The sequence below is a fragment of the Streptococcus sp. W151 genome (genome assembly GCF_053010205.1).
The window spans coordinates 1-99,477 of the sequence record NZ_JBRKNT010000007.1; the positions used below are offsets into that span (position 1 = coordinate 1).

Annotated in this window: 84 protein-coding genes, 3 tRNA genes, 6 rRNA genes, 1 other RNA gene and 2 pseudogenes; 16 read left to right on the top strand and 80 right to left on the bottom strand. The window is 41.9% G+C overall.

Annotated features, from left to right (window positions below; translation table 11 throughout):
- The 7 genes from rrf (ACVC7Q_RS09025) to ACVC7Q_RS09055 form a co-directional block, all read right to left on the bottom strand.
- Nucleotides 1-116, bottom strand: a 5S ribosomal RNA gene (rrf, locus tag ACVC7Q_RS09025).
- A 79-nt stretch (nt 117-195) separates the two neighbouring features.
- A 23S ribosomal RNA gene (locus ACVC7Q_RS09030) occupies nt 196-3,097 on the bottom strand.
- Between the two features lie 123 nt (nt 3,098-3,220).
- Nucleotides 3,221-3,293: transfer RNA gene (locus ACVC7Q_RS09035), tRNA-Ala, on the bottom strand.
- A 53-nt stretch (nt 3,294-3,346) separates the two neighbouring features.
- A 16S ribosomal RNA gene (locus ACVC7Q_RS09040) occupies nt 3,347-4,894 on the bottom strand.
- The 16S, 23S and 5S rRNA genes sit together here with 1 tRNA gene alongside, the layout of an rRNA operon.
- A 298-nt stretch (nt 4,895-5,192) precedes the next feature.
- Nucleotides 5,193-5,735: a ribosome hibernation-promoting factor, HPF/YfiA family gene (gene hpf, locus ACVC7Q_RS09045; RefSeq protein ID WP_049496195.1), complete on the bottom strand. Its 543-nt coding sequence runs from the start codon at nt 5,733-5,735 to the stop codon at nt 5,193-5,195.
- 81 nt (nt 5,736-5,816) lie between these two features.
- Nucleotides 5,817-6,482 (bottom strand): ComF family protein, encoded by a 666-nt coding sequence (locus tag ACVC7Q_RS09050; RefSeq protein ID WP_447265618.1) that lies wholly within the window; start codon nt 6,480-6,482, stop codon nt 5,817-5,819.
- Nucleotides 6,479-7,777: a DEAD/DEAH box helicase gene (locus tag ACVC7Q_RS09055; RefSeq protein WP_447265619.1), complete on the bottom strand. Its 1,299-nt coding sequence runs from the start codon at nt 7,775-7,777 to the stop codon at nt 6,479-6,481. Before ACVC7Q_RS09055 ends, ACVC7Q_RS09050 begins: the two co-directional genes overlap by 4 nt.
- Before the next feature lie 55 nt (nt 7,778-7,832).
- Between ACVC7Q_RS09055 and ACVC7Q_RS09060 the strand changes: the two genes are divergently transcribed.
- Together ACVC7Q_RS09060 and cysK are read left to right on the top strand one after the other, a co-directional pair.
- On the top strand, nt 7,833-8,474 hold the full coding sequence (locus ACVC7Q_RS09060) for a YigZ family protein (protein ID WP_447265620.1): 642 nt from the start codon (nt 7,833-7,835) through the stop codon (nt 8,472-8,474).
- A gap of 123 nt (nt 8,475-8,597) precedes the next feature.
- On the top strand, nt 8,598-9,521 hold the full coding sequence (gene cysK, locus ACVC7Q_RS09065; RefSeq protein ID WP_223141298.1) for a cysteine synthase A: 924 nt from the start codon (nt 8,598-8,600) through the stop codon (nt 9,519-9,521).
- A gap of 49 nt (nt 9,522-9,570) precedes the next feature.
- Here cysK and ACVC7Q_RS09070 read toward each other — a convergent pair whose 3' ends face one another.
- The 13 genes from ACVC7Q_RS09070 to ACVC7Q_RS09130 all read right to left on the bottom strand — a co-directional run bounded on the left by ACVC7Q_RS09070 (nt 9,571) and on the right by ACVC7Q_RS09130 (nt 23,875).
- The gene (locus ACVC7Q_RS09070) at nt 9,571-9,936 is read right to left on the bottom strand and encodes a S1 RNA-binding domain-containing protein (RefSeq protein WP_447265621.1); all 366 of its coding nucleotides are present in this window, start codon (nt 9,934-9,936) and stop codon (nt 9,571-9,573) included.
- A 1-nt stretch (nt 9,937) separates the two neighbouring features.
- Nucleotides 9,938-11,338, bottom strand: a complete 1,401-nt coding sequence (locus ACVC7Q_RS09075; RefSeq protein WP_447265622.1) for a bifunctional Cof-type HAD-IIB family hydrolase/peptidylprolyl isomerase — start codon at nt 11,336-11,338, stop codon at nt 9,938-9,940.
- 44 nt (nt 11,339-11,382) lie between these two features.
- The gene (locus ACVC7Q_RS09080; protein WP_373106198.1) at nt 11,383-12,015 is read right to left on the bottom strand and encodes a response regulator; all 633 of its coding nucleotides are present in this window, start codon (nt 12,013-12,015) and stop codon (nt 11,383-11,385) included.
- Entirely contained in the window at nt 12,012-13,028 is a 1,017-nt protein-coding gene (locus ACVC7Q_RS09085) for a sensor histidine kinase (protein WP_447265623.1), read from the bottom strand. The genes ACVC7Q_RS09080 and ACVC7Q_RS09085 overlap by 4 nt, the downstream gene beginning before the upstream one ends.
- Nucleotides 13,025-13,720, bottom strand: a complete 696-nt coding sequence (gene liaF, locus ACVC7Q_RS09090; protein WP_447265624.1) for a cell wall-active antibiotics response protein LiaF — start codon at nt 13,718-13,720, stop codon at nt 13,025-13,027. The genes ACVC7Q_RS09085 and liaF overlap by 4 nt, the downstream gene beginning before the upstream one ends.
- 119 nt (nt 13,721-13,839) lie before the next feature.
- Nucleotides 13,840-15,708 carry a Stk1 family PASTA domain-containing Ser/Thr kinase gene (pknB, locus tag ACVC7Q_RS09095; protein ID WP_447265625.1) on the bottom strand — a complete coding sequence of 623 codons (1,869 nt, stop codon included), beginning with the start codon at nt 15,706-15,708 and terminating at the stop codon, nt 13,840-13,842.
- The gene (locus tag ACVC7Q_RS09100; protein ID WP_315376954.1) at nt 15,705-16,445 is read right to left on the bottom strand and encodes a Stp1/IreP family PP2C-type Ser/Thr phosphatase; all 741 of its coding nucleotides are present in this window, start codon (nt 16,443-16,445) and stop codon (nt 15,705-15,707) included. The genes pknB and ACVC7Q_RS09100 overlap by 4 nt, the downstream gene beginning before the upstream one ends.
- 21 nt (nt 16,446-16,466) lie before the next feature.
- Nucleotides 16,467-17,780 (bottom strand): 16S rRNA (cytosine(967)-C(5))-methyltransferase RsmB, encoded by a 1,314-nt coding sequence (gene rsmB / locus ACVC7Q_RS09105; protein WP_447265626.1) that lies wholly within the window; start codon nt 17,778-17,780, stop codon nt 16,467-16,469.
- Complete coding sequence (gene fmt, locus ACVC7Q_RS09110) at nt 17,770-18,705, bottom strand: methionyl-tRNA formyltransferase (RefSeq protein WP_447265627.1); 936 nt, start codon at nt 18,703-18,705, stop codon at nt 17,770-17,772. Before fmt ends, rsmB begins: the two co-directional genes overlap by 11 nt.
- A gap of 9 nt (nt 18,706-18,714) precedes the next feature.
- Nucleotides 18,715-21,123: a primosomal protein N' gene (locus ACVC7Q_RS09115; RefSeq protein WP_447265628.1), complete on the bottom strand. Its 2,409-nt coding sequence runs from the start codon at nt 21,121-21,123 to the stop codon at nt 18,715-18,717.
- Between the two features lie 64 nt (nt 21,124-21,187).
- Nucleotides 21,188-21,502 carry a DNA-directed RNA polymerase subunit omega gene (gene rpoZ, locus ACVC7Q_RS09120; protein ID WP_003010339.1) on the bottom strand — a complete coding sequence of 105 codons (315 nt, stop codon included), beginning with the start codon at nt 21,500-21,502 and terminating at the stop codon, nt 21,188-21,190.
- Nucleotides 21,503-21,527: 25 nt separating this feature from the next.
- Nucleotides 21,528-22,160 (bottom strand): guanylate kinase, encoded by a 633-nt coding sequence (gene gmk / locus ACVC7Q_RS09125; RefSeq protein WP_003003905.1) that lies wholly within the window; start codon nt 22,158-22,160, stop codon nt 21,528-21,530.
- 107 nt (nt 22,161-22,267) lie between these two features.
- Nucleotides 22,268-23,875: a ribonuclease Y gene (locus ACVC7Q_RS09130; RefSeq protein WP_447265629.1), complete on the bottom strand. Its 1,608-nt coding sequence runs from the start codon at nt 23,873-23,875 to the stop codon at nt 22,268-22,270.
- A gap of 233 nt (nt 23,876-24,108) precedes the next feature.
- On the opposite strand from ACVC7Q_RS09130, the gene ACVC7Q_RS09135 reads away from it, so the two are divergent.
- Entirely contained in the window at nt 24,109-24,591 is a 483-nt protein-coding gene (locus ACVC7Q_RS09135; protein ID WP_021154551.1) for an S-ribosylhomocysteine lyase, read from the top strand.
- Between the two features lie 77 nt (nt 24,592-24,668).
- On the opposite strand, the gene ACVC7Q_RS09140 is transcribed toward ACVC7Q_RS09135, so the two are convergent.
- The 5 genes from ACVC7Q_RS09140 to ACVC7Q_RS09160 all read right to left on the bottom strand — a co-directional run bounded on the left by ACVC7Q_RS09140 (nt 24,669) and on the right by ACVC7Q_RS09160 (nt 28,649).
- Nucleotides 24,669-26,093 carry a cell division site-positioning protein MapZ family protein gene (locus ACVC7Q_RS09140; RefSeq protein WP_447265630.1) on the bottom strand — a complete coding sequence of 475 codons (1,425 nt, stop codon included), beginning with the start codon at nt 26,091-26,093 and terminating at the stop codon, nt 24,669-24,671.
- An 11-nt stretch (nt 26,094-26,104) separates the two neighbouring features.
- Nucleotides 26,105-27,262: a THUMP domain-containing class I SAM-dependent RNA methyltransferase gene (locus ACVC7Q_RS09145; protein ID WP_447265631.1), complete on the bottom strand. Its 1,158-nt coding sequence runs from the start codon at nt 27,260-27,262 to the stop codon at nt 26,105-26,107.
- Nucleotides 27,263-27,328: 66 nt separating this feature from the next.
- Nucleotides 27,329-27,694: RNase P RNA component class B (rnpB, locus tag ACVC7Q_RS09150), an RNA gene on the bottom strand.
- 16 nt (nt 27,695-27,710) lie between these two features.
- Nucleotides 27,711-28,052 (bottom strand): cell division regulator GpsB, encoded by a 342-nt coding sequence (gene gpsB, locus ACVC7Q_RS09155; RefSeq protein WP_447265632.1) that lies wholly within the window; start codon nt 28,050-28,052, stop codon nt 27,711-27,713.
- 69 nt (nt 28,053-28,121) lie between these two features.
- Nucleotides 28,122-28,649: a DUF1273 domain-containing protein gene (locus ACVC7Q_RS09160; protein WP_447265633.1), complete on the bottom strand. Its 528-nt coding sequence runs from the start codon at nt 28,647-28,649 to the stop codon at nt 28,122-28,124.
- A gap of 64 nt (nt 28,650-28,713) precedes the next feature.
- Here ACVC7Q_RS09160 and recU point away from each other — a divergent pair, with 64 nt between their 5' ends.
- Together recU and pbp1a are read left to right on the top strand one after the other, a co-directional pair.
- Entirely contained in the window at nt 28,714-29,307 is a 594-nt protein-coding gene (gene recU, locus ACVC7Q_RS09165; protein WP_447265634.1) for a Holliday junction resolvase RecU, read from the top strand.
- Nucleotides 29,308-31,422, top strand: coding sequence for a penicillin-binding protein PBP1A (gene pbp1a / locus ACVC7Q_RS09170; protein WP_447265635.1), 2,115 nt, complete (start codon nt 29,308-29,310; stop codon nt 31,420-31,422).
- A gap of 434 nt (nt 31,423-31,856) precedes the next feature.
- On the opposite strand, the gene pepC is transcribed toward pbp1a, so the two are convergent.
- The 13 genes from pepC to rsmH form a co-directional block, all read right to left on the bottom strand.
- Nucleotides 31,857-33,191 (bottom strand): aminopeptidase C, encoded by a 1,335-nt coding sequence (gene pepC, locus ACVC7Q_RS09175; protein WP_009732326.1) that lies wholly within the window; start codon nt 33,189-33,191, stop codon nt 31,857-31,859.
- A 67-nt stretch (nt 33,192-33,258) separates the two neighbouring features.
- Nucleotides 33,259-33,810 carry a GNAT family N-acetyltransferase gene (locus ACVC7Q_RS09180; RefSeq protein ID WP_031575284.1) on the bottom strand — a complete coding sequence of 184 codons (552 nt, stop codon included), beginning with the start codon at nt 33,808-33,810 and terminating at the stop codon, nt 33,259-33,261.
- A 209-nt stretch (nt 33,811-34,019) separates the two neighbouring features.
- Complete coding sequence (nadE, locus tag ACVC7Q_RS09185; RefSeq protein ID WP_447265636.1) at nt 34,020-34,844, bottom strand: ammonia-dependent NAD(+) synthetase; 825 nt, start codon at nt 34,842-34,844, stop codon at nt 34,020-34,022.
- Nucleotides 34,841-36,301, bottom strand: coding sequence for a nicotinate phosphoribosyltransferase (locus ACVC7Q_RS09190; protein ID WP_447265637.1), 1,461 nt, complete (start codon nt 36,299-36,301; stop codon nt 34,841-34,843). Before ACVC7Q_RS09190 ends, nadE begins: the two co-directional genes overlap by 4 nt.
- Nucleotides 36,302-36,440: 139 nt before the next feature.
- Nucleotides 36,441-37,352 (bottom strand): thioredoxin-disulfide reductase, encoded by a 912-nt coding sequence (trxB, locus tag ACVC7Q_RS09195; RefSeq protein ID WP_447265638.1) that lies wholly within the window; start codon nt 37,350-37,352, stop codon nt 36,441-36,443.
- Nucleotides 37,353-37,411: 59 nt separating this feature from the next.
- Nucleotides 37,412-37,639: a DUF4059 family protein gene (locus tag ACVC7Q_RS09200; protein ID WP_003003995.1), complete on the bottom strand. Its 228-nt coding sequence runs from the start codon at nt 37,637-37,639 to the stop codon at nt 37,412-37,414.
- Between the two features lie 81 nt (nt 37,640-37,720).
- On the bottom strand, nt 37,721-38,464 hold the full coding sequence (locus tag ACVC7Q_RS09205) for an amino acid ABC transporter ATP-binding protein (protein ID WP_447265639.1): 744 nt from the start codon (nt 38,462-38,464) through the stop codon (nt 37,721-37,723).
- On the bottom strand, nt 38,464-39,264 hold the full coding sequence (locus ACVC7Q_RS09210) for an amino acid ABC transporter permease (RefSeq protein ID WP_447265640.1): 801 nt from the start codon (nt 39,262-39,264) through the stop codon (nt 38,464-38,466). The genes ACVC7Q_RS09205 and ACVC7Q_RS09210 overlap by 1 nt, the downstream gene beginning before the upstream one ends.
- Before the next feature lie 196 nt (nt 39,265-39,460).
- Nucleotides 39,461-40,804: a DEAD/DEAH box helicase gene (locus ACVC7Q_RS09215; RefSeq protein ID WP_447265641.1), complete on the bottom strand. Its 1,344-nt coding sequence runs from the start codon at nt 40,802-40,804 to the stop codon at nt 39,461-39,463.
- Nucleotides 40,805-40,938: 134 nt separating this feature from the next.
- Nucleotides 40,939-41,931, bottom strand: coding sequence for a phospho-N-acetylmuramoyl-pentapeptide-transferase (gene mraY / locus ACVC7Q_RS09220; RefSeq protein ID WP_447265642.1), 993 nt, complete (start codon nt 41,929-41,931; stop codon nt 40,939-40,941).
- 1 nt (nt 41,932) lies between these two features.
- Nucleotides 41,933-44,215, bottom strand: coding sequence for a penicillin-binding protein PBP2X (pbp2x, locus tag ACVC7Q_RS09225; RefSeq protein WP_447265643.1), 2,283 nt, complete (start codon nt 44,213-44,215; stop codon nt 41,933-41,935).
- Complete coding sequence (gene ftsL / locus ACVC7Q_RS09230) at nt 44,208-44,543, bottom strand: cell division protein FtsL (protein WP_003010374.1); 336 nt, start codon at nt 44,541-44,543, stop codon at nt 44,208-44,210. The genes pbp2x and ftsL overlap by 8 nt, the downstream gene beginning before the upstream one ends.
- A gap of 11 nt (nt 44,544-44,554) precedes the next feature.
- Nucleotides 44,555-45,505, bottom strand: a complete 951-nt coding sequence (gene rsmH / locus ACVC7Q_RS09235; protein ID WP_003010377.1) for a 16S rRNA (cytosine(1402)-N(4))-methyltransferase RsmH — start codon at nt 45,503-45,505, stop codon at nt 44,555-44,557.
- Nucleotides 45,506-45,655: 150 nt separating this feature from the next.
- Between rsmH and ACVC7Q_RS09240 the strand changes: the two genes are divergently transcribed.
- The gene (locus ACVC7Q_RS09240; RefSeq protein WP_447265644.1) at nt 45,656-45,835 is read left to right on the top strand and encodes a hypothetical protein; all 180 of its coding nucleotides are present in this window, start codon (nt 45,656-45,658) and stop codon (nt 45,833-45,835) included.
- Between the two features lie 259 nt (nt 45,836-46,094).
- On the opposite strand, the gene ACVC7Q_RS09245 is transcribed toward ACVC7Q_RS09240, so the two are convergent.
- The 20 genes and pseudogenes from ACVC7Q_RS09245 to ACVC7Q_RS09340 form a co-directional block, all read right to left on the bottom strand.
- A complete protein-coding gene (locus ACVC7Q_RS09245; RefSeq protein WP_447265645.1) occupies nt 46,095-47,477 on the bottom strand; it encodes an amino acid permease in 1,383 nt (460 codons plus the stop codon).
- Nucleotides 47,478-47,640: 163 nt separating this feature from the next.
- Complete coding sequence (locus ACVC7Q_RS09250; RefSeq protein ID WP_003012632.1) at nt 47,641-47,898, bottom strand: DUF896 family protein; 258 nt, start codon at nt 47,896-47,898, stop codon at nt 47,641-47,643.
- Between the two features lie 33 nt (nt 47,899-47,931).
- The gene (gene glyS, locus ACVC7Q_RS09255) at nt 47,932-49,968 is read right to left on the bottom strand and encodes a glycine--tRNA ligase subunit beta (protein ID WP_447265646.1); all 2,037 of its coding nucleotides are present in this window, start codon (nt 49,966-49,968) and stop codon (nt 47,932-47,934) included.
- 278 nt (nt 49,969-50,246) lie between these two features.
- Nucleotides 50,247-51,164 (bottom strand): glycine--tRNA ligase subunit alpha, encoded by a 918-nt coding sequence (glyQ, locus tag ACVC7Q_RS09260; protein ID WP_049496776.1) that lies wholly within the window; start codon nt 51,162-51,164, stop codon nt 50,247-50,249.
- A gap of 508 nt (nt 51,165-51,672) precedes the next feature.
- Complete coding sequence (locus ACVC7Q_RS09265; RefSeq protein WP_447265647.1) at nt 51,673-56,091, bottom strand: S8 family serine peptidase; 4,419 nt, start codon at nt 56,089-56,091, stop codon at nt 51,673-51,675.
- Between the two features lie 269 nt (nt 56,092-56,360).
- Entirely contained in the window at nt 56,361-57,203 is an 843-nt protein-coding gene (locus tag ACVC7Q_RS09270) for an aldo/keto reductase (RefSeq protein ID WP_447265648.1), read from the bottom strand.
- On the bottom strand, nt 57,200-57,418 hold the full coding sequence (locus ACVC7Q_RS09275; RefSeq protein WP_049515157.1) for a hypothetical protein: 219 nt from the start codon (nt 57,416-57,418) through the stop codon (nt 57,200-57,202). The genes ACVC7Q_RS09270 and ACVC7Q_RS09275 overlap by 4 nt, the downstream gene beginning before the upstream one ends.
- 172 nt (nt 57,419-57,590) lie before the next feature.
- Nucleotides 57,591-58,748, bottom strand: a complete 1,158-nt coding sequence (gene nagA, locus ACVC7Q_RS09280) for an N-acetylglucosamine-6-phosphate deacetylase (RefSeq protein WP_447265649.1) — start codon at nt 58,746-58,748, stop codon at nt 57,591-57,593.
- Between the two features lie 152 nt (nt 58,749-58,900).
- The gene (locus ACVC7Q_RS09285) at nt 58,901-60,532 is read right to left on the bottom strand and encodes a Na/Pi cotransporter family protein (RefSeq protein WP_447265650.1); all 1,632 of its coding nucleotides are present in this window, start codon (nt 60,530-60,532) and stop codon (nt 58,901-58,903) included.
- Between the two features lie 331 nt (nt 60,533-60,863).
- The gene (gene rbfA, locus ACVC7Q_RS09290; RefSeq protein ID WP_009732309.1) at nt 60,864-61,214 is read right to left on the bottom strand and encodes a 30S ribosome-binding factor RbfA; all 351 of its coding nucleotides are present in this window, start codon (nt 61,212-61,214) and stop codon (nt 60,864-60,866) included.
- A 73-nt stretch (nt 61,215-61,287) separates the two neighbouring features.
- Nucleotides 61,288-63,282, bottom strand: a pseudogene (infB, locus tag ACVC7Q_RS09295) (translation initiation factor IF-2); the annotation flags it as partial.
- A gap of 101 nt (nt 63,283-63,383) precedes the next feature.
- Nucleotides 63,384-64,002, bottom strand: a pseudogene (locus ACVC7Q_RS09300) (translation initiation factor IF-2 N-terminal domain-containing protein); the annotation flags it as partial.
- A gap of 16 nt (nt 64,003-64,018) precedes the next feature.
- Nucleotides 64,019-64,318, bottom strand: coding sequence for a YlxQ-related RNA-binding protein (locus ACVC7Q_RS09305; protein ID WP_003010399.1), 300 nt, complete (start codon nt 64,316-64,318; stop codon nt 64,019-64,021).
- Entirely contained in the window at nt 64,311-64,607 is a 297-nt protein-coding gene (gene rnpM / locus ACVC7Q_RS09310) for an RNase P modulator RnpM (RefSeq protein WP_003010401.1), read from the bottom strand. The genes ACVC7Q_RS09305 and rnpM overlap by 8 nt, the downstream gene beginning before the upstream one ends.
- Nucleotides 64,608-64,621: 14 nt before the next feature.
- On the bottom strand, nt 64,622-65,764 hold the full coding sequence (gene nusA, locus ACVC7Q_RS09315) for a transcription termination factor NusA (RefSeq protein ID WP_003010402.1): 1,143 nt from the start codon (nt 65,762-65,764) through the stop codon (nt 64,622-64,624).
- Nucleotides 65,765-65,808: 44 nt separating this feature from the next.
- Entirely contained in the window at nt 65,809-66,288 is a 480-nt protein-coding gene (gene rimP, locus ACVC7Q_RS09320; RefSeq protein ID WP_003003953.1) for a ribosome maturation factor RimP, read from the bottom strand.
- 97 nt (nt 66,289-66,385) lie between these two features.
- The gene (trmB, locus tag ACVC7Q_RS09325; RefSeq protein WP_447265651.1) at nt 66,386-67,021 is read right to left on the bottom strand and encodes a tRNA (guanosine(46)-N7)-methyltransferase TrmB; all 636 of its coding nucleotides are present in this window, start codon (nt 67,019-67,021) and stop codon (nt 66,386-66,388) included.
- On the bottom strand, nt 67,018-67,812 hold the full coding sequence (gene ccrZ, locus ACVC7Q_RS09330) for a cell cycle regulator CcrZ (RefSeq protein WP_023920250.1): 795 nt from the start codon (nt 67,810-67,812) through the stop codon (nt 67,018-67,020). Before ccrZ ends, trmB begins: the two co-directional genes overlap by 4 nt.
- 40 nt (nt 67,813-67,852) lie before the next feature.
- Entirely contained in the window at nt 67,853-68,908 is a 1,056-nt protein-coding gene (locus tag ACVC7Q_RS09335; protein WP_447265652.1) for an ABC transporter permease, read from the bottom strand.
- Nucleotides 68,905-69,636 (bottom strand): ABC transporter ATP-binding protein, encoded by a 732-nt coding sequence (locus ACVC7Q_RS09340; protein ID WP_254728491.1) that lies wholly within the window; start codon nt 69,634-69,636, stop codon nt 68,905-68,907. The genes ACVC7Q_RS09335 and ACVC7Q_RS09340 overlap by 4 nt, the downstream gene beginning before the upstream one ends.
- A 67-nt stretch (nt 69,637-69,703) precedes the next feature.
- Here ACVC7Q_RS09340 and ACVC7Q_RS09345 point away from each other — a divergent pair, with 67 nt between their 5' ends.
- Together ACVC7Q_RS09345 and ACVC7Q_RS09350 are read left to right on the top strand one after the other, a co-directional pair.
- The gene (locus tag ACVC7Q_RS09345; protein WP_447265653.1) at nt 69,704-70,117 is read left to right on the top strand and encodes an HIT family protein; all 414 of its coding nucleotides are present in this window, start codon (nt 69,704-69,706) and stop codon (nt 70,115-70,117) included.
- Nucleotides 70,118-70,128: 11 nt separating this feature from the next.
- Entirely contained in the window at nt 70,129-70,419 is a 291-nt protein-coding gene (locus ACVC7Q_RS09350) for a hypothetical protein (protein WP_447265654.1), read from the top strand.
- A gap of 21 nt (nt 70,420-70,440) precedes the next feature.
- Here ACVC7Q_RS09350 and lytR read toward each other — a convergent pair whose 3' ends face one another.
- The 4 genes from lytR to ACVC7Q_RS09370 all read right to left on the bottom strand — a co-directional run bounded on the left by lytR (nt 70,441) and on the right by ACVC7Q_RS09370 (nt 74,429).
- The gene (gene lytR, locus ACVC7Q_RS09355) at nt 70,441-71,634 is read right to left on the bottom strand and encodes a glycopolymer--peptidoglycan transferase LytR (RefSeq protein WP_049515148.1); all 1,194 of its coding nucleotides are present in this window, start codon (nt 71,632-71,634) and stop codon (nt 70,441-70,443) included.
- A 13-nt stretch (nt 71,635-71,647) separates the two neighbouring features.
- On the bottom strand, nt 71,648-72,178 hold the full coding sequence (locus ACVC7Q_RS09360) for an N-acetyltransferase family protein (protein ID WP_447265655.1): 531 nt from the start codon (nt 72,176-72,178) through the stop codon (nt 71,648-71,650).
- Nucleotides 72,171-72,626: a tRNA (adenosine(37)-N6)-threonylcarbamoyltransferase complex ATPase subunit type 1 TsaE gene (gene tsaE / locus ACVC7Q_RS09365; protein WP_447265656.1), complete on the bottom strand. Its 456-nt coding sequence runs from the start codon at nt 72,624-72,626 to the stop codon at nt 72,171-72,173. The genes ACVC7Q_RS09360 and tsaE overlap by 8 nt, the downstream gene beginning before the upstream one ends.
- A 381-nt stretch (nt 72,627-73,007) precedes the next feature.
- Nucleotides 73,008-74,429: an NCS2 family permease gene (locus ACVC7Q_RS09370; RefSeq protein ID WP_447265657.1), complete on the bottom strand. Its 1,422-nt coding sequence runs from the start codon at nt 74,427-74,429 to the stop codon at nt 73,008-73,010.
- A gap of 175 nt (nt 74,430-74,604) precedes the next feature.
- On the opposite strand from ACVC7Q_RS09370, the gene ACVC7Q_RS09375 reads away from it, so the two are divergent.
- The 7 genes from ACVC7Q_RS09375 (at nt 74,605) to serS (ending at nt 81,691) form a co-directional block, all read left to right on the top strand.
- Nucleotides 74,605-75,417, top strand: a complete 813-nt coding sequence (locus ACVC7Q_RS09375) for a Cof-type HAD-IIB family hydrolase (RefSeq protein WP_447265658.1) — start codon at nt 74,605-74,607, stop codon at nt 75,415-75,417.
- A gap of 190 nt (nt 75,418-75,607) precedes the next feature.
- A complete protein-coding gene (gene adhP, locus ACVC7Q_RS09380; RefSeq protein WP_447265659.1) occupies nt 75,608-76,630 on the top strand; it encodes an alcohol dehydrogenase AdhP in 1,023 nt (340 codons plus the stop codon).
- A gap of 364 nt (nt 76,631-76,994) precedes the next feature.
- Nucleotides 76,995-77,984 (top strand): PTS sugar transporter subunit IIB, encoded by a 990-nt coding sequence (locus ACVC7Q_RS09385; RefSeq protein ID WP_447265660.1) that lies wholly within the window; start codon nt 76,995-76,997, stop codon nt 77,982-77,984.
- A gap of 27 nt (nt 77,985-78,011) precedes the next feature.
- A complete protein-coding gene (locus ACVC7Q_RS09390) occupies nt 78,012-78,815 on the top strand; it encodes a PTS mannose/fructose/sorbose transporter subunit IIC (RefSeq protein ID WP_447265661.1) in 804 nt (267 codons plus the stop codon).
- Between the two features lie 18 nt (nt 78,816-78,833).
- A complete protein-coding gene (locus ACVC7Q_RS09395; protein ID WP_447265662.1) occupies nt 78,834-79,745 on the top strand; it encodes a PTS system mannose/fructose/sorbose family transporter subunit IID in 912 nt (303 codons plus the stop codon).
- Between the two features lie 80 nt (nt 79,746-79,825).
- Entirely contained in the window at nt 79,826-80,194 is a 369-nt protein-coding gene (locus ACVC7Q_RS09400) for a DUF956 family protein (protein WP_003010437.1), read from the top strand.
- A gap of 219 nt (nt 80,195-80,413) precedes the next feature.
- Nucleotides 80,414-81,691, top strand: coding sequence for a serine--tRNA ligase (serS, locus tag ACVC7Q_RS09405; protein ID WP_003018473.1), 1,278 nt, complete (start codon nt 80,414-80,416; stop codon nt 81,689-81,691).
- A gap of 42 nt (nt 81,692-81,733) precedes the next feature.
- Here the strand turns inward: serS and ACVC7Q_RS09410 are convergent, their stop codons facing one another.
- From ACVC7Q_RS09410 to ACVC7Q_RS09470, 13 genes are all read right to left on the bottom strand, one after another.
- Nucleotides 81,734-82,504, bottom strand: a complete 771-nt coding sequence (locus tag ACVC7Q_RS09410; protein WP_447265663.1) for an acetyl-CoA carboxylase carboxyl transferase subunit alpha — start codon at nt 82,502-82,504, stop codon at nt 81,734-81,736.
- Nucleotides 82,497-83,363: an acetyl-CoA carboxylase, carboxyltransferase subunit beta gene (gene accD, locus ACVC7Q_RS09415; protein WP_447265664.1), complete on the bottom strand. Its 867-nt coding sequence runs from the start codon at nt 83,361-83,363 to the stop codon at nt 82,497-82,499. The genes ACVC7Q_RS09410 and accD overlap by 8 nt, the downstream gene beginning before the upstream one ends.
- A gap of 103 nt (nt 83,364-83,466) precedes the next feature.
- Nucleotides 83,467-84,831: an acetyl-CoA carboxylase biotin carboxylase subunit gene (locus ACVC7Q_RS09420; protein ID WP_049499918.1), complete on the bottom strand. Its 1,365-nt coding sequence runs from the start codon at nt 84,829-84,831 to the stop codon at nt 83,467-83,469.
- 13 nt (nt 84,832-84,844) lie between these two features.
- The gene (gene fabZ, locus ACVC7Q_RS09425) at nt 84,845-85,270 is read right to left on the bottom strand and encodes a 3-hydroxyacyl-ACP dehydratase FabZ (protein ID WP_003004019.1); all 426 of its coding nucleotides are present in this window, start codon (nt 85,268-85,270) and stop codon (nt 84,845-84,847) included.
- On the bottom strand, nt 85,267-85,755 hold the full coding sequence (accB, locus tag ACVC7Q_RS09430; protein ID WP_447265665.1) for an acetyl-CoA carboxylase biotin carboxyl carrier protein: 489 nt from the start codon (nt 85,753-85,755) through the stop codon (nt 85,267-85,269). Before accB ends, fabZ begins: the two co-directional genes overlap by 4 nt.
- Nucleotides 85,756-85,758: 3 nt before the next feature.
- The gene (gene fabF, locus ACVC7Q_RS09435; protein WP_447265666.1) at nt 85,759-86,991 is read right to left on the bottom strand and encodes a beta-ketoacyl-ACP synthase II; all 1,233 of its coding nucleotides are present in this window, start codon (nt 86,989-86,991) and stop codon (nt 85,759-85,761) included.
- 61 nt (nt 86,992-87,052) lie between these two features.
- Nucleotides 87,053-87,787: a 3-oxoacyl-[acyl-carrier-protein] reductase gene (fabG, locus tag ACVC7Q_RS09440; RefSeq protein ID WP_049490990.1), complete on the bottom strand. Its 735-nt coding sequence runs from the start codon at nt 87,785-87,787 to the stop codon at nt 87,053-87,055.
- 12 nt (nt 87,788-87,799) lie between these two features.
- Nucleotides 87,800-88,720 carry an ACP S-malonyltransferase gene (fabD, locus tag ACVC7Q_RS09445; RefSeq protein WP_447265667.1) on the bottom strand — a complete coding sequence of 307 codons (921 nt, stop codon included), beginning with the start codon at nt 88,718-88,720 and terminating at the stop codon, nt 87,800-87,802.
- Nucleotides 88,721-88,742: 22 nt separating this feature from the next.
- Nucleotides 88,743-89,708, bottom strand: coding sequence for an enoyl-[acyl-carrier-protein] reductase FabK (gene fabK, locus ACVC7Q_RS09450; protein ID WP_447265668.1), 966 nt, complete (start codon nt 89,706-89,708; stop codon nt 88,743-88,745).
- Nucleotides 89,709-89,822: 114 nt separating this feature from the next.
- Entirely contained in the window at nt 89,823-90,047 is a 225-nt protein-coding gene (locus ACVC7Q_RS09455; protein ID WP_003003892.1) for an acyl carrier protein, read from the bottom strand.
- Between the two features lie 58 nt (nt 90,048-90,105).
- The gene (locus ACVC7Q_RS09460) at nt 90,106-91,080 is read right to left on the bottom strand and encodes a beta-ketoacyl-ACP synthase III (protein ID WP_447265669.1); all 975 of its coding nucleotides are present in this window, start codon (nt 91,078-91,080) and stop codon (nt 90,106-90,108) included.
- Nucleotides 91,080-91,514: a fatty acid biosynthesis transcriptional regulator FabT gene (gene fabT, locus ACVC7Q_RS09465; RefSeq protein ID WP_009732277.1), complete on the bottom strand. Its 435-nt coding sequence runs from the start codon at nt 91,512-91,514 to the stop codon at nt 91,080-91,082. Before fabT ends, ACVC7Q_RS09460 begins: the two co-directional genes overlap by 1 nt.
- Before the next feature lie 96 nt (nt 91,515-91,610).
- Nucleotides 91,611-92,402, bottom strand: a complete 792-nt coding sequence (locus tag ACVC7Q_RS09470; protein ID WP_070659612.1) for an enoyl-CoA hydratase — start codon at nt 92,400-92,402, stop codon at nt 91,611-91,613.
- A 240-nt stretch (nt 92,403-92,642) separates the two neighbouring features.
- Between ACVC7Q_RS09470 and ACVC7Q_RS09475 the strand changes: the two genes are divergently transcribed.
- Nucleotides 92,643-93,998 carry an aspartate kinase gene (locus ACVC7Q_RS09475; protein ID WP_315376835.1) on the top strand — a complete coding sequence of 452 codons (1,356 nt, stop codon included), beginning with the start codon at nt 92,643-92,645 and terminating at the stop codon, nt 93,996-93,998.
- Nucleotides 93,999-94,297: 299 nt separating this feature from the next.
- Here the strand turns inward: ACVC7Q_RS09475 and ACVC7Q_RS09480 are convergent.
- The 5 genes from ACVC7Q_RS09480 to ACVC7Q_RS09500 form a co-directional block, all read right to left on the bottom strand.
- A tRNA-Asn gene (locus ACVC7Q_RS09480) sits at nt 94,298-94,371 on the bottom strand.
- Between the two features lie 5 nt (nt 94,372-94,376).
- Nucleotides 94,377-94,492, bottom strand: a 5S ribosomal RNA gene (gene rrf / locus ACVC7Q_RS09485).
- 79 nt (nt 94,493-94,571) lie between these two features.
- Nucleotides 94,572-97,473: ribosomal RNA gene (locus tag ACVC7Q_RS09490) — 23S ribosomal RNA — on the bottom strand.
- 123 nt (nt 97,474-97,596) lie between these two features.
- A tRNA-Ala gene (locus tag ACVC7Q_RS09495) sits at nt 97,597-97,669 on the bottom strand.
- 53 nt (nt 97,670-97,722) lie between these two features.
- Nucleotides 97,723-99,270: ribosomal RNA gene (locus ACVC7Q_RS09500) — 16S ribosomal RNA — on the bottom strand.
- Between the last annotated feature and the right edge of the window lie 207 nt (nt 99,271-99,477).

Below are 99,477 nucleotides of genomic sequence, written 5' to 3' on the forward strand. Positions count from 1 at the left end.
GCTAAGCGACTACCTTATCTCACAGGGGGCAACCCCCAACTACTTCCGGCGTTCTAGGGCTTAACTGCTGTGTTCGGCATGGGTACAGGTGTATCTCCTAGGCTATCGTCACTTAACTCTGAATGTTTAAACATTCAAAATTGAATATCTATATTCTAACAAGTTAAACTCACGTTGTCAATATCTTCTGACTCTTTGGATAAGTCCTCGAGCTATTAGTATTAGTCCGCTCCATTGCTCACACAACTTCCACTCCTAACCTATCTACCTGATCTTCTCTCAGGGCTCTTACTGATATAAAATCATGGGAAATCTCATCTTGAGGTGGGTTTCACACTTAGATGCTTTCAGCGTTTATCCCTTCCCTACATAGCTACCCAGCGATGCCTCTGGCGAGACAACTGGTACACCAGCGGTAAGTCCACTCTGGTCCTCTCGTACTAGGAGCAGATCCTCTCAAATTTCCTACGCCCGCGACGGATAGGGACCGAACTGTCTCACGACGTTCTGAACCCAGCTCGCGTGCCGCTTTAATGGGCGAACAGCCCAACCCTTGGGACCGACTACAGCCCCAGGATGCGACGAGCCGACATCGAGGTGCCAAACCTCCCCGTCGATGTGAACTCTTGGGGGAGATAAGCCTGTTATCCCCAGGGTAGCTTTTATCCGTTGAGCGATGGCCCTTCCATACGGAACCACCGGATCACTAAGCCCGACTTTCGTCCCTGCTCGAGTTGTAGCTCTCGCAGTCAAGCTCCCTTATACCTTTACACTCTGCGAATGATTTCCAACCATTCTGAGGGAACCTTTGGGCGCCTCCGTTACCTTTTAGGAGGCGACCGCCCCAGTCAAACTGCCCGTCAGACACTGTCTCCGTAGATGATTAACCTACCGGGTTAGAGTGGCCATAACACAAGGGTAGTATCCCAACAACGCCTCCATCGAAACTGGCGTCCCGATCTCTATGGCTCCTACCTATCCTGTACATGTGGCACAGACACTCAATATCAAACTGCAGTAAAGCTCCATGGGGTCTTTCCGTCCTGTCGCGGGTAACCTGCATCTTCACAGGTACTAAAATTTCACCGAGTCTCTCGTTGAGACAGTGCCCAAATCATTACGCCTTTCGTGCGGGTCGGAACTTACCCGACAAGGAATTTCGCTACCTTAGGACCGTTATAGTTACGGCCGCCGTTTACTGGGGCTTCAATTCATACCTTCGCTTACGCTAAGCACTCCTCTTAACCTTCCAGCACCGGGCAGGCGTCACCCCCTATACATCATCTTACGATTTAGCAGAGAGCTGTGTTTTTGATAAACAGTTGCTTGGGCCTATTCACTGCGGCTGACATAAAGTCAGCACCCCTTCTCCCGAAGTTACGGGGTCATTTTGCCGAGTTCCTTAACGAGAGTTCTCTCGCTCACCTGAGGCTACTCGCCTCGACTACCTGTGTCGGTTTGCGGTACGGGTAGAGTATGTTTAAACGCTAGAAGCTTTTCTTGGCAGTGTGACGTCACTAACTTCGCTACTAAACTTCGCTCCCCATCACAGCTCAATGTTATAGAACTAAGCATTTAACTCAATTCACACCTCACTGCTTAGACGTGCACTTCCAGTCGCACGCTTTAGTTAGCCTACTGCGTCCCTCCTTCACTACATACTCTAGTACAGGAATATCAACCTGTTGTCCATCGGATACACCTTTCGGTCTCTCCTTAGGTCCCGACTAACCCAGGGCGGACGAGCCTTCCCCTGGAAACCTTAGTCTTACGGTGGACAGGATTCTCACCTGTCTTTCGCTACTCATACCGGCATTCTCACTTCTATGCGTTCCAGCGCTCCTCACGGTACACCTTCTCCACACATAGAACGCTCTCCTACCATACCTATAAAGGTATCCACAGCTTCGGTAAATTGTTTTAGCCCCGGTACATTTTCGGCGCAGGGTCACTCGACTAGTGAGCTATTACGCACTCTTTGAATGAATAGCTGCTTCTAAGCTAACATCCTAGTTGTCTGTGCAACCCCACATCCTTTTCCACTTAACAATTATTTTGGGACCTTAGCTGGTGGTCTGGGCTGTTTCCCTTTCGACTACGGATCTTAGCACTCGCAGTCTGACTGCCGACCATAATTCATTGGCATTCGGAGTTTATCTGAGATTGGTAATCCGGGATGGACCCCTCACCCAAACAGTGCTCTACCTCCAAGAATCTCTAATGTCGACGCTAGCCCTAAAGCTATTTCGGAGAGAACCAGCTATCTCCAAGTTCGTTTGGAATTTCTCCGCTACCCACAAGTCATCCAAGCACTTTTCAACGTGCCCTGGTTCGGTCCTCCAGTGAGTTTTACCTCACCTTCAACCTGCTCATGGGTAGGTCACATGGTTTCGGGTCTACGACATAATACTAATGCGCCCTATTCAGACTCGGTTTCCCTGCGGCTCCGTCTCTTCAACTTAACCTCGCATCATATCGTAACTCGCCGGTTCATTCTACAAAAGGCACGCTCTCACCCATTAACGGGCTCGAACTTGTTGTAGGCACACGGTTTCAGGTTCTATTTCACTCCCCTCCCGGGGTGCTTTTCACCTTTCCCTCACGGTACTGGTTCACTATCGGTCACTAGAGAGTATTTAGGGTTGGGAGATGGTCCTCCCAGATTCCGACGGGATTTCTCGTGTCCCGCCGTACTCAGGATACTGCTAGGTATAAAGACTATTTCGAATACGAGGCTCTTACTCTCTTTGGCTGACCTTCCCATGTCATTCTTCTATACTCTTTAAGTCCACATTGCAGTCCTACAACCCCGAAGAGTAAACTCTTCGGTTTGCCCTCCTGCCGTTTCGCTCGCCGCTACTCAGGCAATCGCTTTTGCTTTCTCTTCCTGCAGCTACTTAGATGTTTCAGTTCACTGCGTCTTCCTCTACCTATCCTTAACAGATAGGAGTACTAGCCATTAGCTAGTGGGTTCCCCCATTCGGACATCTCTGGATCGTCGCTTACTTACAGCTCCCCAAAGCATTTCGTCGTTTGTCACGTCCTTCTTCGGCTTCTAGTGCCAAGGCATCCACCGTGCGCCCTTATTAACTTAACCTTATTTTTGGTCTTGCGACCTAAACTCTTTAAATATTTACAGCGTTTCGGTTTATTTTCTTGTTACTATTTGATATAGATATTCAATTTTCAATGTTCAAACTTAACACTACTAAAGTGTTAATGGAGCCTAGCGGGATCGAACCGCTGACCTCCTGCGTGCAAAGCAGGCGCTCTCCCAGCTGAGCTAAGGCCCCACAAGACCTCTCAAAACTAAACAAGACCAACGTACAGGTTTCCTTTTCCTTAGAAAGGAGGTGATCCAGCCGCACCTTCCGATACGGCTACCTTGTTACGACTTCACCCCAATCATCTATCCCACCTTAGGCGGCTGGCTCCAAATGGTTACCTCACCGACTTCGGGTGTTACAAACTCTCGTGGTGTGACGGGCGGTGTGTACAAGGCCCGGGAACGTATTCACCGCGGCGTGCTGATCCGCGATTACTAGCGATTCCGACTTCATGTAGGCGAGTTGCAGCCTACAATCCGAACTGAGACTGGCTTTAAGAGATTAGCTTGCCGTCACCGACTCGCGACTCGTTGTACCAGCCATTGTAGCACGTGTGTAGCCCAGGTCATAAGGGGCATGATGATTTGACGTCATCCCCACCTTCCTCCGGTTTATTACCGGCAGTCTCGCTAGAGTGCCCAACTGAATGATGGCAACTAACAATAGGGGTTGCGCTCGTTGCGGGACTTAACCCAACATCTCACGACACGAGCTGACGACAACCATGCACCACCTGTCACCTCTGTCCCGAAGGAAAGCTCTATCTCTAGAGCGGTCAGAGGGATGTCAAGACCTGGTAAGGTTCTTCGCGTTGCTTCGAATTAAACCACATGCTCCACCGCTTGTGCGGGCCCCCGTCAATTCCTTTGAGTTTCAACCTTGCGGTCGTACTCCCCAGGCGGAGTGCTTAATGCGTTAGCTGCGGCACTGAGTCCCGGAAAGGACCCAACACCTAGCACTCATCGTTTACGGCGTGGACTACCAGGGTATCTAATCCTGTTTGCTCCCCACGCTTTCGAGCCTCAGCGTCAGTTACAGACCAGAGAGCCGCTTTCGCCACCGGTGTTCCTCCATATATCTACGCATTTCACCGCTACACATGGAATTCCACTCTCCCCTTCTGCACTCAAGTTAAACAGTTTCCAAAGCGTACTATGGTTAAGCCACAGCCTTTAACTTCAGACTTATCTAACCGCCTGCGCTCGCTTTACGCCCAATAAATCCGGATAACGCTCGGGACCTACGTATTACCGCGGCTGCTGGCACGTAGTTAGCCGTCCCTTTCTGGTAAGTTACCGTCACAGTGTGAACTTTCCACTCTCACACTCGTTCTTCTCTTACAACAGAGCTTTACGATCCGAAAACCTTCTTCACTCACGCGGCGTTGCTCGGTCAGACTTCCGTCCATTGCCGAAGATTCCCTACTGCTGCCTCCCGTAGGAGTCTGGGCCGTGTCTCAGTCCCAGTGTGGCCGATCACCCTCTCAGGTCGGCTATGTATCGTCGCCTTGGTGAGCCGTTACCTCACCAACTAGCTAATACAACGCAGGTCCATCTGGTAGTGAAGCATTTGCCCCTTTCAAGCAGATGTCATGCAACATCTACTGTTATGCGGTATTAGCTATCGTTTCCAATAGTTATCCCCCGCTACCAGGCAGGTTACCTACGCGTTACTCACCCGTTCGCAACTCATCCGCTCGGTGCAAGCACCAAGCTTCAGCGTTCTACTTGCATGTATTAGGCACGCCGCCAGCGTTCATCCTGAGCCAGGATCAAACTCTCATTAAAATAATTGTTTGTCTTAAACTCATTCTGTCACTGACAGATTTATTGTTTTTTATTGTTCAGTTACTATAACTTCCGTTATAGTGCCCTGCACATTGGTTCGTCTTGTTCAGTTTTCAAAGGTCTTTGTCGCTCTCTCGCGACAACTATATTAGTATATCATGACCTGGACTTACTGTCAACACTTTTTTTCAAAAAATTTTATTTTTTTGAAAAATATTCTTACTTCTTTAGATTATCTAAAAAATCAGGAGCAAAATTGCTCCTGATCCTTCTATAATTTAATTGATGTTTTTAATCTCTATTCTTTTACTTCCAATAGACCAATATCTCCATCTTCTCTACGGTAGATAACATTAGTTGTGTTGTCTTCCACATCACGATAAATGAAGAAGTCGTGTGCTAATAGATCCATTTGAAGAATAGCTTCATCTAAATCCATTGGTTCTAGATCAATTGTTTTTGAGCGAACAACTTTTTCTGTAGTTGTTGCTTCTTCTACAACTGCATCGGTAAATAACTTACCTGCACCAGATTTAATACGATTTTTCTTTTCGATTTTTGTTTTATTCTTACGAATTTGACGTTCAATTTTATCTACAACCAGATCAATTGAACCGTACATATCTTGAGACACATCTTCTGCACGAAGTGTAATAGATCCAAGTGGAATGGTTACTTCTACTTTTGCGGTCTTTTCACGGTAAACTTTTAAGTTTACACGAGCGTCTAGTTCTTGATCTGCCTGAAAATATTTTTCAATCTTTTCGAGTTTAGAAACGACATAGTCGCGAATGGCTTCTGTTACTTCTAGGTTTTCACCACGGATACTATATTTAATCATATTAGTACCTACTTTCTAAACATTATGTTTTTATTTATATGTATATTATAACGCTTTCATAAACTTTTTGCAAATCTTTTTTTATCTTGCGATTGAAAATGTCTTTATTTCTTTCACACCTTTTTCAATTAACAAGCGCTTCATTAATTCGATTGTTTTGCCAGTTGTGTAGATATCATCGAAGATAAGATACTTTTGCTTTTTTGGAACTTCTTCTGTTAATTGAAAATGTTGAGAGGTTTTTAATCGTTCTTCTCTTGTTTTTTTTGATTGTGCCAAGCTGTCTTCTTTTTTAAATAGAGTGCTGTACTTTATTTCTGCAAAATCTAGTATAGTCGAGACTTGATTGAATCCTCTCTCCTGCTTTTTTTCATGGCTAATTGGAGTTGGTATTATTGTATAGTTTTTATAATTTTTCAACGCTTTTTTGATATCACTTGCAAATACCATTCCTAACAAACAATCTCCTTCAAATTTATATCGTTTGAAATAGTCTTTCATTGCTCCATTATATCTATATAAAGCTTCATGTTGAACAGTATTTCCTTTGTCTTCCCAGAACTTACAATCTTTACATACTTTCTCCTCCTTATCTTTAAAGCACCTAGGACAATGAATTTTGCCAATTTGTTCGAAGTTTTCTTTGCATTCTTTACAAATCCATTTTTCTTGCTGATTTATAAAAATAAGATCTGTGAAATGTTCACTAGTTTTTAACTCTTTATTACAAAGCAGACATTCTTTCAAAACCCAGCCTCCTGATTCATTTGTTTTATTTCCTTGATTGCTTTTTTCATTTCTTTTGTTATTCCATCTGATAGAAAGAGCAATTGGCCTATTGGTCTTTCTTTGCTACGTCCAACTCTTCCTGAGATTTGTACAAGGGCACTTTTCGTAAACAAGCGATGGTTGCTTTCTAAAACAAAAACATCTACAAGCGGAAAGGTAACTCCTCTTTCTAGAATGGTAGTCGAGACTAGTATTGTTTTTTCTTTATTTCTAAATTCTTCTACAATTCTCAAGCGATCCTGTGTCTGAGAGGATACAAAACCTACTTTTTCTTTCGGAAAGTATTTTTTTATATTTTCTTTAAATTGTAGTCCTAATTCAATTTCAGATACAAAGATTAACAATGGGTAGTGAGTCTGTCTTTGCTTCTTGATTAGTTTCAATAGTTCGTTGGGGATTCTTCCTTTTTCTATTTTTTCTCTCATTTTCGATACCCATTTTATTTCTGGAACCACTAGTGGGTTCCCATGGAAACGTCTTGGAAGACTATAACGGATGATTTCTTTTTTCTTAACCTTTTTATCTAACTCATCTGTAGAGGTTGCTGTTAAATAAAGGGTATTCCCTTCTTTTTTTATCGCATTCTGAGCTGCTTTATATAACATAGGATTATCTACAAAGGGAAAAGCGTCGACCTCATCTATAATAAGGAGATCAAAGGCCTGATAAAACTTTAACAATTGGTGAGTGGTTGCGATTACCAAAGGTGTTCTAAAATAGGGGTCCGATTCCCCATGAAGCAACGATATTGAACAGGAAAAATCTTCCTTCATCCTTCCGTACAGTTCGATACAGACATCGATTCTTGGGGTAGCAATACAAACTGCTTGTCCACACTTGATCGCTGTTGCTACAACCTGGTACATCATTTCCGTTTTCCCAGCTCCTGTCACAGCATGTACCAAGGCATTTTTTCCTTCTTTAACTGCTTTGATAAGACCATCTGATACCTCTTGTTGATAGGAAGTCAAGGTTCCTTTCCAGTTTAACACCTCTTGTCCCTCAAAGTCTTGCTGTGCAATAGCATAAAGTTTTTGATCACTCCGGATCCTTCCCAATTGGATACAAGCTCTACAATACAGGACCTCTTCACTCAACTTCCAAAGTTTTTGATCAATCATACTGCCACATCGAAAACATTGGTACCTTCCATTTTGTTTTTCTATGGTTAGGAGTTCTTGGGCCATTTCTTTTAAATCGTCTGTCATCTGGCTCTCTGTTAAGAGTCTTCCATAAGCATCTTCTATCTTCATACTTATCAATTCGTAAAAATTGGAGAAAATCATTCTTTTTTTGTAAAATAAGAATATGGAATATATTACATTTAAAGAGAACGGCACTGTTCAAGAAGAAATCAAAAAATCGAAATTCATTTGTCATGTTAAACGCGTCTCTTCTGAAGAGGAAGCTAGAGATTTTATCAACGCAATCAAGAAGGAACACTACAAAGCCACACATAACTGTTCTGCCTTCATCATTGGAGAACATAGCGATATTAAACGGACTAGTGACGATGGTGAACCTAGTGGAACAGCGGGTGTACCGATGTTGGGAGTTTTAGAGAATCATCACATCACTAATAGTTGTGTTGTGGTTACCCGCTATTTTGGAGGCATTAAATTAGGTGCTGGCGGTCTGATTCGTGCATACGCTGGAAGTGTGGCTCAAGCAGTTCGAGAGATTGGACTTGTAGAAATCAAGGAGCAAGTTGTTCTTGGGATCACACTTTCTTATTCCCAATACCAAGAATTTGCTAATTTCTTAAAAGACAACAAATTGGTAGAACAAGATCCGATGTTTACAGATCAGGTGATGACAACGATTTTTGTGGATAAAGAAAACACCAGTTCTATCACAGCAGCTTTAGTCGAATTTTACAATGGCAAAGTCCTTATAGAAGATCAAGGAATTCGCGAGATTGAAGTACCCCTACTTTCTGTAGAAAAATAATCAAAAAAACTACCGGCAACGATAGTTTTTTTTTATCACACCCATAAAATTTCTATATTTTACATTCTTCCCACAAGGGACTATACTTGTTAGTATCAAGAAAACCTAGAACTGAGGTATATTATGGCTATTTATGAAAATATTACAGAATTGATTGGGAACACTCCAATTGTCAAATTGAACCGTCTTGTTCCTGAAGGAGCTGCAGATGTCTATGTCAAACTCGAAGCCTTCAACCCTGGATCATCGGTTAAAGACCGGATTGCTTTGAGCATGATTGAAAAAGCTGAAGCAGATGGCTTGATCAAACCAGGTGATACAATTGTCGAAGCAACTAGTGGAAACACTGGGATTGGTTTATCATGGGTTGGTGCAGCGAAAGGCTATAAAGTTGTGATTGTCATGCCTGAAACCATGAGTGTGGAACGTCGTAAAATCATCCAAGCCTATGGAGCTGAACTCGTTTTGACTCCTGGAAGTGAAGGAATGAAAGGTGCCATCGCTAAAGCTGAAGCAATCGCTGCAGAAAGAAATGGCTTCCTTCCTCTTCAATTTGAAAACCCTGCCAACCCAGAGGTACACGAGAGAACAACAGGACAAGAAATCGTTGATGCCTTTGGAAAAGATGGTTTAGATGCTTTTGTCGCAGGTGTTGGTACTGGTGGTACTGTTTCTGGTATTTCTCATACTTTGAAAAAGAACAATCCTGCTGTCAAAGTCTATGCCGTTGAAGCCAATGAATCTGCGGTCCTTTCTGGCGAAAAACCTGGACCACATAAAATCCAAGGTATTTCAGCAGGTTTTATTCCAAACACTTTAGACACTAACGCATATGATGGTGTTCGTCGTGTATCTTCAGAAGAAGCTTTCGAACTTGCACGCGCTATCGGTGGAACTGAAGGATTCTTAGTCGGTATCTCAAGCGCAGCTGCTATCTATGCTGCTATTGAAGTCGCAAAAGAATTAGGTAGCGGTAAAAAAGTTCTTGCCCTTGCACCAGATAATGGGGAACGTTACCTTTCCACTACTCTTTACGAATTTGAATAACTCACTATACCAAAAAACTTCGGTAGGTTTCATCAACCTATCGAAGTTTTTATTTTTTTTCTTGTTTGTTAAAGAATGCTTTTCCTTCTTTGACCCAGGTTGGCATCTGTTGAGCTAAGGGAGCAAAACCACTTTTGTTGCGGTCATTTGAAAAACGATGGTGTCGAATACTTCGTTGCGGTGTTTCTTCTAAGGTTCTCAAAGAGAGACTGGCTTTCTTAGAATATTCATCAACATCGATGACTTGGACAAAGACTTTCTCTCCAATCGAAAGAATATCATGAATATTACTCACATAGCCACTTCGAATCTCTGAGATATGAATCAAGCCTGTGACACCCGACTCTAGTTCAACAAAGGCTCCATAAGGTTGAATGCCTGTGATGGTTCCTTCTAACTTATCTCCAATTTTCATTTTAGTCCTCAATTTCAATGGTTTGAATCACGACATCTTCTACCGGCTTATCCATCATACCTGTCTCAACAGCTGCAATCTCATCCAATACCACAAATGAAGCTTCATCCATCAATTGTCCAAATACGGTATGGCGTTGATCTAGATGAGGAGTTCCTCCTTCTGTCGTATAGATTTCGGCAATTTTTTCAGGCCAGCCACCGCGGATCAATTCCTTTTTCGAATATGGGAGATGTTGATTTTGTACAATAAAGAATTGGCTGCCATTTGTGTTTGGTCCAGCATTTGCCATCGAAAGGGCTCCGCGAATATTGTACAATCCTTTTGAAAATTCGTCTTCAAAGCTCTCACCATAGATGGATTCACCCCCCATACCTGTACCAGTAGGATCTCCCCCTTGGATCATGAAATCTTTAATAATCCGATGGAAAATGACACCATCATAATAGCCAGACTTAGCAAGAGCCACAAAATTTGCAACTGTTTTTGGCGCTTGATCTGGGAACAATTGGATTTTCATCTCACCGTGATTGGTTTTGATCACAGCTATAGGACCTTCAACCACACCAAGTTCCAACTGCGGTAACGTCAATTCTTTTTCAACCATATTTAACTCCTCTAAGGCATAGAATATGCCATCTTCTTCCAAATTCTTAGTGATATAATCAGCTTTTTCTTGTAACTCTGGGGCAGATATTCCCATTGCGATACTAATCCCAGCATAATCAAATAGTTCGAGATCATTTAAGCCATCCCCAAATACCAAAACATTTTCTGGCTTCAAGCCCAAATGATTTACAAGTTGAGAGACTCCTGAAGCCTTTGATCGATCAAAACGAACAACATCAGATGAATGTGGGTGCCATGGAACGAGACGTAACTCCTCTTGTAAGGAAGGTGATAATTCTAAATCACCATCATCTTCATCAAAGGTCCACATTTGGAAAATGGGTTCTTTCAAATGCAGATCTGGATCTACTGGTAAGTTGGGATAAATGATGTCAATAGCATCACTGATCAAAGGTGTACGATTGGACAGGGCAGCTTGATGACTAGCCACTAACCCATAATCAATCTGGGATTCTTTGGCCCAATCCACAAAAGAAGAAACGATTGCTTCATTGATTGGTGATTGGTAGATCACAGTTCCTTTGGTATCTTCAATATAGGCACCGTTTAAGGTGACTAGAAAATCCGGCTTTAAGTCCATAATTTCAGGAACAACTCCAAAAACCCCTCTACCGGTTGCAATCCCTGTTCGAATTCCCTTTTCTTTCAACTGACGAAAGACGTCTTTCACAGATTCTGGGATCAATCCAGTTTCTTTTGCACGTAATGTATCGTCAATATCAAAAAAGACGATTTTTACTTTTTTTGCTTTATAACGTAATTTTGCGTCCACTTGTCTCCCCCTATTTTCCTTGCTCTATTATAGCATGTTTCAACTTAAAAATCTTCTTGATTCACCAGATGGTGTCGGAAGGCATAGACGACTGCTTGTGTCCGATCACTAACTTCTAGTTTCGATAAAATATTGGAGACGTGGGTTTTCACCGTTTTTAAAGAAATAAAGAGTTCATCTGCTATGCGTTGATTTTCATATCCTTTGGTCAATAAAGCCAGAATATCTCGTTCTCTAGCCGTCAAATCATCATGCAATTCAGCATGGTTCTTGCGTGACTCAACTTTTTGACTGACTTCAGTCTCAATCGCAAATTCTCCTTTTGCAACCTTCCGGACAGCCTGTAAGATCTCAGTTGCCGACGAAGTCTTTAAGATATAACCTTTTGCACCTGCATCTAAAACCGGGTAGATCTTTTCGTTATCCAAATAAGACGTCAAAATGACAATTTTAGCTTCCGGCCACTCTTTTAGGATGGCTAGAGTTGCATCGATTCCATTTATCTCTGGCATCACAATATCCATGATGATGACGTCTGGTCTTTCTTTCAGCGCCAACTCCACGCCTTCTTGCCCATTTTGTGCCTCTGAGACTTGCTCAATATCGGTTTGCATGGACAAAAAGCTTTTTAATCCCAACCGGACCATTTCATGGTCGTCTACTAATAATACTTTCATACAGTTTCCTTTTCATTTTTATCTTTTACAAGGAGGGGAACGCGAATATCTACAGCTACTCCCTTTTGAGGACTCGTTCTTATTTTAATGGTTCCCGCCATGTCTTCTACACGCTCTTGAATATTTTTCAACCCATAACTCAATCGTTCCAATTTTTCTTGCTCAAACCCGATTCCATCATCTACCATCCGTAAATGAAGTTGTTTCCTCTCCTGATGCAAAAAGACATCCATTTGTTGAGCTCTAGCATGTTTCAAGGTATTGCTGACAATTTCTTGGACGATCCGAAACAGATGTTCTTCCATATCTTTTGGAATACTCACTTCATTATGATGGAAGACAACTGTTAGGTCACTCTTTTCCTTCAATTCTCTAAAAATCATCTCCATACCTTCTACTAAACTTTTTCCTTCCAATTCTGTAGGACGAAGATGTAAGAGCAAGACACGTAGATCATTTTGGGCTGTACCCAAAATATCCGATACCCCATTTAGTTGTTGCTGGATCTGATTTTTCTCTAACTCAAGAGCCTGTGAAGCCACTCCGGACAAAATCATATTAGCTGCAAACAATTCTTGACTAACCGTATCATGTAGATCTCGCGCAATTCTCTTACGCTCGATTTCAATAATTTCTTCCTCATTTCGCATCACACGATTTTCACTTTTTTGTAAATTTTCTTCAAGTCGATGCAACTTCTGATCCAATAAATCTAACTGTTGATTCAATTCTTTGGGAGCAATTTCTTTTCGCCGTGAAGCAGTCAGGATAGATTCTACCTTTTGTTGTACTGCATGGACCGTTACAAATTGCGTGATTTTAATAATTAAGACCACCAAAGCCGTCAATGCAAGCGTCAGACTAAAAACCAAAAATAGGAATGATTGAAGCAAGGAAAGATCTGAGAGAAGTTTGCCCCACTGAAAACCAACAAAATGGAAAATGGTATGACAAATGACCGCAACCACCATTAGGGAATAGAAGTACAATAGGAGATAATCTAATTTCTTCATGCGCGAATCACCTCAACATCCCCAACGATTCCAACCAATACAATTTTAATAGAACGGTGCGACCTCCGATAATGTACCGTTTCAATGTCTATGGTTTCATTCCTCATTTTACGGACAGGAAGATCCAAAAACTTCAGATCTCCATACAGGGTGTTAATTTGTAAATGCAACTCTAAATCAATCGGTAAGATAATTTTTGTATTTCCAAAACCTTTCCGGATGATCACCACATTGTCCCAATTGCAAATGGCTACCTCCTCTAAATGAAGGGTGTCATTCCCAAAAACTCGGATCACATTCAGATCTCGATATCCTCGACTTTGCTTTGAAAAATGTTGTAAATCACCAATCCATCTAGTTTTTTCCTGACGAATTTCGGTATTCTCTTCAACATCAAACACAACTGCTTCATTTTCCTTATACATATAAGGGTAGGCGATCAATAAACCATAAACCACAGCAAATAAAATGGCTGCAATCACAAAAGGATTCAGCATCACGATAAAAAACAGAAGCACACTCAGTGCGATTAATAGAAAATTTGCTTTTTGTTTGCCAAAATAGTAATACAGAAGGAGCAAAAAGAGAACCATCAAGACAACAAATCTGGAAAAATCGATTGATAAAATGGTGATTGCTGCTAATGTTAACAAAATGGCTTCAACGAAAATAAAAATTTGTATTTTCCACATAGTCTACCTCATCTTTTCCTATTTTATCAAATTTTTCCTCATTTGACTTCCGTCTGTGGTTGGATAATCGCATACAATCAAAAAGACCCAGAAATCCATCTGAGTCTTAAACTGAATTATTAATCTCCACCAGTTGCACTACTGCTGGAACTTTCTGTATCCGATCGTTCAGCAGAGGATGAACTAGATGTTTCTGAACTGGATGAGGCTTTTGTACTCGAAGAAGCTGTCACTTTAGGCTCATATACCGTCAAGACAATTCGTGTTCGGTTAATGTCCACCGTACTCGAAACTTCTGGAGTTTGACTGACAATTTGACCTGCAGAAACAACTACCCCATCAGGGAGATGTTCCGTTTTTCTTAATTCGATATTGGCTTCTTTAATACCATAGATTTCAATTAAATTACTTCTAGCAAAATCATAGGTTGATCCAACATAGTTTGGCATTTCAACTGAAGTTGTTTCTTTTGCTACTTTTAAAACAATCTTGGTCTTTGAACTCAAAGAATATTGCTCTCCTGGAGCTGGTGTTTGTTCAAGAACTGTCCCTGCAGGATAATCAAAGGTCTCAACTTCTTCAACGGTGATCATTTTGCTCGATACTTTATAAGTGTTTTTCAGATCCTCTTCAGCTGCTGCCCGTGTTTCGCCCACGTAATTTGGCATTTCAAAGCTGTTTGGTCCTTTTGAAACGATCAAATCAATTCTACTTTGTTCTTTCTTTTGGGCCCCTGCATTGGGATTGGTTCGAATGACATAACCTTCTGCAACCGAATCACTGTACTCTTCTTTCTCTTCACCAACTTGAAGGTCTTGTCCCTCAATAACGGCTCTAGCTTCGGCAATGGTTTTGCCGGAAACATCTGGAACGGTTTTATTGGCCGGGCTCATATACAACAAGAAGGTAAAGGCTGCAAGAACTAGGGCAATGGCAACAAACAAGACCTTGTAGCGCGCCCGCAAGCGTCTTCTTGGCTTTTTGCTTGGGGCCATTGTCTGTTGGTTAGATAATGGTCGATTAGGATCTACCGAACTGATTTCATTGCGTACCTCAGAGATTGGAACAGGAGCCGTCTTTGGAGTTGGACTCACTTTTGGAAGAGTTTTTGTATCAGCTTTCGCTTGGTCTTCAAAAATCAGTTTTTTCTCATTTCTTCTCTCATAGGACAAACAACTTGAAAGATCCACATACATCTCTGCCACTGACTTATAGCGATCCGTCAGTTTTTTAGCTGTCGCTTTGATCACCACATTTTCTAGAGCTTGTGGAACATTCTTATTTTCCTCACGAATAGATGGGAGAGGCTTTTGAAAATGCTGCAAAGCAATTGTGACTGCACTGTCCCCATCATAAGGAATGTGCCCGGTTAACATCTCATAGAAAATGATCCCCATAGCGTAGATGTCACTTTGAACCGTTGCTTTTGATCCGCGCGCCTGCTCAGGGGACAAATAATGAACCGACCCCAACATCGAGTTGGTCTGGGTCAAGCTAGTCTCTGCAAAGGCCACTGCAATCCCAAAGTCTGAAACTTTCGCTGTTCCATCTGGTGTCAAGAGGACATTCTGTGGTTTTAAATCTCTATGGATAATGCCACGCGTATGGGCAAGACGCATAGCGAGAAGAATTTGCCCCATTAAACGAACAGCTTCTTCATTTGATAAAGGTGCATTTTCTTTGATATAGCGTTTTAAGTCTAAACCTGCAACATATTCCATTGCAAGGTATTGTTGCCCTTCTTCTTCGCCAATGTCTGTAATCCGAACGATATTTGGATGGTCCAGTTCTGCCATCGCTTTTGCCTCACGCTGAAAACGAGCAACTGCAATGGGATCTGTCTGGTAATTCGTACGCAGTACCTTGACTGCAACTTCTTCCCCATCTAAAATCAAATCACGCGCAAGATAAACATCTGCCATCCCGCCGCGCCCAATTTGTTGGATGATTTTATATCGCCCGGCAAAAATTTTGCCGATTTGAATCATGCTGCGTCCTCCTCTGTAAAGTGGAGCAGTACAACGGTGATATTATCCAAACCTCCAGCATTATTGGCAAAACGAATCAAGGCTTGAGCCTTCTCTTCAAGCGTAACATCACTCAAGACAATGTCTCTGATTTCATCTGGGCCAATCATATTCGTTAAACCATCACTATTGATCAAAATGTAATCATCTGCTTCAACGGTCACCAAACCATAATCAGGCGCCAACTCATCTTTTTGACCAATGGACTGAGTGATGATGTTCCGCTGAGGATGATGGGCTGCTTCTTCTTCTGTAATTTGTCCTGCTCGTAAAAGAGCATTTACAAGAGAATGATCACTGGTCAACTGCTGGTATTCACCGTGGCGAATGAGACCAATCCGCGAATCCCCAACATGGGCATAAATCACTTGTCCTTCTACAAAAGCCAAAGCTTCCAGTGTCGTTCCCATTCCTTTGTGCTCATCATCTTGCCCAGCTAAATGAATCCGACGGTTCACAGCTTCTAAATGTTCTGCAAACCATTCACGTACTTGATTAACCGTCTCGATCTCAGAAGAAACCCAGGCTGCACCTAGGTCTGTGACTGCCATTTCACTAGCAATATTTCCGGCACGGTGCCCCCCCATACCATCAGCAAGAAATACCATAGATTTTCCTGCCTTGTTTTTATATTGATTTGCATAGTCTTGGTTATTTGTCCGTCTTTGACCTACATCGGTTAAGATCGTAATATCCATACTGTCAGTTTCCTCCTGATATTATGACATTCTCTTAAAACGACTGATAAAGAAGCCGTCGCTTCCGTATAATTCGGGTGTAATAAGGATACAATCATTCTTGAGAATATCTTTTCTTTCGTGATCCAATGGGACTTGTTCGAAATTTGGATGGTGTTTCAAAAATTGGTCTACCACTTCAAAATTTTCTTTCCCCATAATTGTACACGTACTGTACACTATTATACCACCTTTACGCACACTTTGACAAACACTATCCAGAATCGCCAATTGAATAGCTTGTAAAGATATAAAATCTGCACCCTCTTTATTGTACTTGATATCAGGCTTTCTCCGTATCAGACCAATCCCCGAACAAGGTGCATCCACCAAAATTTTATCGAAAGCATCTGGTCCAAATGTTTCATAGACTTTTGTCGCATCTAACTTCTTTGTCAAAATTTTGTCCGCAACATGGAGCCGATTAGCATTTTCTTGAATCAATTTGAGTTTATGGTCATAGAGATCCAGGGCTGTGACTTTCCCAGTCGTGAGATAAGAAGCGATGTGAGTCGTCTTTCCACCTGGCGCTGCACAGGCATCTAAAACCCACTCATCCCCTTGCAAATCCAAAGCTGGCGCCACCAATTGACTGGACTCGTCTTGAATAGCAATGCGTCCTTCTTTAAACAAAGTGTGCGCTGCAAAATGTCCCTGATCTTTCACGAGGGCAGACGGGGCAAGTAGAGAAGATTTTGCTTCTAGTGTCTGAGCCAACTCTTCTTTTTCGTCAAGATCAATCACACGAATACTTGATTTATTACGCTGATAGAGACTCTTAAAAATAGCGCAAGAACGTTCTTCACCATATTCTTCGATCAATGCTTTGACCAACCATACAGGTAGAGAATACTCCACTGAATAACGTTTGTTCTTTCGCTTAATCGTATCAATAGCTGGTAGTCCCTCGCGAAGAAGCTTTCTAAGAATAGCATTGACAAACTTCTCACTGCCTTCTTTTCGACCTTTTGCTATCCGGACAGCTTCATTGACGATGGCATGGTCAGGAATGCGATCCAAGTAGACCAGCTGATACAAACTCATCAGCAAAAGATAATAGAGCCAAGGATCTAATTTCGTCCGGTCCTCAATCACGTGGGCGAGATACCACTCGAGTGTTATCTTCCGCGCTACGGTACCATATACAACTTCCGTAACAAAACTTCTATCTTTATCTGAAAGTTGAGAATGTTCTAGTGCTTGATTTAAGGCAAGATTAGAATAGGCTCCATGTTCAAAAACCTCTTCTAAAACTCCAAGAATCTGTTCACGCGCATTCATTTGTTTACCTTCCAAAGCGATCTCCTACTTTCAATTGACGGCCCGCACCATTCAAAAAGTCTGTAATGGACATTTTTGGTTTTCCTGCCGGCTGCACAACTTTGAGGGATAGCGCGCCTTCACCTGCAGCTACTACCAACTCTTTTTTGCTCAAACCAATCACTTCTCCTGGATTTCCATTGCCCTCGCATAGCTCTGCTTCATAAACTTTAAAGCGTTGATCATTTAACAAGGTATGAGCGACAGGCCAAGGATTCATCCCTCGGATCTGGTTAAAAACTTGGCGGTTGGTTTTGGTCCACACCAAAACTTCTTCTTCCGGCAAAATATTTGGTGAAAATGTGACCAAACTAGGATCTTGTGGCCTTGGCTGGATCTCCCCTGCTAGGTAATCTGGCAAAGTATCTAGGAGTAGATCCCGTCCAAGGACAGCCAATTTTTCAAACAATGTTCCCACATTGTCCTCATCTAAAATTGGTAGAGAACGAGCTGCAATCATGTCTCCAGCATCCATTTCTTTGACCATTTCCATAATTGTAACCCCAGCTTCTTCATCGCCATTGATCAAAGCATAATGAATCGGCGCACCACCTCTATATTTAGGCAACAAAGAAGCGTGGACATTCACAGCAAACTGAAAGTTTTCTAGTAATTTTGTCGGTAAAAATTGTCCAAAAGCAGCGGTCACAATTCCATCCGCATTCAAGGATAGGAGAGTTTCCATTTCTGGACTACCTGATAATTTCTCAGGTTGCAGAACTGGTAATTGGTGCTCCAAAGCTACTTGCTTCACTGGAGTCATTCGAATTTCTTTTTTACGACCTACTTTGCGGTCTGGTTGGGTCACTACTGCCAGAATTTCATAACGAGAATCTGCTAACAATCCCTTTAAAACAGTCGCTGAAAAATCAGGCGTTCCCATAAAAATCAATTTTGTCATTTTTCTTCCTTACATAAAACTTTGAGGTTCATTATCAATACTAACTCGTAAATCTTGGTTGCCTTTTTCTTGCGTAAATTCCAAAATTTGATTTAATACCTGTGTAATTCCTTCTTCAAAACGATACTTCACAATGATTTGATAATGATACAAATTATGTGTACGCGCAATTGGTTTAGGAGTTGGTCCTAAAATTTGGACCTGATCGGATAAGCCAGAATGGAGAATTTCCATGACCTGATGTGACTTCTGCATCACAATTTCCTCACTCTTATGCGATAGGTTCAACCCAACTGTGAAGTAATAAGGCGTATAGCCCAGCTGCCGACGAATCTGCATTTCATAGGCAAAAAAGCCTTCATAATCTTGGTCTTTGGCAAATCTAATCGCATAATGATTGGGGTTGTAACTCTGAATGATAACCTCTCCTTCTTTCTCTGCTCGTCCTGCCCGTCCTGCCACCTGAGTCAAGAGTTGAAAGGTTCTCTCTGAGGATCGATAATCTGGCAAATTTAAGGAAGTATCCGCATTCAAAACACCCACCAAGGTCACATTGGGAAAATCTAGACCCTTCGCAATCATTTGCGTTCCTAATAATATATCTGCTTCTCCATTCCCGAAAGCATCTAGTATCGCTGCGTGGCTCCCTTTTTTTCGGGTGGTATCCACATCCATGCGCAAAATTTTAGCCTCAGGAAAGATCTCTTGTAATTCATCATAGGCTTTTTGCGTTCCTGTTCCGTAATAACGAATGGAAGGACTTTGGCAACTTGGACAGTGTCGAGGAATTGCCTTACTATAACCACAGTAATGGCAATTCATCGTTTTTGTGTCCATATGGAGGGTCAAAGAGATGTCACAATTCGGACACGTATCCACTGTCCCACACTCGCGACACATGACAAAGCTGGAATAGCCACGTCGGTTCAACATCAAGACAACCTGCTCTTTTTTCTGCAAGCGATCAGAAATAGCTTCCACTAAGACAGGAGTGAAGTTTCCAGCTTCATTTTGGCCAATATAATCACGGAAATCAACGACTTTAACTTCTGGAATTTTGGCCGCCGGATTGGCCCGCTGGGTTAGACGAATTAATTCATAAACCCCTTTTGTGGCACGAGCCCGTGATTCTAGACTTGGGGTGGCAGATCCAAGAAGCAAGACTGCTTGATTGTACTGAGCCCTTAAGACTGCGACTTCCCGCGCATGGTAGCGCGGGTTACTATCTTGTTTGTAAGAAGCCTCATGTTCCTCATCAATGATGATGGCACCTATATTCTTCAAAGGTGCAAAGATTGCTGAGCGCGCTCCAACCACTACCTTGGCCTCTCCACGTTCTACCTTCCGCCATTGATCGTACTTTTCACCATTTGATAAGCCTGAGTGCAGAATGGCCACTTCCTGACCAAAACGGGAGATAAAACGGTCTGTCATCTGTGGTGTCAGAGAAATCTCAGGAACTAACATAATAGCTGTTTTTCCCTTATTTAGAACTTCTTGAATAATTTGCAGATAAACTTCCGTCTTCCCGCTTCCAGTTACTCCTTCTAATAAGAAGGGCTTTGATTCTTTCCCAAGTTTAGAAACAACTGTCTTTACAGCCTTTGATTGTTCTGGATTTAAGACCAAAGCTTGGGTTTGTTTTTTTCCTTCATAGTAAGATGCTGCCCGATTCACTTCTCGTTCGGTAATTTCTAATACATCCTGATCAATAAAATAGGCCACTACTTCTCGTGAAAAATCCTGATATAATCCTGCTAAAGGTTGCTCCTCTTGCTCTAGCAACAGGCGTTCTTTCAATGCTAGTCTTTTTTTAGCTCTCGCAGTCGGTTGCAGTTCTTTTAATCGTTCCTGGTTAACGCGATACCATTTTTCTGTTTTAATTTGTTTCTTATCCTTGGCCTTGTATTCAAGTACCAAATCACCTTTTCTGACCAACCGCATCACTTGGGCTTGATCGGCCGCATCTAGAGAAGAAAAAGAAACTTCATTTTTTTCACAAAAAAGTTTCTCTTTGAGAGTTGGATCCAAAGATGGTTGAGGATACAAAATCTTGTCATAACTAGAATTAAGAAGTGAGGGAAGCATGGCTTTTAAAATCGTTATTTTGTAGGAAAAGACACTTTTTCGCAATTGATCTGCCAACCAGAACTGCTCTTGATTTAAGACAGGAGTGTAGTCTAATACCTCTCCAATCGCCTTCAATTCCTCGCTTGTATCTGCCTCTTCCACAACGTCTACCACAATCCCTTGAATGAGGCGATTCCCTTTACCAAAGGGGACATGAACTCGCATTCCCGCCTCAACCATATCTTCAAATTCTGATGGAATCTGATAGGAATAGGGTTTATCCGTCTGCATCAATGGAACATCTACGATGACTTTTGCTATCACTTTTTCACCTCCAGCCTCTATCATATGAGCTTTACTTTATCACGGAACCCTTTAAATAGCAAAAAATAAGATTGAGAAGCCCCCAACCTTAAATTTTTTCACCATCTTCTTTTTCTTTGGCAATTTGTTCCTTAATTTTACGCTCTTCTTCTTCTTTGCGGATTCGCTCTGCTTCAATCCGACGACGAAGCGCTTCACGTTTTGCTTCTGGATCCGGGTGAACAACTACGTTTCCTGACTCGATTTCTTCAAGCGCTTGTAATGTTGATTTGACCGATTGGAATTCTTGAGTTGGCACTGCACCACTTTCCAATTCGTGGGCCCGTTTTGCCTCAAGAATGACCAATGAGTATTTTGAGGGTACTTTGTCAAGCAATGTATCAATAGAAGGTTTTAACATCATATTCCTATACCTAATTTCTAATTATTTATCTCTTCACAATAGTTTGTGTTTTTGGTAACATATCCAGATAATGCCCAATGACACGGTCTACACGGAAATGTTCTGCTTCGATCACACGTTTGACACGTTCAGCAGCAAGAGGAACTTCATCGTTCACAATTGCGTAGTCATATTCACGCATCATGGCGATTTCTTCTTTTGCTTTTTCAATCCGTTGCGCAATGACTTCTGCACTATCTGTTCCGCGTCCCACTAATCGATCTTGTAATTCATCCAAATCAGGCGGGGTTAAGAAGATAAAAACTGCATCTGGCACTTTTTTCTTTACTTGGAGCGCACCTTGAACTTCAATTTCAAGGAATACATCGATTCCTTTGTCCAAGGTTTCATTCACATAAGTTAAAGGAGTCCCATAGTAATTTCCAACGTACTCAGCATACTCTAACATTTGCCCTTGACGGATCAAATCTTCAAATTCTTCACGTGTACGGAAAAAATAATCGACACCATCCACTTCACCTGGACGTTGTGCACGCGTCGTCATCGATACAGAATACTGAAACTGATTGTCCGAGTTTTCAAAAATTTCTCGTCTGACCGTTCCTTTTCCAACCCCTGAAGGGCCAGAAAATACAATTAATAAGCCACGATCCGCCATGATTTCTCCTTCAATGTCTTTCTATCTAGTGTAACAAAAATCGGCCTAATTTTCAACTGATTTTTTTCATTCAAAAAGCTTGAGATGCTAGATCTCAAGCTTTTCGTTTATTTTGCGTAATCTACTGCACGCAATTCTCGAATAACGGTAACCTTAATGTTTCCAGGATATTCAAGATTTGACTCTATCTTCTCACGAATATCATGAGCTAAGATCGTCACTTTATCATCCTTGATTGCCTCAGGGCTCACCATAATACGGATTTCACGTCCTGCTTGAAGGGCGAAACTTGTCTTAACTCCTTCAAAGCTGTTTGCAATTTCTTCAAGATCTTGCAAACGTTTGATGTAACTTTCAAGTGACTCACTTCGTGCTCCAGGTCGAGCCGCACTCAAGGCATCAGCTGCAGCGACAATGACTGCGATAACACTTTCAGGTTCCACATCTCCATGGTGACTGGCAATAGTATTGACAACCACTGGGTGTTCTTTATACTTACGTGCCAATTCTGTCCCAATCTCAACGTGACTTCCTTCCACTTCACGGTCAATCGCTTTACCGATATCATGCAAGAACCCTGCACGTCGTGCCAAAGTAGCATTTTCACCCAACTCACTGGCAATAATACCAGAAAGTTTGGCAACTTCAATGGAGTGACGCAAAACGTTTTGACCATAAGATGTACGGAATTGCAACCGTCCCATGATTTTCATCAAATCTGGATGGAGGTTTGGCGCCCCGATTTCATAAGCAGCGGCCTCACCGTATTCACGAATACGATTGTCAATTTCCTGACGGTTCTTCTCAACCAGCTCTTCGATGCGGGCTGGATGGATGCGACCATCTTTGAGAAGGCTCTCCATGGTCATACGGGCAATTTCACGACGAATCGGATCAAACCCTGACAAGGTCACCACCTCTGGCGTATCATCAATAATCACATCGACACCTGTTAAGCTCTCAAAGGTACGAATATTGCGCCCTTCACGACCGATGATGCGCCCTTTCATACTATCATCTGGCAAATGAACCGTTGAGTTTGTTTGCTCAGCAACAAAATCACCAGCCATTCGCTGCATGGCTTGTACGAGAATGTCTTTTGCAATTTTATCAGAACGTTCTTTCACTTCCAGTTCTGCTTCACGAATTCGCGATGCAATTTCTTTTGAAAGTTGCTCTTCCGTCTGATTCAAAATAATGTCACGCGCTTCTCCTTGACTTAGAGCAGCGACACGTTCCAGTTCTTCTACTTTCTTGTGTTCAAGCTCTTCCAGCTGTTGTTCACGCGTATCAATGTGTTTAGTTCTATCTGTAAGACTTTGCTCTTTGTGTTCAAGAGACTGTTCTTTGCTTGTTAAAATGTCGTCTTTGCGATCAAGATTGCTAGCACGTTCTGCCAAACGGCTTTCTAATTGCTTCAATTCTTGTCGTTCTGACTTAAACTCAGCATCGACCTCTTCACGATATTTTCTGGCTTCTTCCTTTGCCTCCAAAAGTGCTTCTTTTTTAAGTGAACTTGACTCATGCTTCGCCTCTTTTAAAATCAAATCGGCTTCACGTTCTGCCTGTCCACGTAAATTCGTTGCTTCTTGTTCAGCATTTAAAAGGGTGAGTTCCGCAGCTTCTTTTGAAGCTTTCATTTTAAGAGCAGTTCCCACATATCCAATGACTAAACCAATGACCGCGGCAAAAACACCTGTAATTACAAAATACATGCTTTTACCCCAAATCTATTTAATTAGTTGAATTAAAAATTCTTTTACATTTTACCATAAATTACTAAAATTAACAATCTAAAAAAACAGGAAAAACCTTTTATATTTTTGCTTAACCCTTATTCTTTTATCCACGTTTCTTTCATGGAACACCTGTGAGAAATTCATCTATTTCCACTTTGTTGAATCTGCTTTTTATGCTATAATCAAGAAAAACAAAGAAGGATTTGAGTATGACAAAAGAAGTAATTGTTGAAAGTTTTGAATTGGACCACACAGCTGTGAAGGCTCCTTATGTACGCTTGATTGGTGAGGAAACTGGACCAAAAGGAGATATCATCTCTAACTTTGATATTCGCCTAGTGCAGCCGAATGAAAATGCGATTCCAACAGCAGGGCTCCACACCATCGAGCATCTTCTTGCGATGCTCATTCGCAAACGCATAGATGGTATGATTGACTGTTCCCCATTTGGATGTCGCACCGGTTTTCATATGATCATGTGGGGACAGCATTCAAGTACGGAAATTGCTAAAGTGATTAAAGAATCTTTAGAAGAAATTGCATCTGTCAGCACTTGGGAGGATGTCCCAGGCACAACCATTGAGTCTTGTGGAAATTACAAGGATCACAGTCTCTTCTCAGCCAAAGAATGGTGTCGCTTGATTCTAGATCAAGGAATTTCGGACGATCCATTTGAACGTCATGTTGTTTAAGACTCAAAAAAGGATGAGCCAGTAGTTCATCCTTTTTTATTGTCATTTTTTCCAGAAATGGTATGCTTGCTCAGGCATTAATAATCCAGAGCATCTGAATGACCTTTTCCGTTCCCTACGAAATAACCAGTCTTGGCATTGATACTAAAGAGATAGGTTCCATCTGGTTTGAAGAGGTTGTAATAGCCATTACCGTTAATGATATTAACACGCTCTAAAATGTATTGATTGCCAGTGATATGTCCACGTTTACGAGCAATGTTCAATACTTTTTCAAGGATACCATCCCCAAACACCCAGGCCGGGTTATTGACATCATTGATAGCCGCTTGGTTATACGGCACACGGCTCAGGTTCCGCTGAAGTGGGACACCATCGTTTGGAAGACCGAAACCTGAATAGCCTGGACTTGCAGTTCCTGCACCATTTGTAGCAGCATTTACAGCCGGGGCTGTAGGCGTTGCTGTTTGAGCTGGGGCCGGAGTTGCATTAGAAGTATCTGTACCACTTGTTCCTGTCACTGGGGCCGGTGTCGCAACCTGTTGTGAACGTCCTTGCGCTACCGCCTCATTTAATAAGCCATCTAATTTTTCATTGCCTGTCTTTGTTTCTGCAAAGGTCGCATCACTTTTTGCTTTGGCAGTTGCATCAAGAACTCCATCTTTGATCACTGGAGAACTAAATTGAGAATTCACTTTTTGAATGGCAGAAACTTGCTTCACAAGGTCTTCATATTTTGTTTTAGCCGCATTATAATCACTGCTTCCTTCTAATTTGTCCAGCAGTTTCTTCAGATTTTCCAAGTCTCCGAATTTATCATTTTTTAGCCCACTTTTCGATTCATCTACAAAAAAGGCATCGTAAGCTTTGGTAAATTCTTCCAATTTTTGAGCTTGTGTTTCACTGCTACTTGATTTAGAAGTAGAAGATGACTTGCTAGATGAAGAAGATACAACTGTTGTACCACCAGATTTTCCACGACTGTGCATCCAGTTATAGGTCACAAAAATGGCAGAACCGACAATCGCAAGACCTAATGCAGAGTATAGAACCGCTTTGATTCGTTTACCAGCATTGCTTGGAGTTTCCTCAGGAAGGTCCTCTGCTTCTACAATTGGTTCGGTTGGTGTTGGTCCAAATTTAATCTTAGCTGGTAATTCTGTTGAGATGGCATCCATTTCAGGCCTTTGTTCCAAGACCGTTTCCGGTACTTCCGGTACTTCAACTACTCCAGCAACTTCAGCAACTGTTTCTGTAGCTGCCAACTCTTCAGCCTTAGCCAATTCCTCTTTGGCCAAAATCTTTGTATCGTATTTTTCTGCTTCAATTTCTGCTCGGTGTTGTTTGATGTATTTGTCTAAGACATTATCGCCCTCTGTTACACCTGCTTCAATTTCTTCTGCCTTTCGATTGGCCTGCCCAATCGTCATCTCTTTAGCGTCTTCAAAATCTAAAATTGATTCTGTTTCTTGCTCTAATGGCTTTTTATCCTTCTCTGTCATAAAAATCCTTTCTATGCCTTTATCTGCCTTTTTACACGTTCCCCAAAATATTGGTAGAGATCAACTTTAAGGGTTCCGTTATAAAGTTTTCGTTTTTTATCTGCTTTACTACCGAATTTAGATTCAAAACCTTCATCACTGGTTAAGATAAATTTACTCCAGGTTTTGAGAGGTGCAAATACGTGCCCCATTTCAGTATACAATCTCGTCACGCCTTCATCATCAGATAAGCGTTCTCCATATGGAGGGTTAGAAATAATCACCCCATTGATCTTATCTGAGTGGAGATCTTGGACTCGCATTTGTTTGAAAGTAATGTCACTGCTAACGCCCGCTTTCTGAGCATTTTCTTTAGCAATCTCAACCATCCGTGCATCGATATCGGTTCCCATAATATCCAATTCGATCTCACGATTGATTTTCCTGCTCGCTTCTTGACGGACTTCATGAATCAAGCGATCATCCATCCAGTTCCATTCTTCAAAAGAAAAGGTCCGACGCAATCCAGGTGCCATCTTTCTAGCAATCATCGCCGCCTCAATACAAAACGTACCAGAACCACATGTGGGGTCAATCAAGGGCTTATCTGGATACCAGTTTGACAGCAGAAGGATTGCTGCCGCCATATTTTCCTTAATAGGGGCTCCCCCTTTTTCGGTCCGATAGCCACGTTTGAAGAGGCTACTACCAGTCGTGTCAATCAAGACAGTGGCTTGGTCTTTAAGGATCGATACTTCAATCTTGAACTCTGCCCCATTTTCCATTAGAGGCACTCCTTCTGGTCGGGCATAGTGTTTTTGTAACTTTTTAACAACTGCTTTTTTCGAAATGGCCTGAACGCTAGGTTCATTATGAAGTTTTGATTTGACACATTTAGCCTTAGAAATAGGAAAACGTGCTCCCAAAGGCAAATAATTTTCCCAATCCAAAGCAAAGACACCTTGAAAGAGTTCTTCGAAGGTTTTGGCTGGAAAAGTCCCAACCACAATTTTCACTCGATCAGCCGCGCGCAACCAGAGATTTGTCTCGATGATTGCTCGACGGTCTCCTTGAAATCGAACCCGTCCATTTTCAACCTGGCAATCGTAGCCAAGATCGCGTAGTTCTCGACCAACAATAGCCTCTATGCCAGCAGCAGCCGTTGCAATCAATTCAAATTGTTTTTTCATCTTATTCCTATCACTTTAAAAAAGGAGGTTGAGATCTCTCTCCACCTCATCAACCTATATGCAATTTTCTATAAGCCATGTTTTGTTCCAGAAATGACTAGGTACCATTTCCTTCGATAATCATCTGTCTACTGTTTCCAGTCAGAATGCTATGTTCGTTTCCACGCATTCCATGCCCCGACCAAAGTTTGGGTTGCTAGCTTGAGGGGTTTACCGCGTTCCACTTTTTAGGTTTCCCTAAAAACTACGTCACTGTGGCACTTTCAGAGCTACTAGAGCTTATCCTTAGACTTAGCTCCTTCACTCGCCGTAACTTGAATACCAAGTCCCTAGGCTTATGGATTCACCTAGCACAAACACTACAGGCATCACAGCCTGTGCTAGCATGGACTTTCCTCATGAGAGCATTCTCTCACGCGATTATCCAAAAATTGCACGATCTATGGGATTAATAATCGCGATCTACGATCTGTTTCCCAAAAACTTCTTTTTCCAAACGATTGAGTCGTTTAAGAATATCAAAGTTCGTCGCTGTTGTCACTTGCGGGAATTCTTGCGTAGCTGTACTAGCAATTGGAGATGCTTGTGGTGTTTCCTGTGCTTTTTGGGCAAGTTTTTCACGAAGGCGTGCGTTTTCTTCACGCAATTCCTTCACCAAAGCAGCATAAGTTTCATAGTCTTTTATAACATCATCTAAAAATTCATTTACTTCATCTTTACTATAACCACGAACTTCTCGTTTGAAATCTTGATCAAAAATATCTTTCGCAGTAAAAATAATACTTGCCATTACTCTCTCCAATCTAGTTCATCATCTCAATTATATAAAAAATTGGTAAGAAAAATCAAGGTATAACACTTAGTTTTCGTAAAAATTTTCAGCAAGTTCATTTAAGTCATCAAAACTTAATTGTTTGATATAAAATAGTTCTTTTTCTTGCATCATTTTGTAAAGATACTTTAAATTGGTTTCATTTTCTGGATCGTAAAAAAGGTAAGCTCCATCCGCATTATCTATCAAAAACTGATTGTATTCTTTTAATTGACCCGGATTGCTATAGTGGGGATAGACATATTTCACGAAATCCACCTGTTTGAAACGTGCCAACATTTCCTGATTGGCTTCATTCCAATTTTCGCCAACGTTCTCAAATAGAAAGATCGTCGCCATTTGAAAATCGTAATCTTCTTTTAACTCAAAGGCAACTTCTAGTACCCAAGCCTCAAATCCCAAATTACCAGAAAAGACCAGCCATTTCACTCCTTCTTCAAATAGACGACGAAGATCTCTTTCAATAGCTTTTTTAATGATGGGCAGTCGAGGGTCTTTATTGGAAAAGACTCCCACATCAAAACTCTTATAACCTGCAACAAGTATGGTATTCATTTTTTCCTCATTATTCTAATTTATGATATAATAGAGTGATGTAATTGTACCAATAAGGAGAACTATGGTCAACTATCCACATAAAGTAGCCAAAAAAACCTTGGTCTCTACAAAAAGGAAACATCCGATCGACTTTGCGAATCGTGGGATGACATTTGAAAAAATGATCAACGAAAGCAATCAATACTATCTTTCTCGTGGTCTGGCAGTCATCCACAAAAAACCAACCCCGATTCAAATCGTGAAAGTGGATTATCCACGTCGCAGTCGGGCAAAGATTGTTGAAGCCTATTTCAGGCAAGCCTCAACGACGGACTACTCTGGAGTATACAAGGGACGCTATATCGATTTTGAAGCTAAGGAAACACAGCAAAAACAGTCCATGCCGATGAAAAATTTCCATCAACATCAGATCGATCATATGGAAGCGGTTGTCCAGCAAGGTGGTATCTGTTTCGTTCTCTTGCATTTTGCAAAGTTAAGTGAAACCTACTTACTTCCTGCTCCTGCATTAATTCACTATTACAACATCGATCATGGTAGTAAATCCATGCCCCTCTCCTATATTCAGGAGCACGGCTTTCTAGTAGATAAGAATCGACTTCCGAGCGTTCCTTATCTTGATATTATCGAACAGAAACTTCTAGGCGGTATTTAAATGAATAAACAAACAGTCATTCAGTGGTTGAAATATGTTGCGATCGCAGCCATTTCATTTTTCTTACTTTTATTCGTCCTTGGCGGACTGATATTTGGTTATTATGCCATGAAAGCACCAACCTTGTCTGAAAAAGATTTGGTTGCAACAACATCTAGTAAGATCTATGACAACCAAAATAACTTGATCGCAGATTTGGGAGCTGAGAAACGAATCAACGTTACAGCAAATGAAATCCCTACTGATTTGGTCAATGCTATCGTCGCGATTGAAGACCACCGTTTCTTCAATCACCGCGGGGTCGACATCATTCGGATCGGCGGTTCCTTCCTTCACAACTTGCGAGGAGGAAGTCAAGGTGGATCAACCTTGACGCAACAATTGATCAAATTAACCTATTTTTCTACTTCGGCCTCTGACCGTACCCTCTCTCGTAAGATCCAAGAAGCTTGGTTAGCAACCCAACTAGAAAAGAAAGCAACCAAACAAGAAATCTTGACCTATTACGTCAATAAAGTATTTATGGCGAATGGGAACTACGGAATGCAGACGGCTGCGAAAAGTTATTACGGAAAAGATCTAAAAGATCTTTCGCTCCCTCAATTAGCACTCCTTGCAGGGATGCCCCAAGCACCAAACCAATACGACCCATACTCCCACCCTGAAGCAGCACAACAACGCCGAAACTTAGTATTAAAAGAAATGCTCGATATGAAGACCATTTCTAATAAACAATACGAAGCAGCGGTCAACACACCTGTTACAGATGGTCTGCAAAGTCTTAGTTCTTCAAGCAGTTATCCAGCCTATATGGATAATTACCTGAAAGAAGTGATCGAACAGGTCGAAGAAGAAACGGGCTACAATTTGTTGACAACTGGGATGGATGTTTATACTAACGTTGACACTGAAGCCCAAAAGAAATTGTGGGATATCTACAATACAGATGAATATGTCAACTATCCAGATGATGAGTTGCAAGTAGCTTCTACTGTTATTGATGTCAATACTGGTAAAGTCATTGCTCAGCTGGGTTCTCGTCACCAATCCAGCAATGTTTCCTTTGGTACAAACCAAGCGGTTGAAACGAACCGTGACTGGGGTTCAACAATGAAACCAATCACAGATTACGCACCAGCTCTTGAACATGAGGAATATACCTCTACAGCAGCTACTACAACAGATGCGCCATACAACTTCCCTCATTCATCAACGCCTGTCTACAACTGGGACCGTTCATACTATGGTAGCATGTCCATTACCTACGCAATTCAACAATCTCGTAACGTGCCTGCGGTGAAGGCCCTGGAAAAAGTTGGTCTTAAACAAGCTAAGAAATTCCTCAATGGATTAGGGATCGATTACCCAGAAATGGTTTACGCCAACGCTATCTCGAGTAACACTAGCGATTCTAGCAACAAATACGGAGCCAGCAGTGAGAAAATGGCAGCTGCCTATGCTGCTTTTGCCAATGGCGGTACCTATTACAAACCATCCTATGTTAGTCGGGTTGTCTTTAGTGATGGCACAACCAAGGAATTTGAGTCCGAAGGAACTCGTGCAATGAAAGCAACAACTGCCTACATGATGACAGATATGATGAAGACAGTTCTCTTGTCTGGTACCGGTACAAATGCTGCCATTTCGGGAATCTACCAAGCTGGTAAGACAGGTACATCAAACTATGCTGATAACGAAATCGGTAAATTGACAAAAAATGCTTATTCAAATATTGTAACACCGGATGAATTGTTTGTAGGCTACACTCCTGAATATGCCATGGCAGTATGGACAGGTTATTCCAATCGCTTTACACCAGTATTGGATAATGGAATACAGGTCGCAACGGATGTCTACCGTCAAATGATGCTCTATCTTGCTAATAATAATAACTCTGGTCATACGGATTGGACGCAACCAAGTGGACTGTATCGAAGTGGTTCTTATCTCTACTTAAACAATGGTAAGAACAACTACAATAACTACTACTATGAGCCAAGTTATTCCACTGATCAGTATTCGTATGAAGAACCATCGTCTAGCTCTTCGAACGAAGAAAATCAATCTAAACCATCTGAGCCTTCTTCGCAAGACTCTAACAATCATAACGAATAATAGAATGGAGAAGTCGGGCTTTTGCCCGGCTTTTTTTAAAACAATGGTTAAAAAACCAGAACGAATAAAATCTGATTTATTTAGTTAGACTTCCCAGCTTTTTTATTTTTGAGTATATAAAAAAAAAAGAGCCTTTCGGCTCTTATTAGAATGTAGACAAACTATTTTAAAGCAAAATAAGTTAAGTGATTCTGCAAAAAACAAAATTGAGTTCCAATATTTAAATCGATTTAAGAAAATACTGAAACTTTCCGCTGTGAGAAAAGTGCTTGAAACGTTATTGTTTCAGGCACTCGGAATTATTGAGACCTTAGACTCAATAATTAGTCATGGAACTTTAAAGAAGTTCGCTGACGTCCGTACTCACCTAAGGAAAGTTTTTAAGATATTTTGTCTTCAATCTGAAAAGAGCCTTTCGGCTCTTTTCTATATCATTATTTTGCTAAAGCTCCCATTGGATCCCACGGTGCTAGGACAATTGGTTCTGCTTCATAGGCTGCTAATTCGTCTGCTGTTAGGAATTCTTTACGAACCACGATTTGATAGGTATATTCATCCATCCAAGCATCAGAAGCCACAAAGTAACCATCTGTACCGACCTTGTCTCCCCATGAATTTTCAACCTTCCATTTACGAGGCTGACCTGCTTCGTCTAAATCAACCCCTGTCAAGACCATAGCGTGTGTCATGAGACTTTCTGCATAGTCCAAGCGACCCGCCTTGTCTTGTGTCAAATGAATGTCCATGCCTGCTTCAAAATCGTAGACATCTGTTGCCAGGATTCCGGCTTTACGGTTGCTGACTTGGCCTACATCTGAACCAAACCAGACAGTTTCTCCTGCTTTCATTTGAGCAATAGCTAATTCTTTCAATCGATCCATTGGAACATTTAGGTAGCGGACTGGACGGCTACCAACCACATTGCCCAGCATATCTACGGTGTAAGATTTTCCATATGGCTTATCTGTAGTTGGGGCATTGATAATGGAGACGTAATCGTCTAATTGAAGGTCTACATATTTTTTGTAGAAGCTTTGTGGAGTTAAGCCACTTTCGGTATGGAATTGGTTGTCCTTATCACGGTATGAAAAGTCAAATTCACGTGGAGGCAATCCTAAAGACATAGCCAAGAAGTTAAAGATTTCTTGCAACAACGCTTGTTTCTTGCTCGCAACTGCCTCACTATCTGCGCCTGAGTGAATCAAGTCACGCAAGATTTGCGCATCTTGACGCAAGAGTTTATTGAGGTAGGTGTTCAATTCCCGGCTATTACTTGAAGAAATCGATTCCGGATAAACTGATTTTGGAACCACTCCGTATTTCTCAAAGAGGGATACCACCATATCCCATTGACCACCATCTTGTTGTGGGGTTTGTAGGAGAAAAGCCACCTTACGGCTGGTCAATTCTTGATCTGCTGTAGCAATCACTTGCTCCAAAAACCAGTTTGATTTTTCATACTTATCCCAAAAGAAAGTATGTGCTTGAGACAATTCAAAATCCTCCAATTGGAAGCTTGAAATCATCTTGTGACGGAAGGTATTTAAAGCCGCAAACATCCAACAACGTCCAGATGCTTTTTGGTTTGTCACCTTATCCTTGGTCAAATCAAGTGAAAAAACTGGTGTATTTTCTACTGCACTCTTGCGCGTTTCAAGCGATGCATGGATCCCATTGTGGGTAACAGCATTTTCAAGAGCCGCATATTTCACATTTGCTTCATAATTAGCATAGAGCTGGTCTGTAAATTCTTTCGTTAATTCTGACATAGCAATCTCCTTTTTTCATTATTTACTATTATAATCCTTTGAGCAGAATCTTCAAGTAAAAATCACCCTATAGAGAGGGATTCTGTTTAGAATAGATGATTTTATCCCCGCAATATCCTTTGCGTTGAATGGCATGAGGGATGGTTTCTACATACTGCATTCCTGCCTTTTCCATGACTTTCCCTGAAGCAGGATTTAAACTGACATAAGTGGCTTTGATTTCTTTAAATCCGACTTTGTTCAATAAGAAATCCAAAACAGCTATGACGGCTTCTGTCATGAATCCCCGCCCCCAGAATTTCTTGCCAAGGATATAACCTAGCTCGCATGATTGACTTTCCTGGTCTTGAGAAACCACACTAATATCTCCAATTACCTGATCCAGTGATGTTTTCAAACAAAGCGCCCATTTATAAGTATCTGGTTTACGATACTGTTCGATCCATCTTTTGATCGATTCTCTGGTTCTCTCAGTAGATGCATGGGCATCCCAAGTGACATATTTCAGGGTTTCAGGATCCGAAGCCCAATTTTCAAACATCGCTGGTGCATCTTCCAAAACGAAAGGCCTCAAGTATAAATGCTCTGTCTCTATGACAAGACTTCCAAGATGATTCATAGATTGTCTCCCTTCATTTTTTCATGCAACTTGAACGTTGCAAGTTGGTTACTTTAATCTAGAAGAAAAGGACGGATGAAATCGCCCTTCTTTTTGATGCTTTTCACAATATTGTATGGTGAGACTACGAAATCGAACTCTGCGAGTTACCGATTTCTGTCTCGTTCTCCTATGTTAAGACTCGGGCTAAAAAGGTCCAGTGGACCTTTTTACTCCCAGAAATGATCAAATACTGTGATTGGCAGGTGGCGTTTGTGTTGGCCTTTGTACCACCATTTTTCAATAGTGGCTTGAGCTTCTGGGCTCACTTGTTTGCCTTCTAGGTAATCATCGATTTCATTATAGGTGACACCCAGCGCTACTTCGTCTGCTATTCCTGGTTTTTCTTCTTCCAAATCTGCAGTTGGGATTTTCTCATAGAGAGCAGGATCAGCTCCCAAGGTTTTAAGCAATTGTTTTCCTTGGCGCTTGTTCAAACGGAAAAGGGGTAAAATATCTGCACCACCATCTCCAAATTTTGTGAAGAAACCTGTAATATTTTCCGCTGCATGGTCCGTCCCAATCACTGCTCCGCTATGTGCTCCTGCTAGAGCATATTGCGCAATCATACGACTACGAGCCTTGATATTGCCCTTGTTGAAGTCGGAGATATCCGTTCCTGTTGCTTCGACAGCACGTTCCATGGCATCAACCGATTCCTTGATGTTAACGACTAGGCTAACATCAGGCTGAATAAAAGCCAATGCTTTTTGTGCATCTGCTTCATCTGCCTGTACCCCATAAGGAAGACGAACGGCAATAAATTGATAGGAGGTATCTCCTGTTTCTGAGCGCATTTCTTCCATGGCTAATTGAGCTAATCGTCCAGCAAGAGTCGAATCTTGTCCTCCTGAGATCCCTAATACAAATGTTTTCAAGAAGGGATGCTTTTTTAGATATCTTTTTAAGAAATCAACCGAGCGGCGAATCTCTTCCTGAGGATCAATGCTAGGCTTGACACCCAATTGTTGGATAATCTCTTCTTGCAAACTCATTTTGCTTCTCCTTCTCCATTGGCCTTGTTACGCATTTCCTCGATCAGATCCATCTTATCCTGCCAAATATCTTTGGCCAAGTCAACTGGGTAATGCTGTGGATTGAGGACGCGCTTGTATTCATCCCATAATTGATCGTAATTTTTACGAGCATATTCTTGAATTTCTGATAATGTTGGCAATTGATAAACCAATTGACCCTCTTTAAAAATATCCACTAAAAGAGGAATGGCCTCAAAGTTTCGAACTGTTTTATTAATGTAGGTATAAGTTGGATGGAACATTTTAAGTTCTGTCAGTTGTGAAACATCTACTCCATCATAAGTGATGTAGTCTCCTTCTGACTTACCTTTTTCACGGCTCGTAATCCGCCAGACTTGCTTTTTACCTGGAGTAGAAACTTTCTCGGCATTATTGGAAAGCTTGATGGTATTGATCATCTCTCCTTTATCATTTTCAACAGAAACAATTTTGTATACCGCTCCAAGCGCTGGTTGATCGTAAGCTGTAATTAACTTGGTCCCTACACCCCAAACATCAATTTTTGCTTTTTGCATTTTTAAGTTGAGGATGGTATTTTCATCCAAGTCATTAGAAGCGTAGATTTTAGCATTTGTAAACCCAGCCTCATCTAATTGCTGGCGAACCTTTTTAGAAATATAGGCAATATCTCCTGAGTCAATCCGGACGCCTAGGAAATTGATCTTATCTCCCATTTCACGCGCTACCTGAATAGCTGCTGGTACCCCAATACGAAGCGTATCATAGGTATCGACGAGGAAGACACAATCTTTATGGGTTTCCGCATACGCCTTAAAGGCTTGATAGTCATTTCCATATACCTGTACAAGAGAATGGGCATGAGTTCCTAAAACTGGGATTCCAAAGAGTTTTCCTGCCCGAACATTACTAGTTCCATTGGCCCCTCCGATGACTGCCGCACGAGTTCCCCAAATGGCAGCATCCATTTCTTGCGCACGACGTGTTCCAAATTCCATCAAAGGCTCATCTTCAATGACCGAACGAATACGAGCAGCCTTTGTGGCTATCAAGGTTTGAAAGTTGACTATATTTAAGAGGGCTGTTTCCACCAATTGACACTGAGCCAGAGGACCTTCGACCTGGACAATTGGTTCATTGGCAAAAACTAAGTCACCTTCTTGAGCCGAGCGTACTGTCAGTTCCAATTTAAGATCACGGAGATATTCCAAGAAGGCTCCATGATAACCAAGTGACTCTAAATAGGCAATATCGCTCTCAGAAAAACTCAAGTTTTCCAAATATTTCACAATTCGCTCTAAGCCAGCAAATACAGCATAGCCGTTTTTAAAAGGCTGTTGACGAAAATACACTTCAAATACAGCATGTTTATTGTGGATACCTTGATCAAAATAGACTTGCATCATGTTGATTTGGTATAAATCAGTATGCAAGGTTAAACTGTCATCTGGATACATATGTATACCTCTTTTTTATAGATTTGTTCTATGAATTCCTACCATAAAATTAGTACCATTATAGCATATTTCAGCCCTATTGAATACTGAAAGGAAAGCATGAAAAAAATCTGAGACAGGAAGCTCAGATTTTTTTGGATTAAAAGTTTTCTGTGATATATTTATAAACTTCTTGGCCAGCAATCGCACCGTCTCCGACGGCTGTCGTCACTTGACGTAGATCTTTTTGACGAACATCACCAACTGCAAAAACACCTGGGACTGTGGTTCTCATATGATCATCCGTGACCACCCAGCCATTTTCATCTAAAATACCAAGTTCTGTCGCAAAATCACTGACAGGATCTAAACCAACATAGATAAAGACACCACCGAAGGCTTGCTCTCTAACCTCTCCTGTCTTCACATCTTTTAAAAGGACAGACGTTACTTTTTGTTCACCCTTAATTTCTTCAACAACTGTATTCCAAGCAAAGTGAATTTTATCATTGGCAAAGGCACGATCTTGAAGAACTTTTTGGGCACGAAGCTGGTCTCTTCGGTGAGCAATGGTCACTGTTTTTGCAAACTGCGTCAAAAAGACAGCTTCTTCTACCGCAGAATCGCCACCACCAACGACCAAGAGATCTTCATCTCTAAAGAAAGCTCCATCACAAACAGCACAGTAGGAAACTCCTCTACTATTCAGCTCCTCTTCACCAGGGACATTTAATAAACGGTGGTTAGATCCTGTTGCAATCACAAGAGTCTTAGCTTCAAATTCCCCGTCATCTGTGACAATCTTTTTGGTTGGTCCATGGTCTTCGATACGCTCAACCTGACCAAACAAATGTTCAACACCAAGATTTTCTAAGGGCTCAAACATTTTTTCAGCCAACTCCGGGCCACTAATATTGGCATAGCCAGGATAGTTTTCAATGTCAGACGTATTGTTCATTTGGCCGCCTGGAATCCCTCTCTCAATCAATGCGACTTTTAAATTACTTCGTGCTGCATAAAGGGCCGCAGTCATTCCTGCAGGACCTGCTCCAATAATCACTGTATCAAACATAGTCAACCTCTTTTCCGTTTCGTTGTAATCATTATAATTCTAACACGGCATTTTTGCAATTATCGTGCTTGAAAGATAAACAAGATCCCTATGACCGCAAAGGTTAAAATAGGAATCGTCATGATATCAATTAAGAGGATATCATACAAATGCGCTTGTCGTTGCTTGGCTGTTTTATCTTTCTTCTTAAGGGCACGGTAGCCAATCCAAATACAAGAAGCGATCCCAACTAAAATCGTTGTCGTCACTAAACTTTGTAAATATAAGGACAATAATTTATTTAACATCACGACTCCAAATATTTTTACATTTTCAGAAAACAAACCCAGCTAGCATCGCCAGCTGAGTCTTACCTCTTTTCTATTATATCAAACATAGGTCCGTTTGTAACTAGCAAAGAATTCTTTTGTCCGTTCTTCTTTTGGATGCTGCATGATTTCCTCTGGTGTTCCAGATTCAATAATCCGTCCTTTATCCAAAAATAAGACCTTATCTGCCACTTGTGCTACAAAAGACATATCGTGACTAACCAATACCATGGTTTGACCTGTTTTTGCTGCATTGGCAATGGATTTTTCAACCTCCCCAACCAATTCTGGATCCAAGGCTGAAGTCGGTTCATCCAGCAAAAGAACCTCTGGTTTCATAGCTAAGGCACGAGCCAAAGCCACGCGTTGTTTTTGTCCGCCTGAGAGGTGACGAGGATAGTGATTTTCACGATCCGATAAGCCAACTTTTGCCAGTTCTTCACGCGCAATTTTCGTTGCTTCTTGATCGGATAAGCCCTTCACAACGATGAGACCCTCTTTAACATTATCAAGAGCTGTTTTTCTACCAAACAAATTAAACTGTTGGAAAACCATGGCCAACTTTCTCCGCAAAGTTAAGATTTGATCTTGACTAATATGTTCAAAGTCAACCTCGAAATCATCAATCTTAATTCTACCACTGTCTGGAGCTTCCAAATAGTTTAAACTGCGTAAAAAGGTCGATTTACCCGCTCCAGAAGACCCAATCAAGGCTACTACTTCCCCTTTTTGAATTTCCAAACTTAGATCATTTAAAACCTTTTGACCTGAAAATGTCTTTGATAATTCTGAAATATAAATCATTAGATCCGGACCTCCTGATCTGGTAAATCAATTGCTACGGGAGTCTCAATATCCAGTCGACGTTCAATGTGTCGGCCTAGCATTTCTATGAGGATATTCACAATCCAGTAAACAATCGATACCGTGATAAAGCGTTCAAAATACTTCAAATCGCTCCCCCCAATAATCCGTGCTTGGGCAAAAATTTCAACCACACTGGCACTAAAGGCTAGCGATGTCCCCTTGGTTAAACCAATGAGAGAGTTGATTAAGGTCGGGGTTGCAACAACTGCTGCATTGGGAATAATAATCCGGCGGTATACTTGACGGTTGGTCATTCCAAGACTTCGCGCTGCCTCAACCTCACCAGGATCCACCGATAAAATCGCTGCCCGGATGGTCTCGCTCGCATACGCCGCCTCATTAAAGGCAAGGGCCACAATTGCAAATAGCTCAGCTGGAATGGCATTAATATTAAAAGCTGTTCCATAAGACTGATTAATGGCTTTTAAAATAAGAGGAATCCCATAATAGGTTAACATCAACTGAACCAACAAAGGAGTCCCACGTAAAAAGCTGACAAAAACAGCTTGAATCGGGTAGAGGATTCGTACACGATTAATTTTGACTAGAGCAAAAATCATGGCAAAAATAATCCCAAAAAATGCGCCTCCCAGGGCTAGTAAAATCGTCACAGGCAGTTTCCCTATGACAGCCGGGAATGCATCCAATACAGCTCTCAGACTAAACAGCTTGCTATCTGGAACGTGTTTTAAAAAGTCAGCATACCAGTTGGCTGTTAATAGATTAGTTGTAAACATTTTTGTTACTTCCTTTCTCGAACATAAACATTCTATCACATTCACTATCGGAATTCCAAAAATTGCTACAGAAATAGAAAAATGATAGACTACTCAAATTTAGTCTATCATAATTTTAGACAAGTTCCTAATAGTTTTTCTTTATGGAGTTCATAAAGAAAATTTATGTTTTGTTCTGAACATTTGAAACAAGGGATTAGAAAGTTTGGCGTTTGGCCTTTCGTTCCGCCCGACCACGCGCTCGGTTTTCAGCTCGCTTAGCTTTTCTCCGCTTTTCATCAACTGCCCATTTGATTTTTTTCTTGTAGCCTGGTTTGATTTTTTTCTTTTTCTTCTTCACCAGACCGATCATTTCGATGTCGAGTTTCTCTTGCTTTTTCTCACGATTCGCCCGTCTGTCCCGATCATAAGTATCTTCAATAACCCCATTTTTCAACACTTTCGGTACGAAACGAATTCCCATTTTTTCTAGTTCACGGATATCTGAATCATCACTCGGTTGATAAAGGGTAATGGCTACACCTGGTAGACCATTGCGTCCTGTCCGACCGACTCGGTGAACAAAGAAAGAAAGATCTTGAGGAATGGCATCGTTAATGACATGACTCACCCCTTCGATATCAATTCCCCGTGCTGCTAAATCTGTGGCCACAATATACTCAAAGTCAAGGTTTTTAACCTGATTCATGATCCGTTTCCGTTCACGTGGTGGGATATCTCCGTGAATCTTCGCCACTTTTAGGCCCTGAGCCACTAAATAGGCATGAAGATCATCTGCTCTCGTTTTTGTATTGACGAAAATCATGGCCAAATAAGGTTGCAAGGTCTTGGTCAATTGGAAAACTTGCTCATTTTTATCCCGCCCCTTGGTAGAAACCAGCCAATTATCGATGGTATCTGAAATCACCGTTTTGGTCTTAATTTGCTCCATAACTGGGTTTGAGAGATATTTTTTCAAGAAAGGCTGCAATTTTTGTGGAATCGTAGCCGAAAAGACTAAAAATTGCAGTTGTTGCGGAAGTCTTGAAGCAATCTTATCTACGGTAGACAAAAATCCCATATCCAATGTCATATCCGCCTCATCTACCACAAAGGTATGGGCCTTATGGATGGCCAGATTACCAGATGCAACCAGATCATAGATCCGCCCTGGAGTTCCAATCACGATATGCGGTTGTTTGACCTGCAATTTTTCAATCTGACGACTTTTATCCGTTCCTCCAACATAATTGGCAATCCGAATTTCTTTTTCAGAATGACTAGCGATTTGACGAGCAGCTTGGTAAATTTGCGTTGCTAACTCCCGACTAGGAGCCGTAATCACCGCTTCAACTTGATCGTTGTCTTCATTTAACGTTTGAAAAATCGGCAAGAGGAATGTATGGGTTTTTCCAGATCCTGTCTTAGATTCCCCAACCAAATCATTCCCAGCTAAGACAATCGGAATTAGTTTTTCCTGTACTTCGGTTGCTTCTCTAAAATTGATTTCTTTCAGTGCCTCTTGAATATAAGGCTTAAAATTAAACTCTGTAAATTTCATTTTCTCAGTTCCTTTCATGATCTCTATTATTATATCAGAAAAGCTGACTTCGTGCCTCTCTTATGAGTCATTTTTCCTAACCAACAAAGTCTCTCTGAGTCAGCAAAAAACGATGGGCAAGCCCACCGTCTTTTTTATAAGTAGAGAAGAACAAGAGTGATGACACTTGTTACCAAGGCAATAGACCACATAAAGGCATCCACTTTCCATTCTGACCAGTTTTGGCCATTTCCAGAAAGACCACCCAATTCTAAATGATGGTGGAAAGGAGTCATTCTGAAAATCCGTCGCCCTTCCCCGTAGCGTTTCTTGGTCCATTTGAAATAGGTCACTTGTAGCATCACTGAACCTGTTTCAATGACATAGACAAGACCAATCAAGAGCAGGGTCCACTCTACATGCAGAGCCATTGACAAAGCTGCAAGCATCCCTCCAAGAGCAAGACTACCGACATCTCCCATAAAGATTTTAGCTGGCTTGTGGTTGAAGACAAAGAATCCAAGCAAGGCCCCAATCATACTTAAGGTGACAAAGAGAATATCCCATTTTCCTTGCATATAGGCAATAAAGGAATAGGCACTCAGGCTAATGGCAACGGAAATGCTGGCTAATCCATCAATCCCATCTGTCAAATTGACAGCATTTGAAAAACCAACCAACCAAAATAAAGCAAAGAGAATGTAGAAATGGCCCAAGTAAAGATCGTAACCAAAGACATTCAAAAGGCTTCCTGCACCGTGGCGTTCAGAAAAAACATAGAAGATGATTCCACCAACGAGTTGAAGAGCTAATTTTTGCTTTGGATTGAGCCCTTCATTAATCTTACGAAAAACTTTTAAAAAGTCATCCAAAAAACCAACAATTCCATATAGAATCAAGATAAATAGAGTAAGTTGAACAGGGCGCGTGAAATTTCCAGTCAATACGGTAACGACAAAACTGACTAGAACTGCTGTAATGAGAAACACCACTCCACCCATTGTCGGAGTGCCTGCTTTCGCTTTGTGTTGTTTCACATCTTCATGCATTTGTTGCCCGGAAATATGAGCACGATGGTAAAATCGAATAAAGGCTGGAATAGCAGCCACTGTTAATAGAAACGATACAAGGATCGTAGCAATATACATCTTAGTCTCCTAATGTTAACGTAATCTTTTTAGTTTTATTGAGCGAGGTGTTCATTTTGACACTTTGTTTGGTTACTTTCTTTCCACTACCTTTATAGGTAATTTCAATTCCAGTCCATTCTCCAAAGATGTCTGCATTTTTCTTAGTCCAACCATACATATCTGGAACAGCATCAAAGTCTTCTGTCAATAACAATACTTGTTGATTGGCTTTGACTTTAGAGCCCACATCCACAGACATCTTGCGGATATTTTTACCGGTCCCTAGTACAATTGGTTGCACCAAATTGCGACGCAATTCCTCTGAATAAGCACCTGGGCTTAGATTTTGCTTCAGATTTAACTCTTTAGAGAGAGTTTCCACTGAAGGGATTTTGTAAGTCGTTTCTTTAGTCACATCATCCAAGGTTGGTGCCTCTGATGTTAGATGCAATTCGTCTTTTAAAGCAACTGCATCTTCCAAAATAGGATTGACCAGCTCTTCCCAGCTAGTGGCTGAGAATTTCACTTCTGGTTGTTGGACCGTTACATACATGATGAATTCAGGGTCTTCTGCAGGTGTCATCGCTACAACCGAGTTGATATAATCATTTTCTCCTTGCAAGTATCCTTGATCTGTCGCAATTTGGGCAGTCCCTGATTTCACTGCAACGTTTTGACCGGGTACCTGAATGATAGGTCCATCACTGTACAAAGTCCCATACTCTGGATCTGTTCCGACCGTGATCATATAATTTCGAGTCTGTTGTGCAGCTGATCCTGAAACTGGTTTTCCAACAACTTCTTTTTTTGATTTGCGGGCCGTGTCTGATTTTTTATCGTAAATGGCACTAATAAACTTCGGCTCCAACATTTGCCCATCATTGGCGATAGCACTAAAGGCCCGTAACATTTGGGTTTGACTGACAGAAATCCCTTGACCAAAGGCAGATTGTGCCTGGCTAACATAGTTATCCCCCGGAAGCCTTCCGTAAGCTTCATTTCCCATTCCAAAACGAGTTGGAAGCCCGAATTTAAAGCGGGTCAGGTAGTCCATCCAGACGTTATTTCCCATCTTCTGCTCTAGCTTGGTCATCCCAATATTACTAGAATAGGCAAAGCCTTGTGCAATATTCATATAGCGACCTTCAGACAGTCCCATATTAACATCCCAGTCACGGATCGTCGCATCTTTTACCTGCAATTCATCACTGTAGTATACTTCATTATAGGCTGGGAAAGTCCCATGGTCAATCGCCGAAGCTAATAACATGACCTTCAGGGTTGAACCTGGTTCATACTGATCTTGATAAAGAATGGTATTCCAGGTTTTCAAGTTTTTCAAATCTAGTCCTTGTTTCGTATCCGCATTATAGGATGGACGTTGCGTTGTCGCAAGGATTTCTCCTGTTTTTGCACTGACAAGAGTCGCACTGACATACTTTCCTTTCACTTTTTCTTGGAAAACATCCATACGTGTCTCAAGGTAAGTCTGCAATTCTGCAGAAATGGTCGTATAGACATCTTTTCCATCTTCTGTTTTGACAGAAACCTTATCTGAACCAGGAACGATATTCCCGTTTCGGTCTTTGTCATAGGTGATGACTCCATTTTGACCAGCAAGAATGCGATCGAGGGATTTTTCCATCCCTGATTGCCCCTTCAGGGTTTTATTCCCCTCTTTATCTTCTTGAAGAGAGGCCTGCCCTATAAATTGAGAGGCAAAAACTCCATTTTTATAGCTCCGATTTGGACTAGTTGTAAAGGAAACCCCTTCAATCTTCGCCGCTTCCATGGCCTCACGGATAGCTGTCATATTACTATAAGTAATGCCATTTCCGTTCGATCCAAAAGAAACCTGTTTCAATTTCTTTTGCGACAACTGTTGAATGACGTAATCCTCATCCATCCCTAAGTACTGCTTAAAGATTTCTGCTACTTTTTTAAATTGGCTCTCTTCTACATAGAGGATTTTCCCAGTTGCTGATTTGTACTTTTTATCAATAACGGCATAAACGTTATAGGTCGTAGCATCTTCAGCAATTACTGCTCCATTTCGGTCATAGATCGTTCCACGTTTTGCAGGAACAATAACCGTCTGCTCATGGACTTTTTTTGCTTGATCCGATAAGGTCACACCGAATTTTTTGTCAGTCCCAATAATCATTGCAAAATTAATCAGAAAGAGAAAAAAGAGGAAAATCGCCAGTACACTGAGATTTTTCCCAACTTGTTTTCGATTCTGATCTGGCAAGCGACGTTTCTTTATCGAATACCCGATTAAAAATTTTTTAAATTTATTCATCACTACTTGCACTCACTGTTTTTCGATTTTCTTTTTGCAGCTTCATTCCTTGGGAGCTAGCCAACTGTGATAAGCGGTCATAACGTGTTAATTCATTGACCTCTTGACGAACATCTGCCAATTCCGTCTTTTTGGCTTCTAGTTCCGTATTCAAATCAGTCAACTCACTCTGTACTTGTAAAATTCGTGTCTGCATAAAGACGATACTAATGGCTAAAATCACAGCTGTTAAGACAATCGACCCATAAAAAGCCTTTTCTACTCTAGAGAAACGGCGAAAGTGGTCTTGCAATACCTGTGTTCTTGTTCTCTCATCTCTTGCTGCCATATCAATTCCTCTTACTTGTGTATTTTTCGAGCAACCCGTAATTTTGCTGAATGAGATCGATTATTTTCCTCAAGCTCTTCTTCACTTGGCAAAATAGGTTTCCGGTTGACTAACTCCATCTTTGGTTTCAAATCATCTGGAATAAAGGGAAGCCCCTTTGGAACCTCAACCGTCGAAGCTTCTTTAAACAATTGTTTGGTCAATCGATCCTCTAACGAATGAAAGGTAATCACAGAAATACGACCATCGAGGGCCAACAAATCCATGGCTTGCTGAATCGATTCATCCGCCGCTCCCAGTTCGTCATTGACTTCGATACGAATGGCTTGGAAGATCTGTTTAGCAGGATGACCCTTTTTCTTGAGCTCCTTAGCTGGTTTAGCAGATTTAATAATCTCTGCTAATTCAGTCGTCGTTTCAATCGGTTTAATTGCTCGCGCTTGCTCAATTTTCCGCGCAATTTGCTTGGAAAATTTGTCCTCTCCATATTTGAAAAAAATGCGAACTAGATCATGGTAATCGTAGCTATTAACCACCTCATAGGCTGTTAAGGAAGCTTCTTGATTCATCCGCATGTCCAACGGCGCATCTTTCTTGTAAGAAAATCCACGTTCCCGTTCATCTAACTGAGGACTAGACACACCTAGGTCATAACAGATTCCATCAATTTCAGTCACACCCAATTCGTTAAGACGTTCCTTTAAATGACGAAAGTTATCCTTAATAAAGGTCACCATGCCTTTCTCGATGAATGGAGCTAAACGAATCTTAGCATTCTCAATCGCATGCTGATCTTGGTCAAAGGCATAGAGATGACCCGATTCATTTAATTTTGTTAACAAATATTCGCTGTGGCCTGCTCCACCCAATGTGGCGTCTACATAGATCCCATCTGGCTTAACATCCAGCATATCGATCGTTTCATGAAGCAAAACCGTTACATGATGAAATTCTTTACTCATATCTTTACTATTTTACCACAAATGGGACCAAGATGCACTCCTGAAAGAAAATTCACTAACTAATCCTATCTGACCTTTTCGGATCCTACAAAATACCTAGAAAGGCTTGATTTCACTTGTTTCCTCTAGGATTTATGATACAATATTCTTATGAAAATAAGAAAACAGATTCTCATCCCACTTTTATTGGTCGATGCTATCGCTCTCTACTTTTTTCTAACCACTATTGAGGCTTGGATTTTTTGGCTTGCTGCCCTGATCCTAGTCGGCTCACTTTGGTGGCTCAAAAAAGCCATTCAAGGAAAAAAAACAGAGATGGAAGAAAAATAATTTCTTCCATTTCTGTTTTTCTTTTGTTTCCTCCAAGAAATTCCTTAAATGAAGTAAACGAGCTCTGAAATAGTAAAGAGAGTGGGACAGAAATCGGTAATTCGTTAGAATTCGATTTCGTCGTCCCACCTCCGCACAGTTGAGTAGGGCTGTAAAAACTGATGAAATCAGCGTAGTAGAGCCCACTCAACCACTGCGTCTTGCTCAACAATCCAAAAACAATTGAGAGGCTAGGACTTTTGCCCCAGCCTCTTGCTGTTTATTTATTATGTTTCCAATTGCTGTAGATCCCAAAAAGAATGATCCAGATGGTTGCTCCAATCGCTCCAATGTATGTTGATTCTTGCAAGAAGAGACAAACGAATACAAAGAGGAAGAAAACAATGGTCAATGGATTCAACACTTTATAGGCTGGCATGACAAAACCATCTGGCATAAATTCTTTTGATTTACGGTACTTAAGATGGGATAACATGGTCAAAATATAAATAGCAATGTAGACACCCGAAGAAGATGCCGTAATCAAGGCAAAGGCATCTGATACACCTGGCAAGACATTGATAAAGGCTGAAACAGCAACCACAATCGCAGAAAAAATAATCGCGCGACTTGGAATTCCCATGCGAGACAAGCTATTCAACTTCAAACGATTCATCACTTTACTGTTTGGCGTTTCTTTTGCAATCTGGTACAAGTGACGCCCTGTTGAATAGAGAGTGGAATTCAAGGAGGATGCGGCAGCTGTCAGCACAACAAAATTAATCAATCCTGCTGCCCACTTGATTCCTACCAACTGAAAGACCGTCACAAATGGTGATTTATTGACGGGAAGCTGTTGCCAAGGGAAAATAGCCATGATCGCCAACAAAGCCCCTACATAAAAGATCACAATCCGAATCGGAATTTCTTTAATGGCTTTCGGTAAGACCTGACGGGGATTGGCTGTCTCTGATGTGGTAATTCCAACAAACTCAATCGCTTGATAAGCAAAGAAGACCATTTGAAAGGCCATAACAAACTTGACCCAACCATTTGGAAACATTTGAAAACCATTGGTAATATTGGTTAAGCTAGCATGTCCAGCTGGTGTTTCAAAATTCGTCGTCACCATAAAGATCCCTGTAGCGATCAGGGCTAAAATAGTGACAATCTTGATCATTCCAAACCAGAATTCAACCTCTCCAAAAACTTTCACAGCGATCAAGTTTACACAACTTAAAAGCGCTAAAAAGATAATTTGAATCTGCCAGGCTGGCCAATTAGGGAACCAGAGCTGAACATAGTTGGAAACGGCTGTAATTTCTGCCATCCCAAGAAATACCAAGGAAACCCAATAGGACCATCCTGAAAAATAGCCCCAACCCTTTCCTAAGTACTTGGTAATAAAGTTGATAAAGGTATGTTGATCTGGATCCATATACAGCATCTCGCCAATCGCCCTCATCATGAAGTACATGAAAGCTCCAGTCAGCATATAGACTAAAATAATAGACGGACCCGTCAAAGAAAGGGAACGACCAGCTCCAAGAAAGAGCCCTGTTCCGATGGTTCCTGCAATAGCAATCAACTGAACATGGCGATTTTGCAGACCACGAACCATCCCATTTTCAGTTTCTTGACTAGGATGATGTTTTTTTGACATATGATTACTCCAATTCTTTTTCTGTACTTTTTCAGAAAAGTATACTTTCAATTTTCACTCAATCTACTATACCACGTTTTAAAAAATTGGTCAATCTAGTCCAGAATGTTCTGAATTTTGAAGGTACAAAAGAGTGCTGGAGTTTCTTCCAGCACTCTTTTAATTATGAATTGGGGTCATCGAGACTACGGCCATGCAAACCTTTTTCCCGTTGCACTTGGCGTAGTTTCTCAGGTGTCACATCATTTCCTTCTTCATCCACAATTTTGATTCCTTCGATGTGGTGACGAACGGAACGACGATAACCCTCAATGTATTCTTCGCGAAGTTTTGCTTGTTCCACTGCTTCTTCTGGCGTCAAACCTTCTGTTTTTTTCTTTTTAGCAAGCTCATTGATCCGAGCAATTTTTTCAGGTGTCATAATAAGACCCACTTTCTACCTGCCATCAGGTTATTATTTTGTGTTCAATTGGTTAAAGGCTGCAACAGCATTGGCTTTAGACACTAGACCTGCAAGAAGGGCCAAACGGTTGTTTTTAACAGCTTCATCCTCTGCCATTACCATCGTGTTGTCAAAGAAGGCATCGATGACTGGACTAAGAGCAAAGAGCTGTGCCAATTTATCACTAGCTGAACCAGTCAATTCTAATTCTTCAATCGCCTTAGCAAGGGCCTTTTCTTGATCATTTTCAAAGAGACTAGCATCGACTGCTACTGAAGCATCTGCTTTTTCTGCCAAGTTGAAGGCACGTGAGAGTGATTCAACAGCTGCCTTATAGCCATCCGTCTTAGCAGCTTCTGAGAGAGCATCTGCTGCTTCCAGCATATCTGCTACGATAAAGTTTGAACCAGCAAGTACAGCTTCCTTGATGTCTTTAGATGTGCGTCCCATCATCTTGTCCACACGCGCCTTGATGAAGTTAAGTACTTCTGCTTGATTGTCATAAGAAAGACTAGCAAATGAAAGAGCGTAAAGGCTGTCGATCAACTCATCCATAGGGATGTGCCAACCAAAGGCATCCAAGATACGAACAATTCCTTGTGTTGCACGACGAAGCGCATAAGGGTCGTTTGAACCTGATGGAATCAAGCCAACAGAGAAGAAGGAAAGGAGGGTATCTAATTTATCTGCAAGCGCAAGGATAGCACCAACCTTAGTCTCTGGAAGGGCTCCATCTGCTGAATCAGGAAGGTAGTGCTCACGGATAGCTGTCGCTACTGCAAGATCCTCACCAGCAAGGAGGGCGTATTTTTCACCCATGATTCCTTGCAATTCATCGAACTCTCCGACCATACCCGTCAAGAGGTCAAATTTGTAGATTTCAGCTGCACGAGCTACGGCTGCCCTTTCTTCAGCAGTCAAACCAGCTTGTTCAGCTAGTGATGCTGCAATGACACCGGCACGAGCCATGTGTTCTGAAAGGGAACCAATTTTTTCATGGAAAGTCACGTGTGCCAATTTAGCAACCAGGTCTTCAATCTTGAGTTTTTGGTCTTCACGCCAGAAGAATTCACCATCTTCTAGACGGGCCACCAAGACTTTTTCATTTCCTCGAACAACATTTTCCAAGTGCTCGGCGTTACCGTTACGGACTGAGATGAAGTTTGGTTTCAACTTACCATCAAGGTCACGTACAACAAAGTAACGTTGGTGGGTTTCCATTGAGGTCACCAAGACTTCTTCTGGAACGTCCAAATATTTAGTGTCAAAGCTTCCCATAAAGGCTGTAGGGTATTCCACCAAGTTCAAGACTTCGTTCAAAAGTCCTTCTTCGATTTGGACTCGAACACTTTGTTCTGCTTCGATAGCCTTGATTTGCTCACGAATCATGTTTTCACGCTCTTTGCTGTCTGCAATGACGTAAACGGTACGAAGGTCTTCTTCGTACGAATCCGCATTGGTAATTTCCACTTCATGTCCAAGGAAACGGTGTCCGCGACTCACACGACCTGAATGGATATCCAAGAAGTCGAGGTCAAGCGCTTCATCACCCAAAAGGACAATCAAGGTATGAACTGGGCGAATGTATTCAAAGGTGTTGTTAGCCCAGTGCATGCTTACAGGGAAAGTCAATGAAGCAAGTACTTCTGGAACGCCAGCCAAGACTTCTTTGGCAGGCTTTCCAGCTTCATGTTTCGTCACGTAAACGTATTCTTCACCCTTAACTTCACGGAATTCGATGTCATCTACAGTCAAGCCTTTTCCACGTACAAAGCCTTGCGCTGCTTTTGAGAAGTTTCCATCAGCATCCAAGGCGATTTTCTTAGAAGGTCCTTTAAAATCTTCAGTCAAATCCGATTGTTGATCAGCCAAGCCAAGTACACGGACGGCCAAACGGCGTGGTGTTGAGAAGGTTTGAATGCTTTCGTATGAAAGACGGTTGTCATCCAAGAAGGCTGCCATTTTCTCACCGAGTTGTTTTTCACTTGGTGTGACAACGTAGGCTGGCAACTCTTCAAGTCCAAGTTCTACTAGTAAGTTTTTTGTCATGTTTTTTCCTTTACAAAATTCTTTTTTTGATAGGCACCTTAGGTACTGGGGACGTTGCTAACTAACTTTGTGAGGCTGTATGGAAATCTGGTGTCTCCTTGACATAGATTTCCAACAGTCTCATCAAAGTGGATTTAGCTAACTGATTTTTGAACCTAACGTTTCAACAATCCCCATATACCAGTACGGCGGCGCCTATCCCTTTAGCAAGTCTTCGACTTGCCTCTGGGTAGCCATGTGGGCTCACTTTGTTTGCCCATTTTCCATTCTTGTAACGCTTATTCTTCCTCTTCTGCTAGGAGTTTTGCGCGTGTGGCTTCGTCAAGAAGTGGGTAACCAAGTTTCTTACGTTCTGCGACGAAGGTTTTGGCTACGACACGGGCCAAGTTACGGATGCGGGCAATGTAACCGGCACGTTCTGTAACGGATACTGCTCCACGAGCGTCAAGCAAGTTGAAGGTGTGTGAACATTTCAAAACGTAGTCATAGGCAGGGTGAACCAGACCCAATTCCAAAGCACGTCCTGCTTCTTTTTCAAATTTTTCGAAGTTTTCAAGAAGCATGTCTTGGTCAGAAACTTCAAAGCTGTATTTTGAGTGTTCGTATTCTGGTTGAAGGAAGATTTCTCCGTATTTAACGCCTGGAGCCCACTCAATATCGTAAACAGAATCTACTTCTTGGATGTAAGAAGCCAAACGTTCCAAACCGTAAGTGACCTCAGAAGTTACCGGACCAGTTGCCAATCCACCAACTTGTTGGAAGTAGGTAAACTGAGTGATTTCCATACCGTCAAGCCACACTTCCCAACCAAGACCAGCTGAACCAGTTGATGGGTTTTCCCAGTTGTCTTCAACGAAACGAATATCGTGTTCCAAAGGATCGATGCCCAATTTTTCCAATGACTCAAGGTAGAGCTCTTGGATGTTTGATGGAGAAGGTTTCATAACCACTTGGAATTGGTGGTGCTGGTAAAGACGGTTTGGGTTTTCCCCATAACGTCCATCAGCTGGACGACGAGATGGCTCTACATAAGCCGCATTCCATGGTTCCGGACCAATGGCACGAAGGAAGGTGTAAGGACTCATAGTTCCCGCACCTTTTTCGTTATCATAAGCCTGCATGAGCATACAACCCTGGTCATTCCAGTATTGTTGCAAAGTCAAAATAATTTCTTGAAATGTTAATTTCTTAGACATTGAATACTCCTTGATTAAAAACGATTTCTTGCGACACGAGTCTGCCTCGTCGATCGTACGAGGCAAGACGAGTTAGTACTGCGTTTAGCTCAGGCACCCTAGTGCTGAGCGCGGGGCAGTCCGACTGTAAGGAGGTCTCTGCCACTGACACAGTGAAATGTTAATTTCTTAGACATTGAATACTCCTTCATTTTATCTTTGTGACTCAGAATACAAAAAGAACCGTGTCTTCACTCCTAAGTCATTTGACCTAGGGGCGTCAAAAACGCGGTTCCACCCTAATTTATTACTTCATTTTATTTTACTTTACTCAACTTTTGCTGATAGAAAGCGCCACTTGCCTACTTTGCTCTACTTGGCTTTCACTATCCCAAGCTCGCTAGAAAAACGCCATAAGCCCTTCTTTCTTGACTAGTATTATAGCAAATTTTTAGGTACTTGTAAATAAAAATCCATCTGAAACAAATGTTTCAGATGGATTCTAGGCTAACAAACTATTTTGTTTTTCTTATGGACGTTTTGCAGCTTTTGGTTTTTTACCATGAAGTTTTTTCTTGGCATTTTTCAAGGCTGTCAAAGCATCTTTTACATCTTGTTGGCTTGCTCCTGGATTTGAAAGGATGGTTTGTGCATCCTTGAAGGCTGCTAGGTAAGCTTCTTTTTCTTCATTTCCAGCATAGATGAATTTAGCATTCTTTTCTTGGAACTTCAATTCTTCCTTGATGTATTTTTTAAGGCTTGAAAAATCAGTTGCTTTCCCGTTTAATTTTCCTTCCGCACGGCTAAGCTCAGCAAGTGCTTGATTGATTTGTTCTTGTTTCACAGTTGGATCAACTGCAAGCAAGGCCACTGTTTGGAAAGCGCGATCGTAGTCTCGACGTACTTTTTCTTTGGCATTAGCATAACGACCCGTTTTAGTCGTAGCATCATAAGCTTGCATGGCTTCTTTCAAAGCCGCAACGTTTGAGTCTTTCCCATCCAAAGCTTGGCTAGCAGCTTCAAAACTAGCTAGAGCTTGGTTGACTTGCTCTTGACTAACCTTGTTGGTCAAGGCTGCTTGGGCCGCTTGTAAGGCTTGATCATAGGCTTCCTTCTTATCCGCACTGGCATTGAAGTATTGAGCTGTCTTTGTAACATCTGCTTGGTTGTTTAAAGCAGCCAAGAGATCCACTTTCGAGATCACTCCAATACGATAATTGTTATTGCGCCCTGCGACAACTGAGATCACTGGTGCTTCCTCAGCTAGTTCATAGCCTGTAGGAAGGGTTGCAACTAAGGTATATTGACCAGTTGCGACAGATTTCCCAAAGCCATTTTTTCCATATTTTTCAGCAGGCAATACAAAGTTTTCACCTTCAGCACCTTTTAATACGATCGTAGCTGCTTTTGAAACCGGTTGATCAAAGCTGATGCTAACTGGTGCATATTCTAAAGTATTGGCAAGAAAAGCGATCGTTTGGAAACTATTCTCTTCTGTCAAATCAAATTCTTGCGTCAAGCTGCTGACAAATTTCACTTCCGTACGATCATACGTAAAGATTTCTGCAGTGTAATGACCGAAGTTTAAGAAGTTAATATCTTTTGTCTTGTCAACTGATACATATTGACCATTGCTATCTTTGATTCGGTAAACATACATAGTATCCAAATCTTTGTTCGTTTTAGCGTCACGAACAGCAATTTGAACCCGACCACTATTTTGATCCCGAACTAAATCAGCTAGTGAAACATAGTCTACATTCCCCGCAAAGTCCTCTACGTAGTAGTAGATATTCTTCTTATCGATGTTTTCAGGAAGATCGAAGCTACCATCTTCATTGGCCTTGATCACATGGTAATTTTCAAGCGCACGAGTACCATTCTTATCTTCACTGGTTTGGACCATCGTTCCTTGTTCATCAAATGGTGTGACATAAACTAGTTTTTCTGTCAAGATACCGCCTTCACCAACATCTTTGGCTTTACGTGCAACAAACTGTTGTGCTCCGTCTTTAAAGCGAATATAGCCAGATGTAATCACTGGTTTTTGAGTATCAACCCGAACCTTGAAGGTCGTTGATTGCTCCTCAGCTCCAGGAACCATTGGGGTGTAACGGATGACATAATCATATAGACCATCTGCTACCGCATTTCCATTCGCATCAATACCATTCCAAGCAGTATTATCTAATGTGTAGCTGCGTGGATTCTTTTGGTCACCGTTGAAGAAGTTCTTACGATGGTCAGATGGCGTTCCTTCCCACAATGGATTTTTATGTTCCATATCACTTGCTGCGTAGACACTTGCACGAAGATTTTCAATGTTTCGAAGCGCAACCGTTTTGTATTCGACGAAATCTTTATTTCCATCTTCATTTGGTGAAATGGCAATGCGAACATTTCCGTTTTCATCTAGTTGAAGGGTGTGAGTTCCTTCTGCATTTTCGTCAATACCAAGGACTGTAATCCGACGACCGTCTCGTTTTCCTTGAGTGAGAAGGAAGTCATTTTGCTGAGTGACGAGTGCAGAAACATTCGCACTAGAAGAGATATTCAAATCTTTTGGAATATGGTAGTAGAATCCATCTTTTCCTTCGCGAACCAAATCATAGACTGGCTTTTCAACAGCGGGAAGATTTTGGAATTCTCCCTTGAAGCCCATAAATGGCAAGCTGACCACATCTCCATCATCAGCCGGATCAACAAAGCGAACAAATCCTTCAAGGAAATAGCCGTTTGGCATTTCTTTGCTCAATTCTTCTGTGAATTTACTTGTATCGACTTTCACCGTAACTGTTTCAGAACTATGAGCTTTCACAGTTACTTCAGGCCAAGCTGTTTCAGTCAATTTACGTGGACGGAGGGTAAATTTACCATCTTTTACTTCATCTGTGTCAGTATTCACCAACATTTTCAAGGTACGATCGGTATCTGAAATATTGTGAACCGTCACATCAAATGTAAAGCTATCTCCAACATTACCAAGAGTGACGCTTGGATAGTTGTTTTCACCGGTCACATACAAGTCGGTTGAAACGGCTGCTGCTGTATCGACCACCCCTGCTCCTTGTTGGCGTGGTGAAGTATAAGCACCCGTTTCTTTGTTAACGTGTGGTTTAGCCGTAGACATGATCAAGGCTTTCACTGTTTCAGAAACTTGTTCTGGAGTCAATTCTGGATGGTTCTTCACAAGGTATTCTTTAACCAAGGCTGCAACACCTGCTACGTGAGGTGAAGCCATACTAGTACCACTCATATCCCCATAGGTATTGTCATTTAAAGAAGAGAAGATGTTCCCACCAGGTGCTGTGACATCTGGTTTTAACTGACCATCTGTTGTTACACCCCAGCTTGAGAAATCAGACAATTGGTCTGCTTCTGGAGATGGACGGTTGGCCATGGTATTGTTAAAGACAACTTTGTAAGATCCAGCTTTAAGAGCTTCCCCATAGCGTTTTGAAATGAAGACAGATGGAATTTTCTTAGCATCCCCATCAATTGACATTCCAAGGTTTGATCCTTCCACATTATTGTAGACCAAAGCCCCTACTGCACCATGATGGAGGGCATTAGCAATTTTTTCTGTGAATGGGATTTCTCCACGTTGAATAAGCGCTAATTTACCAGTAAGATCTAGATCTTTGAAATCATCTTCTTTCCCAAGACCAACAGATACATACTCATATTCTTTGCCTTTTTCAAAGTCTGTATCTGTTGCAGATTTACTGTAGTCAAACTTCCCGTTATCTAATTCTGCATTTCCTTCAAGGCCTTTGACTTCAAAAACTTCTGTGGTAATGATTTTATTGTTGATAGAAGCAACAGAGATGGAGTCCTCTACTGTTGAAGGATTTCCGACCAAGCCGTAATCTGGATTTTCTGCAGCTGGTCTTGAATAACCATTCCCAAAAGTATTGCTATTTCCTGCAGAGATTAGGACAGATACACCTTTAGCACGCGCCCGTTTGATGGCATCAAGGATATCTGAACCTGCGTTGACCATAGAACCAGTAGAAGATCCCAGACTCATATTGATGGTATCTGCACCAAGAGCTACAGCATCATCAATTGCTTTTACATAAAGGGCAGAACCAGTTGTTTTTTGACGATCTGAAAAGACACGCATAAACATAACTTGCGCTTCTGGTGCTACACCATAGATCTTTTCTCCGTTTCCTGCTGCTTTATCAGGATTCCCTGTCGCAATCCCTGTAACGTGCATCCCGTGAGAATCTCTTTCGGCCTCTTTAATATTGTCAGTGCCATCAAAATAGTCATAAGCATAGACAACTTTGTCGTTGTACCATTTACCATAATCAATTCCTGCTGCTTTCTTAGCAGCTTCGATTTCTTCTTGGTTTTTAAACTTAGCTTTTGAAGGATCGGTAATCCGAAGAACCTCGTGGTTCACATCCAAGCCAGAGTCGATGACGGCGACAACCATCCCTTCCCCTTTGTAGCCTTGCTTCCAGGTTTGTGGAACAGTAATAATTTCGTCACTTTCGATGCTTTGAGGTTTTTCAGCCGCCTCATGGCGATTCGTTGTTTCCGAACTTGTCGCAGTAGCCACTACTGTTGCTTTTTCAACAGGTTTTTCCGCTACTTCCGGTTTTGTTTCTGGACCAGCAGCTACCTCTTTCGGTGCTTCTGTTTTTTCAACTACAGCTGCTTCTGCTGTATTACTTGTCTTTTCAGCAACTGTTGCTTCATTTGCAACTGCTACTTTCTCACTAGCAACTGCTGTACTTGCTTCTGTTGCTTGTGAATATTCTTTCTCAGCAGGTGTCTGTTGAGTAGTTGCTACAAGTTGTGTTCCAGCACTCGTTTGGCTCGCTGCTTGTTCTTCTGCACTCGCTTGTGCAGATCCAAATACCAAAACAGCCCCTAATAAAACCGAGGCTACACCAAATTTGTATTTTCTTAATGAAAAACGTTCTTGTCTATTCATAGAAACTCCCCTTTTATTTTAATAGTAACTATTATAACGCAAAATTATCTGAAAATTCATTCAAAAAACAAATTGTAACACAAATGTAACATTTACGAATATTACTAACTATTAACTTATTTTCGTTCGGAATTTTTTGAAGTTGAACAGGAAAATATTATAGAACATCTGTTTTTGTTGGAGTCTTGAAATTATTTCATAAATGAAAGGATTTTAAAAACCGAGAACGAAACTGTCCTCGGTTTTCATTAATGAATAGAAATTCTCTTTTAAAAATCTTTGGTGTCCGGATCTGGTGCACCTGCTTCAACCGGAAGATGGCGCAGGAGTTCCACATCATCTGCCGCCAATTCAAAATCAAAGCAATTTAGATTACTCGCAATCCGCTCAGGCGTAACCGATTTTGGCAATGGAAGGAAGCCTTCTTGTAAACTCCAAGCTAAGGCTAGTTGAGCAACGGTCTTTCCATATTTAGTAGCCATTTCTTTTACTTGTTCATTTTGGAACAACTCCCCTTGGCCAAAAGGTCCCCAAGCCTCTAGTAAGATACCATGCTTGCGACTTGCAGCAATGGCTTCGCTTTGGTAAACCCCAGGTGCTAGACGAATTTGGTTCACAGCCGGGATGACCCGAGCTGTTTCAAGGAGTGCTTCCAAATGATGAGGAAGAAAATTGCTAATGCCAATAGCCCGAACCTTACCAGTAGCTAGCATATCTTCCATGGCTCGCCAAACCTCAGCGTTTCGCACTTTCCAAGCATCATTTTCTCGAAGGGGTTTTGGATTTGGCCAATGAATCAAATAAAGATCGACATAGTCCAAACCCAGTTTCTCAAGAGACTCGTCCAAAGCAGCTTGAGCATCTTCATAGGTGTGATGAGTATTCCAAAGTTTGGTGGTAATAAACAAGTCTTCGCGTTTAAGACCACTATCCTTGATCGCCCGACCAACGCTCTCTTCATTTTGATAAATCGCAGCTGTATCGATATGCCGGTAACCTGCTTTTAAAGCAGCTAAAACAGCCTGATAGGCCTCTTCTCCATCCGCTGCTTTCCAAGTTCCAAATCCCAATACAGGAATCTCCACCCCATTATTTAAACGATAATGATTCATTTTTTCTTTCCTTTCTTCGATTTCGGTTTCTTAGGCCCTCGAAGCTTGAGCTCTGGCTTAAAAATATTTTTCTTGGTTGGCTCCATCTTCTTGCTATAAAAACTATAAACTAAGAACGCCCCACCAACGATCACAATAAAAATATTTTTTCTTACAATACCATAAAGCAAGAAAAAAATTCCCATCAATAAAAAACGTATATCAATTGCCTTCATAAGCTACCTCACATTTCAATTCCCATTATAGCATGAAAAGACAGCATTCACAAAATTGCACTACCAATGGTAAACAAAAAAGCTCCTACATACTGATCCCCCCTATGAATACATCACAAAAACCTCTCTAGGTATGACCTAGAGAGGTTTGTTCTATCTTCGATTCTTGAATCTAGTTCATTGCTTGGTAACGTTTGACCCCATCGAGATAGGTCGCCACCAGATCCAAATTTTGATCAAGCACAATGAAGTCCGCATCATAACCTTTTCGAATTTGACCACAAACATCATCAATATGGACTGATTTTGCCGGATTGAGACTAGCCATCATCACTGCTTCGTAAGGGTTGGCAATCCCCCACTCTACAACATTTTTTAATCCATCTTTCAATTTCAAGATTGAGCCAGCCAGATTACCAGTTGATTTCAAGCGAGCAGTCCCTTCAGCGACCACGACTGGAAATTCCCCAAGCATGTAGTCCCCGTCTTCTAATCCCCCAGCTGTCATACAGTCAGTAATCAAAGCAACATTTTCTTTTCCTTTTTGTTTCATCAGGATATCACAAGCTAGCGGATCAACGTGATGGCCATCACAGATCAACTCTGCTGTAGTATGAGGCAACTCATACATAGCTCCAACCATACCGAGTTCACGGTGAGTCAAACCACGCATACCATTATAGGCATGTACCCAGACACTCGCACCTGCATCAACCGCTTTTTTAGCTTCTTCAAAAGTAGCATTGGAGTGTCCCAGGGCGACTGTCACTCCTTCTCCTGTAATGGTCCGAACAAAGTCTTCTACCCCTCCACGCTCAGGAGCAAGGGCAATCTTATTCAACAGACCATTAGCCGCTTTTTGCCAAGCACGGAATTCTTCCATACTTGGATCTTTCATATAAGCTGGATTTTGAGCTCCCTTGTATTTTTCTGTAAAATAAGGTCCTTCAAAATAAATACCGCGAATCTTAGCGCCTGTTGCTTCTTTGTATCGTGCACCAATATTTTCAGTTACCGCCAAAAGTTGTTCGTAAGAGGAAGTCAAAGTCGTAGGCAAAAAGCTTGTGACCCCGGTACTCAAGAGACCTTCACTCATGGTATGGAGAGTGCCTTCGATATTATTATCCATAACATCTACTCCACCAAAACCGTGAATATGGGTATCCACCAAGCCTGGAGCAATACTGTAACCTGAATAATCCAGCACATCTGCTCCTTCTGGTAAACTTTCCACATGTTTTCCAAACTTGCCATCGACGAGCTCCAAATAACCTCCACGGCGAACCCCATGTGGATAATAGAATTGATCTGCTTTAATATATGTAGACATAAAATCGTCCTTTCCATTGTAGGAACTGTGTTCCATTTATATTCATACATATTATATCGCTTTCACTTCCATTTGTAAATGGTCTAGACCTATTTTTAGATAGAATCATATAAAAACAGAGCAAGCTTCCTACTTACTCTGTTTGACATTCATTAAATTTGCTCGATTTGTACTTTTTCAGCTAGATTCATGGCATGGTCTGCAACACGTGTATAGTGAGAAATGATATCAATAAAGTTCACTCCGGCTTGTGGCGTACATTCACCTTGGTTCAAACGACGAATATGAGTTTTCCGAAGTCTTTTCTCCAACTTTTCAATTGCCTCGTGACGTACTACCAGTTGGTTTGCAAGACTCACATCATTGTTCTCAACAGTTTTCAAGGCATCAACTACAAATTGATGGGTTTGGTTGTAAATATCCTCCAATTCAGCTAAGGCTGCTTCTGAAAAAACGACTTTCTTTCGAATTAAATAATCGGTCAGATTGATCAAGGCTTCCGCGTGGTCCCCAATCCGCTCCAAATCCCGCGAGGAGTCTAAGATATTGGTGAGAACTTCACTTTCTCTAGGACTCAAGGCTTCACTCGACAAACGAATCAAGTAACGAGTCAAATCGTCATCAATGGTGTTAATTGCTTCTTCTGTCTTATGACCTTTTTCAGCTGTTTTTTCATTTTGGTGAACAATATAATCATAAGACAGATTAAAAGCTTTGTCTGCATATCCACCTAAATGGAGCAACTCTTTTTTCGCATTTCCTAGAGCAATCGAAGGCGCTTGACTGATCAAGTTTTCATCCAAATAGAGCGGTTCATATTTGACCACCTCATCCTCACCAGGAATCAGTTTGGTTACAAAGTATGCCAAAGCTCCAATGAATGGGAACTGGATGATGGTATTGGTTATATTAAAGGTTCCGTGAGCAAAGGCTATGGTCATTTCTGGAGACAAATGAAGAGTCGTTTCAAACCATTGAATCAAAGATGTAAACGGAACAAGGAAGACAAGACAGATAATGGTTCCGATAACATTAAAGGCTACATGGGCACCCGCCACACGTTTGGCCGCAATATTCGCTCCCAAGGAAGCAATGATAGCTGTAATGGTCGTTCCGATATTATCACCAAAGAGAACTGGGAGGGCCCCTTTCAGGTCAATCAAATGACTAGCATAGAGATTTTGCAAGATACCAATGGTTGCAGAAGAGGCCTGAATCAAAAGTGTTAAGCCTGATCCGACAAAGACACCCAAGATAGGACTTTTACTTAACTGCACCATATAGTCACGAAAGACTTGCAAATCTTTAAGAGGTTCCATAGCCCCACTCATCAAGTTGAGGGCAAAGAAGATACCACCGACACCAAAAACGATTCGTCCAACATTATTAACCAAACGATTTTTGGTAAAGAAGAGACAAACCGCTCCAATAAAGAGCATGGGAAGAGCGTAGTCTCCTAATTTAAAACCAATGATAAAGGAGGTAATAGTCGTTCCAATATTGGCCCCCATAACAATACCAATAGCTTGACGGAGAGTTAGAAGTCCTGCACTCACCAGACCGACCGTAATCACTGTAACCCCTGAACTCGACTGAATCAAGGCAGTCATCCCAATCCCTACTAGAACCCCTAGAAAGGGATTACTCGTATATTTATCAATATAGTATCGAAGTCGATCTCCTGCAGCCTGTTGCAAGCCTTCTCCCATGGTTTTAATACTATAGAGAAAGAGACCCAGGCCTCCCAAAAAGTTAAATACAATTTCCTGCCAGTTAATCGACATGTTCATTCCTCCAAATTTGAGATCAGAAATAAAACTCCTCTCCTATTGTAAAGGATAATTTCCAATCACACAAGAGATTTCTGTAAATTTCTACAATTTTTTGAAACCGTTTTTCCTTTTGGCTCTATTTTTCTGTATGGAGAGACAAAAAAAGAGAGAGTAGGACAGAAATCGGTCATTCGTTAGAATTCGATTTCGTCGTCCCACCTCTGCACAGTTGAGTAGGACTGTAAAAGCTGATGAAATCAGCGTAGTAGAGCCCACTCAACCACTGCGTCTTGCTCGACAATCCAAAAACAATTAAGAGGCTAGGACTTTTGTCCCAACCCCTCTAGTCTTTATTCAAATTGCGCAACATGGCATCAATTTTATTTCCATACTCGATGGATTCATCTTTCACAAAAGTGAGATCCGGAATTTTGTACAATTTTAAATTCCGACCTAATTCACGTTTGATGGTTCCTGTTGCTTTTTCAAGCCCTGTTTGAGCTTTTTGATTGTCAGAAGCCAGGTCACTCATAATCGAATAATAGACCTTTGCCATAGACAAATCGCCTAGCATTTGAACATCCGTGATGGTCACGCCTTGAACACGCGGATCACGAACTTTCTTTTGTAAAATCTCATTGACTTCACGCTTGATTTCCATCCCTACTCGATCTGTCCGAAAATGACTTGCCATAGGAACTCCTTTCTGCTTTGTGTTTAAAAACTAGGAAATCAGAGAAAAGTCCTCTTTTTTCCTAGTCAGCCTCTTATTTTTTAATTTCTTCCATGATGTAGGCTTCAATGGTATCATCTGTCTTGATATCATTGTAGCCTTCAATCATCAATCCACCTTCACGACCGTTGGTCACTTCTTTGACATCATCTTTGAAGTGTTTCAAGCTTGCAAGAGCACCGTCATAGATCACGACACCGTCACGAATGACACGAACCTTGGAATCACGAGTGACCTTACCACTGAGGACCATAAATCCACCGATGGTACCCACTTTAGAGACCTTAAAGGTTTCACGAATAACCGCTTCCCCGATAACCTTCTCTTCAAACTCAGGATCCAACATTCCTTTCATCGCATCTTCCATTTCTTCAATCACTTTGTAGATGATTGAGTGAAGACGGATTTCCACCTCATCAGCTTCGGCTTGTTGACGAGCTTGTGGCGTAGGGCGGACGTTAAATCCAACGATAAAGGCATTAGATGCTTCCGCAAGAGTGACATCTGACTCATTAATGGCACCAACTGCTGAGTGAACGATGGTCACTTTCACACCTTCCACTTCAATCTTTTGAAGGGAAGCAGCAAGAGCTTCAACCGAACCTTGTACATCTGCCTTGATAATAACATTAACAGATTTCACTTCCCCAGCCTTCAAGGTATCAAAGAGGTTTTCAAGGCTGACGCGATTCGTTGCTTGACGTTGTTTCATCAAAGCACGTTTGGCACGTTCTTCACCCGCTGCACGCGCAGATTTTTCATCTTCATAAACCGCGAAGTGGTCACCCGCCATTGGAGCTTCGTTCAAACCAGTGATAGAAACCGGAGTAGATGGACCTGCTACCTTCACACGACGTCCGAGGTCATTAGTCATGGCACGGACACGTCCAAAGGTATTTCCGACAACGATTGGGTCTTGGACGTTCAAAGTACCTTGTTGAACAAGGAGGGTTGCCACCGCACCTTTTCCTTTATCCAAACGGGCTTCGATAACGGTACCAATAGCACGGACTGTTGGGTCTGCCTTGAGTTCTTGGATTTCAGCAACAAGAAGAACCGTTTCCAACAACTCATCGATGTTTTGGTTGAACTTGGCTGAAATTTCTACGAATTCAGAGTCTCCACCCCAGGCAGTTGACATAACCCCATGTTCAGCCAATTCACCGATGACACGCTCTGGGTTGGCACCTGGTTTATCAATCTTGTTAATAGCCACAATGATTGGAACATTGGCAGCTTTTGAGTGGTTGATGGCTTCGATTGTTTGAGGCATCACCCCGTCATCTGCCGCTACGACCAAGATGGTAATATCGGTAACAGATGCACCACGTGCCCGCATAGAGGTAAAGGCCGCGTGTCCTGGTGTATCCAAGAAGGTAATCTTCTTGCCATTTTCAACGATTTGGTAGGCACCGATGTGCTGAGTGATCCCACCAGCTTCACCTGTCGCCACACGGGAGTTACGAAGGGTATCCAAAAGGGTTGTCTTACCATGGTCAACGTGTCCCATGATAGTGACAACTGGTGGACGTTCTACTAACTCATCTTCGTTGAGATAACCATCTTCCACGAAGAAACGTTCGATATCGGCATTGTCCACTTCAACCTTTTTCTTGGCTTCAATTCCATAATCCACCATCAAGAGTTCAATCGTATCTCCATCCAGCGATTGGTTTTGAGTCGCCATGACTCCCATCATAAAGAGTTTCTTGACGATTTCAGCCGGTTCACGTTTAATGCGTTTTGCGATTTCTGCAACCGTCATTCCATCCGTATACTCAAATTCACTTGGTAATTCATGGAATTTACGCTCTGTTACTGGTTTTGGAGCATCATTGCGGTTGTTCTTTCCTTTTTTATTTTTCTTATTGTTATTCCAGTTACTATTTCTCTGATTTCTCACTTGATTTTGACTATTTCGATTCCTTTGTTGTTTTCTTGGACCATCTTCTTCACGATCAAAATCATCGCGTTTCTTATCTGGTCGCGCTTGTTTCTTCCGACGTGTATCAACTTGAGCTGGAGCAGCAGCTACAGCTGGTTTTGTATGGTTCTCAACAGCCGGTTCCTGTACAGGTACCTTCACTTCTGGTGCTTCTACACGTTTCTGGCGCTGTTGACGTTCTTGTTCTGCTTTTGCAGCTTGTTGTTTGTAGCGATCTTCACTTCCACGTGCGTACTCGGCATTTTGTTCAGCTTTCAGTGCTGTTGCACGCGCTTTGAAATCAATTTTTTGTGCTACTTGGGGTTGAGCACTACGTCTTTGATCTGGTCTATTATTTCGACGATCTGTACGTTGATTTCGTTGTTCATTTCGCTCTTGTGGTCGTTGATTTCGGTTATCACCATAACGCTGATTGTCTTTGCGATCGCGTTTTGGACGATTGTCTTGTTGTTTTCTACGCTCAGCCTGCTCTTTTGCACGCGCTTCTCGTTCCGCTTTGAAGTTACGACTCTTTGGTTTAGCAGCTGGTGTTACTGATTTTGTCTCAGTTACCTCTTCTTTCTTTACAGGTGCTGCTTCTTTTTTCGCTGCGACAGCCGTTGTCTTGGCAGCCACTTCTGCTACTTTCTTTTCGACTGTTTCTTTTTTCGCTGCAAAGCTCTTGATCAGCTTTTCAGCAACATCAGTATCGACACTAGATGCATGACTCTTGACGTCAAAACCTAATTCTTTCGCACGAGTGACGACTTCCTTACTTTCCTTGCCCAATTCTTTGGCAATTTCGTATAATCTTTTCTTAGACAATTGCTGTCCTCCTCTTCTATTCCATAAGAGACCTCATTTTCTTTGAAAATCCAGCATCTACAACAGCGACGACCTTACGGGCACGTCCAATTGCAGTGCTTAATTCTAGTGTTGAAAACACGGTAGATACTTGAACCTCATAATAGTGACCCTTATCTGTCACCTTTTTTGTCAGGTTACTAGCTGCATCATTTGCCAGAAAAACTAATTTTGCTTTTTCTTCCTGGATTGCTTTGATCACGAGTTCTTCTCCAGAAATGAGTTTTCCTGCTCTTTGCGCCAAGCCCAACAAATTACTTATCTTTTGCTTATTCAAGGCCTAACTCTCTTCTCTTCACCTTATGATCTACATAAGCGATCAATTCATCATAGAAAGCTTCTTCCACTTCCATATTAAAGCTACGATTGAAAACTTTCTTTTTCTTAGCAAGTGCCGCTTCTTCATTGTCTAGCTTGATGTAAGCACCTCGACCATTGGCTTTGCCAGTTGGATCGATAAAGACTTGTCCTTCTTTATTTTTGACAATCCGGAGCAAATCGCGCTTATCAATAATTTCATTTGAAACGACAGATTTTCTTAAAGGGATTTTTCTTGTTTTTACCATTTTCCCTCCCTCTCTTAATCGACTTGCTCTTCGCCACTTTCTACTTGGTCTTCAAAAGTTTCTTGAGCTGCTTCCATTTCTTCAAACTCACTAGCAGATTTGATATCGATGCGGTAACCAGTCAAATGAGCCGCTAAACGAACGTTTTGACCACGACGACCGATGGCAAGAGATAACTTGTTATCAGGGACCACAACGAGAGCATGTTTGCTATCTTCATCATCAAAAATAACTTGGTCTACTTCTGCAGGAGCGATTGCATTGTAGATAAATTCAGCTGGATCTGGAACCCACTCGATGACATCGATATTTTCTTCTGTCGGAACCATACGGTCTAATTTTTGATCATATCGAGCTGGGTGGAATTTGCTGGTAATCTTTTTAATGTTCGATCCACCACGACCAACGATCGTTCCAATCGCGTCTACGTTTGGATTATGGCTACGAACCGCAACTTTTGTACGATCTCCAGCTTCGCGCGCGACACTCATAATCTCAACAGTACCATCATAAACTTCAGGAATTTCTTGTTCCATCAAACGTTTGATCATTTCAGGATGGCTCCGACTAACAAAGACATTGACGCCACGAGGGTTATCTTCTACCTTGTAGACAAAAACTTCGATCCGATCATGGGATTGGAAGACTTCTCCTGGAATTTGGTCTTGTTTAGATAATTGTGCTTCGATCGAACCAAGATTGACATAGATAAAACGATTGTCAAAGCGCTCCACCGTTCCACTCATGATTTCATTTTCATGTTCTTTATAAGTGTTATAGGTGATAGTGCGCGTTTGCTTACGCATTTTTTCCATGATGGTTTGTTTGGCAGATTGAGCTGCTACACGACCAAATTCAGCTGGTGCTTCTTCAAATTTGATCTTGTCACCTAACTCATAAGCAGAGCTAATGGCCAAGGCATCCTTCAAGCTGATTTCTAAACGGCTATCAAAGACTTCATCCACCACTTCACGAACCGTATAAACACGGAAATCTCCAGTTTTTTCATTGAATTCAATCGCTGCACTTTCTGATTGTCCATAACGACGTCGATAAGCTGAACGCAATGATTCTGTGACGGCTTCGATGATATCTTCTTTTTTGATCCCTTTGTCTTCTTCCAAAATGCGGAAGGCTTCTAGCATTTCTTTACTCATGTTTTTCTTGCCTCTTCTATAAAGGCATCCTTTCTTTCATTCTGTTACAATTTTACAGCCAACCTTGCTTTGGACACAAGGTTATAAGGAATATCCACTGTTTTCTTTCGTGTTTTATCCATATACTCAATGGTCAAAACATCCTCTTCAAAACCTACCAGGTTCCCCTCAAATACCTTTTGCTTTTCAACAGCCTTGTACAAGCTGATATTGACGTACTTACCAACAGCTCCCTCGAGTGCTTCCTTGGTTTTCAAAGGTCTCTCCAAGCCAGGACTGGTGACTTCTAAAAAGTACTGTTCTGGAAATGGGTCTGGTTTGATTTGATCCAATAGCGGACTGATGATTTCTGTCAAATCCGCTGTATCATTCAGTGTGATTCCTTCTGGTTTGTCTACGAAAATGCTTAAGACGTAGTCACCACCCATTTTGCCATATTCAACATCAACCAATTCAAATGGTTCCTTTATAGCTGGCTGAATCACTTCTGTTACTAAGTCAACAATCGTTGCGATGGTTGCCACCTCCTCATAGATAAGAGGCGAAGATATTTCCCCGCCTCTCCTTTTCTATTCATTTAATGTATTATAGCACGATTTCCCAATGATTGCAAGGAATATGCTAAAACTGTGCTTCTACACGGTAAATGACCTGGCCTTTACTTGAGAACTTCTTCTCATATTCCGTCATGACATTGCCCTCAAAGTCACTAGCATGAAGGTCTAACCAGACTCCCTTCAAAGTCATTCCATATTGCGAAAAACTCACCAAACTGTATTCAAACAAACCTCGGTTGTCTGTTTTAAAGTGAATCTCCCCATGTTCTGGAAGAATTTGCTTGAAGGTGTCTAGGAAGGTCTTGTAAGTCAAGCGACGCTTCTCATGACGTTTCTTTGGCCATGGATCTGAAAAATTCAGATAGAGCTGATCAATTTCTCCGTCTTCGAAATAGTTAGTCAAGTTATCCCCATCTACCCAAAGTAATTTAATATTAGGAACATCAGCTTCTAAGACCTTATCTAAAGCATAACTTAAGACCGATTTTTGAATATCAATTCCGATGTAGTTGATCTCTGGATTGGCCTTAGCCATCCCAGTAATAAAGGCCCCTTTTCCACTTCCCACTTCAATATGGATGGGGTGGTCATTTCCGAAAATCCCGTGCCATTTTCCCTTAGCATCTTCTGGATTTAGGACCACATATTGTGGATTAGCTTCTAGTAATTCTGTCGCTCCTTTACGATTTCTAACTCTCATATTTCCTTTCCATATTTCAACCGGAAATTGCGCAGAGCATAGATCTCGCGATTGACATTTTCTAAATCATTATTTTCATAGTATTTAGCAATTTGCCACAAGAAGGAGTATTGACCAAACCAATAGAGTTTATCAAACACCTTTTGGTTGTACTTGTAACCATAATAACCTAACCAATCGCGCCAATTGGAATCTGGAATATAGTGACTCAAGATATGCGCCACATCCAACATCCTGTCAGTTAAACGAACGGAATCCCAATCGACTAGATAAATCAAGCCGCTCTCTGTCTCAATCCAGTTACTATGACGGACATCCCCATGGACGATCGTCGCATAATCCTCCCGAAAAGCTGGCACTGTCTTCCGTAAATTCTTTACGACTGATTGGATGTAGTGGTTCTGACGTAGGGCAATTGGCAACCGGTTACTCCAAGAATTGAGTAACTCTAAAGGAGATTCTACCGGATACCCAAGTTTTTTTAATTGGGTCATCAAAGGTCTAGAACGGTGCAATCTCGTTAAAATATTGACCACTTGTTTTTTTGACATTCCATTTGGCGTGAGAATCTCCCCATTCAACCATTCTTGGGCACTCATCACATTTCCATCTGGCAAACGTCGACTCCATAACAATTGAGGAGCAATCTGTTCTTTTGCTAGACCCGCAAGGATTGGGGTCGTATTCATTTTTACAAAAACGCGCCCACCATCTGGGTAGGTCCCCATGTAGGCCTTCCCACTCTTCCCAGGAATTGGGGTGAGGCTTAGCTCTTTTTCATTCGAGTCCATCTTTTCCTCCGTAAAAAGTTTCCAATCTATTTTACTAATTTTAACGACTTTCGTCAACCAAGCGCGCCATCTTAAATGGAAGATAGAGCAGGGTTAAAGCAACTGTATAAGCTAATAAGCCTAGTAACAGGACTTTATCTGATATAAAGACCAGGCCAATTCCCCCTTCTATCACCGTTATCATAACCATTAACAGCTGAATCGTTTTATTTAACCCTGCCTTTTTACTGCCCCTTTTCATCGGGAAAAGAAGGGTCAACGGTTGGTAATCAAAAGCACTATAAAGCCCCAGTAATTGAAAAATAATTAAGTAATTGAGCAAGGCTACAAGCGCAATCACCACTAGAGGTTGAGGAATAAAGATCATGGCAAGAATGGAAAGAGCCAAGAGCCGTAGGGTCATAGAGAAAATATCTCCATTCCGTAGGAAGGAGCGCATATACAAGTGAAGCCAAGTATTCCCATGTGTTTTGGGAAGAAGCCCCAAGAAACCATCTAAATAAGCTCTTCTTTTGACACTGTTGGTAATGCCTTTCACCGTTGTAAACAAGGCAAAAAAGCGAAGAATCAATTGTTTCCTTGCATTCTCACGAGCAATGGCCAAGGTCCAATTCAAATTTCCATCTTGGTAGAAGCGGGCTTCCTTCCAGCTAAAGACAAGCCCTTTAGCTACCCCTAAAATAAATAAGTAAGCCGCTATTCCAAGTGCATTCACCCCCGTTGCAAGAAGAAGGGGAACAAATAATAGAAGGATAACACTTTGAATCAAAAGCCAAAATACAAAAGACTTCCTGACCTGCCCTTTGATATAGTTTTTTACTTCCTCTTCCTTTACCAAAAGGAATAAGGCATCGGGCTTCTCTAGGTAGGTCGAAATGGAGCCGATCGGAGCCAAAAGGAGCAAACCGATCAAGAGACTCCAGCGAATCAAGCTTGTATCTTTGGGTAACTCTTGCAAGAATTGGCTATACTGAACCGACAAAAATCCTATAAAAATCAGCATAAAGAGGACGAAATGATCATTGAGAACATAGCGGCTATATTTTACACATTGAGTTCGAAACGTTTGTTGCCGTTTTTTCATCAACTCTTTCATGCTGTTTCCTCTTCTGTCAAGGTCATGTAGATATCATTTAGACTTGCTTGCTCATCCCCAAAAGTTAAACGCAGCTCATCTAAGGTGCCTTGTGCTCGAACCTGACCCTTGTGGAGGATCACAAAACCATCACACATCTTTTCAGCTGAATCCAGAACGTGGGTACTCATCAAAATTGATTTTCCTTTTGCCTTTTCATCCGCCAACAACTGAATCAAATCTGCAATCGCAACAGGATCCAATCCCAAAAAGGGTTCATCAACAATATAAAGGCTTGGATCTACTGCATAGGCGCAAATAATCATGACCTTCTGCTTCATCCCCTTTGAAAACTGGGTCGGGAACCAATCTAATTTTTCAGCCAAACGGAATCGTTCCAACAAAGGCTGGACGCGCACCATGACCTGATCCATATTTAAATCATAGGCCATAGCTACGGTCTCGATATGCTCTCTCAGGGTTAATTCTTCATAAAGACTCGGGGTTTCTGGAATATAACCAATCTTCTTCCGATATTCAGTTGGAGCTTCTGGCAGACTAAGACCATCAATCCGTACCTCCCCAGCATAAGGATGCAGGAGACCAATAATTTCATTAATCGTGGTTGACTTCCCAGCTCCATTTAGTCCAATCAAACCAATCAGTTGGCCATCCGGAACCGAAAAGCTCACCTCTTTCAGGACAGGGATATTGACATAGCCCCCTGTCAACTTATTGATTTCTAACATATTTTCTCCAATTTCTGGTATAATGTTCTTATATTATAACAAAATTTAGTCTAAATGAGGTGTATTTATGGTTGATGATTGTATTTTTTGTAAGATTATAGCTGGCGACATCCCTTCATCCAAAGTCTATGAGGACGAGGAGGTCCTCGCATTTTTGGACATCTCTCAGGTTACTCCTGGTCATACGTTAGTCGTTCCAAAAAATCACGCTCGCAACCTCTTAGAGATGGACGAAACTGCCACAGCGCAACTATTTGCACGTGTCTCTAAAGTTGCTAAAAAAGTAGAAGCCGCTACCCAAGCCAAGGGAATGAATATCATCAGTAACATGGAAGAAGTTTCTGGACAAACTGTTTTTCACACCCATGTCCACATTATCCCTCGCTATTCCGCTCAAGATGAACTAGCCATTTCATTTACTGAACACGAACCTAATTTTGAACAATTAGCAGTTCTCGCAGAAACCATCAAAAACAGCTAAGAGGAGACCATATGAAACTCAAAAATCTCTTTTTGTTTGCAACAGGAGCTAGCATTAGCTACCACCTGGTTAAAAACCGCAAAGAAATCAAAACTGAGGTGACTGAATCCAGCCAATTGGTTAAGGGCATTCAAGATAACCTAGCAAAAATCCAACGTAATCTGGATATTATCCAAGACCAAAAGACCAATCTTCAAGAATTGGTGACGGATTTCCAATACAAGACCAAACTGTTTCGTCAACAAGCAACTGCGTCTCTAAAAGAAATTCAAGACATCTGGCAACCAAGTAAAAACGATTGAGAAAACTCAATCGTTTTTTTCTTATTCCGACGGCGCAGCTGGCGCGACACTGCTCGACTCTGTAGCTGCAGGGGCAACTGGTGTTACTGGTGCGACAGAACTTTGAGGTGTCACCACTCCCGTATCCTGAGTCGATGGTGCAACTGGCAGTTGGTTAAACTCTTGGTAAACAGGTGCTTCCTCAGATGATGCCACTGGCGTATCATTTTGAGAAGAAGCATTCTTCAAATCTTCATCTCCATCCAATAGATAAGCATTGGTTTTCAGTGTTTTAATTTCTTTCTTGCCTAAAGCTTTGCGGATGATATTTTGAATTTTTAAGATATGTTTTGAAGTGACAATCTGGTAGCTACCACCATCTGCTAAGGTTGCATCTTCTCCTTTCAACTGGTACTGATGAATCGTTGAAAGGGCGTCTTTATAGCCGAGCAATTGAAGAAGGCTGTTGCTGTCAAGTGAAATGTTGGTTTGCATATTGTCACTAACAGACTCAATGATTCCTTTATAATGACTCAAACTATTGAGGCTTAATACTTTCTCAACAATCTTTTTGATCACTTCACGTTGGCGTTTTTGGCGTCCATAGTCTCCTTCTGGGTCCTGATAACGCATTCGTGAATAAACGAGGGCTTGATCCCCATTAATCTCCTGACGTCCTGGTGCAATCTTAGCCGTATATTCTGGCTCATTTTCCTCGATCGAGATATCAAAGTCAAATGGATTGTTGACCGTAATGCCACCAACCTTATCCACTAATTGAACCAATCCCTTCATATTGATCATGACATAACGGTCAATATGGATATTCAAGAGATCCTGAATGGTCTTAATGGCTAACTTGGCACCACCTTGAGCATAGGCCGAATTCAATTTTGCTTGGACTGTTTCGCCATCTGAAGTAATATTGGTTAAAATATCTCTTTCCAAGCTAGTCATGGTTGTTTCTTTGGTTTGAGGATTAACAGTCACCAAGATCATGGTATCACTATTTCCGGCCCAAGGATCTTCCCGAGAACCACTACCTGTATCAACCCCCATCAAAAGAATGGTCATCGGCTTGTTTTCTGCGATGACATTGGTCTCATTCCCAAAACCCTTATAGGTCTTACTGAGGGTCCCTGTTGTTTGATTAAGGATGGTGAGACCATAGGCCCCGATCCCAATCACTGTTACCGTCAATAAGCTCAAAAACATCAAAATAATTTTTTTAACCATGTAGACTCTCTCTCTAATCTATCAGTTTGCCCATAAGGTAAACATCTAAGAATTCTCCTTCAGCTGAACAAGCTCCACGAGCTTGGCAACCTTCAATCTCAAAACCTAACTTTTTATACAGGTGAACCGCTCGTTCATTGCGCACTTGGACATTCAAGACTAGTTTCCTAAGAACACCGGTCGAGTGCGCCCACTCGATCCCTTCTTCCAACAAGATCTGTCCAATTCCTTGATTCCAATAAGCTTTTCGAACCACAATAAAGACATCACCAATATGCTGAACAGACCGTTGAGAAGCCGCAGTGATATTTAACAAAGCTGCCAGTTCCTGATCTAGAAATAGCAAGAGACAAATCCGGTTATCCGCCATCTCTTGCACCATCAGAAATTGCTCCATGTCTGCTGGAGACATGCCTATCCCAGCTTCATCTAGCGTCATGTAATCTGACTCTTTCCCAACTTGATTTAAGAAATCAACGACAAGAGCCGCGTCTGCACTTTCAGCTTGCCGAATTTCTAGTGTCACTTCCTTTTCCTTAGTCATCCGTTTTTTTCACCTGCTCAAAGGAAGCTAGTAAAGCTTCTGCACGCGCTCCATGAGCTTCAAAAGCTAACTCTCGCCCACCTTCTAATTTTCGGATAAAAATTTTAAGATAAGCATCCGAGATACTCGGCTCAATCAACTCTCCCCATTCAATAATGGTAACACCATCTCCAAATAGAAAATCATCTAAATCAATCGAATCTGGATCATTCCCAATCCGGTAAACATCCAAATGGTATAAAGGCAAGCGACCTTCGTATTCACGAACAATGGTATAGGTCGGGCTTTTAATCATCTGATCAATCCCTAACCCCTTTGCAATCCCTTTGGTGAAGGTTGTTTTTCCTGCCCCTAGATCACCTGATAAGATGATCACATCTTGCTTTTCTAAGAGTTTTCCTAGCTGTTTTCCTAGAGCAATCAGCTCCGTTTCATTGTGACTAATCATTTCTCTATTATACCAAACTTTTTTAAAATCTGCTCTTTCTTTTAGAAATTGTTCGACTCAGGTTTGCTTTTTAGATAGATAGTCAAACTATTTTAAAGTAAAATAAGTTAAGTGATTCTGCAAAAAAATAAATTTGAGTTCCAATTTTTAAATCGATTTAAGAAAATACTGAAACTTTCCGCTGTGAGAAAAGTGCCTGAAACAATAACGTTTCAGGCACTCGGAATTATTGAGACCTTAGGCTCAATAATTAGTCATGGAACTTCAAAGAAGTTCGCTGACGTCCGTACTCACCTAAGGAATGTTTTTGGTATAACTTTGTCTTCAATCTGAAAGGAATGGGAAACCACTCCCATTCCTTTTTAAATATTTCCCTGATAACTAATTCAAGGCCATGCTCACGTAGTTTAAGATAAAGAGAACATCTAGGATCCAAATCATGCTATGCACTTCTTTGGCTTGTCCTTTAACCACTTTCACCAAGCTATAGGTGATAAATCCAGCAGCGATCCCTTGAGTAATTGAGTAGCTGAAGCCCATAAAGATAGAAGTGAAGAAGGCAGGAACGGCTTCTGACATATCTTCCCAATGGATATTTTTCAAACCACTCAACATCATGATCCCAACAACAATCAAAATTGGGGCTGTAGCAGCGGTCGGTACAATCGCTAGCAAGGGACTAAAGAGACTTGAAATAGCAAAACAGATCGCTACAACCAAGGCTGTCAGACCAGTTCGTCCACCCGCTCCAATACCGGCTGCAGATTCAACATAGGTCGTTACATTCGATGTCCCTGCAATAGCTCCAACTGAAGTCGCTACGAGGTCTGAATAGAGGGCTTTATCTAATTTCACTGATTGATGGTTTTCCCCATTCGTCGCAACAATCCCAACTTTTTCACCCGTACCGATCAAAGTTCCAATTGTATCAAAAATATCGGTCAAGGAGAAGGCTAAGATTGCCATGAAGGTTTCAGGCAAACGAGACGTATTGGAAATCAACGAACCCAATCCTTTCGATCCTAAAGCTTGACCAAAGATCGTGCCTAAATCATTAAAGGCAGCTCCTAGATGGTTACTTGCAAAGTCGATTTTGCTGATATCAACAACATGGATTAGAATTCCAAGAACCGTCGTCACTAAGATGGAAAGGATAATCCCTCCCTTAATCCCTTTGACAACAAAGAAAATGGTAATCGCAAGACCAACAAGAGCCAAGAGGACGGCTGGATTGTTAAAATCAACCAAACCAGGAACAGCAGATGCATTGGCTGAGATCGTTGCATTCGCCTTATCTGCTCCTTCTCCGACCACTGTATAGGTATGAGGGTCAATCGTAAATTTCAAAAATCCTGCATTCTTAATCCCAACATAGGCCAAGAAAATCCCAATCCCCGCTGAAATAGCAGAGCGTAGGGCTGTCGGAATCGATTCGATGATCATCTTCCGAACATTTGTCAATGTGATGATCAATGAAATCACACCACAAATGAAGACCATTCCCAAAGCTTCCTGCCATGAGTAGCCCATACCAAATACAACGGTAAAGGTAAAGAAGGCATTCAAGCCCATTCCTGGTGCTTGTGCATACGGTAAATTGGCATAAAAAGCCATCATCAAGGTTCCGACCACAGATCCAATAATCGTTGCAAGGAAGACCCCTTGAGCTGGCATACCTGTTTGTGACAACATTTGCGGATTTACGAAGAGGATATAACTCATCGCAAAAAAGGTTGTCAGACCAGCAAGAACCTCTGTCCGAACAGTGGTTCCATGTTCTGAAAGTTTAAAAAACTTATCCATTTCAGAATAAACTCCTTTTTCATCATTCTCGCTCCCAATCAATTTGCGAACGTTATATCTATTCTACCAAAAGATCTTTCGCCTTTCAAGAAATCCCGCTTCTCTTCTCGATTTTTGAGCGCTTTTCCGATTTTTCTGATATAATGGTCTCATTCTTCTCGAAAGGAACTGAAATATGCATAAAAAGATGATCGCTCTAGATCTAGACGGAACCCTCTTAAATTCCGAAAGCAAATTGAGCGACTTTACGATTGATACCATTAAAAAAATTAGCGCTCTTGGCCATAAAATCATTATTACAACAGGACGTCCCTACCGTATGGCCCATACCTATTACAAACAACTAGAGCTTGATACTCCGATGATCAATTTCAATGGCTCCCTCACCCATCTGCCTGAGAAAAAATGGGCAGATGAACAATGTTTAACCTTAGATAAAAAATACCTCCTAGATATGGTCGCTAACCGGGATACCATCCAAGCGGACTTTATAGCTGGCGAATACCGCAATCAATTCTTTATTACCGATCCAAATGAGCAAGTCGCAGACCCTAAATTATTCGGTATTGAGGCTTTCCAACCAGAAAATCAATTTAATCCAGAACGGGTAACTAGTGACCCAAACTGTATCCTTTTTCAAACGAAAGCGGAAGACAAATATGCTTTGGCAGATGAAATGAATCGGCATTATAACTACAATCTGTCTATTAATACCTGGGGTGGTCCTTTAAATATTCTGGAATGCAATCCCAAAAATGTAACCAAAGCATCCGCTCTGACCTACCTTCTAGATAAACTCAATATGGATCAGAAAGATTTGATTGCTTTTGGAGATGAGCACAATGATACTGAGATGCTAGCTCTTGCTGGTCATGGTTATGCTATGAAAAACGCGAGCTCTATCCTAATTCCTTATGCAGATTCCGTCACAGATTTTACCAATAATGAAGATGGTGTCGCGCGCCAATTAATTCAATTATTCTTATAACAGGAACAGACATGAGTTACGCCCTCATGTCTTTTTGTCCCCTAAATCCTTAATCGGTTAATCAATACCCCCCTTTTTTTCCATTTTTTTTATTGTTCAACAGATAAGTTTGTGATATTATTAACATAGTTATTAAAGAAGCGCTTTCAAAAAATCTAAATCGCTTCTCGTTCACTTAAGGAGGAACAAAATGAAAGCTGTTGTTGTAAATCCAGAAGGTACTGGTGTTGAAATCGTTGCAAACAAAGACATGCGTCCACTTGAAAAAGGGGAAGCTCTTGTTCAAATCGAATACTGTGGTGTCTGCCACACTGACTTGCACGTCGCTCACGGAGACTTCGGTAAAGTGCCAGGCCGTGTTCTTGGACACGAAGGAATCGGAATTGTGAAAGAAGTCGCTCCAGATGTCAAGAGCCTAAAAGTTGGAGATCGTGTCAGTGTCGCATGGTTTTTCGAAGGATGTGGAACTTGTGAATACTGTACAACCGGTCGCGAAACCCTTTGCCGTACTGTAAAAAATGCTGGTTATTCTGTTGACGGAGGAATGGCTGAGCAATGTATCGTTACTGCAGATTACGCAGTGAAAGTACCTGAAGGATTAGATCCAGCCCAAGCTTCTTCTATCACTTGTGCAGGTGTTACAACTTACAAAGCCATCAAAGAAGCCAAAGCAGAACCAGGACAATGGATCGTTATCTACGGAGCTGGTGGCTTGGGTAACTTGGCTGTTCAATATGCCAAGAAAGTCTTCAACGCTCATGTCATCGCTGTTGATATCAACAATGACAAACTGGAATTGGCGAAAGAAGTTGGTGCAGACTTTGTCATCAACGGTCGCGAAGTCGAAGATGTCCCAGGATTGATCAAAGAAATAACAAATGGCGGAGCTCACTCTGCTGTTGTAACAGCTGTTTCTAAAGTAGCTTTCAACCAAGCAGTAGATTCTGTTCGTGCAGGTGGCCGCGTTGTCGCAGTTGGTCTTCCTTCTGAAATGATGGACCTCAGCATTGTGAAAACTGTATTAGATGGTATCCAAGTCATTGGTTCTCTTGTAGGAACTCGTAAAGACTTGGAAGAAGCCTTCCAATTTGGTGCAGAAGGCTTGGTAGTCCCTGTCGTCCAAAAACGTCCAGTAGAAGATGCTGTTAAAGTCTTTGACGAAATGGAAGCTGGAACCATTCAAGGACGTATGGTACTTGACTTCACAAACTAAATAACTGAACCTACAGGACTAGCCCAACTGGGCTGGTCTTTTTTTAGTACTCTCAATAGATCCATCAACCAGTTTGTTATATTTTTATTTTACTTGTTTGATTCCTGACTGATTTTCCACAATTTCATAACTAACCTTCGCTTACAAACTATAGCATATATAGCGCTGTTTTCATGGAATCATTTAGCGATAAACCAGTAGGAACAGGTGCTCTATAGGGATAAATTAATATAACAAATATCCTCTTTTACCTGTAAATTTTGATAGAAAAATTGACTTAAGTGTGAAAACGATTTATAATAAAGTAGCTTAAAGTTTTCTTAAACTGAAAGTCAAACAAATTTTATAAGGAGGAATGTCAATAATGAGTATTGGTATCATTATTGCTAGCCACGGTGAATTTGCAGCTGGAATCCACCAATCCGGCTCGATGATCTTTGGGGATCAAGAGAAAGTTCAAGTGGTTACGTTCATGCCAAGCGAAGGCCCGGATGATCTCTATGCTAAATTCAATGCGGCTGTTGCTGCATTTGATGCAGAAGATGAAGTCTTGGTTTTGGCTGACCTTTGGAGTGGTTCTCCATTTAACCAGGCGAGTCGCGTCATGGGAGAAAATCCAGATCGTAAATTTGCGATCATCACAGGATTGAACCTTCCGATGTTGATTCAAGCTTATACAGAGCGTTTGATGGACGCAAATGCCGGCGTTGATAAAGTCGCTGCAAACATCATCAAGGAAGCAAAAGACGGTGTCAAAGCTCTTCCAGAAGATTTGAATCCTGTCGAAGAAGCTAGTACAGCCGCTGATGCTCCTGTGGCCCAAGCTGCTATTCCAGAAGGAACGGTTATCGGAGATGGAAAACTCAAGATTAATCTTGCCCGCTTAGACACACGTCTGCTTCATGGACAAGTCGCAACTGCTTGGACACCCGATTCAAAAGCCGATCGGATCATTGTTGCTTCAGATTCTGTTGCCAAAGATGAACTCCGTAAGGAATTGATCAAACAAGCGGCACCAAATGGTGTGAAAGCAAACGTTGTCCCAATTCAAAAATTGATCGACGTTGCAAAAGATCCACGTTTTGGAAATACCCATGCTTTGATCTTATTTGAAACACCTCAAGATGCTCTTCGCGCCATCGAAGGTGGTGTTCCGATTAAAACCTTGAACGTTGGTTCAATGGCCCACTCAACTGGTAAAACCATGGTTAACAATGTGTTATCAATGGATAAAGAGGATGTGGCTACATTTGAAAAAATGCGTGATCTTGGAGTAGAATTTGACGTCCGTAAAGTGCCAAATGACTCTAAGAAAGATTTGTTTGACTTAATTAACAAAGCCAACGTTCAATAATCGATTACTTACGAAAGGATTTTAAACATGTCTATTATTTCTATGGTATTAGTGGTCGTTGTTGCCTTCTTAGCAGGTCTTGAAGGTATCCTTGACCAATTCCAATTCCACCAACCACTTGTTGCTTGTACCTTAATCGGTTTGGTAACCGGTAACCTGACTGCTGGCGTTATGCTTGGTGGTTCACTTCAATTTATTGCACTTGGCTGGGCAAACATTGGTGCCGCAGTTGCACCCGATGCTGCTCTTGCAGCTGTCGCTGCTGCCATCATCATGGTACTTGGGGGAGACTTCAGTGCAAAAGGAATCGCTGTCGCTCAAGGTGTCGCTATTCCACTTGCAGTTGCTGGTCTTTTCTTGACCATGATCGTCCGTACCCTTTCCGTTGGTTTGGTCCACACTGCCGATGCTGCTGCTAAAAAAGGTGATATCAAAGGTGTAGAACGCGCTCACTTTGTGGCCCTTCTTCTTCAAGGTCTTCGTATCGCTATTCCTGCAGCCCTCTTGTTGATGATTCCTGCTGAAACTGTCAAAACTGCTCTTGAAGCAATGCCAAAATGGCTCGCTGATGGAATGCAAATCGGTGGTGGTATGGTTGTAGCCGTTGGTTATGCCATGGTTATCAACATGATGGCTAGCCGTGAAGTATGGCCATTCTTTGCCATCGGTTTTGCTCTTGCAGCTGTTAGCCAATTGACCTTGATCGCTCTTGGAGCAATTGGTGTTGCCCTTGCCTTGATCTACCTTACTCTTTCTAAGAAAGGTGGCAATGGAGGTGGCGGAGCCGCTACTTCTAACGATCCAATCGGCGACATTCTCGAAGACTATTAAGAAAGGTGTGACACTATCATGACTGAAAAATTACAATTATCTAAATCAGATCGTCAAAAAGTTTGGTGGCGTTCAACCTTCTTGCAAGGTTCTTGGAACTATGAACGGATGCAAAACTTGGGTTGGGCTTACTCATTGATCCCAGCTATCAAAAAACTCTACACGAAGAAAGAAGACCAAGCGGCTGCTCTTGAGCGTCACATGGAATTCTTTAACACTCACCCATACGTTGCCGCTCCTATCATCGGGGTAACCCTTGCTCTTGAAGAAGAAAGAGCAAACGGTGCTGCTATTGACGATGCTGCCATCCAAGGGGTTAAAATTGGGATGATGGGTCCTTTGGCAGGTATCGGAGATCCAGTCTTCTGGTTTACAGTACGTCCTATCCTTGGTGCCCTTGGTGCATCACTTGCTGCGTCTGGTAATATCCTTGGTCCAATCATCTTCTTTATCGCATGGAATGCGATTCGTATGGCCTTCTTGTGGTACACGCAAGAACTTGGTTACAAAGCAGGTTCCGAAATTACCAAAGATATGTCTGGTGGGATCTTGCAAGACATCACTAAAGGGGCTTCTATCCTTGGGATGTTTATCCTCGCTGTCTTGGTAGAACGTTGGGTTTCTATTAAATTCGTCTTCAATGTTTCTTCTGTAAAATTAGACGATAAAGCTTATATCCACTGGGATAAACTTCCTGAAGGTTTCAAAGGAATTCAAGAAGCCTTCGCTCAAGTTGGTTCAGGCCTATCTCAAACACCTGAAAAAGTTACAACTTTCCAACAAAACTTGGATTCATTGATTCCTGGTTTGATGGGATTACTTCTTACTTTTGCTTGTATGTGGTTGTTGAAGAAAAAAGTATCTCCAATCACCATCATCATCGCCCTCTTTGTAATCGGTGTATTAGCACACGTTGCTGGCTTGATGTAAGCAAAGATAAACTAAAAAGAAGGTTTCGGCCTTCTTTTTATTATGATATAATGGAATGAACAGCAATACAGGAGGATCTCATGGCCCAATCATTGAATAAAACCGTTGAATTCCATACTACAGGAGTTTCTTACCTGGGAGTGGGGGGAAAGGTTGGAAAAATCCTAGTCGGGAATGCCGCTTTTGAATTTTATGCGGATGCAAATGTAGAAGACTACATCCAAATTCCCTGGCAAGAAATCGAACAAATCGGAGCCAATGTATCCGGACGTAAAATTAGCCGCCATTTTGAAATCTATACCAGAGAATCAAAATTTCTCTTTGCTTCAAAAGACTCTGGAAAAATTTTAAAGATTGCTCGAGAACATCTAGGAAATGATAAAATTGTCAAGCTTCCTACGTTGATCCAAACCATCACGGCTAAAATTAAAAATCTATTTGCAAAATAGAATCTTTTCTTGTATAATAGACGCAAACGGATAAGTAAGTTAAGAGGCTCTTTCAGAAAGTCTGCGGTTGCTGTGAGCAGATAGAAACCTTAATTGAAATTCTACCGTTTAGTTAAAATACAATATTGAATCAAGTGCACACCTGTGAAGTTGGATGGAACCGTGGCTCTGCCACTCCAACACTTTGTCAGGTGTGCTTTTTCATATAAAGGAGTTCTTATGTTAGATATCAAACGAATTCGTACAGACTTTGATGCGGTTGCTAAAAAATTAGCAACTCGTGGAGTAGACGCAGCTATTTTGAATGAAATGAAAGAAATCGATGCCAAACGTCGAGACATCTTAGTCAAAGTAGAAAATCTCAAAGCAGAGCGCAACACGGTATCTGCTGAAATCGCCCAAGCAAAACGCAACAAGGAAAATGCTGATGATAAGATCGCAGCTATGCAAACCCTCTCTGCTGAAGTCAAAGCCCTGGATACAGAATTGGCTGAAATCGATGCGAAATTAACTGAATTCACCACTACTCTTCCAAACATCCCTGCTGACAGTGTCCCTGTTGGAGCAGATGAGGATGACAACGTTGAGGTTCGCCGTTGGGGAACACCTCGCGAATTTGGCTTTGAACCAAAAGCTCACTGGGATTTAGGAGAAGACCTTGATATCCTTGACTGGGAACGCGGTGCTAAAGTCACTGGTGCTCGTTTCCTCTTCTACAAAGGACTTGGAGCTCGCTTAGAACGCGCTATCTACAACTTCATGTTGGACGAACATGGCAAGGAAGGCTACACTGAAGTCATCCCTCCTTACATGGTTAACCATGATTCTATGTTTGGTACTGGACAGTATCCAAAATTCAAGGAAGATACTTTTGAACTTAGCGATACTAATTATGTCCTCATTCCAACTGCTGAAGTTCCTTTGACGAACTACTACCGCGATGAAATTCTTGATGGGAAAGATCTTCCAATCTACTTCACTGCTATGAGTCCATCTTTCCGTTCAGAAGCTGGTTCTGCTGGTCGCGATACTCGTGGTTTGATCCGGTTGCACCAATTCCATAAGGTTGAAATGGTGAAATTTGCTAAGCCAGAAGAATCATACGATGAATTGGAAAAAATGGTTGTTAATGCTGAAAATATCCTTCAAAAACTGAACCTTCCATACCGAGTGGTAGCTCTCTCAACTGGAGACATGGGCTTCTCAGCTGCCAAGACTTATGACTTGGAAGTATGGATCCCAGCGCAAAACACCTACCGTGAAATCTCAAGCTGTTCCAATACAGAAGATTTCCAAGCTCGCCGTGCGCAAATCCGCTACCGTGATGAAGCAGATGGCAAGGTAAAACTCCTTCACACTTTAAACGGTTCTGGGTTGGCTGTTGGACGTACCGTTGCTGCTATTCTTGAAAACTATCAAAACGAAGATGGTTCTGTGACTATTCCAGAAGTCCTCCGTCCATACATGGGTGGAGCTGAAGTCATCGCACCAAAATAAAGTTTAAAAAAACTGAGTCTTGCAAATTGCAAGCTCAGTTTTTTAATATTTACGAAAACGTTGGTAGCGTTGCTCTAAAAGATCCTCCAGAGATAAGGCTTGTAAAACCTTTAACTCTTCCTGTAATTCCTTCTTCACTTGAGCCAGTAGTTCACCATTTGAAAATCCATGCTCTGGAATCACCTTATCAACAATGTCCATATTTAACAACTCGTGAGAAGTAATCTTCATCAACTCTGCTGCTTCCATGGCACGGCTTCCATCTTTCCAAAGAATAGAGGCAAAACCTTCTGGACTCAAGACTGCATAGATGGAGTTTTCTAGCATCCAGACCTTATCTGCTACAGACAGAGCCAAGGCACCACCAGAGCCACCTTCTCCGATGATAATCGCGATAATTGGAACTTTTAAATCACTCATTTCCATGAGGTTGCGGGCAATGGCTTCACCTTGTCCTCGTTCCTCGGCACCAACACCAGGATAAGCACCCGCTGTATTGATAAAGGTCACAACTGGACGGTCAAACTTCTCCGCTTGCTTCATGAGGCGCAAAGCTTTTCGATAACCTTCTGGATGGGGTTGCCCAAAATTACGCTTTAGGTTATCCTGAAGATTTTTCCCTTTTTGGATCCCGACGACTGTAACGGTTTGATCACCTAAGCGTCCAATCCCACCAATCACTGCACCATCATCACGGAAGTTTCGATCTCCATGTAATTCGATGAAATCATCAAAGATTCCTTGAGCAAAATCAAGCGCAGTCAATCTTCCTTGATCACGTGCCTCTTTTATAATCTGTGTTATTTTACTCATGTTCACCTCCATGAAGGGCCAATAATTGTCCTACTGTTGCTCGGATTTGGCTTCTCTCCACGATCAAGTCAACAAATCCATGTTCTTGTAGAAATTCTGCTTTTTGGAAATCATCTGGTAATTGTTCCCGTACAGTAGACTCGATCACGCGCCGACCGGCAAACCCAACCAAGGCTTGACTCTCTGCCATGATAATATCACCTTCCATAGCAAATGAAGCCGTCACCCCACCGGTTGTTGGATCTGTCAATACCGTCAAATAAAATAGTTTTTCTTTAGAATGACGTTGAACAGCCGCAGAAATTTTTGCCATTTGCATCAAACTCACGATACCTTCTTGCATCCGAGCGCCACCGGAAGCGGTAAAGAGAACAACTGGCAATTTTTCTTTTGTCGCAAATTCAAATAAACGAGTAATTTTTTCGCCTACTACAGAACCCATTGAAGCCATGATAAAGTTGGAATCCATGATCCCAAGAGCAACTTTTTGCCCTTTAATCAAGGCAGTTCCAGTCAGCACAGCTTCATCCAGCCCTGTCATTTCCCGCACTGCTGCTAGTTTCTTCTTATAATTAGGAAAATTCAAAGGGTCTGTTGTTTCGATTCCTGTAAACATTTCTTCAAAGCTAGCCGGATCCACTGTCAGCGCCAAGCGTTCTTTAGCAGAAATACGGAAGGTATAGCCACAATTCGGGCATACCCGTTCACTACCTAAATCTTTTTGGTAAATGGTATGTTTACAACCTGGGCATTGTGAAAATAGTTCATCAGGTACTTCAGGTTTTGTCTGAGGTTCCTTCCAGGCTGACCTATTCGGATTGATCCGAATATATTTATCTTTTTTAGAAAATAATGCCATTACTTACTCCTTATAATATGCTACAGCATCTATAGCATTACTATAAAAGCCTGCAACTGTGAGGATGATGTTCATACTTCCCTCACAAGTCCAGGCTTTTTCATCATTCCTTATTATAATTTGGAAGGAATTGTTCCATCAAAAATGCAGTATCATAATCACCAGCGATCACATGTGAATCTGAAATCAAATCCAACTGGAAACTGCTATTGGTTGTGACACCATCGATTTCCAACTCATAAAGAGCTCTCTGCATTTTCATCAGTGCATCAAAGCGATTTTCACCATGGACAATGATCTTAGCAATCATACTATCATAGTATGGTGGAATCGTATAACCAGGATACACAGCAGAATCCACACGCAAGCCAACCCCACCACTTGGAAGATAAAGATTCGTGATCTTACCTGGGCTTGGTGCAAAGTTAAAGGAAGGATTTTCCGCATTGATCCGGCATTCAATCGCATGGCCTTTAAAGACAATATCCTCTTGAGTAACGGATAATTCTTGTCCAGCTGCAATTTTAATCTGTTCTTTAACAATATCAACTCCTGTTACAAATTCTGTAACAGGATGCTCTACTTGCACACGGGTATTCATTTCCATAAAGTAGAACTCACCCTTGCCTTCATCATACAAGAATTCAATCGTTCCAGCATTCTCATATCCAACTGACTCAGCTGCACGAACAGCTGCAGAACCAATACGATTACGAAGCGTTTTCCCGATAGCAATCGAAGGGGATTCTTCTAGAACTTTTTGATTGTTCCGTTGAAGAGAGCAATCACGTTCACCTAAGTGAACGACATGTCCATGCTGATCCGCTAAAATTTGTACTTCAATGTGGCGTGCAGGATAAATCACCCGCTCCATATACATGGCACCATTCCCAAAAGCAGCTTGGGCTTCTGAGGACGCTGATTCAAAAGCAGCAACCAGATCCTCTGGTTTTTCAACCTTCCGAATTCCTTTACCACCGCCTCCCGCAGATGCTTTCAACATCACAGGATAACCGATGCGTTCGGCAATCTCGAGGGCTTCTTCAGCAGTATACACTTCACCATCTGATCCAGGAATAACAGGTACTCCTGCTTTGATCATCTGTTTACGAGCATTAATCTTATCCCCCATCATATCCATGACTTTAGCAGATGGACCGATAAATTTAATGCCTACTTCCTCACACATGGTTGCAAATTTTGAGTTTTCACTTAAAAATCCAAAACCAGGATGGATGGCTTCTGCACCTGTTAAAACAGCAGCAGACAAGACAGCACTCATATTTAAATAAGATTCTGTTGATTTAGCAGGTCCAATACAGACTGCTTCATCCGCTAGTAAGGTATGCAAGGCTTCTTTATCAGCAGTAGAATACACCGCAACCGTCTCGATGCCAAGTTCACGAGCTGCACGAATAATGCGAACTGCAATCTCACCACGATTGGCGATTAAGATCTTACGAAACATAGATAGGCCTCTCTTAATTTCCAATTGCAAAAGTAAGTGTTCCTGAAGCTGCAAGCTTACCATCTACCTCTGCTTTCGCTTCAACAACAGCAATTGTTCCACGACGTTTGACAAAAGTAGCTGTCATCACCAGTTGATCTCCTGGAACGACTTGTTTTTTAAACTTCACCTTGTCCATCCCTGCATAAAAGACTAATTTCCCTTTATTTTCAGGTTTTGACAACTCTAGTACACCTGCTGTTTGTGCCAAAGCTTCCATGATGAGAACACCTGGCATAACAGGATACTGTGGAAAATGTCCATTAAAAAATGGTTCATTAATTGTCACGTTTTTAATGGCAACAATCGTATCTTCGCTTGTTTCTAAAACGCGATCCACCAAAAGCATTGGGTAACGATGCGGCAAAGCCTCACGAATAGCATTTATATCAATTGTCATTTGATTCGAACCAATCCTTTTCCAAATTCAACCATTTCTTCATTCGTTACCAAAATTTCAGTGACTACCCCATCTTTAGGTGCTGGGACTTCATTCATCACTTTCATGGCTTCGATAATTAAGAGTGTTTGACCCTTAGTGACCTTGTCTCCTACAGATACGAAGGCTGGTTTATCCGGAGCTGGTGACAAGTAAGCCACCCCAACCAATGGACTTTCAACGACATCACCTTCAGCCTCTTGAGCTGGAGCAGCAACTGTTTCAGCCGCTACAGCTGGAGTTGCTGGTGCTTCAACAACAGGGGATACTGCAGGAGTTTGAGGAGCCGCTACCACTTCAACCGCAGGGGCTACCGGTGTAGCCGCAACTGCACTAGTTTGGTTTTTACTCAAATTCAATTCTTCGCCGTTATTTTTATATGAGAATTCACGCAAAGTTGACGCATCAAATTGAGCCAACAAATCTTTGATTTCAGAAATATTCATGAATTAACCCTCCCAACGTTTAAAGGCCAGAACAGCATTGTGTCCTCCAAAACCAAAGGTGTTTGAGATAGCGTACTGAATATCCGCTTCTTGGCCTTCACCATAAACAACATTGGCTTCGATGTAGTCAGACAATTCTTTGGTACCAGCCGTTTTTGGTACAAAGCTATGACGAATAGCTTCGATGGTAGCAATTGCCTCAACTGCACCAGCAGCACCAAGCAAGTGACCAGTAAATGATTTAGTAGATGATACAGGAACATCTTTACCAAGTACAGAAACGATAGCTCCACTTTCACCTTTTTCATTGGCAGGTGTAGATGTACCATGTGCATTGACATAATCGACATCTTCAGGCTTAATACCAGCTTCATTGATCGCCAATTTAATCGCTTTGGCAGCACCTGAACCGTCTGGTGTTGGCGTTGTCATATGGTAGGCATCACAGTTTGAACCGTAACCAACAATCTCAGCCAAAATGTTAGCGCCACGTTTTTGGGCATGTTCCAAGCTTTCGATCACGAGAACCCCTGCACCTTCCCCCATTACAAAACCATTACGGTCTTTGTCAAATGGAATAGAGGAACGTTCTGGGTCTTCCGTTGTAGAAAGAGCTGTAAGGGCATTAAAACCACCAATACCAATCTTGGTAATAGAAGCTTCAGCACCACCAGCCAAAACAACATCATGCATACCAAATTTAATTTCACGGAAAGCTTCACCAATTGCATCATTGGCAGAAGCACAAGCAGTTGTCACTGATTTACATACCCCTTGAGCCCCAATCTTAAGCGCGATGTTTCCAGCTCCCATGTTTGAAAGAGCTTTTGGAATAAACATTGGCTGGATTCTCTTCATCCCACGTTCATGCATCCGGATAATTTGGTCTTCCAATTCTTGCAAACCACCGATACCAGATGATACAATCACACCTACACGATCGCGGTCTTCTTCTTCCATATTCAAGCCTGAATTTTCAATAGCTTCCATCGCAGCATAGATTGCATACAATGAGTATGTATCCATACGATTTTGATCTTTCTTTACGAAATATTTATCGAATGGGAAATCTTGAATTTCACCAGCATTAAAGACTGGAATTTCAGAAGCATCAAATTTCGTAATGGGTTTAATCCCAATTTTTCCTTCATGAAGGCTATTCCAAAATTCTTCTGGTGTATTACCGATTGGTGAGGTTACACCGTAACCTGTAACAACAACACGATTTGTAGACATATATATTCTCCTTTTGTCGGATGGATATTTAAGTAAGTGATTTTCGATCAGTGACCATTCGTTATTGCATAGTCATTCCGCCATCAATGGCAATTGTTTGGCCGGTTAAATATTCTTGACTCGCCAAGAAAGCCGCGACTTCGGCTACTTCTTCAGCTTGACCAATTCGTTTCATTGGTACTTGAGCTAGCATGGCATCTTTCATTTTCTCCGGAATAGCGTCTGTCATATCCGATTCGATAAAGCCAGGTGCAATGGCATTCACACGAACGCCACGAGCTGCAACTTCACGCGCAACTGATTTGGTAAACCCAATCAAACCAGCCTTTGAAGCTGCATAGTTTGCTTGACCGATATTCCCCATAAGACCTACTACAGAGGACATGTTGATAATGGCACCTTGACGAGCCTTAGACATTGGTTTTAAGACAGCTTGAGTCATATTAAAGGCACCAGTCAAGTTGATTTTCAAGACCCGTTCAAAATCTTCTTCGGTCATTTTCAACATCAACTTGTCGTTTGTGATCCCAGCGTTATTGACCAAAACATCAACACTTCCAAGCTTTTCAATTGCTTCAGTCACCATACGCTGAGCATCTGCCCCATTTGAAATATCTCCAGAAATACCAACAACAGTCACACCATAATCAGCAAACTGAGCTAATAAATCCTCTGAAATTTCTGAACGGCCGTTCAAGACAATATTAGCACCGAGACTCGCAAACTTATGAGCCACCGCCAATCCAATTCCACGTGTTGAACCTGTTACAAAAACATTTTTATTTTTAAGTTCCATATTTACCTCATTTTAAGCATTCAGAAGAGCATCTAGACTAGCCTGATCTTCGACGTTATAAGTTGGAAGAGTTTTATCAATTTTCTTCAAGAAACCTGACAAGACTTTTCCTGGACCAATCTCAATCACTTCATCTACACCAAATTCTTGGATAGTGGCAATCGAATCATAAAAACGTACAGGTTCCATCACCTGACGAGCCAAAAGTGCTTTTACGTCTTCTGACTTCATGATAGCAGCTTCTGTATTTCCAACTAAAGGAAGCGCAAAGTCATTGAATGTCACTTTTTCTAGTTCAGCTGCCAATTTTTGACTAGCTGATTTAAGTAAAGCTGTGTGGAATGGGCCTGAAACATTCAAAGGGATCAAACGTTTGGCACCCGCCTCCTTCAATAGTTCCACAGCATAGTCTACAGCTGCAACCTCACCACCAATCACAATTTGGGCTGGCGTATTGTAGTTAGCTGGTGTTACTACACCCTTTTCAGATGCTTGTTGACAGATTTCTTCAATCAAACTTGGATCAGTATTCATAACAGCTACCATTTTCCCACTTCCAGCAGGAGCCGCCGTTTCCATGAATTCACCACGTTTTGCAACCAAAGCTACTGCATCCTCAAATGAAAGAACTTCAGCAGCAACCAGGGCAGAGTATTCCCCCAAAGAAAGGCCGGCAACAATATCAGGAATGATACTATTTTCTGCCAAAAGGCGATAAATGGCTACTGACGTTGTCAAAATAGCTGGTTGAGTATAGCGTGTCTGATTTAATTTTTCTTCGTTAGAATCAATCAATTCACGTAAATCATAACCGAGAATACGATTAGCCGTATCAAATGTCTCTTTGACAACGGGATAAGTCGCATACAAATCGCTCGCCATGCCCAATTTCTGAGCCCCTTGACCAGCAAATAAGAACGCACGTTTTGTCACTATCCTAATCCTTTCGATGTTACTAGACTTTTACATTTGCCCAACGAGCAGCTTCTCTTTTGATCACTTTAGCTGCCCCATAATAGATATCTTCTAGAATTTCAGCACAAGTTTCTTCCTTGCTTACAAGACCAGCAATTTGGCCTGCCATTACAGATCCATTGTCAACATCTCCATCAACAACAGCATTGCGAAGGGCTCCTGCTCCTAATTCTTCAATTTCTTCTTGAGTCTTCTTACCTGCCAAGAAATCTTTTTCAGCTTGGTTATAGGCAGAAGCCAATTTATTTTTGATCGCACGAACAGGGTGTCCAACAACAGATGCAGAAACTACAGTATCGATATCTTTGGCTTTCAAGATTTTATTCTTAAAGTTTTGGTGAGCATTGGATTCTTTTGCAACCACGAAACGAGTTCCCACCTGAACAGCTTCGGCACCTAACATAAAGACAGCTGCAGCACCGGCACCATCAGCGACTCCTCCAGCACCAATTACTGGAATAGAAACAGCTTCAACCACTTGGCGAACCAAGGTCATGGTCGTCAATTTACCAATGTGACCTCCAGCTTCCATTCCTTCTGCAATCACTGCATCAGCGCCCAATTTTTCCATCCGTTTTGCAAGTGCAACAGACGGAACCACTGGAATTACAGTGATCCCTGCTTCATGGAAACGATCCATGTATTTCCCTGGATTTCCAGCACCAGTTGTAACAACCTTTACACCTTCTTCAATCACCAGGTCAACAATGTCATCCGCAAATGGGGACAAAAGCATGATATTTACACCAAAAGGTTTATCTGTAATAGACTTCACCTTATCGATGTTAGCCTTTACAACTTCTTTTGGAGCGTTCCCACCACCAATGATTCCAAGACCTCCAGCATTTGATACTGCTCCAGCCAAATCACCATCAGCGACCCATGCCATCCCACCTTGGAAGATTGGATATTTAATATTCAATAGTTCAGTAATTCGTGTTTGCATTATACCTACCTCTTTTTTCGCTTAAGTAATAGTTTGAGTTCGAAAGATTGTTTCTTTGAGCCTCAAACTATTACCTAAACAAGAGAGAATATCTTTCGATACTCTCATCTATCATTATTTTGTTTTTTCTTCTACGTAAGCGACAAGATCACCAACTGTAGACAATCCTTCTTCAGTTTCGATTTGGATATCAAAAGCATCTTCGATTTCAGAGATCACTTGGAACAAATCCAATGAATCAGCTTCTAAATCTTCGAATGTAGATTCAAGAGTTACTTCTGATGGTTCTTTACCAAGTTCTTCAACGATAATTTCTTGTACTTTTTCAAATACTGCCATGACAGGCCTCCTTAAAAAATAATATATAAATTTTTAAAATGTGTTTCCACATGTTTAACTAGATTGTAACAAGAAGTGTGCCCCATGTCAAACCTCCACCGAATCCTGTAAGAAGAATTTTTTGGCTTCCATCCATCTTGATTCGATGATTCTCGACACACTCCGATAATAGAATGGGGATACTAGCAGCACTAGTGTTCCCATATTCCATCATATTTGCTGGGATCTTCTCTCTAGAGACACCCAGTTTTTTTGACATCTTATCTAACATTCGGTCATTCGCCTGATGTAAAAGAAAATAGTCAATCTCTTCTACTTCCATAGAAGCGTCTGCTATAATCTTTTGAATGCTTTTCGTAACATCACGAATTGCAAAATCAAAAACTGCCCGTCCATCCATCGTCAGATATCTTCGATCGGTAACTTCCTCTGAATAAGGAGAAGACAGACCCAAATAGCAAGATTCAAGACTAGAACCTCGGCTACCATCCGTAAAGAGATTTTCAGACAAAAACGATTTTTGATCGCTCGCTTCAAGCAAGACACCGCCAGCTCCATCTCCAAAAAGTACTGAAGTAGAGCGATCTGACCAGTCTAATACTTTTGAAAGCGTTTCACTACCGATCACAATCCCTCGCCGGTACATCCCTGAAGAAATGTATTTTTCAGCAGTGGCTAATGCAAATACAAATCCGCTACATGCTGCAGTCAGGTCAAAAGCAAAGGCTCGAGAAGCTCCAATATTAGCTTGTACCCGGGCTGCGGTCGATGGCATTAAGCTGTCTGGAGTAATTGTAGCGACAACGATAAAATCAATTTCTTCAGCGTCTAAGTTTGCTTTTGCTAATAATCTTTGTGCGACAACTGTTGCAAGATCACTGGTCGTCTCATCTCTTGAAATGTGACGACGAAGAATGCCTGTCCGACTACTGATCCATTCATCACTTGTATCCATAATCTCAGCTAAATCATCATTCGATACGACTTGGTCAGGTACATAATGAGCAACTTGACTAATTTTAGCAAAGACCATTATTTAATTTCCTCCAAGAAGCGATACAGATTTTGCAATCCTTTTTGCATCACTTTCTTCTCTTCGGGGCTCATATCTCCAATAATTTGGTTGACCATCCGTTTATGGAATTGCTGATGAAGTCGATAAAGTAGACGACCATTCTTTGTTAAACTCAAGTGTACAACCCGGCGATCAACTTCAGATCTTCTTCTTTCGATATACCCTTTGCGCTCAAGATTATTCAAACTTGTCGTGACAGTCCCCAAAGTCACCATCAACTCCCGTGAAATATCACTCGGGGTTGCATTCGGTGTCGAACCAATCACGTCGATCGTATGCATTTCTTTAATAGAAACATCTTTAAATCGACTTGCTCTTAGGCTCGTCTCCTCGATAACCAAAACATTATTAAAGATGGATGTTAAATAGTCATTAACTAATTGGTAATTCAAAACTCCACCTCCTAATTTTACTTTGATAGTCAAATTTTATCAAAAATGAAAATAATTTGCAAGCTTTTTTTCACAAAACATGGAAAAGATACAAATTTATTTTCCTTTAAATTGTGGCCGACGTTTTTCAGAGTAGGCAATAACCCCCTCTTTAAAATCTTCTGTAAATGCTAGTTTCTTTTGCAAATTTAATTCAAGATTCGCATATTGGTCCCATTCTTTCAAGAAGGCTTCCCAAACCATTTCTTTCATAGCAGCATAAGAATTTGAAGATCCTCTTCTTAATTTTTTAAGCAATTGATCAACCGTTTTCTCAAGTTTTTCAGATTCACAAACGCGGTAAGCTAGGCCATACTCCAATGCTTTTTCTGCAGTCAAAGCTTCACCCGTCATTACTAAATGAGTAGCCCGAGACATACCAATAGCTTTTCCTAATAAGAATAACCCACCCGCATCTGGTGCTAAACCAACCCCAACAAAGGCTTGGATAAATTTTGTACGATCACTAATTATACAAAAATCAACAGCTACTGCTATGTTGGCCGCCGCTCCTGCGACCGCTCCATCAGCTACCATAATAACCGGCTTAGGTAATTGCTTAATTTTCTTAGAAATAGTATTAACTAATTCAGCAATTAAAACAAGAGACTCGATGTCATCTGCATCGACTGCGCGTTTCATTTCACTCAAATCTCCACCAACTGAAAAGATTTTCCCTTCTGCTGATAGAATAATGAATTTCACTTCCTCATTTTTTTCTGCATCTTCCAAGGCAGCTAAAATTTCCTGACACATTGGAATATTAAAACCATTAGAAACTTCAGGACGATTTAAAGAAATTGACGCGAGATCGTTTTCGACAGAATACAAAATTGTTTCAAACATCACAGACTCCTTTTATTTAAATATAAAATATTTTGATATTAAAACTTTTTAATTATAACATATCATACCATAAAAAATAAAGATAGTAAAATATATCTATAAGATGTAACAAAATTGTAAAATTTGAATCATGACAATTTCTAGCCTCATAAGATCCACCTATTCTATGCCCTATTTATAAATACATTGTATCAACAACTGAAGTTTGGTATAATGTACTAATGAAACTATTAAGGAGAAAATATGAAAGTAACTAAATTCGGTGGAAGTTCACTAGCATCAGCTCCACAATTAAAAAAAGTTCTTAATATCATTAAAGATGATCCAGAAAGAAGATTTGTAGTTGTATCAGCTCCTGGTAAGCGAAATGCAGAAGATACAAAAGTAACAGATGCACTGATCCGTTATTATAAAGAATTCACTTCAGATAAAGATGTTACGCAAACACAACAGTGGATTATTGAGCGTTATCGTGCCATTACAGAAGAATTGGGTCTCAAAGATTCTATCATTCAAGAAATTGCTGAAGATATCTATGATCTAACAAATTTGCCTAAAAAAGGAAATCCATTTACATACGATGCATTTTTGGCAGCCGGTGAAAATAACAACGCTAAACTCATAGCTGCCTATTTCAATCAAAATGGATTAGAAGCAAAATATATCCATCCAAAAGAAGCAGGAATCACAGTCACCGCAGAACCTTCCAACGCTCGTATTTTACCTTCTAGTTACGATAAAATTGAAGAACTAAAAGATGCAAGTGAAGTAATTGTCATTCCAGGGTTCTTTGGTGTTACCCAAGATGGGGACATTTGTACATTTTCTCGTGGTGGATCTGACATTACAGGATCTATCATTGCAGCTGGCGTGAAAGCAGACTTATACGAAAACTTTACAGACGTAAATGGTATCTTTGCAGCACATCCAGGTATTATTAAACACCCACATTCAATTCCAGAATTAACTTACAAGGAAATGCGTGAATTAGCCTATGCAGGTTTTTCAGTCTTACATGATGAAGCACTCGTTCCAGCATACAGAGGTAAAATTCCATTAGTCATTAAAAATACAAATAATCCTGACCACCCAGGAACCCGAATTGTTTTGGAACATTCAAATGATCATGTGACTGTTGTAGGGATTGCAGGTGATTCAGGATTCGTTAGTATCAACACTACCAAATACCTCATGAACCGCGAGGTCGGTTTTGGTCGAAAAGTCCTTCAAATTTTAGAAGATCTCAATATTAGTTGGGAACATATGCCAACTGGAATCGATGACTTGTCTATCATTTTGCGTTCACGTGAACTGACTCCGATCAAAGAACAAGAAATTCTGAAACAATTAACACAAAAGCTCGAAGTTGACACAGCTGAAATTGAACATGATCTTTCAATCATTATGATTGTTGGTGAAAAAATGAAGAGCCAAGTAGGGGTTACCGCAACTGCAGCTAAGGCACTGTCAGAAAATGAAATTAATATTCAAATGATCTCACAAGGATCTAGTGAGGTATCTATTATGTTCGTTGTAAGTAAAGATCAAGAAGAAAAAGCCATTAAAGCCTTATATAATGCATTTTTCCCAAATAACTAAAAGTATAAAAGCTCCGTTTTTATAACGGAGCTTTTATATTTCCCAATTTGTAAAATTAAGCAAGACAAAAAAAGCTATTTATGTTAGGCTCAGATAAACAACACATTTGTCTGAAAGGAACTAACATAAATGACCCATACTCATCTTACCACAAACTAGCTTGTAATGATAGAGGCATACTATCAAGAAAACCTAAAATTTTCAGATATTGTGACTTCACTTGGCAGAACAAAACAGACATTCTAGGTTTTGAAAAAAATGAAAATAAAAAAGACCAGCCCACTGGTCTAATTCCTATACTCCGCCAGTAGGACTCGAACCTACGACATCATGATTAACAGTCATGCGCTACTACCAACTGAGCTATGGCGGAAAAAAGCTAAGCGACTACCTTATCTCACAGGGGGCAACCCCCAACTACTTCCGGCGTTCTAGGGCTTAACTGCTGTGTTCGGCATGGGTACAGGTGTATCTCCTAGGCTATCGTCACTTAACTCTGAATGTTTAAACATTCAAAATTGAATATCTATATTCTAACAAGTTAAACTCACGTTGTCAATATCTTCTGACTCTTTGGATAAGTCCTCGAGCTATTAGTATTAGTCCGCTCCATTGCTCACACAACTTCCACTCCTAACCTATCTACCTGATCTTCTCTCAGGGCTCTTACTGATATAAAATCATGGGAAATCTCATCTTGAGGTGGGTTTCACACTTAGATGCTTTCAGCGTTTATCCCTTCCCTACATAGCTACCCAGCGATGCCTCTGGCGAGACAACTGGTACACCAGCGGTAAGTCCACTCTGGTCCTCTCGTACTAGGAGCAGATCCTCTCAAATTTCCTACGCCCGCGACGGATAGGGACCGAACTGTCTCACGACGTTCTGAACCCAGCTCGCGTGCCGCTTTAATGGGCGAACAGCCCAACCCTTGGGACCGACTACAGCCCCAGGATGCGACGAGCCGACATCGAGGTGCCAAACCTCCCCGTCGATGTGAACTCTTGGGGGAGATAAGCCTGTTATCCCCAGGGTAGCTTTTATCCGTTGAGCGATGGCCCTTCCATACGGAACCACCGGATCACTAAGCCCGACTTTCGTCCCTGCTCGAGTTGTAGCTCTCGCAGTCAAGCTCCCTTATACCTTTACACTCTGCGAATGATTTCCAACCATTCTGAGGGAACCTTTGGGCGCCTCCGTTACCTTTTAGGAGGCGACCGCCCCAGTCAAACTGCCCGTCAGACACTGTCTCCGTAGATGATTAACCTACCGGGTTAGAGTGGCCATAACACAAGGGTAGTATCCCAACAACGCCTCCATCGAAACTGGCGTCCCGATCTCTATGGCTCCTACCTATCCTGTACATGTGGCACAGACACTCAATATCAAACTGCAGTAAAGCTCCATGGGGTCTTTCCGTCCTGTCGCGGGTAACCTGCATCTTCACAGGTACTAAAATTTCACCGAGTCTCTCGTTGAGACAGTGCCCAAATCATTACGCCTTTCGTGCGGGTCGGAACTTACCCGACAAGGAATTTCGCTACCTTAGGACCGTTATAGTTACGGCCGCCGTTTACTGGGGCTTCAATTCATACCTTCGCTTACGCTAAGCACTCCTCTTAACCTTCCAGCACCGGGCAGGCGTCACCCCCTATACATCATCTTACGATTTAGCAGAGAGCTGTGTTTTTGATAAACAGTTGCTTGGGCCTATTCACTGCGGCTGACATAAAGTCAGCACCCCTTCTCCCGAAGTTACGGGGTCATTTTGCCGAGTTCCTTAACGAGAGTTCTCTCGCTCACCTGAGGCTACTCGCCTCGACTACCTGTGTCGGTTTGCGGTACGGGTAGAGTATGTTTAAACGCTAGAAGCTTTTCTTGGCAGTGTGACGTCACTAACTTCGCTACTAAACTTCGCTCCCCATCACAGCTCAATGTTATAGAACTAAGCATTTAACTCAATTCACACCTCACTGCTTAGACGTGCACTTCCAGTCGCACGCTTTAGTTAGCCTACTGCGTCCCTCCTTCACTACATACTCTAGTACAGGAATATCAACCTGTTGTCCATCGGATACACCTTTCGGTCTCTCCTTAGGTCCCGACTAACCCAGGGCGGACGAGCCTTCCCCTGGAAACCTTAGTCTTACGGTGGACAGGATTCTCACCTGTCTTTCGCTACTCATACCGGCATTCTCACTTCTATGCGTTCCAGCGCTCCTCACGGTACACCTTCTCCACACATAGAACGCTCTCCTACCATACCTATAAAGGTATCCACAGCTTCGGTAAATTGTTTTAGCCCCGGTACATTTTCGGCGCAGGGTCACTCGACTAGTGAGCTATTACGCACTCTTTGAATGAATAGCTGCTTCTAAGCTAACATCCTAGTTGTCTGTGCAACCCCACATCCTTTTCCACTTAACAATTATTTTGGGACCTTAGCTGGTGGTCTGGGCTGTTTCCCTTTCGACTACGGATCTTAGCACTCGCAGTCTGACTGCCGACCATAATTCATTGGCATTCGGAGTTTATCTGAGATTGGTAATCCGGGATGGACCCCTCACCCAAACAGTGCTCTACCTCCAAGAATCTCTAATGTCGACGCTAGCCCTAAAGCTATTTCGGAGAGAACCAGCTATCTCCAAGTTCGTTTGGAATTTCTCCGCTACCCACAAGTCATCCAAGCACTTTTCAACGTGCCCTGGTTCGGTCCTCCAGTGAGTTTTACCTCACCTTCAACCTGCTCATGGGTAGGTCACATGGTTTCGGGTCTACGACATAATACTAATGCGCCCTATTCAGACTCGGTTTCCCTGCGGCTCCGTCTCTTCAACTTAACCTCGCATCATATCGTAACTCGCCGGTTCATTCTACAAAAGGCACGCTCTCACCCATTAACGGGCTCGAACTTGTTGTAGGCACACGGTTTCAGGTTCTATTTCACTCCCCTCCCGGGGTGCTTTTCACCTTTCCCTCACGGTACTGGTTCACTATCGGTCACTAGAGAGTATTTAGGGTTGGGAGATGGTCCTCCCAGATTCCGACGGGATTTCTCGTGTCCCGCCGTACTCAGGATACTGCTAGGTATAAAGACTATTTCGAATACGAGGCTCTTACTCTCTTTGGCTGACCTTCCCATGTCATTCTTCTATACTCTTTAAGTCCACATTGCAGTCCTACAACCCCGAAGAGTAAACTCTTCGGTTTGCCCTCCTGCCGTTTCGCTCGCCGCTACTCAGGCAATCGCTTTTGCTTTCTCTTCCTGCAGCTACTTAGATGTTTCAGTTCACTGCGTCTTCCTCTACCTATCCTTAACAGATAGGAGTACTAGCCATTAGCTAGTGGGTTCCCCCATTCGGACATCTCTGGATCGTCGCTTACTTACAGCTCCCCAAAGCATTTCGTCGTTTGTCACGTCCTTCTTCGGCTTCTAGTGCCAAGGCATCCACCGTGCGCCCTTATTAACTTAACCTTATTTTTGGTCTTGCGACCTAAACTCTTTAAATATTTACAGCGTTTCGGTTTATTTTCTTGTTACTATTTGATATAGATATTCAATTTTCAATGTTCAAACTTAACACTACTAAAGTGTTAATGGAGCCTAGCGGGATCGAACCGCTGACCTCCTGCGTGCAAAGCAGGCGCTCTCCCAGCTGAGCTAAGGCCCCACAAGACCTCTCAAAACTAAACAAGACCAACGTACAGGTTTCCTTTTCCTTAGAAAGGAGGTGATCCAGCCGCACCTTCCGATACGGCTACCTTGTTACGACTTCACCCCAATCATCTATCCCACCTTAGGCGGCTGGCTCCAAATGGTTACCTCACCGACTTCGGGTGTTACAAACTCTCGTGGTGTGACGGGCGGTGTGTACAAGGCCCGGGAACGTATTCACCGCGGCGTGCTGATCCGCGATTACTAGCGATTCCGACTTCATGTAGGCGAGTTGCAGCCTACAATCCGAACTGAGACTGGCTTTAAGAGATTAGCTTGCCGTCACCGACTCGCGACTCGTTGTACCAGCCATTGTAGCACGTGTGTAGCCCAGGTCATAAGGGGCATGATGATTTGACGTCATCCCCACCTTCCTCCGGTTTATTACCGGCAGTCTCGCTAGAGTGCCCAACTGAATGATGGCAACTAACAATAGGGGTTGCGCTCGTTGCGGGACTTAACCCAACATCTCACGACACGAGCTGACGACAACCATGCACCACCTGTCACCTCTGTCCCGAAGGAAAGCTCTATCTCTAGAGCGGTCAGAGGGATGTCAAGACCTGGTAAGGTTCTTCGCGTTGCTTCGAATTAAACCACATGCTCCACCGCTTGTGCGGGCCCCCGTCAATTCCTTTGAGTTTCAACCTTGCGGTCGTACTCCCCAGGCGGAGTGCTTAATGCGTTAGCTGCGGCACTGAGTCCCGGAAAGGACCCAACACCTAGCACTCATCGTTTACGGCGTGGACTACCAGGGTATCTAATCCTGTTTGCTCCCCACGCTTTCGAGCCTCAGCGTCAGTTACAGACCAGAGAGCCGCTTTCGCCACCGGTGTTCCTCCATATATCTACGCATTTCACCGCTACACATGGAATTCCACTCTCCCCTTCTGCACTCAAGTTAAACAGTTTCCAAAGCGTACTATGGTTAAGCCACAGCCTTTAACTTCAGACTTATCTAACCGCCTGCGCTCGCTTTACGCCCAATAAATCCGGATAACGCTCGGGACCTACGTATTACCGCGGCTGCTGGCACGTAGTTAGCCGTCCCTTTCTGGTAAGTTACCGTCACAGTGTGAACTTTCCACTCTCACACTCGTTCTTCTCTTACAACAGAGCTTTACGATCCGAAAACCTTCTTCACTCACGCGGCGTTGCTCGGTCAGACTTCCGTCCATTGCCGAAGATTCCCTACTGCTGCCTCCCGTAGGAGTCTGGGCCGTGTCTCAGTCCCAGTGTGGCCGATCACCCTCTCAGGTCGGCTATGTATCGTCGCCTTGGTGAGCCGTTACCTCACCAACTAGCTAATACAACGCAGGTCCATCTGGTAGTGAAGCATTTGCCCCTTTCAAGCAGATGTCATGCAACATCTACTGTTATGCGGTATTAGCTATCGTTTCCAATAGTTATCCCCCGCTACCAGGCAGGTTACCTACGCGTTACTCACCCGTTCGCAACTCATCCGCTCGGTGCAAGCACCAAGCTTCAGCGTTCTACTTGCATGTATTAGGCACGCCGCCAGCGTTCATCCTGAGCCAGGATCAAACTCTCATTAAAATAATTGTTTGTCTTAAACTCATTCTGTCACTGACAGATTTATTGTTTTTTATTGTTCAGTTACTATAACTTCCGTTATAGTGCCCTGCACATTGGTTCGTCTTGTTCAGTTTTCAAAGGTCTTTGTCGCTCTCTCGCGACAACTATATTAGTATATCATGACCTGGACTTACTGTCAACACTTTTTTTCAAAAAATTTTATTTTTT

What these genes read in the sequence shown, in the direction of transcription:
- ACVC7Q_RS09250 (WP_003012632.1), bottom strand. Translation starts at nt 47,898, where the DNA reads ATGACACCTGAAAAAATTGCTCGGATCAATGAGCTTGCTAAAAAGAAA.
- ACVC7Q_RS09080 (WP_373106198.1), bottom strand. Translation starts at nt 12,015, where the DNA reads ATGAAAGTATTATTAGTAGACGACCATGAAATGGTCCGGTTGGGATTA.
- fabF (WP_447265666.1), bottom strand. Translation starts at nt 86,991, where the DNA reads ATGTCTACAAATCGTGTTGTTGTTACAGGTTACGGTGTAACCTCACCA.
- ACVC7Q_RS09270 (WP_447265648.1), bottom strand. Translation starts at nt 57,203, where the DNA reads ATGAATCATTATCGTTTAAATAATGGGGTGGAGATTCCTGTATTGGGA.
- rbfA (WP_009732309.1), bottom strand. Translation starts at nt 61,214, where the DNA reads ATGGCAAGTCATTTTCGGACAGATCGAGTAGGGATGGAAATCAAGCGT.
- ACVC7Q_RS09285 (WP_447265650.1), bottom strand. Translation starts at nt 60,532, where the DNA reads ATGTCGATTAACTGGCAGGAAATTGTATTTAACTTTTTGGGAGGCCTG.
- trxB (WP_447265638.1), bottom strand. Translation starts at nt 37,352, where the DNA reads ATGTTTGATACAGTGATTATTGGAGCAGGTCCTGCAGGAATGACTGCG.
- rsmH (WP_003010377.1), bottom strand. Translation starts at nt 45,505, where the DNA reads ATGAGTAAAGAATTTCATCATGTAACGGTTTTGCTTCATGAAACGATC.
- recU (WP_447265634.1), top strand. Translation starts at nt 28,714, where the DNA reads ATGGTCAACTATCCACATAAAGTAGCCAAAAAAACCTTGGTCTCTACA.
- ACVC7Q_RS09055 (WP_447265619.1), bottom strand. Translation starts at nt 7,777, where the DNA reads ATGAAGATAGAAGATGCTTATGGAAGACTCTTAACAGAGAGCCAGATG.
- ACVC7Q_RS09085 (WP_447265623.1), bottom strand. Translation starts at nt 13,028, where the DNA reads ATGAAGAAATTAGATTATCTCCTATTGTACTTCTATTCCCTAATGGTG.
- lytR (WP_049515148.1), bottom strand. Translation starts at nt 71,634, where the DNA reads ATGGTTAAAAAAATTATTTTGATGTTTTTGAGCTTATTGACGGTAACA.
- ACVC7Q_RS09070 (WP_447265621.1), bottom strand. Translation starts at nt 9,936, where the DNA reads ATGAAAATTGGAGATAAGTTAGAAGGAACCATCACAGGCATTCAACCT.
- hpf (WP_049496195.1), bottom strand. Translation starts at nt 5,735, where the DNA reads ATGATTAAATATAGTATCCGTGGTGAAAACCTAGAAGTAACAGAAGCC.
- accB (WP_447265665.1), bottom strand. Translation starts at nt 85,755, where the DNA reads ATGAATATTTCTGAAATCAAAGATTTGTTGGCTCAATTTGATGCGTCA.
- ACVC7Q_RS09245 (WP_447265645.1), bottom strand. Translation starts at nt 47,477, where the DNA reads ATGTCAAAAAAACATCATCCTAGTCAAGAAACTGAAAATGGGATGGTT.
- pepC (WP_009732326.1), bottom strand. Translation starts at nt 33,191, where the DNA reads ATGTCAGAATTAACGAAAGAATTTACAGACCAGCTCTATGCTAATTAT.
- ACVC7Q_RS09410 (WP_447265663.1), bottom strand. Translation starts at nt 82,504, where the DNA reads ATGAGTAAAATAACACAGATTATAAAAGAGGCACGTGATCAAGGAAGA.
- ACVC7Q_RS09180 (WP_031575284.1), bottom strand. Translation starts at nt 33,810, where the DNA reads ATGAATCATCTTGGAAGTCTTGTCATAGAGACAGAGCATTTATACTTG.
- ACVC7Q_RS09370 (WP_447265657.1), bottom strand. Translation starts at nt 74,429, where the DNA reads ATGGATAAGTTTTTTAAACTTTCAGAACATGGAACCACTGTTCGGACA.
- pknB (WP_447265625.1), bottom strand. Translation starts at nt 15,708, where the DNA reads ATGATTCAAATCGGCAAAATTTTTGCCGGGCGATATAAAATCATCCAA.
- fabG (WP_049490990.1), bottom strand. Translation starts at nt 87,787, where the DNA reads ATGGAACTTAAAAATAAAAATGTTTTTGTAACAGGTTCAACACGTGGA.
- ACVC7Q_RS09060 (WP_447265620.1), top strand. Translation starts at nt 7,833, where the DNA reads ATGGAATATATTACATTTAAAGAGAACGGCACTGTTCAAGAAGAAATC.
- ccrZ (WP_023920250.1), bottom strand. Translation starts at nt 67,812, where the DNA reads ATGGACTCGAATGAAAAAGAGCTAAGCCTCACCCCAATTCCTGGGAAG.
- serS (WP_003018473.1), top strand. Translation starts at nt 80,414, where the DNA reads ATGTTAGATATCAAACGAATTCGTACAGACTTTGATGCGGTTGCTAAA.
- ACVC7Q_RS09160 (WP_447265633.1), bottom strand. Translation starts at nt 28,649, where the DNA reads ATGAATACCATACTTGTTGCAGGTTATAAGAGTTTTGATGTGGGAGTC.
- mraY (WP_447265642.1), bottom strand. Translation starts at nt 41,931, where the DNA reads ATGTATATTGCTACGATCCTTGTATCGTTTCTATTAACAGTGGCTGCT.
- ACVC7Q_RS09215 (WP_447265641.1), bottom strand. Translation starts at nt 40,804, where the DNA reads ATGAAATTTACAGAGTTTAATTTTAAGCCTTATATTCAAGAGGCACTG.
- gmk (WP_003003905.1), bottom strand. Translation starts at nt 22,160, where the DNA reads ATGGCGGATCGTGGCTTATTAATTGTATTTTCTGGCCCTTCAGGGGTT.
- ACVC7Q_RS09400 (WP_003010437.1), top strand. Translation starts at nt 79,826, where the DNA reads ATGGCCCAATCATTGAATAAAACCGTTGAATTCCATACTACAGGAGTT.
- liaF (WP_447265624.1), bottom strand. Translation starts at nt 13,720, where the DNA reads ATGTGGAAAATACAAATTTTTATTTTCGTTGAAGCCATTTTGTTAACA.
- gpsB (WP_447265632.1), bottom strand. Translation starts at nt 28,052, where the DNA reads ATGGCAAGTATTATTTTTACTGCGAAAGATATTTTTGATCAAGATTTC.
- cysK (WP_223141298.1), top strand. Translation starts at nt 8,598, where the DNA reads ATGGCTATTTATGAAAATATTACAGAATTGATTGGGAACACTCCAATT.
- ACVC7Q_RS09460 (WP_447265669.1), bottom strand. Translation starts at nt 91,080, where the DNA reads ATGGTCTTTGCTAAAATTAGTCAAGTTGCTCATTATGTACCTGACCAA.
- ACVC7Q_RS09145 (WP_447265631.1), bottom strand. Translation starts at nt 27,262, where the DNA reads ATGAAAAAACAATTTGAATTGATTGCAACGGCTGCTGCTGGCATAGAG.
- ACVC7Q_RS09335 (WP_447265652.1), bottom strand. Translation starts at nt 68,908, where the DNA reads ATGAAAGAGTTGATGAAAAAACGGCAACAAACGTTTCGAACTCAATGT.
- ACVC7Q_RS09135 (WP_021154551.1), top strand. Translation starts at nt 24,109, where the DNA reads ATGACAAAAGAAGTAATTGTTGAAAGTTTTGAATTGGACCACACAGCT.
- nusA (WP_003010402.1), bottom strand. Translation starts at nt 65,764, where the DNA reads ATGAGTAAAGAAATGCTAGAAGCCTTCCGCATTTTGGAAGAAGACAAA.
- ACVC7Q_RS09345 (WP_447265653.1), top strand. Translation starts at nt 69,704, where the DNA reads ATGGTTGATGATTGTATTTTTTGTAAGATTATAGCTGGCGACATCCCT.
- fabZ (WP_003004019.1), bottom strand. Translation starts at nt 85,270, where the DNA reads ATGACAATTGATATAAATGCTATTCGTGAGGCTTTGCCGCATCGTTAC.
- glyQ (WP_049496776.1), bottom strand. Translation starts at nt 51,164, where the DNA reads ATGTCTAAGAAATTAACATTTCAAGAAATTATTTTGACTTTGCAACAA.
- accD (WP_447265664.1), bottom strand. Translation starts at nt 83,363, where the DNA reads ATGGCATTATTTTCTAAAAAAGATAAATATATTCGGATCAATCCGAAT.
- glyS (WP_447265646.1), bottom strand. Translation starts at nt 49,968, where the DNA reads ATGACAAAAAACTTACTAGTAGAACTTGGACTTGAAGAGTTGCCAGCC.
- tsaE (WP_447265656.1), bottom strand. Translation starts at nt 72,626, where the DNA reads ATGATTAGTCACAATGAAACGGAGCTGATTGCTCTAGGAAAACAGCTA.
- fabK (WP_447265668.1), bottom strand. Translation starts at nt 89,708, where the DNA reads ATGCAAACACGAATTACTGAACTATTGAATATTAAATATCCAATCTTC.
- ACVC7Q_RS09350 (WP_447265654.1), top strand. Translation starts at nt 70,129, where the DNA reads ATGAAACTCAAAAATCTCTTTTTGTTTGCAACAGGAGCTAGCATTAGC.
- ACVC7Q_RS09475 (WP_315376835.1), top strand. Translation starts at nt 92,643, where the DNA reads ATGAAAGTAACTAAATTCGGTGGAAGTTCACTAGCATCAGCTCCACAA.
- trmB (WP_447265651.1), bottom strand. Translation starts at nt 67,021, where the DNA reads ATGAGAGTTAGAAATCGTAAAGGAGCGACAGAATTACTAGAAGCTAAT.
- ACVC7Q_RS09200 (WP_003003995.1), bottom strand. Translation starts at nt 37,639, where the DNA reads ATGTTAAATAAATTATTGTCCTTATATTTACAAAGTTTAGTGACGACA.
- rpoZ (WP_003010339.1), bottom strand. Translation starts at nt 21,502, where the DNA reads ATGATGTTAAAACCTTCTATTGATACATTGCTTGACAAAGTACCCTCA.
- ACVC7Q_RS09360 (WP_447265655.1), bottom strand. Translation starts at nt 72,178, where the DNA reads ATGACTAAGGAAAAGGAAGTGACACTAGAAATTCGGCAAGCTGAAAGT.
- pbp1a (WP_447265635.1), top strand. Translation starts at nt 29,308, where the DNA reads ATGAATAAACAAACAGTCATTCAGTGGTTGAAATATGTTGCGATCGCA.
- pbp2x (WP_447265643.1), bottom strand. Translation starts at nt 44,215, where the DNA reads ATGAATAAATTTAAAAAATTTTTAATCGGGTATTCGATAAAGAAACGT.
- ACVC7Q_RS09130 (WP_447265629.1), bottom strand. Translation starts at nt 23,875, where the DNA reads ATGTATTTTGTAATTACAGGTGTTTTTGCCGCGGTCATTGGTTTAGTC.
- ACVC7Q_RS09140 (WP_447265630.1), bottom strand. Translation starts at nt 26,093, where the DNA reads ATGACAGAGAAGGATAAAAAGCCATTAGAGCAAGAAACAGAATCAATT.
- ftsL (WP_003010374.1), bottom strand. Translation starts at nt 44,543, where the DNA reads ATGGCAGCAAGAGATGAGAGAACAAGAACACAGGTATTGCAAGACCAC.
- ACVC7Q_RS09190 (WP_447265637.1), bottom strand. Translation starts at nt 36,301, where the DNA reads ATGTATCCAGATGACAGTTTAACCTTGCATACTGATTTATACCAAATC.
- fmt (WP_447265627.1), bottom strand. Translation starts at nt 18,705, where the DNA reads ATGACAAAATTGATTTTTATGGGAACGCCTGATTTTTCAGCGACTGTT.
- ACVC7Q_RS09265 (WP_447265647.1), bottom strand. Translation starts at nt 56,091, where the DNA reads ATGAATAGACAAGAACGTTTTTCATTAAGAAAATACAAATTTGGTGTA.
- ACVC7Q_RS09100 (WP_315376954.1), bottom strand. Translation starts at nt 16,445, where the DNA reads ATGGATATTACGATCTTAACCGATGTAGGTCAAAGACGGACAAATAAC.
- ACVC7Q_RS09210 (WP_447265640.1), bottom strand. Translation starts at nt 39,264, where the DNA reads ATGTTTACAACTAATCTATTAACAGCCAACTGGTATGCTGACTTTTTA.
- ACVC7Q_RS09240 (WP_447265644.1), top strand. Translation starts at nt 45,656, where the DNA reads ATGAAAATAAGAAAACAGATTCTCATCCCACTTTTATTGGTCGATGCT.
- ACVC7Q_RS09205 (WP_447265639.1), bottom strand. Translation starts at nt 38,464, where the DNA reads ATGATTTATATTTCAGAATTATCAAAGACATTTTCAGGTCAAAAGGTT.
- ACVC7Q_RS09455 (WP_003003892.1), bottom strand. Translation starts at nt 90,047, where the DNA reads ATGGCAGTATTTGAAAAAGTACAAGAAATTATCGTTGAAGAACTTGGT.
- ACVC7Q_RS09420 (WP_049499918.1), bottom strand. Translation starts at nt 84,831, where the DNA reads ATGTTTCGTAAGATCTTAATCGCCAATCGTGGTGAGATTGCAGTTCGC.
- ACVC7Q_RS09390 (WP_447265661.1), top strand. Translation starts at nt 78,012, where the DNA reads ATGTCTATTATTTCTATGGTATTAGTGGTCGTTGTTGCCTTCTTAGCA.
- nadE (WP_447265636.1), bottom strand. Translation starts at nt 34,844, where the DNA reads ATGAGTTTGCAAGAAGAGATTATCCAACAATTGGGTGTCAAGCCTAGC.
- nagA (WP_447265649.1), bottom strand. Translation starts at nt 58,748, where the DNA reads ATGTCTACATATATTAAAGCAGATCAATTCTATTATCCACATGGGGTT.
- ACVC7Q_RS09340 (WP_254728491.1), bottom strand. Translation starts at nt 69,636, where the DNA reads ATGTTAGAAATCAATAAGTTGACAGGGGGCTATGTCAATATCCCTGTC.
- ACVC7Q_RS09375 (WP_447265658.1), top strand. Translation starts at nt 74,605, where the DNA reads ATGCATAAAAAGATGATCGCTCTAGATCTAGACGGAACCCTCTTAAAT.
- ACVC7Q_RS09395 (WP_447265662.1), top strand. Translation starts at nt 78,834, where the DNA reads ATGACTGAAAAATTACAATTATCTAAATCAGATCGTCAAAAAGTTTGG.
- ACVC7Q_RS09385 (WP_447265660.1), top strand. Translation starts at nt 76,995, where the DNA reads ATGAGTATTGGTATCATTATTGCTAGCCACGGTGAATTTGCAGCTGGA.
- ACVC7Q_RS09275 (WP_049515157.1), bottom strand. Translation starts at nt 57,418, where the DNA reads ATGAAGGCAATTGATATACGTTTTTTATTGATGGGAATTTTTTTCTTG.
- rnpM (WP_003010401.1), bottom strand. Translation starts at nt 64,607, where the DNA reads ATGGTAAAAACAAGAAAAATCCCTTTAAGAAAATCTGTCGTTTCAAAT.
- adhP (WP_447265659.1), top strand. Translation starts at nt 75,608, where the DNA reads ATGAAAGCTGTTGTTGTAAATCCAGAAGGTACTGGTGTTGAAATCGTT.
- ACVC7Q_RS09115 (WP_447265628.1), bottom strand. Translation starts at nt 21,123, where the DNA reads ATGATAGAGGCTGGAGGTGAAAAAGTGATAGCAAAAGTCATCGTAGAT.